Below are 111,138 nucleotides of genomic sequence, written 5' to 3'. Positions count from 1 at the left end.
AAGGTGGCGGCAGCCGGATGAGGGGCTTTCCCGACCGATGCCGCTACTGCCGCGGTGGCCTTAACGTCATCTCCACGGCAATCGTATCGCCGGCCGTAATTCCGGTCTTTTTCCGCACGGCGTCCTTCAAAGGCAGAAGATAGGTCTCGTCCTTGGGAAACAGCGACGTGTAGAACGTGACGCCGCCGACCGTCGCGTCGACCGGGATGACGCCCCACCCGTAGCTCAGAAGTTTTGACAGCCGCCTGATGTCCTCGGCCTGGTTCAAGGGAAGCGGTGCGAAGAAGAAGGGCGAGGGGCCGCGCCAATGGATGACTTCGGCCTCGAACCTGAACTGGGTCATCATTCCTCCTCCGACGCCGGTGATCCGTCTCGCCATATTTGCCCGATCGCCCGAAAAAATTCCATGACACGTGTCGGATATCGTCCCGGCCAAACGTCCTAGATTCAGCATCGCATGAGATGTCTAGTGAAACCCGAGGGAGACAGACAATGACCGCCAATACCGCCAAGCACGCATTGCAGATCGTTCGCGAGATGAACGTGTCGGCCGACAAGCTCTTCAAGGCGTGGACCACGCCGGAACGGATGGGCGAATGGTTCTGCCCGCTGCCGTGGAAGGTGACGGAAGCCCGGATGGATGTGCGCGCCGGCGGCTCCAGCTATATTCTGATGGAAGGCCCGAACGGCGAGAAGATCCCCAATTACGGGATCTACCTGGAAGTGGTGCCGAACAGGAAGCTCGTGTTCACCGATGCCTATACCAGCGCCTGGGTGCCGTCGGAAAAGCCGTTCATGACGGCTGTCGTCGAATTCGAAGACCTCGGCAACGGCCGCACGAAATATACCGCGACGGCCTATCACTGGAGCGAGGAAGACAAGAACGCCCACAATCAGATGGGCTTTACGGTCGGCTGGGGGATCGTCGCCGACCAGCTGGAACAGGTTGCCAAGACTTTCTAGAAACATGCGCCGCCGCCCGAGTCCGGCTCGGGCGGCCTTGCCTTAAAGCGCTTTCGAGATCGATTCAAAAGGCCGGCGGAAGTCCTTGAAAGCGGAATCGAATCCGGTTGCACCGTCACCGGCTGCCGGGACGCCGGATCACCGAGGAACGGGGTTCCTCTTCCGCTGGCTGAGGGATGAGAGCTTCCGGTATCGTCAGGCTCGAATAGACGCGGTTGCGGCCGTTCTTCTTCGCCATGTAGAGAAGCTGGTCGGCGGCGTTGAGCTGGTTGCCGAAGCTCTCGCGCTCCTCCATCTCCATGACGCCGATGGAGATCGTCACCGAAATGCTCTTGTCCAGCACCGCGATGCTGGTCGCCTGGACGCGGGCGCGGATTTGTTCGCAGAACGAATGGGCCTGGAAGGCATTGGTATCCTTCATGTAGATCGCGAACTCCTCGCCGCCGAGGCGGGCCGCGAGATAGCGGTTGCCGGCGGTCATCTCGCTCAGGATGCCGGCAAGCCGCTTCAGGACCTGGTCGCCGGCCTCATGGCCGTAGGTGTCGTTGACGAACTTGAAATGGTCGATGTCGAGGATCGCAACCGCGTCGTTTGCCGGTGCGGGCTTCAGGGCCGGGTTCTTCTCGAAGAAGAAGCGGCGGTTTGCGAGACCGGTCAGATGGTCGCGTTCCGCCAGATAACGCAGCCGCTTGATCTGGGTCAGGGTTTCGACATTGTTGTCGATGCGGCATTGCAGCTCTTCGGGCACGAAGGGACGGTAGATGAAATCCGACGCGCCCGCCTTCAGGAAGCTCGCCGAAAGGCCGCGGTCGGACGAAGACGAAACGCCGATGATGCGCAGCTCGTCCGAAGGCCGGGTGGCGCGAATGCGCCTCGTCAGCTCGTGTCCGTCCATGTCGGGCATGTTGTAGTCGGTGATGACCAGTTCGATCGACGGGTTCTCGGCAAGCATGTTCAATGCCTCCTTGCCGGAAAGCGCTTCGAGGACACGGAAATTCTGCCGCTGCATGATCTCGACCAGACCGGAGCGGGCCCATCTCGCGTCATCGACGACGAGAACGGAAAAGGCGCTGTTGGTCAGGATGCGGTTCACGGTCCTGACGACCGTATCGACCGTCCTGTTGTCGGTCTTGACGATATAGTCGATGATCTTCCGCTCGGTGTAGCGGACGGCGGTCTCCGTCTCGGAGGTCGCCGTGAAGACGATTGTCGGAACCGCATATTCGGCAAGCAGGGCAAGGATCTCGCCGTTGGGCGCGTCAGGCAGGTTGAGGCCGGTCAGCGCCAGGGTGAACTTCTGCCCCGCCAGCAGCATGCGAGCCTGTTCCAGGCTCGCGCAGCAGAAGGTCCTGCCGGCCGTCTCCCGCTCCAGCCGCTGCCGCAGCAGAGCCGAAAGGGCGGCGGAATCCTCCACGATGAGAATGTCATTCGATGATTGCAGGTTCGGAGCGCCCGAGTCCGGCCGATTTCCGGTGCTGTCATCCATTCGATTTGCCTAAACCGTTGTTCCTGTTGGCCGGGGAGATTATCGCGGAGGGATTACCATTCTCTTAGGCCTTAAACCTATGTTTGTGCCCAAAATCTCGCAGTCCCGTGCGGGTTGCCAAGCCGTGGGCCGGCGATTGCCTGTGACCCACACCTATCCATTCCGTCGAACGATGCCTTCGAAAGAATAGCATTTGCGCCTGATATGCCGAATAACTATCTGACGGGCATCAACGAATGGAATTTGGAAGATGGAACTCGGGCTTCACACTTTTGGCGATGTCGATGCCGCAGCACCGGACAAGGGCGCGGAAGGCGCGAGGCGGATCAAGGATCTCCTGGAGGAGATCGCGCTTGCCGATCAGGTGGGGCTCGACGTCTTCGGGCTCGGCGAACACCACCGTCCGGACTATGTGATCTCGTCGCCTTCGACGGTGCTTGCGGCCGCGGCTGCGATCACCAAGAACATCCGGCTGACCAGTGCCGTCTCGGTTCTGTCGTCCGACGATCCGGTGCGGGTCTTCCAGCAGTTCTCGACGGTCGACCTGATCTCCAACGGCCGGGCGGAGATCATGGCGGGCCGCGGCTCGTTCATCGAATCCTACCCGCTGTTCGGCTACGATCTCGGCGATTATGACGAGCTGTTCGCCGAAAAGCTCGACCTGCTGCTCGCCATCCGCGACGAGGAAGTGGTCACCTGGCAGGGCGAAAAACGCGCGCCGATCAACGGCCGCGGCGTCTATCCGCGTCCGCTGCAGAAGGAGCTGCCGATCTGGATCGCCGTCGGCGGCACGCCGCAATCGGTGGCGCGGGCAGGGGCCATGGGCCTGCCGCTCGCGGTCGCCATCATCGGCGGCGAATATCCGCGCTTCGCGCCCTTCTTCAATCTCTACCGCGAGGCAGCGCGGCGCGCCGGCCAGGATCCGGCAAAACTCAAGACCAGCATCAACGTGCACGGCTTCATCGCCGACACGACGCAGGCCGCCGCCGACCAGTTCTACGGTCCGCAGGCCGAGGTGATGAACCGCATCGGCCGCGAGCGCGGCTGGGGCCCCACCAACCGGGCGCATTTCGACGAGGCGCGATCGAAGCTCGGCAATCTCTTCCTCGGCGAGCCGGAACTGGTGGCCGAAAAGATCGTCGCCGCGCATCAGGTCTTCGGCATGGACCGGTTCCTGCTGCAGATGGCGATCGGCCCGATGCCGCACGCGCAGGTCATGCGCGGCATCGAACTCTACGGCACGAAAGTCGCGCCGCTCGTCAGAAAAGAACTGGGATCGGCAGAAAAGAATTGACGGGCCCGGCCGATGGCGCGAAACCGGCCGCCTGATCGAGTTTCGACGCGTTAGGACGTAAGGCAACCATGGTTATCTCCACCGAGGACGAACTGGCCAAGCTGAAGGATATCGGCAGGCTTTGCGCGCAGGCGATGGAGATGATGGCGAAGTCGCTGGAGCCGGGCATCACCACCCGCGAGCTCGATGCGATCGGCCGCAGGTTCCTCGAGGAGAACGGCGCGCAGTCGGCACCGGAGACCTGCTACCAGTTTCCCGGCGCCACCTGCATCAGCGTCAACGAGGAAGTCGCCCATGGCATTCCGGGCGACCGGGTGATCCAGGCGGGCGATCTCGTCAATATCGACGTGTCGGCGGTCAAGGACGGTTTCTTCGGCGATACGGGCGCCTCCTATGCGGTGCCGCCGGTAAAGCGCGAGATCGAGAAACTCTGCCGCGACGGCCGCCGGGCACTCTGGACCGGGCTGCAGCAGGTGAAGGCGGGCAAGCCGCTGTCCGGGATCGGCAATGCGATCGGCACGTTTGCCAAGAAGAACCGCTATACGCTGATCACCAATCTTTCGAGCCACGGCATCGGGCTGACGCTGCATGACGAGCCGAAGGAAATCCCGACCTGGCCTGACCGCCATGAGACGCGTTCGATGGAGGACGGGCTGGTGTTCACCGTCGAGCCCTTCCTGTCGCTCGGCGCCAACTGGGCCGAGGACGGGGACAACGGCGATCCCTGGACGCTCTACAGCGACCCGAAGGCACCGACGGTACAATACGAGCATACGATCGTCGCGACCCGGAACGGGCCGCTGATCCTCACTCTCGCGGATTGAGCGGAGACCGCTGCCGTACCGGCAGTTGGGTCAGTTGTGTTTGGTGCCGCGCGACGCGGGAGCGACGCGGTCATAGAACGCGTCGGTGCGCTCCGTCTGGAGGTTTCCGAGCATCTGGCGCGTATGGACGCGCGCCGCGCTTTGCAGCAACTGCGCAAAAGCGGCGTAACCGACAGAGTCGGCCTGACGAAGCTGGGCGATCAAGGGATCGACGAGCACTTCGGATAGGGTAAGGTCATGTTCCATGCGCATGCCTCCGCGCCCCGATGGCGATGGTCGAGACATTGTCCCGCATTCATGTCAGCAGCAAGACGGTTTCGTTAATGCGCTGCACCAATTCGTTTCCGCATATGCGCGATCACGTATATATGAACGATCATTCCGCTGCATCGCTGCGATGAAAATTCCTGATTTGCCGCAGTCCGCCCCGGCTGCGATAACCGTCCCATGCTGCAGATCAATACGAGCTATTCCGGCCGCCCCCTCTTGATCGGTTTCGCCGGCTCCATCGCCATGGCGGCGGCAATGGGTTTCGGGCGTTTCGTCTATACGCCGATCCTGCCCGGCATGATGACCGGCATCCCGCTTTCGGCGGCCGATGCGGGTTATATCGCGGCGGGCAATTTCGCCGGTTATCTCGCGGGTGCCATCCTCTCGGCCTATGGCTGGGCGGCCGGGCGCGAACGGCAGGTGGCGCTGGGCGGGCTTCTGGCGACCGCGATCCTGCTCGCCGCCATGGCGGTGACGGAATCCGTCGTCGCTTTCATCGTCATCCGGTTTCTGGCGGGCGTGGCGAGCGCGCTGGCGATGATCTTCACCTCGTCGATCGTGCTGCCCTACGCGGTCGGCCGCGACAATGTGAACGTCCTGCATTTCGGCGGCGTCGGGCTCGGCATCGCTTTGTCCTCGGCGCTGGTCTTCGCCGTCAACGCGATGTCGGGCGCCAATTCGCTCGGTTGGGCGCATGGCTGGCAGCTGAACTGGCTCGCCGGTGCGGCGATCGTGTTCGTGGTGTTCGGCATCGTCGCCCGGATCCTGCCGAGGCAGGCGGTCGGCACCGGTTCGGTGGTCGAGCCGCCGCTTGTCTGGAGCAGGCCGCTGGTGCTGCTCACCGCCTCCTACGGCCTGTTCGGTTTTGGTTACGTGATCACTGCGACCTTCCTCGTCACCATCGCGCGGATGGGGAATGCCGGGCCGATCGTCGAATTCCTCGCCTGGTTCCTGACCGGCTCGGCGGCGGCCGTCTCGCTGATGCTCTGGCGGCCGGTAGTCAACCGTTTCGGGCTTGCCAAGGCCTATGCCGCGGCGCTCGGCCTGCAGACGGTCGGCGTGCTCGGTTCGGTCGCGCTGCCGCCGACATCAGGCGCGATTGCCGGCGGGTTGCTGCTCGGCATCACCTTCATGGTGATCACCGCCTATGGCCTCCAGATCGGCCGGAAACTGTCGCCTGAAAGCCCGCGCCGGGCGCTGGCCTCCGCCACCGCCGCCTTCGGCACCGGCCAGATCATCGGCCCGCTGGTGGCCGGCTGGATCGCTCAGGGGAGCGGCAGTTTCGTCGCCCCGACCCTGATTGCCGCGGCGGCACTCGTGGTCTGCGTTCTCCTCGCACTGCCGGTTGCGCGCAGCGCTTCCTAATAATCCCGTGGTTACAATTGCGTAACAAAGCGGCGCGGCCATTGCCGCCCCCTTGGAACTGCCTTAGTTTCCGGCTCAACAGTCGTTTCCGACATCCCGCCGACTCGAACTCAGGAAAGCCAAAGCTCCGTGTTCCACTCCTTCTTTCCAAAACCGAAACTGTTCTTCATTTCGGCTGCCGTATGGACGATAGTGTGCATCTTCGTCTGGTATGCGGTTGGGCCGCAAATGGGTACTGCGATTGGGCTTCCTCCACTTGCCGCGGGAGAAAAGGCGCCGATCGGCCTGGCTTTCTTCTTCTCTCCAGATAATTTGTGGTTCTATCTTTACTTTACGATTTTCGTTTTGATTTTCGGCATTGCATGGAAGCTGATCGATCGGAATCATCCCTGGTCGAACTGGTCCATCTGGGGATCGGCATTTATTATATTTATAGCTTATTTTGTCGTTCAGATATCAGTCGCCATGAATAATTGGCGCGGCCCATTTTTTGACCTACTGCAGAGGGCATTGGCCAAAGAGCCTGGCATTACCGACGGGCAGTTTTACGATCTGATCCTGCGCTATTTTGAAATAGGTATGGTGAGCGTCGCCCTGAACGTCGTAACCGCATTTTTCACAAACCATTACGTGTTTCGCTGGAGAACGGCGATGAACGATTATTATATGTCGAAGTGGGACAAACTTCGGCATATCGAAGGCGCTTCGCAGCGTGTTCAAGAAGACACGATGCGGTTTGCCAATATTTTGGAAGGCCTAGGCGTTGTTCTCATCAACTCCGTCATGACGTTGGTCGTTTTCCTCCCCATCCTTTTCGAAATGTCGAAGTATGTCAGCGATCTACCGGTCATAGGCGCCATTCCGCACGCCTTGTTCTGGTTGGCGATCGGTTGGTCTCTGTTCGGTACGTTGCTTCTAGCATTTGCTGGCATCAAGTTGCCGGGCTTAAATTTTCGGAATCAACGCGTTGAAGCGGCCTATCGCAAGGAGCTCGTGTATGGCGAGGATCACCAAGATCGCGCCCAACCCGTAACTGTCGGCGAGCTTTTCTCCAACGTGCGGCGTAACTATTTCCGGATGTACTGGCACTATCTTTATTTTAACGTCGCAAGATACGGATACAGTCAGATCGACGCGATATTCCTGCTGTTTATTTTGGTTCCAACATTTGTTGCAGCTAAGATTACGCTTGGGATATGGCAGCAAATATCTACAGCCTTCGGGGAGGTCAGCAACTCGTTCCAGTATCTTGTAAATTACTGGTCGACGATTATCGAGCTTCTGTCGATTCACAAGCGCCTTGTCGCCTTCGAAGCCGCTATCGACGACAAGCCGCTGCCGGAAATCGACCAGCATTATCTGGAGCGGGAAGCTGAGGGCGGGGAGATCGCGGCCGACCGGCCTTACTGATTTTGCGGCAGTTTCAGACAGCACCCTTGGCCGCGCCGGACGTCACTCCGGCGCGGTTTTGGTTTGGGAATGGGGCAGGCGGGGTATTCCAAGAGGTATTGGGTATTCAGGTTTTCCACCTGCCCCGACCGTTTCCTGCAGTTTTGCGGGACTTGTCAGTTCCCGTTGCGCCACGTTCGACAGCCATCACCGAAAACCGGGGTCCGAAAACCCTTGGCGGAGGCCGGTTCGCGAACCCGGTTTCCCATCCGATGACGGGGCGATTATGGGATGGTTTCGGAGAGGCGGGGATGAATGGGGAAGTGAAAGCCGCTAAGGGCTTGATAGAGTTGGGCGGGTTTTTCATGGACGGGAGGAAACGTCCCCGACCTCCTGGCCGGAGGGACGTGATTACGAAGGGTCTTTCGCACCGCCGACGCGGCGCGGCTGGATTCCTGTGACAAGCACAGGAATGAGGGTGGACAGTCGATCTCCGGTTGCTTTTATGCAGCCAGAAGCCGCTCCTACAGCCCCGACGCCACCCGCGGTTTCTCCCGCTCGCGGATCAATCTGATCGCCTCCGAATAACTCACGCAAGCGACGTCCTCCCGGACGCAGACATCCGTCACCAGCCGTTCCATCGCCCGCCAATAGGCGCCGCCGTTCATCTCGACGAAATGCAGGCCGATCTGGAGCGGGATGCGGTCGCCATCGTATTCCTTGTCGAAGGCGGTCTTGAAAGCGGAATAGGCGCGCTCCTCGAATTCGGCGGAACTGCTCGGATTGTCGATGCCGCCGGAATGGCGGATGAAGAGGTTGTAGTCCATGGCGATGATCGGCCGATCGGAGGGGCCTTCCGGAATGAGCGGCAGACCGAAGCGGATGAGGCCGCCCTTCTGCTCCGGCATGGCGGGGCCCTTGGTGACGAGGCTGGCGTCATAACGGATGCCTGCCTGCCTTTCGGCCTCGACCAGGCCGGGGCTGGTGGAGAAATAGGGAGCGCGGAAACCGTTGATGCCGGTTGCGACGAAATCCTTCCAGCCTGCCGGTTCCTCCGATCCTGCGCCCGCCGTCTTCCAGGCATTGGTCAGCACATCGTGAAAGGTGGCGAACTCGGCGGTCCAATCGGCCGCCGTCCAATCCTTGCCGTCGAAATGGCCGCAGGTATGGCTGGAAATATCGTGGCCTTCCAGATGCGCCTGCCAGACATGGCCGAGCCGTTCGCGGGCTTCCGCGGCTGTTTGGGCAAAACCGATATTCGACTTGCCAGGCTTCTCGTGCGGCCCCTGGTAGCTCCTGGCATTGGCCCGTTCGATGACCAGCGTGCAGGAGAGGAAATAGGTGAAATGGCCATTGACGCGTTTGGCGATGTCGCGGCTGCGCTGCCACAACGTGTTGGCGCCGGCACCGTCGAAGGAGACCATGACCAGCTGTTTCGGCTTGCCGGCGGTATTGTCGGCGGCCTCCGCCGCGATCGGGGCTGCAAGGAGGCAGAAGGCGAATGGAAAGGCAAGCGAACGCATCGGGCACCTGAATCATGGCGAAAAGCAGCGGGCTTTGTGACCGCCGAATAAGGCGAAGCTTTGAACGGGTGGGGCGAAACGGCGATTCCCGCCGCAGGACCGTCAGGATGCATTTTCCCCTTACGCCTGCGGTCTTCACAAAACCGGCAGCCACTTTTGCGCGACAGACGTTAAGGGGGGCCTTACATCTCCGGGAAAATAGGCTAGAAGGCGCTTTTCCGCATGATGGGCCGGTTGGGCCGGAGACTTTGATGGCGCAGGACGACGACAGTTTTATTCGCGAAGTGAACGAGGAACTTCGTTCCGACCAGTTCAGGGGCGCATGGCAGCGTTACGGCCGGATCGTGATCGCGGTCGCCGTGCTGATCGTCGTCGGCACCGCCGCCTATCGCGGTTACCAGTACTGGGACACGCATAATTCCTCGCAGTCCGGCGACCGTTTCCTGGCGGCCCTGAAGCTCGCCTCGGAAAACAAGAACGACGAGGCGCTTGCCGCATTCGACGCGCTCGAAAAGAGCGGCACCGGCGCCTATCCCGTGCTCGCCAGGCTGCGCGCCGGTTCGGTGCAGCAGTCGAAGGGCGATGCGGCCGGCGCGATCGCCACCTTCTCGGCGGTCGGCAAGGACGCCAAGGCGCCGCAGGCGATGCGTGACCTGGCCCGGATGCGCGCCGCATGGCTGCTGATCGACAACGGCACCTATGAACAGGTGGCCGCAGAGGTGCAGCCGATGGCGGTGCCAGCCAATCCGCTCGCCAATTCCGCCCGCGAGGCGCTCGGCCTTGCCGCCTACAAGGCCGGCAAGATCGCGCAGGCCAAGGAATGGTTCCAGCAGATCGCCAATGACGCCTCTGCGCCGCGCAACGTCGCCAACCGCGCGCAGATCATGCTCGACAACATCGCCTCTTCCGGCAAGGCGCCCTGACGGTTTTCGCCCAGGGCTTTAAGGACAACAGAATGAGTTTCACCGTCGCCATCGTCGGACGCCCGAATGTCGGCAAGTCCACGCTTTTCAATCGTCTGGTTGGAAAGAAGCTGGCGCTTGTCGACGACACGCCGGGTGTCACCCGCGACCGCCGGCCGGGCGACGCCAAACTCATCGATCTGAAGTTCACGATCATCGATACCGCCGGTCTCGAGGAGGCCGGTCCCGATACACTCGAAGGCCGCATGCGCGCCCAAACCGAGGCGGCGATCGACGATGCCGACCTGACGCTGTTCGTGGTCGACGCCAAGTCCGGCCTGACGCCGCTCGACAAGACATTCGGCGAGCTCCTGCGCCGTAGCGGCAAGCCGGTCGTGCTGGTCGCCAACAAGTCGGAAGCGCGCGGTTCCGACGCAGGGTTCTACGATGCCTATACGCTCGGCTTGGGCGAACCGGTGCCGATCTCGGCCGAACACGGCCAGGGGATGATCGACCTGCGCGACGCGATCGTCGAGGCGCTCGGCGAGGAGCGGGCGTTTCCGGAAGACGACGACGAGGCGGAAACCGATATCGACGTCCGGGACAGCGATTTTTCGGACGAGGACGAGTCCGAGCCGGAATATGACGAGACCAAGCCGCTGCGCGTCGCCATCATCGGCCGCCCGAATGCCGGCAAATCGACGCTGATCAACCGTTTCCTCGGCGAGGACCGGCTGCTGACCGGGCCGGAGGCGGGCATTACCCGCGACAGTATCTCGGTCGAGTGGGACTGGCGCGGCCGCACCATCAAGATGTTCGACACCGCCGGCATGCGCCGCAAGGCGCGCGTCCAGGAAAAGCTCGAAAAGCTGTCGGTGGCGGATTCGCTCCGGTCGATCCGGTTCGCCGAGACGGTGGTGATCGTTTTCGACGCGACCATCCCGTTCGAAAAGCAGGACCTGCAGCTCGTGGACCTGGTGCTGCGCGAAGGCCGTGCCGCCGTGCTCGCCTTCAACAAGTGGGACCTGGTCGAGGACACGCAGGCGGTGCTGGCCGATCTGCGCGAAAAGACCGAGCGCCTGCTGCCGCAGGCGCGCGGGCTTCGCGCCGTGCCGATCTCCGGCCAGACGGGCTACGGGCTCGACAAGCTGATGCAGAACATCATCGACACCGACCGGGTGTGGAACAAGCGCATCTCGACCGCAAGGCTTAATCGCTGGCTCGACAGCGTGCAGACCCAGCATCCGCCACCGGCGGTATCGGGTCGCCGCCTCAAGCTCAAATACATGACCCAGGTGAAATCCCGTCCGCCGGCTTTCATGGTGTCCTGCACCAGGCCCGACGCGCTGCCGGAAAGTTATGTCCGCTACCTGATCAACGGGTTGCGGACGGATTTCGACATTCCGGGCGTGCCGATCCGCATGCATTTCAAGGCGGGCGAAAATCCGTTCGAGGGGCGCAAGAAGAAGCGTTAGGGGTTTCGGGACTGCGTCTCTTTTGGATGGCGCTTGGGGCTGCCCCTCATCCGGCTGCCGCCACCTTCTCCCCGTTTTGACGGGGAGAAGGATGCAAGCCGCAAGCTCTCGGTTCCAACCGCTGCCTCGGATTGCGGCCGTCATTTTGCAGCGGTGAGGTTAGCGGGAGCGGTGCGGCATCGTTTCCTTCTCCCCGTCAAAACGGGGAGAAGGTGCCCGGCAGGGCGGATGAGGGGGCAGCCCTGAGCCAGCAGCCGCGAGAGGGTTTGCGCCTATACCGCCGAAGGCCGAATTCCGCCGCGCGGGGCGGGCAGTTTCGGTTTGCCCTGAGCGATCATCACATTGTTCAAAAACTGTTTCGACGCCGCTTCCCAGGTGAACTTGCGGGCAAGCGTCCGGGCGTTTTCGCGTGAGCAGTTCAGCGCCGCAAGGCATGCTTCGCGCAGATCTTCGCTCAGCGCGCCGGCGCCGGAACCCTCCTCGATGATGTCGATCGGGCCGGTGACCGGGTAGGCCGCGACCGGCACGCCGCTTGCCAGCGCTTCGAGGATCGTGTTGCCGAACGTGTCGGTCTTCGACGGAAAGACGAAGACGTCGGCCTGGGCATAGGCGCGGGCGAGATCGTCGCCGGTCTTCATGCCGGTGAACAGCACGTTCGGATACCGTCTCTGCAGATCGGCGCGGGCCGGGCCGTCGCCGACCACGACCTTGGAGCCGGGAAGATCGAGATCGAGGAAGGCGGGCAGGTTTTTTTCCACCGCGACGCGGCCGACGGTCATGAAGATCGGGCGCGGCAGGTCGAAGGGCCTTTCGTCGAGATCCATCGGGTGGAACATGGTCTGGTCGATGCCCCGGCTCCAGCGCAGCAGGTTCTTCAGCCCGAGCTTCGAGAGCTCGCGCTCGAGGCTTGCGGTCGCCACCATGCAGCCGTTGCCGGCATTGTGGAACCAGCGCACGAAGGCGTGCAGCCAGCGGACCGGGATCGGGAAACGCGCCGACACATATTCCGGAAAGCGGGTGTGGTAGCTGGTCGAGAACGGAATGTGGTTCTTGAGGCACCAGCGGCGGGCAAGCAGGCCGAGCGGGCCTTCGGTGGCGATGTGCACGGCGGTCGGCATCGACGCCTCGATGGCGGTGGCAACCTGCCAGGACGTGGCGACCGAGAGGCGGATTTCCGGATAGGTGGGGCAGGGGACGCTGGTGAAATCCTGCGGCGTCACCATGGTCACGTCGACGCCCATCCGGGCGAGTTCGCGGTTGGTATTCTCGATCGAACGGACGACGCCGTTCACCTGAGGGTACCAGGCATCCGTCACGATGGTTATTCTTGTCATGAAAGGCCGAACCCGGTTGCCGCTCCATCCACGACTCGCGTGTGACGGAGCGTTTTCAGCCCTCTATCGCCAAGGATTGTAACAGAGTGATGAAGGAGGCATGTCGGGGGCCGACGTTCAATTGTTGGACAAAGGCCGATGTGATATCCGGTTCTCTAAGGAGATATCTTCATGCCTCTTTTCATTAGGGACGAAGAACTTGCTGGGAAGCCGGTTGCTCTTCCGTGGCTTCCGGAAGGGGGGAAGGCGAAAGTGCCCCTGGAGGAACGATTGGAAAGGGCACTTGCCATGGCCAAGGCGCTCGGACCTTCGAATCCAAAGTTCGACCGGAAGGCGTTCATTGACGAACTCTGGGACGATCTCTGATAGTTCTGACTTTTTGATCATCGAGACAAAGCATCGCCTACAAGGGCGAGGATTTCATTCACACCGACATGGCGTGAATGCGGCCAATTCGCCGATTCCCGATACCCTTCCGGATCGCCGGCTGACGCTCGGGCGAGGGCAGCCGGCGCCGGGTGGACTATTCGGCGGCGATGGTGAATTCCTGATCGAATGTCGACGTCTGGTCGCCGCTCATATCGTGGATCGTGTAGGTCAGGGTGTATTTGCCGGCCGGCGCGCCCGTCAGCGTCAAGGTGAAGTCCATGGAGAATTCCATGTTGGCGTTGTGGCTCTGCAGAACATTTGTGGAGAAGGCCTTCTTGTCGAGCATGACGTCGCCGTTCGCCGCCTTGATCTTCAGGTCGGATACGAAGTTGAGTTCATACATGTCGTGGGGAAGCTCTTTCCAGCCGTAGCCGATCGGCTCGACATAGGTGATGACCTTTTCGCCCTGCTTGAAAATGCTGGACTGCTTCTCCTGGTAGATGCCGTAGCCGGTGGAGGGGGCGGTGACGAAGGTCACCAGGCGCTCCGTCAGGCCGAGCTTTCCCCATGCCTCGTAGGTCTTTTCCTCGGCCTTGGTGAGCGCGTCGATCGGAGCGGAGTATGCCGCCGGGGACAGGAAGAGGACGGTCAGGGCGGCAAGAGCGATACGCATTTCATTTCCTCGTTGGGAGCCATCGGAAGCCGCGCCACTCTCCCAGACAATGACTGAGAATTGATTGATGACAGGCCCCGAAAAGAGCGGGAAATGGCGTCTGTTTCGGCGCCCGCGCTGCGTCTGGCCGTCGGGGCCGGCGGTGTCTTAACCCGGCAGCAGCGCCGGGCTGATCAGGGCACCGTGATGGCCGATGACGACCGAGGCGACAGAGGCGCCGTAGGCGGCCGCCTGTGCCGGCGGGATGCCGCGGACGAGGCGGGACAGGAAGGCGCCGTTAAAGCTGTCGCCGGCGCTGGTGGTATCGACGACCTGGGTTGTTCTGACCGATGGGACGTGGACGGCGCCGGTTTCGCCAAAACTCAGCGTCGCGCCATCCGCACCGTTCTTGACGACCACGTTCTCGACGCCGAGCGCGTGGTAGCGGGCGATCGTGTCTGACACCGTCACGTCGCCGAAATGGGTGGTCTCGTCGTCGAAGCTCGGCAGCACGAGGGAGGCGGCACGGGCGCCGGCCTCGATCGTCTTCAGCATATACTCCCTGTTCGGCCAGAGGCGGGGGCGGATGTTCGGGTCGAAGGCGACCGTCTTGCCGGAAGCCTTGGCGCGGCGCAGTTCCGACAGCAGCGTCTCGACCGCTTCGGGGCCAAGGATGCCGAGCGTGATGCCGGAGAAATAGAGGATGTTGGCGGATTCGATCGCTGAGCGCAGATGATCCGCATCGTCGGCGAGCTTCTTTGCGGCGGCGGTGTCGCGCCAGTAGCTGAAGGTGCGTTCGCCATTCTTCAGCGTGATCAGATAGAGGCCGGGCGTCTTGCCTTCGATGCGGCGGATGAAGCTCGTGCCGATGCCGGCATCCCTCATCATCGACAGCATTTCGGTCGACAGGGGATCGTCGCCGACGGCGGTGAAATAATCCACCGACCATTCGGCCGGCAGGCAGGCGCGGGCATACCAGGCGGTGTTGAACGTATCGCCGGCAAAGCCCTTGCGCAGCAGGCCTTCGCCCGCCTGCGACAGCTCCACCATGCACTCGCCGATCGAAAGAAGCCGTCCGCCCAATTGCATCCCTCCCGTATTTTGAAACTCGCATAGGCCGAAGTTTCCGCCGTGGCAAGAGAGCGGTTCGGCAACTTCGCAGAGCCCTGCTTATGCGTTGTCTTTTGAACGGGGGACACTAGGTTGGGCTGGAACATTGGAGAAAGGAGAGTCGGACGATGGCGACACAGGCGGTGAAGGCAGTCGATGCGAACTGGTGGCGCGGCGCGGTGATCTACCAGATCTATCCGCGCTCCTTTCAGGACACGAGCGGCGACGGGATCGGCGACATCAAGGGCATTACCGCGCGCCTGCCGCATGTCGCCTCGCTCGGCGTCGATGCGATCTGGCTTTCGCCCTTCTTCACCTCGCCGATGGCCGACATGGGCTATGACGTGTCCGACTATTGCAATGTCGACCCGATGTTCGGCGCGCTCGCCGATTTCGACGAGATGATGGCGGAAGCCGAGCGCCTGGGGCTGAAGGTGATCATCGACCAGGTGATTTCCCACACGTCCGACCGGCATCCGTGGTTCGTCGAAAGCCGTTCCAGCCGCACCAATCCGAAGGCCGACTGGTATGTCTGGGCCGATCCGAAGCCGGACGGCACGGCGCCGACCAACTGGCTGTCGATCTTCGGCGGGCCGGGCTGGGAATGGGACGGGGTGCGCAAGCAATATTACATGCACAACTTCCTGATCGCCCAGCCGGACCTCAACTTCCACAATCCCGACGTCCAGAACGCCATGCTGGACACGGTGCGCTTCTGGCTCGATCGCGGCGTGCACGGTTTCCGGCTCGATACGGTCAACTACTATTTCCACGACAAGCAGCTGCGCAACAATCCGCCGATGGTCTACGACACCGACGGGGCGGGCATGGAGACGGACACCAATCCCTATTCCATGCAGAACCACCTCTATGACAAGACGCAGCCCGAAAACATCGGCTTCCTGAAGCGGCTCCGGGCGCTGCTCGACAGCTATGACGGCCGCGCGACCGTCGGAGAGGTGGGCGACGGGCCGCGTTCGCTCTCGACGCTGGCGCTCTACACGACCGGCAATGACAAGCTGCACATGTGCTACACCTTCGATTTCCTGGGCCCCGCCTTCGACGCGGCCTATATCCGCAAGGTGATGACGACGGTGGCGGACACAGTCACCAACGGCTGGGTGTGCTGGGCGTTTTCCAACCATGACGTGGTGCGCCATGTGACCCGCTTCGCCGAGTCACCGGCCGAGCAGGATCGCGTCGCGAAACTGTCGATCACGCTGCTTTCCGTGCTGCGCGGTTCGATCTGCCTCTATCAGGGCGAGGAGCTGGGGCTGACCGAGGCGGAGCTCTCGTTCGAGGATCTGCGCGATCCCTACGGCATCCGCTTCTGGCCGGCCTTCAAGGGCCGCGACGGATGCCGCACGCCGATGGTGTGGGAAGCGGGGGAGCCGCATGCGGGCTTCACCGCCGGTTCGAAAACCTGGCTGCCGGTGCCGGGCGAACATGCAAGCCGCGCCGTCGATGCGCAGGAGGCGCTGCCGGAATCCGTGCTGCACCACTACCGGGCGGCGCTTTCCTTCCGCAAGGCGCATCCGCCGCTAGTCGACGGCGACATGACCTTCCTCGACACCAATCAGGACCTGCTCGCCTTCGTGCGCGAAAAGGGCGGCGAAAAGCTGCTGTTCGTCTTCAACCTGACCCGCGAGCCGCAAAACTTCACCCTGCCGAAACGATTCGGCGAAAGCCTGCCGGTCAACCTGCCGGGCTTCGAGTCGCGGCTGGAAAAGGGCGTCGTGAAACTCGACGCGCTCGACGTGTTCTGCGCGAGGGTGTGAATTAGGCCTCGGCGTAACGGGCAGGCTCGCTTCTGAGCCTTGTTATGTCCTGGATCGGCGGAGCGCCGAACAGGCGGCGGTATTCGCGGCTGAACTGCGAGGGGCTGTCATAACCGACCTGATGGGCGGCGGTGGCGGCATCCATGGCATTGCCGAGGATGAGGCGCCGGGCTTCCTGCAGGCGCAGCTGCTTCTGATATTGCAGCGGGCTCATCGCGGTTACCTCGCGAAAATGCTGATGCAGCGACGACGTGCTCATGCGCGCCTCGACCGCGACCTGCTCGATCGAAAAGGGCGCGGAAAAGTTCTGACGGATCCAGGAAATCGCCCGGTTGACCTGCTGCAGCCGGTTTTCGGGCGCGAGAATCTGGCGGATCATCTCGGCCTGGTCGCCGCGCAGCAGCCGGAACATCAGTTCCCGCTCGATCAGCGGTGCGAGAAAGGCGATCTCGTCCGGGCGGTCGAGAAGCTGGGTGAGGCGAAGCGCGGCATCGAGGAATTCCAGGGTGGTCCGGCTGAGGCCGATGCATTTCTTGCGCATGACCGGCTGGCCGGACGCAGTCGGCATGTCGATCAGCATCTCGGTCAACAGTTTCAGGTCGAGATCGAGACGCAGGCAGAGATAGGGCTCTTCCTGCGTCGCCTCGATGACTTGGCCGGTGATGGGCATGTCGACCGAGACGACCAGATACTGGCCGGGGGTGTAACGAAAGATCTCGTCGGCGAGCATGACCTGCTTTGCACCTTGCGTGATGATGCAGACCGCCGGCTCGTGGAGGACGTGCAGCGGCTCGGTCGGCGTCGACATGCGGATCACCGAAAGGCGCGGGATCGCGGTTTCGAACACGCCATCCTCATCGGTGTTTTGTGCAATCAGCCGGGCGATCTGATCGAGTTTTTCCATCCTGGGTCTCGGTTGAAAGTGCGAATGCGATGAAAATCGGCATGTCTGCGATGTGATGTGGTCATCATATGGTGGTGCCGCCGGCCATTTCAAATGCGCTTCGGAGGATTGTGCAATCATGCCGGAGGACTGGTCTACCGCTCATTCCCCGCTTTCGACCATATTCGGCTCGTCCGATCGAACCAGCCCGGACAAAATGGAGATGGTGATGAGCAACTTCCAGCGCTTACTTGAAAGCCCCTTCCATTGGGCCGCCGATGTCGCCGGCGGCTTCCTCAAGCGCTCCCGCGGCATGCAACGCAGCCGCCGCGAGCGGATGGCGAGGCGGGATCACCTCAATGGCTGACCGATCTTTCCGGGCGACTCTGGCGCTCGCCGCATGTGCCGCAGCCTTCGTCGCGGGCGTCACGGCATTCGGCCACGATATCAGGGAACAGGAGAAGATGATGACCGAACATCCCTATGCCGGAATGTGGGTGACCGACGACAACCACATCCGCCACGAACTGCTGCCGAACGGCCGCTACGTGGAAGCGCGCGGCACCCGTGAGAAGGCCTATGAGGGCCGCTACTGGGTGACCGGCGACCATATCGACTACAAGGACGACACCGGGTTTACCGCGGATGGGGATTTCCGCGACGGCGTGCTCTATCACGGGGGAATGGTGTTGAGGCGCAGGTGAGGCGAGGCGGCATTGAAACATCCCATGGGATGTATTATGGTCAATGTCGATGAAACGGCTCGTGCTCGATACCAATGTTCTGGCTGCCGGTTACCGAAGTCGCGGTGGAGCGTCCTTCGCTATTCTGCAATTAATAGGCTCGCTGCAAATCAGGCCTCTTGTCACAGTGGCCTTGTTTCTCGAATACGAAGCGGTTCTCAAAAGAACTGAACATATAGACGCTCATGGAATGGCGTTGGCTGATATCGACCGGGCTCTTGCGGGTTTTCTGACGCTGGCAGAGCCTGTCGACGTTCATTATCAATGGCGCCCGCAGCTTTCGGACGCAAAGGACGAAATGGTGCTTGAGGCAGCACTCAACGGCCGAGCTGAGGCATTGATAACGCACAATGTTCGAGATTTCGATCAGGCAAGGAAGCCATTCGGAATTCGAATACTAAGACCTAGCGAATTGCTGGAGGAGCTCAGGACATGAGTACAAACACATATCCGTTGAAACTTCCTGCTTCAATCAAGGCAGCCGCTACGCGGCTGGCGAAAGAGGACGGCGTATCCTTGAATCAATGGATCGCGTCAGCAGTTGCTCAGAAAATCGGAGCGGTTGAGACCGCTGCGGAGTTTCTAAAAAAACGCGCTGGCAATGCGACGCGAGAGGATTTTCTTAACTCGCTCGAAAATGTTCCCGACAATCCGCCCATGGAAGGCGATGAGCTTCCCGAGGGCTGGATGAAAGCAAAAGGCTATCAGAAGTAGGTTTGCTCACCCGATCAGCGCGAACCTGTCCACATCCACCATGCCCTTGTCCGAGATCTTCAGGTGCGGGATGACCGGGAGTGGCAGGAAGGCGACCTGGAGGAAGGGTTCCTGGAGCGTCGTGCCGAGCGCGTAGGCGGCCTGGCGGAGGTGGTGGAGGGTGTCGCGGACCACTTCGTAGGGCTCGAGGCTCATCAGGCCGGCGACGGGCAGCGCGATTTCGCCGGTGACCTCGCCGTCTTCCACCACCACGAAGCCGCCGTGGATCTCGCCGAGCCGATTGGCGGCCATCGCCATGTCGTCCTCGCTGACGCCGACGACGCAGATATTGTGGCTGTCATGGCCGACCGTCGAGGCGATCGCGCCCTTCTTCAATCCGAAACCCTGGACGAAACCGTTGGCATGGTTGCCGTTCTTGCCGTGCCGTTCGATGACCGCGACCTTGATGATGTCGCGGGCAAGATCGAGGCCGGTCTGGTTGCCGGTGGCGGGCAGGCGGTACCGGCGGTGTTCGGTGATGATTTTTCCCGGCATCACACCGATCACCGGCGTTTCGCCTTCGGTTGCCGGAACGCCGAAATGCATGGCTTGCACCGGACGCGCCCTAACGCTGTCGAGCCCGACCGGGGCGACGGGTTTGCGGGTGGCGAAGAGTTCGTCCGTGACCTTGCGGCCGGCCGAGAAGACCATGTCTGCCTTGCAGTTTTCGAGGCTATCGATGACCACGAGGTCGGCCCGCCAGCCGGGTGCGACGAGGCCACGGTCGCGCAAGGCGAAGGCGCGCGCGGCTGAAATAGAAGCGGCGCGGTAGACGGCGAGCGGTTCGACGCCGTTGGCGATCGCAGTGCGGATCATGTAGTCGAGATGCCCCTGTTCGGCGATGTCGAGCGGGTTGCGATCGTCGGTGCAGAGCGCGAGATAGGGTGAAAGGCGTTCGGTGAGGAGGGGCATCAGGGCTGCCAAGTCCTTGGAGACCGAGCCCTCGCGCACCAGGATATGCATGCCCTTGCGGATCTTTTCGAGCGCCTCCTCGGCGGTGGTGCATTCGTGTTCGGTGCGGATGCCGGCCGCGAGGTAGCCGTTGAGGTCGTTGCCCCGCAGCAGCGGCGCGTGGCCGTCGATATGGTCGCCATAGAAGGCGTCGAGCTTGGCGAGGCAGACCGGGTCCTTGTGAATGACGCCCGGGAAATTCATGAATTCCGCAAGTCCGATGACCTTGGGATGGTCGCGGAAAGGCAGCAGCTTTTCGATCGGCAGATCGGCGCCGGCCGTCTCCAGATGGGTAGCGGGCACGCAGGAGGAGAGCTGGACGCGGATGTCCATGATCGTTTCCAGCGAGGAATCCAGGAAGAATCGTATGCCCTCGGTGCCGAGCACGTTGGCGATCTCATGCGGATCGCAGATCGCGGTCGTGACGCCATAGGGCAGCACGCAGCGGTCGAACTCATGCGGTGTCACCAGCGACGATTCGATGTGCAGATGCGTGTCGATGAAGCCCGGCACGACGATCCTGCCGGAAATGTCGATCTCGGTCCGGCCGGTATAGGTCCCGCAGGTGCCGACGATGCGGTCACCTGAGATGGCGATGTCGGAAGCGACAAGCTCGCCGGTGACGAGATCGAAGAATTGTCCGCCCTTCAGCACGATATCGGCGGGCTCGCGGCCGGTGCCCTGGTCGATGAGGGTTTCGAGACGGGTGGTCATGGCAGGCTCCGATTCCGTTTGCACCATTCTAGCGGGGTGCCCGCGACAAGGGAAATACGGCAACGGAAAAACGGGGGTGCATGCGGGGGTAGCAAATCCGCCGTCCTTCACCCCTGAGTTATGCTGCTGATACATTCCACCTGAAATTGCTTTGTCAAACTGGCGTTACAACTCGACGCTATTGAGGGATAGAGTGGATGCTCACGGGATGGAGGACACTATGGATATCTATCAGCAGATCTGGGATGCGGACCAGGCGGGAAACGGCGTGCAGCCGATCCTGCCCGGGCAGGCGGGCGATGCGGCGCGGGGGTCGGTGACGGTCGTCGCGAGAGCCGACGTGGGCGAGGACACGAAAATCCTCCGCGACGTCACCATTCCCGCGTCCAAACAGCTGACCTATGATCGGGTGCTGAAACTGTTCGACAATTATGCGTTGGACGAACAGGACACCGAGGTCGAAACTCCCGAGGAGCGCGAGGAGGTCCACGATCTGCTGGAGGCGGTCATCGACACGCCGCCGATGCAGGTGGCGCGGGATTACGTCGCCACCGCTACGGGAACGGCGATTTCCCGCGATCGCTGGTACGGGGTTCTGCTGGAGCATTGGTTCCGCACTTTCTCGCAGGGCGGCGACCCGGCGCTCAGCGGTTTCGAACACGTCTTTGTCGGCGAACAGGAAGGTCCGAAGGTTCAGGGCTATCACTTCTGGTACAAATATTACCTCGACGACGGGCTTGCCACGACCTTCGACCGCAATACCTTCCCCGGCTTCGACGACGACCGGATCGCCTATGTGCGCGGTCTCTACCAGAACGGCCAGGAGAGGTTCCCGGAATCCGTCACCATTTCCTACAAATGGCGGGCACCGGACTATTCCCGCTGGACCCCGGGCGACAATCCCTCGGGCGTCATCCGCCCCCTCACCAAACCGACCGGCGGCTTTTTCGTCGGCTGCAGCGTCGAGGGCCTGATGGCGATCGGCTCGGTCCGCGCCCATCTCGGGGCACGGGCGCCGAAGGAGGCGGCGATCAACGGGGGGCGCTATGATCTCAAGGTGTTCCGCAGCGCCAACGACCAGAATATCCGCACCTTCTATCCGGTCTATCTCGGCCCCGCCGAGGGCGGCGTGGTGCCTGGTCCGGTGGTGACGCCGACAGAGCCGGCCCGGCCGCCGATCATCGGCAGCCCGATCCGCATCCTGGCCGCGCTGGTCAATCCGGCCGGCGAAGACGAGGGCAAGGAAACGGTGACACTGATCAATACCGGCACTGCGCGAGAGCGTCTTGAAGGATGGCTGCTGGTCGACAAGATGGGGCATCGCTATTCCGTCAACGACGTGACGCTGGATCCCGGCGTGGCGACGACCGTTCTCCTGCCCCGCAACTCGATCCAGCTTTCCAACCAGGGCGGCGAGATCCGGCTGGTCAACCGGGATGGCCACACGGCCCACCTGGTGACCTATTCCAAGGCGCAGGCCCGCGATCAGGGGCGCACGATTGTCTTCTAATCAAGGGGGAGGACCATGGTGGGCGAGCGTCTCCAGCAACTCCTCGACAAGGCGTTGGCGACGCTCTCCGTCGATGCTTCGCAGCAGGCCCGGCAGCGGCTGGAAGCGCGATTGCGGGAGCTTTCCGCCGAACTCTTCCTCGAATGGGTGACCGGGGAGCGGCGGTTCGAAAGCCAGACCCAGCAGACGGAACACTGGATCGCCCGTTTCTACGAGGAGATCTTTCCCGATGAACAGCCGGTCGGCACGGTCCTCTACGAACGGTTCGGCCTTCCCCTGCCGCGGGCGAACTATATCGCCCGGCTCTTGCGCACCCGGCGGGCGGCGCAGTGGCGCGACGCTGCGCGCCAGGAGCTGATGACGATGCTCGAGGCCTGCCGCGAAAAGGCGAAGACGGCGAGCGCCACGGGGCAGGGCATATTCGAAATCGACATCAGCCTTTCGGCAGGGGCAGCCGACGAGCTGAGGGTACAGTTCGACCGGTATTGCGCCGCGGTGCCGCCGGAAAAGCGACCGCGGCCGCCGAAGGCCAAACCGTCATTGGGGACGACGCGCTGGTTCGGCGTACCGGCGGATACCGTGCTGCTGCTTCTCGATTTTCCGAACAAGGGGGACAAGTGATGAATCTCGTCGGACTGATGCTCAGCCTTGCCGGCCTGGTCGGCAGTTTCTTCAACATCCAGCTCAGCCAATGGCTGCGCGACCTGATGGCGCTCAGGCAGAAGGTCGAGCTCAACCAGTTGCATGCCAACGAGGCCCAGCAGAAGGCGATCGTCGAGTGCCGCATCGAGTTCCGCAAGCTCTCGAACAACGACACCTACATCATCAATTTCGCCGTCCTCGCCTTCGTCGTCTTCGTGCTCGTCAACGGATTGCTGATGGCCTCGACCTCGTCCGCCGACGCGCTTTATCCCTATGTGATGACGGCCCTGGTGGTGTTCCTGATCTTCTTCGTGGTGATGTCGCTCTGGCTTTTCTCGCGCGGCAACGAAACGGCGAAGTCGATCAGGAAGGTGCTCGACGGGATCTGAAATCGGTCCTCGAAGAAAGATGGGCGCCCGCAGGCGCCCATCGCGAATATCGGTGTTATCGAGCATCGGGTTGCCGATGTCACTCGGCGGCGACGATCTTGCCGTCTTCCCACTTGAACAGCGAGAAGCTCTGCGAGGTGAGGTCGCCCGTCTTGCCATAGGTGAGCTTGCCGATGGCGGTGGCGATCGGTTCGCCGGACTTGATGGCGGCGGCGACCGCTTCCGTATCCTCGGCGCTCTTTGCCTTTTCGATGCCGGCCTTGATGACTTCGACGGCGGCATAGGCGTTCAGCGTGAAGGCTTCGGCGGGGATCTTGCGGGCGGCGAGTGCTTCGGCGGCAGCCTTGGAGTCCGGGCTCTTGGTCGCGTCGGAAGCGTTGGTGAAGATCGTGCCGGCCGCGGCCTTGGTGCCGATGTTCCAGTATTCGCTGTTCGACAGGCCGTCGCCGCCGATGATCGTCGCCTTGACGCCGAGATCGGCGAGCTGGCGGGCGAGCAGGCCGCCTTCCGGATGGTAGCCGCCGAAATAGATGACTTCGACATTCTGCGACTTCAGGCGGGTGGTGAGCGCGCTGAAATCCTTGTCGCCCGGGGTGACGGCGTCGTCGAGCACTTCCTTGACGCCACCGGCATTCAGCGCGGCCTTGAAGGCGTCGGCGAGGCCTTTGCCATAGGCGCCCTTGTCGTTGATGATCGCGACCTTCTTGTCCTTGAGGGTCTTCAGGACGTAGTTGGCGGCGACCACGGCCTGCTGGTCGTCGCGGCCGCAGGTGCGGAACACGTTGGTGAGGCCGCGGGTGGTGAGGGCAGGGGTGGTCGCGGTGGGGGTGACCATCAGCACGCCGTTTTCAGCCAGAGCATCGGAGGCCGGCATGGCGACGCCCGAGGTCACGGGGCCGACCACGAAGCGGATGCCTTCGCCGACCAGCTGGTTGGCGGCGGAAACGCCCTGCTTGGGCTCGGCTGCGTCGTCGGCCGCCTTCAGGACGACCTTCTCGCCCAGAATGCCGCCCTTCTTGTTGATTTCGGCAATGGCGGTCTCGGCGCCGTTCTTGACCTGGTCACCATAGGCGGCGACGGGGCCGGTGAGCGGCGCGATCAGGCCGATGACGATATCGGCATGGGCAAGCGGTGCGAAAGTCAGGGAAACGAGCGCAGTTGCGCCCAAAAGCGTCTTGAGGTTCATTTTGGTCTCCTTGGGTGGGGGCTTCAACCCCGCGGTGAACGCCGCATCTCGTCTTCCGTCTTCGATGTCGCGCCTGGCGCGGTCGTGCCAATGACGGGAGGCGATGTGGTCGATACCGTGCCGAGCCATTTTTGGCTTTCGGCTGCCGGCAGCCAATTCTGTATGAATTGCCGCGGGATTCCGCAAGAAGATAACAAGACCGGGCCCGGTTTTGTGATTTTTACGAAAAACTGCCCGGAAAATGCAGAAGTTCGCCGGGATTCGCGATTCCGGCCGGGGCGGTCGGCAGGCCGCGAAATCTTACGCCTTCTGCTCCAGAGCGCCGAGGAAGGCCTGCACCTGCCGGTTGAAGGCCTGGAATTCCCTCGGCGTCATACCGGACCGCTCCATCAGGGTGTCACCGAGGCATTTGCTCTTCGCGATCAGGGCGTGGCCCGCGTCGGTCAGCCAGACATGCACCTGGCGTTCGTCCGTCTTGCTGCGCCGGCGCTCAAGAAGGCCCGCCTGTTCGAGCCGCTTTACCGGCGGGGTGATGGTGCTCGATTCCAGCGCCAGCCGATCGGCGATCGTGCCGACCGTCGAGCCGTCCTGTTCGCCGAGCACGCTCAGCACCAGATATTGCGGATAGGTGATGCCCATCTCGTCGAGCATCGGCTTGTAGGCGCGGTTGATGGCGATATTCGCCCCATAGAGCGAAAAGCAGAGCTGATCATCGAGCGGCGGAAGGGGGGAGGCGGACATGCTGGCTCCGGGGCTGTTCCAGGTTCGTGGGATGTAGATAGCATAAATTTGTTATCGCGATAAATATTTTTGTAGACGGCATTAGGGAATGTCGCTATGCATATGTTTATCGCGATAACAAATATCGAGATATTAAAATCGCGATAACCCGAAAAGTGTGGTTCAAGGGAACGACACGCAACGGTATTATGAATGCCTGGCACGGCCCCCGCCTGTTTTTTGGCCGCGCCTGACATTCATGTCTCAGTCATTCGAAAATCAGTTTCAAAAGGACAAGAGGACCATGACCAGCAATTTCATCACCACCAGGGACGGCACGCAGATCTTCTACAAGGACTGGGGTTCGAAGGATGCCCAGCCGGTCGTCTTCCATCACGGCTGGCCGCTTTCGGCCGACGACTGGGACGCCCAGATGCTGTTTTTTCTGCATCAGGGTTTTCGCGTCATCGCCCATGACCGCCGCGGTCACGGCCGCTCCAGCCAGACCGAGACCGGCAACGAAATGGATACCTATGCCGCCGATGTCGCGGAGCTTGCCGCCCATCTCGACCTGAAGAACGCCATCCATGTCGGCCATTCGACCGGCGGCGGCGAAGTCGCCCGCTACGTCGCGCAATATGGCGGCGGCGGCCGGGTGGCGAAGGCGGTGCTGATGGGCGCCGTGCCGCCGATCATGTTGAAGACCGAAAACAACCCCGGTGGCCTGCCGATCGAAGTCTTCGACGGTTTTCGCGCAGCTCTCTCCGCCAACCGCGCGCAATTCTTCCGCGATGTGCCGGCCGGCCCATTCTACGGCTTCAACCGTCCGGGCGCCGTGGTTTCCGAAGGCGTGATCCAGAACTGGTGGCGGCAGGGCATGATGGGCGGCACCAAGGCCCATTACGATTGCATCAAGGCCTTTTCCGAAACCGATTTCACGGAGGACCTGAAGGCGATCGACGTGCCTATTCTCGTTTTGCATGGCGACGACGACCAGATCGTGCCGATCGCCGACTCGGCGCTGCTTGCCGTGAAGCTTTTGAAGAATGGCACCCTGAAGGTCTATGAAGGCCTGCCGCACGGCATGGCAACGACCCATGCGGATGTGATCAACGCCGACCTGCTGGCCTTCTTCAAGGGCTGAGACCGCCCTAGACGCAGATCCCGACGTGAATGGAAGCACCGCCTCGTGGCCGATGGGGCGGTGCTGCTGCATTTCTCACTCACTCTTCCTGCCGGGTGCCGGATCAGGAAGGATTGCCGATCCTGACATTGCCGCCGCAGAGCACGGTTGCGACGGTGCGTCCGGCGAGGGGCGCCCCGTGGGCGAGCAGGCCGGCGACGCCCGCGGCTCCCGCTTCCTCGACCACCAGGCCGTAATGGATGCGGCAGAATTCCCGGGCGGCGCCGATTTGCGCCTCGTCCACCTCCCAGACGTCGTCGACGGTGACCCTCATGCAGTCCAGGGCGTAGGGAACGCATTCGCGGACGGCGATGCCGTCGGCAGCGGTGGCGGCGGTTTCCGTCGAAACGAGCCTGCCGCTTTCCCAGGACTGTTTCATCGCCGGCGCGTTGGCGGCGACCACGCCGATGACCCTGCAGCCCGGGGCATTCGCCCTGATCCAGGCGCCTATTCCGGTGAGCAGGGCGCCGTTGCCGAGCGGCACGACGACCGCATCGAGGGCCATGCCGTCGCGGGCAAGCCGTTCGGTGATCTCGAGCGCAATGGTGCCGGCGCCCTCGGCGATTTCCCGATGGGCTCCGTCTTCCACGAAGGCATAACCTCGATCCTCCGCATAGGCCCTGGCGGCGGACTTGGCCGCATCGAAATCCTCGCCGTGCAGGATGACCTCGGCGCCCAGCCGGCGCATGGCGTCGATCTTGGCCGGATTGGCGGTCTTGGCCGAAAAGATGACGACCTTGCGGCCCGCGCTGCGGCCGGCATAGGCCAGCCCCTGGCCGAAATTGCCGGCGGAGGCGGACACAACGGGCATGTTTCCGGCCGGCTGATTGCGCAACCACCAATCGGTGCCGCGGCCCTTGAAGGAGCGGATCGGGTTCAGTGTCTCGACCTTGGCAAAGAGGTTGAGGCCGAGAGCCAGATCGGCCGTCTGCTGCCCGATCAGCGGGCTGTTGGTGAAACAGGCATCGATGCGGGCGGCAGCGGCCCGGATGCCCTCGGCGGAAGGATGTGGCTGGTTCTTGGTCATGGCGGTAAGATGTCAGGGAAACACGGTGAGATTCCCTGGATTTTCAGAGATTACGGGTTTATTTCCTGACTGCTGGAGCAGATCGGGAATTTCTTTCATGCCTCTCACCGCAGCCGACCGCGAAATCCTCAAGCTCATGCAGCAGGATGCGACGATCACGCTCAACGAGCTCGCCCATCGGACGGGCCTTTCGCCCTCTTCGGCGCAACGGCGGCTGCAGAAGCTGAGGGACGACAAGGTGATCCTGCGCGATGTCTCCATCGTCGATCCGAAGAAGGTCGGCGCAAGCGTCTCGATGCTGGTGGAGGTGGAACTGGAGCGCGACCGCCCGGAGCTTCTTCCGCCGTTCCTGCGCTGGGTCACGGAGACGCCCGAAGTGCAGGAGGCGTGGGGTACATCCGGCCGCGGCGACTATACGCTCGTGATCATGGCACAGTCCGTGGAACATTTCGACACGCTTGCGGACAGGATGATGGAGCGCAATGCCAACATCCGCAAATTTACCACCAGCGTCGTCCTGAAGACGCTGAAACGGACGCTGGCGGTCACGGTCGAATGAAGAGGTACGGGGCCGCATCGAATGAAAGAGGGCCGTCGAGGCCGTCTTTTCGCATGTGGGCACGGGGCGATAATCTCGGATGGCAGACGTTATCCGGGCTTGAAGCAATGCGTCACCACCCTAGGTTTGGGACGGTCTTCGGCGCCAGCCAGCCTGCCGCCAACACGGGATGGGGTGGTCCATGCGTTTCTTTCTTGTCTGCGGGTTTTGGATACTGTCTGCGGCGACCGCGGCACATGCGGCCCAGCCGTCTGCTGCCGAGGAACTGCCGTTCGAGGCACAGGTCCAACCCTGCTGGTCCCCGCCTGCGGGCGCCGACACGCCTGTCACCGTCGCCTTCACGCTCAACCCCGACGGCAGCCTGGATCAGAAGCCGGTGATCAAGAAAAAAGGCGATGGTGCGCTGAACGAGGCTTTCGCCCAGTCGGCCCTGCGCGCCGTCCTGCGGTGCAGTCCGTACAAGGTTACCGACAAGCTGGAATTCGAGACGACCTTTATTCCCGATCCAACCAAGGCGCGGCCGAGTGCTGCCGCGCCCCACAAGGACCCGGCGGCCGATGTGCAGGATGGTGATCCGCGCACCCGCATCGTCGATTTCGGCACGGTGAAGATCAGTTTCAAGGTGCCGGAAGGGCTCTGTGCCATCGATCCGAAACGGGGCGGCTATCATGAAAGGCTTTGGAAGGCGCTGGCGCCACCGCTGCAGAGGAAAGCGGAATTGAAGTCCCTGGATGTCGATTGCGTATCGCTCAAGGCATCCGAGGCCGGCGGCGACAAGCGCCCGAAATACGCTTTCACGATGATGCGCTATTACGGAGGCGGCCAGCCCGTTCCGGCGGACCTCCCGACTTTTCTGGACGAACTGGAGAAAGACACGCAGCCCCTGACGCCGCGGTTCTGGGAAGATCCTCCCGTCGCGGGATCACCTTTCCTCGGACGGGACGACCGCGCAGCCTACGCAGCGCAGCGCTTCCTGGAGGATGGAAAGGTCGTGCTGTCGGGCGTCAGCGCCTTCACCCTGGTGGGGAGGATGCCGATATTGATGAACCATTATGCGGTCGAAGGCCCTGACCTTGCGGCAGAACGCCAATCGGGCATGGCCGGAATCGTCGCGGGCATGCAGGTCATCAGCGGCGATTGAAGCCACGGCCGGGTCCCGGCTTGAAGCTCAATCCTTTGGGAGCAAGGCGTGAGAAGGGGAAAAGGCGGACACCCGCCTTTTCCCGTGTCGCGACGACGGCTCAGATATTGCTCGTCAGGATCTCGCGCAATTTCCCGAAGATCTCGTCGATATGGTGCTTTTCGACGATCAGCGGCGGGGACATGGCGATGGTGTCGCCGGTGGTGCGGATCAGCAGGCCGTTTTCATAGGCCTTCAGGAAGGCCGTGAAGGCGCGCTTCGTCGGTTCGCCGGCGATCGGGTCGAGTTCGATGGCGCCGATCAGGCCGAGGTTTCTGATGTCGATGACGTTGGGCAGGTCCCTCAGCGAATGCAGGCCGGCTTCCCAATAGGGGGCGATGTCGCGGGCGCGGTCGAACAGGCCTTCTTCCTTGTAGGTTTCAAGCGTCGCAAGGCCGGCGGCGGAGGCGATCGGGTTGCCGGAATAGGTATAGCCGTGCATGAACTCGATCATGTGCTCCGGCCCGGTCATGAAGGCGTCATGGATCTCGGAGGTGACGAACACGGCGCCCATCGGGATCACGCCGTTGGTCAGGCCCTTGGCGGTGGTGATGATATCCGGCTTGACGTCGAAATACTGGGCCGCGAACGGGGCGCCTAGGCGGCCGAAGCCGGTGATGACTTCGTCGAAGATCAAGAGGATGCCGTGCTTGGTGCAGATCTCGCGCAGCTTCTGCAGATAGCCCTTCGGCGGGATGAGCACGCCGGTCGAACCGGCAACGGGCTCGACGATGACGGCGGCGACGGTCGAGGCGTCGTGCAGCGTGACGATGCGTTCGAGCTCGGCGGCGAGATCGCCGCCATGCTCCGGCTCACCCTTGGTGAAGGCGTTCTTGCCCGGCAGGTGGGTGTGGGGCAGGTGGTCCACGCCGGTCAGAAGCGTGCCGAACATCTTTCGGTTGGAGACGATGCCGCCGACCGAGATGCCGCCGAAATTGACGCCGTGATAACCGCGCTCGCGGCCGATCAGGCGGAAGCGCGAGCCGTTGCCCTTCACGCGGTGATAGGCGAGCGCCACCTTCAATGCCGTCTCGACCGATTCCGATCCGGAATTTGTGTAGAGGACATGGTTCATGCCCTCAGGCGCGATATCGACGAGGCGGTTGGCAAGTTCGAAGGCCTTGGGGTGGCCCAGCTGAAAGGCGGGTGCATAATCCAGCTCGCCTGCCTGTTCGCGGATCGCCTCGGTGATCTTCGGACGGCAGTGGCCGGCATTGACACACCAGAGGCCGGCGGTGGCATCGAGCACCTGGCGGCCGTCATGGGTCGTGTAGTGCATATCCTTGGCACTGACGAAAAGGCGGGGTTCCTGCTTGAACTGGCGGTTTGCCGTGAACGGCATCCAGAACGCCCGCAGGTCGTTGGGCGTGGTATTCAGGCGATTGGACATGACATTCTCCATGGCCATTCGGTTTCTTCGGGTGGCCATTTCCCGGTCGGCGTCATTGCACCAAGTTTTGACTACATGGTCAAATTATCAGCGGGATCAGGGGCGTCAACCGCCTTCGAGGCGAGGGTAGGCCCGAATTCCTGCATCCCGGCGAAATGGCTAAGGGCAAGTCTTTTCCAATCGAGGATGCGGCGGGGCGGGGTGGGCCGGCCGCGCGGATTTCCGGCCAAGGGCTCAAGGATTACAACGGGTTTCGGCCACGGCTGAAATTTAACCGCGCGTCTCTGGTCTTTTGGCGAAAGCGACCAATATCGCCTAAAAACTTCAATTCCGAGACCGTCATTGGCCGACCCCGATCCAAGCGAAGACATGCCAAACGAAGACATGGATGTCGAGCGGCTGGAAGCGCTCGATGCGTACAATATCATGGACACCGAGCCGGAGCCGGAGTTCGACGATATCGTGCTTGTCGCTTCCACCCTCTGCGATACGCCCGTGGCGCTCATCAGCCTGATCGAGAAGGACCGACAGTGGTTCAAGGCACGCGTCGGTTTCGAGGCGAGCGAGATGCCGATCGAGCAGTCGATCTGCTCCCACGCGCTCGGCAGTTCCGATGTGCTCGTGATCCCGGACCTGCGGCTTGATCAGCGCACGCGCACCAATACGCTTACGACCAGCGAGCGGCGGCTCCGCTTTTATGCCGGCGCACCGCTTATGACGCCGGACGAGGTGGTCATCGGCACCCTTTGCGTCATGGATGTCGAGCCGCGGCCGCAGGGGCTGGGGGAGGGGCAGACGGCGGCGCTTCAGGCGCTTGCCCGGCAGGTCGTGACGCTTCTGGAAATGCGGCGGATCTCGCAGCGCAAGGACGACCTGTTCCGGCGCCAGAAGTCGATCAGCGCCAATATCCGTTCCAGCGTCAATGCGAATCTCGCGGCTCAGGAGGCGGGACGGGTCGGCACGTTTGAAATCGACATCGCGAGTTCGATGATCAGGGTATCGCGGGAGTTCTGCCGGATCTTCCACGTGCCCGTCGCCGAGGCCTATCCGGCACGGACCTTCGAGGCGATGGTGCTGCCGCAGGACAAGGAATTGCAGTCCAGCGACGCGACCAGACGGGAGGGGAGCGCGCCCCTCGATGTCGAATACCGCATTCGCGTGCCGGGATACGGGGTGCGCTGGATCGCCCGCAATGCCAGCTTCCGCCATGACGAGGCGGGCCGCCCGGTCAAGATGATCGGCACGGTCCGCGACGTGACCGCTGCCAAGCGGGAGGCAGCGCGCGTGCAGGCTCTGCTCGATCTCGGTGACCGCCTGCAGGACCTCAGCGACGTGGAATCGATGGCGGTCGCCGCCGGAGACCTGATGGCCAAGGCTCTCGACGCGACGCGCGCCGGTTTCGGCATCGTCAACGCGGCGGACGAGACCGTGGTCGTGCCGCCGGAATGGTGCGCGCCCGGCGTGAAGAGCCTTGCCGGACTGCACCGTTTCCGGGACTACGGTTCCTTCATCGACGACCTGAAGCGCGGTGAAGCGGTTGTCGTCGCCGATGTCGCCACGGACCCGCGAACACGCAGCCACGCCGAGGCGCTTCTGACGCTCGGCATCCGCGTGCTCGTCAACGTGCCGATCTTCGAGCTCGGGCGTTTCGGGCTTATCGCCTTCATCCATCACGATCAGCCCTACCCATGGGTCGAAGAGGAGATTTCCTTCGTCCGCAGCTTCGGCAACCGCATCCAGATCGCCATGTCGCGGGTGCAGGCCGAACAGGAGCAGCAGATGCTCAACAGGGAGATGAGCCACCGGCTGAAGAATACGTTGTCGATGGTGCAGGCGATCGCCACCCAAACGCTGCGGCCGGTTGCCGAACGGGACCTTGTGGAAGCGTTCGAGAAACGGCTGCATGCGCTCAGCACCGCCCACGACATCCTGTTCGAGCAGAACTGGACCAGCGCCTCTGTCTATGCGGTCGTCGACCGGACGATGAACGGGCTCGGAGTCCGCGACCGGATCGATGCCCAGGGGCCGAATGTGCGGTTCGGTCCGAAGGGTTCGCTGTCGCTGTCGCTCTTGATCCATGAGCTGACTACGAACGCGATGAAATACGGGGCGCTTTCCAACGACAGCGGGCGGGTGGCGATCGACTGGCGCATCGAAGGAACGGGGCAGGACGCGATCTTCCGCCTTTCCTGGCGGGAGACCGGCGGGCCGGCCCCGCGCGAGCCGCAACGCAGAGGTTTCGGCTCAAAGCTCATTCGGATGGGATTGATCGGAACCGGGGGTGTCCTCGTGAGTTATGATCTCCCGGGGTTCAGCGCTGAGATGACGGCTGTGCTCCTTCAGTTGGCACAGGCAGATTGACGGGATGGGACAGTCCACACCGCTAAACAACAGGGCAGTCCTCGTCGTCGAGGATGAACCCCTCTTGCGCATGATGGCAATCGATCTGGTGGAGGACGCGGGATTCGACGCGGTCGAAGCCGCCGATGCCGACGAGGCGGTGAGGATTCTCGAGACACGCAAGGACATCCGGATCGTGTTTACCGATATCGACATGCCCGGCAGCATGGACGGGATGAAGCTGGCGGCTGCCGTGCGCGACCGCTGGCCACCGATCGACATCATCATCGTTTCGGGACATGTCAGTCTGAGCGAAGCGGATCTGCCGGATCGCAGCGTGTTCTTTTCCAAACCCTACGACTGGCAGAAGGTGGTCGCCACATTGCATCGCATGGCCGCGCATTAGGCCGCGGTTACCTCGATCCTGCGCCTGCAGGGCTCCCTATCCGGTCAGCAGGCCCGGCATGGAAATGCCCCAGCCCCGACCATCATGTCGGGGGCTGGGGCAGAGCAGCGTGACCTCATGTCAGCGCTGTCATTCTCACGCGGCTGCTGATTTCTTCTGCACTGGAGCACAGTAAATTTCTTCCAGCGTCTCAAGGACCTTCAGGACCGACTCGGACGAGCTGGAGTAATAAATGGTCTGCGCATCGCGGCGGGTTTTCACCAGCTTCTGCGCCCGCAGCTTGGAAAGGTGTTGCGACAGCGCAGACTGGCTGAGGCCCACTTGCGAAGCGAGCGCGCCAACGGCGACTTCGCCTTTGACCAGGCAACACAGGATCAGCAACCGTTTCGGGTTTGCCATGGCAGACAGCAGGCCTGCGGCTGCGTTGGAATGCTCAGATAGTGCCATCGTATCCATACGTTTTAAATTCCCCTCGTATTCCAAGCGGCCCCCCGCTTCAAAAATCGCCCATCGTGATATGGGAGAAAATTAACAAGGAGCAAAAGGGATTGTACATCCCTAAATTTCAGGTAACCGATTATAGTATTTTAGCGATCCCAAAAACATAATCAAGAACGGCTTCCGGGTTCTTTGCCAGAGTTTCAAATTCGTGCCTGAGTTGAACATCACCTGCGATAAGGTCGATTCCCGCCCGGTCGACGCCACCGAAGCGCCAGGTTTTCCCGTTTTCCGTGCCGAGATGGGCAGCGAAAATCTGGGCTCGGTCTGTCATATTTTTTAAATCTTCCTGAAGGCGCAGCCAGTCCGAAGTGATTCCCGGCTCGGGAATCACCAGGTCCGATCCGGTCAGCACGTATGCGCGGCCGAATCCCCCGTTAAGGGACGCGGCCTGCGGAGTGATTCGGAAGAAGCGAAAATCGCCGAAATCCGCATACAATGCGGCCTTCGGGTGCCGGTCGAGGAAACGCTGGCGTATGCGCGCATGCTCGGGCGTATCGCGGGCGACGGCCTCGGCGAGGCATTGAACGGTGATCCGCGGATGGGCAAGCGGATCGCCCTTGCCGGGTTCGCCGGCAAGAAGCGAGCAGCGCGGATCGGCGATCAGCGCTTTCGTATGGCCGGAGAGGCCGGATACGAGGATGACCGGCACGCCGTCGACATCGGTACCGGTGAGCGCCCGGCTGGCGGAGGGGAAACCGGTCTCCGGATCGAGGACAGCAAGCGCCATGTATCGCGCGCCTCGGACCAGCGTGCGGGCAAGCCGGCGGGCTTCGTCGTCCGTGTCGCGCAGCACCTGCGGCTTGTCGGTTTTTTCTTCGTCCGCCAACGCGTTGTTTTCCCCATCCGTCTGCCGGCAAAAGACCGGCCTGCCGCCGGCATAGCATCCGGCGGCGGCAAACGAAAGGTGATTTGAGCACTCAGCTTATCAGGCGTCGCGCAGCCGGTGGCGGGTGAGGCCCGCAATCACGTCGTCGGATGAAATGGTGCCGACGATCGTGCCGTTGTCGACCACGCCGATGGCACCTGGCTGCCGCGACAGCGCATCGAGGATGTCGATCAGCGGCGTCGTCGCCAGCGCGGTCCCGGAGACCGCCGTGGAGCCTGCCGCGGGGCTCACTCCCGTCCGCATCACGTCGCCGGCGGTCAGCATGCTGATCGGGTTGAGGTGCTGCACGAAATCGGCGACATACTGGTCGGCCGGATCGCGGACGATCTCCTGCGGCGTGCCGCACTGGATGATGCGCCCGCCCTCCATGATGGCGATGCGGTTGCCGATCCTGAAGGCTTCGTCGAGGTCGTGGCTGACGAAGAGGATGGTCTTCTTCAGCCGCCGCTGGAATTCGAGAAGCTCGTCCTGCAGGCGGGTGCGGATCAGCGGATCGAGTGCGGAGAAGGGCTCGTCCATCAGGAGGATCGGCGCCCCGGTCGCAAAGGCGCGGGCAAGGCCAACGCGCTGCTGCATGCCGCCCGACAGTTCGCCGACCTTGCGGCCGGCCCATTTCGTCAGGTTGACCAGTTCGAGCTGCTCGCCGACCCGCTTGCTGCGCTCGGCATCGGCAACGCCCGCAAGCTCCAGGCCGAAGCCGACATTTTCCGAGACCGTGCGCCAGGGGAGAAGGCCGAACTGCTGGAAGACCATCGAGACGTTGTGCATGCGCAGGTCACGCAGCACTTTGGGGTTCGACTTGTAGGGATCGACCGGGCCCGAGGGAGTGGCGACGCTGACATTGCCGCGCACGACGGGGGCCAGCCCGTTGACGGCGCGCAGCAGTGTCGATTTGCCCGAGCCCGACAGGCCCATCAGCACCAGGATCTCGCCCTCGCGGATGGTGAGCGAGGCATTGGCGACGCCCATGACGATGCCGGTCGCGGCACTGATCTCGTCGCGGGTCTTGCCCTGATCCACCATGGCCAGCGCCCGTTCCGGCTTATCGCCGAAGACGATGTCGACCTTGTCGAAAACAACACAATCCGTCATTGGCCGTCTCCCGTCGATGTGCGGAACATGCGGTCGAGAATGATCGCCAGGATGACGATGCAGAGGCCCGAATCGAAGCCGCGGGCGACGTTGACCGTGTTCAGCGCGCGCAGCACCGGCACGCCGAGGCCGTTGGCGCCGACGAGCGCAGCGATGACGACCATTGACAGCGACAGCATGATCGTCTGGGTCAGGCCGGCCATGATCTGCGGCATGGCATAGGGCAGTTCCACCTTGCGCAGGATCTGCGACGGGGTGGCGCCAAAGGCGACGGCCGCCTCCCGAAGCGAGCTCGGGGTCGAGACGATGCCGAGGCGGGTCAGGCGGATCGGCGCCGGGATCGCGAAGATCACGGTGGCGATCAGGCCCGGAACCATGCCGAGGCCGAAGAGGATCAGCGCCGGGATGAGGTAGACGAAGCTCGGGAGCGTCTGCATCAGGTCGAGGACCGGCCGCATGGCTTCGTAGAACCATTGGCGGCGGGCGGCGGCGATGCCGAGCGGCACGCCGACCACCATGCTGACGGCCGTCGAGGCGAGCACCAGCGCCAGCGTTTCCGCAGTCTCCTTCCAGTAGCCCTGGTTGAAGATCAGGAGCAGGCCGAAGAAGGTGAAGGCCGCGAGCACGATGGAACGGCGCAGCCAGAAGGAAAGCCCCGTCATGGCGGCCATAACGACCAGCGGATGCGGCGTCGCAAGACACCACAAAAGACCGTTGATCACGGCCAGGAGAACGGAGGAAAGCCAGTCGAAGAACCAGTCGGCATTCGCCGTCAACCAGTCAACGACCGCCTTCGCCCAGGAACCGATAGGTATTCGATGATCTGCGATCCAATCCACGAGAAAACTGCCGTCCATAGGGAGAGAAAGGGCGGGCTCCGGGGCAGGCGGTGCGCCGCCCCGGACACATTTTCGGGACTGTTAGAGGCCGAGCGCCTTCTTGACGGCCGGAAGGCCGTCCTTGCCGTCATAGGTGGTGACGCCGGCGACCCAGGGCTCGATGACCTTCGGATTGGCCTTCAGCCAGGCCTTGGCCGCGGCGTTGGGATCCTCGCTGTCGTTGAGGATCTTGCCCATGATGGTGTTTTCCATGTCGAGCGTGAACTTCACGTTCTTGAGGAGCTTGCCGAGATTCGGGCACTGGGCGACAAAACCGCCGCGCGCCACGGTATAAACCGTCGCGCCGCCGTAGTTCGGGCCGAAAACGGTATCGTCGCCGCCGGCGAGATAGGTGATCTCATGGGCAACGTTCATCGGATGCGGCGCCCAGGCGAGGAAGACGATCGGCTTGCTGTCCTTGTCGGCGCGGGTGACCTGGGTCAGCATGCCCTGCTCGGAGGATTCGACGACCTGGAAGCCCTTGAGGTTGAAGGTGTTGGCATCGATCAGCGATACGATCATGCCGTTGCCTTCATTGCCCGGCTCGATGCCGTAGATCTTGCCGTCCAGTTCCTTCTTGTGGGTGGCGATATCCTTGAAGTCCTTGATGCCGAGCTTGGCGCCCGCGGCATTGGTGCCGAGCGTGTACTTGGCGCCTTCGAGGTTGACGGCGATGCTCTCGATCGACTTGTCGTCGATATAGGGCTGCAGCGCATCTTTCTGCGCCGGCATCCAGTTGCCGAGGAAGAGGTCGATATCCTTGTTCTTCATGGAAGAATAGGTCACCGGAACGCCGAGCGTCTTGACGTCCGCCTTGTAGCCGAGGGCCTCGAGGACCTGGATGAAAGAGGCGTTGGTCGAGGCCAGGTCCGTCCAGCCCACGTCCGAGATGCGGACGGTCTTGCAGGCTTCGGGCTCGGCGGCGGCTGCGGTGCCGACGATCGCAAGGATCGATGCGGCAGCGACGAGCGTGGTCTTCAGTGAGGTAGTCATGCGCATGGGCTGCTCCCGTTTTTTTGGTTCCCGCCATTATCAATATATGCTGCGACGAGGCAAGCGCGCGCATTCGCGGCGGAGAATGGGGTGCATTTGCGACATTTGTGACTTTCTCGCCCGGCGTCGCCCGATCTGCAGTTTCCTGTGGTTTTCGGCGAAGCCCGCTTTTCTTGAATCCCGATCGCGATCAGAAGGCAGATATGGCCAAGCTCTATTTCCACTACGCCACCATGAACGCCGGCAAGTCGACCATGCTTCTGCAGGCGTCCTATAACTACCGCGAACGCGGGATGCGCACGGCGATCTTCACCGCGTCGCTGGACGACCGCGCCGGCCACGGCCGCGTTGCCTCGCGGATCGGGCTTTCTTCGGATGCCATTCCCTTCGGGCCCTCGGACGATCTCTTCTCGAACATCGAGGCGATGCATGCGGAGGAGCCGATCGCCTGCGTGTTCGTGGACGAGGCACAGTTCCTGTCGCCCGAACAGGTCTGGCAGCTTGCGCGGATCTCCGACCGGGTCGGCATCCCGGTGATGACCTATGGTCTGCGGACCGATTTCCAGGGCAAGCTGTTTCCCGGCTCGCTGGAACTGCTGGCGGTCGCCGACGAGTTGAGGGAGGTGCGCACCATCTGCCATTGCGGGCGCAAGGCGACCATGGTGGTGCGGCTGAGCGAGAATGGCGAACTGGTGCGCGAAGGCGCGCAGGTCGAAGTCGGCGGCAACGAGAAATACGTCTCGCTCTGCCGGCGGCACTGGGAAGACCAGATGCGCTGCGATTGATGTCGCGAGTTAAACTTCCCGTTTACCGTGTGAGGCGGAAAGCCGCGGCAACGAGCCAAAATTGACGCTGGTCAAAGTTCGGGGCCGGCAACATATTTAAGTTGCAGCTCAGAAACGCCCCGGCATAACGGGGCCGTGGTTCCCAGCAGGAGTTTCCTCGCATGCGCAAGACCGCCAAGACCTTCACGCTCGCCACCAGCCTCGCCTTGTTTGCCCTGCCGGCGCTCAGCGCCGAGATCGAGGTCAAGATGCTCAACAAGGGCAGCGACGGGGAGGCGATGGTGTTCGAGCCGGCGGCCGTCAAGGTGCAGCCGGGCGATACGATCAAGTTCGTGCCGGTCGACAAGGGACATGACGTGGTATCGATGCCGGGCCTCGTGCCGGACGGGGTTGCCGAAATCAAGGGCAAGATCAGCCAGGAAGTGTCCTTCACGGCCGACAAGCCGGGCGCCTACGTCTTCAAATGTACGCCTCATTTCGGCATGGGCATGGTCGCGGTGATCCTCGTCGGCGACGCGCCCGCCAATCTCGATGCGGTCAAGAGCGCAAAGATGCCGAAAAAGGCGAAGGATCGGCTCGATGCGGAGATCGCCAAGCTGGGGCTTTGAGCTTCCGGACCGAGCGAACCCCCGCTGCGGGAGCCTTCGGCTCGAACGGGACGTCAAGCCGAGGGTTCTTTGCAGAAAACGGATCCGGATGAGTTCTTCGGGACTCAGGCGGGAAAGCCGTTGAACTTGCGCAGGATGCCGTCAACCAGCCTTTCCGGCATGAAACGGCGCAGCGAACGCACCTGGCGCGACTGTTTGCCTGCGGAATAGCGCAGCTTCGGCTTCTTTGCCGTTGCAGCTTTGACCACCATGTCGGCAACCACCTGCGGAGCGTCGCCTGCCTCGACCCACTGGCGCATCAGGTTTTCGCTGCGCACCCGTTCGGAGGCATAGGCTGCCAGCGGCTGGTCGGCGCGCGTCAGATTTTCTTCGAAAGAGGTGCGCGTGACGCCGGGCTCGACGAGCACGACGCGGATGCCGAGGGCGCGAACCTCATGATCGAGCGATTCCGAATAACCTTCGACGGCGTGTTTGGTCGAGGCGTAGAAGGCATTGAACGGAGAAGGTATCAGGCCCAGGATCGAGCTCATGTTGATGATCCGGCCGCTCTTCTGGGCGCGCATGACGGGCAGTGTCGCATTGACGACGCGCGCCACTCCGAAGACGTTTACATCGAACAGTCGCTGCGCCTGAGCGATCGAGGATTCTTCGGCGCCGCCGAGCAGGCCGATGCCGGCATTGTTGACCACGAGATCCAGTCGGCCAGCCCGCTTTACAATGTCCGCGACCATTGCCTGCACCGCAGTCTCGTCCGTCACGTCGCAGACCAGCATGGTGACGCCTGCGGGGTTGGCGACGGGTTTGCGGCTGGTGCCGAACACCCTGTATCCGGCCTTTGCCAGGGATTGCGCCGTAACCAGGCCGATGCCTGACGATGCACCGGTGACCAGCGCAACGCCTCTGTTTCTTTCGCTCATGTGTGTCTCTCTCTTTTTTGGGTATGGATCATCGTCTGAAAATCAGATACTATCATTTCAGTAGTAAGTCACTATCAAATCGATATCAACGCTTAGAAAAAATCACTTCATGAACACTTCGAATGAATCACTCCCCCAATGCCCCGTTGCTCGTGGCCTCACCTTCGTGGGCGACACCTGGAGCATCTTGATCCTCCGCGATGCCCATGAGGGCCTCACCCGTTTCGACCAGTTCCGAAAAAGCCTCGGGATCGCGCCGACCATTCTGACGCGGCGGCTGGCGAGCCTCACAAAGGACGGATTGCTGGAAAAACACCTCTACTCGGAGCGGCCGCCCCGGGAGGAATATGTGCTGACGGAGGCAGGCCGGGATTTCCTGCCGGTGCTTATCATGATCGGCGCCTGGGCACAGCGAAACTGTGACGGCAATCTGGCCCGGTATATCGACGTCGAAACGGGTCGCGAGATCGAGCCGATCGGCATAGATGCCGTGACGGGAGCGAAGCTCGGAAGCCGCCCCATGCGCATGGGGCTCGTCCAGAAAGGGGATGACACCTGATTTTTCCCGGCAATCCAGCCGGGATGGCGTGGCATAATTTCGCGACCGCGTTATCTTCGTCTTCGACGGGGGAGAAGGCGCGTGGCGGCAAACCAGAATTTTGACAGCGAGATCGAGCGGATCGGCGGCCTGTTGACCGGAATGCGCGAGGCGCTCGGCGAGGTCGGCGCCCTGCTTGCCGAGACTGCGAGGGATTTTAACCTGCCGGATGAGGAGAGGCTCGCCGCGCAGGCCGATCGGCTGGCGGCAGCCATGCCGGAGCGTCAGGCGATCGAGGCGGCGATGGCGCGGCTGGTCGCGAATTTATCGGACGAGATCGGCATCTGTGCCCGACAATTCGACGATCGCGAGGTGCCGACACGGTTCGAAACATTGATCGGTTATGTTTCCGGGGCCGCCAGGCATCGCCGCCAGCAGGCCCGTTGGCGCAGCCCCGCGCCGCTCGATCGGCTGGGCGAACTTCTGCGCCGGGCCGATCTGCTGGCCGGACTGATCCGGCGGGAGCGGGATTTCCTGATCGGGCAGCGGCGGGAAAGCGAGGGCGATCTTATCACGTTCGTCGATCACCGGCCGGAGATGGCCGAAAAGCTGCGCGGCGGGGATGGCGCGGCGATGACGGGCATGGAGGTGATCGGCCGCACGGAACCAGCGATCAAGGTCTTCCAGGATTTTGTCACCGGGCTCAACGCGAAGGCAGGCAGTTGCAACATCCTCCTGCACAAGCTGATGGCCGATACCGAAAACCTGCTCATCCTCTACCGCGTGGTGGCCGATGCTGGCGGGCGAGGCGATGCCGGCCTGAAGCCCGAGCTCTATCCGCATCTGGTGCCCGAGATTGAACGGTTCACAAGCGGCATGCTGACATTGCACGGCCTCGACCGGCGGCGGGATCGCGCCGACCAGGCCTTTGCCGAGCGATTTCCCGCGGAGGCCGCGGGCGAGGCGGTTAAAGGGGAGGCCGGGCAAACCGGCTTTCGGCTGCCGACGATATCCGGCCTCAGGGCTGTATGGTCCCGATAGGCCGGCCTCCTGTCCTTTCCCTGGTTGCGGCGAAACGTTGCGCCCCGTTGTGCTTGCGGTGCCGAGCACATATGTGTGAGCAAGCCCAATCGGATGCACACGGCCTCACGAGGAGACAGCGATGCTCGACCGGATTACCGCCTTCTTTCAAGGGATCGGCCAGGCCGTCGGGCGCGGCATGGGATTGCTGGTCGCCTGGATCGTCTGGCCCTTCATGGCCGCGCATGGCTGGTACGGAAAGCGTCACTGGATGGTGAGGGGGCCGATCCTCGCCTTTCTCGTGCTGCTGATCGGGCTCTACGGCTATTTCTTCTGGCAGACGCAGGTCTGGACCAATTTCAATCCGAATTTCGTCGACAGCTACCGCTGGTCCGAGCGCACCGTGCCGGCCGGCCAGGAACTTCCGGTTTCCAAGCCGGCAGTCGCCAATACCACGACTTCCGCAACCGGCGCCCCGGCGGCCGGCGCGCGGCAGTGCCAGTCGTCGGCGATCGTCGATGCGGCCGCCGACCTCACCGACATGAACGTCAATCAGAACGCCTGGATATCCTCGATGCTGCTCTACCGGCTCGGGTTCTTCGGTATCGACTGGGATCACACGCCTTTCCTCGACAACAAGGCTTCGTTCCAGCGCGGCGTCAACCAGGCGGTCAGGCGCACCGCGACCGAGCTCGTCGATACGCTCGGACGGGTGCGCGGAACGTCGAGCATCAACAACAATCTCCAGGACGCGCGCGGCAACCTGCAGTTCGACGAATTTTCCTGGTATTTCGGCCTCAGTCCCTTCGGACCGAAAACGCCGACGCCAAGCTATTATCGCGCCGCGATCGGTAAGCTGAGGGCCTTCAACACCGACCTGACCTCCTGCAACGCCACTTTCGACGGCCGCGCCGACAACCTGATCCAGTTCATCGACCGGATCGCCAACGATCTCGGCGGCACCTCGGCGATCCTGCGGGAGCGCTCTGAGAACTACAATGCCGGCTGGTTCGACACGCGCGCCGACGACCGCTTCTGGTTCGCCTATGGCCAGCTGTACGGTTACTATGCCGTGCTGACGGCCGCCGGCGCAGATTTCTCCCAGGTGATCCGCGAGCGCAATATCGGGCCGCTCTGGACCGATACGCTGTCGCAGTTCAAGTCGGCGCTGCGCATCCAGCCGGCAATCATCTCCAACGGTCGCGAAGACGGCTGGATCATGCCGAGCCACCTGGCGGTGATGGGCTTCTATATCCTGAGAGTCCGCTCGAACCTCGTGGAAGTGCGCTCGGTGCTCGACCGCTGAGCGCGGTCAGTCCTTCGGAAGACTGGGTTCGTCGAGGAAAAACGTTACACCGGGACGTTCGGCGAAGAACTCGTAGGTGATGCCGACGACCTCGCCGCTCGTGCCCGGCTTGTCACGGAACTTGCCGACGCTGCGGACGTATTTGTAGTGCTCGGCATCGGCCTTGACGCGGTAGATATTGTGATAGGTGAGGCGCTGGCCGCTGGCGCGCTCATAGGTTTCCATCAATTGCGGCATGTCGTCGGGATGGATCCGCGAGGTGATGGCGACCATGTTCATGGGGCCGTCCTTCGGCTCCAGGCCCAGGATGCGACAGACATCCTCGGTCGCAAAGAAGTGGCCGGTGTCCAGATCGATCCGCCAATAACCGTAGAAACGGAAGGCTGAGACAAGTTCAACGACTTCGTCTGTCGTAAGTCCCACTTCCTGGTATTGAGTATTGACGCGTTTTTCGGTGTGTTCGACCCAAAACGTCAATCTTTTTCTCCCATAGGCCGGGAGAAACGCCCCAACCTCACACTATGAGTCTCAATCTCAACGCCTTAGCTACCAACTGGGTGCGGTTGACGCAATCCAGTTTCTTTATGGCATTGGTCATATATGCGTTAACGGTGTGGTCCGAGAGGGAAAGGATCCGGCCGATCTCGGAAGAGGTTTTGCCCTGCGCCGTCCAGCGGACCACCTCCAGCTCGCGGGTGGTGAGCGGACCGGCGGTGCCGGTATGGGTACTGCGGCGGATATTGTCGAACACATTGAAGGCATGCAGCACGATCATGCCGATCTCGTTGAGCTCCACCTGGCTCAGCCGGGGCCGGGTACCGTCGAAGCGCAGCATGAACCGGGCGCCATCGATCGAATGCGTTGCCATCGCGACGCTGGAGATGATCTCGAAGCGGCGCTGCAGATCGTCCATTTCGGCCGGGACGGAGAAGCCGCGCACGCTTTCCGGATCGTCGATCGACCAACAGAAGGGAAGGGCGGATTTGGTGATGATCGGCGCCACCGGGCACAGCTTCAAAAGGCGGCGGCGGTCGAACTCCTGGACATAGGCCGCAGGCAGCGTCGTCTCGACGATCATCCGCGACAAAAGTACCTCGTCGGCCCTGGTAGCGACGAAAAGCGTGATATGGCGAAACCCGAACTCATGGGCGATGCGCTTCATCGCGGCAAATATTTCAACACGCGAATCCGCGGCGGAAATCTCGCTGTTCAGAATCGATTGCCGTTCCAAGGTGATCATGCGGGCGAAGCTGGCGGATGGTTTATGTTACCGTTAAGAAATATACAAATCTGTTTGAATAGCCAGCGAAATTTCGTGCAGCGCAGCAGAAACCCGCCATATTTCCGATACTCGCTCACTTTATTTCCATAAATTCATGGGGTTACCGAAATGAGATTTATACGGGGATATGTCCCGTCGCCTTGATTTCCTCCATGACCGCATAGGTGTGGGTTTCCCGCACCCCCGGAAGCGGGAGAATCACCTCCGAGAGGAATTGCCGGTAGGCCTCCATTCCAGCGACCCGCGCCTTTACCAGATAATCGAAGCCGCCCGCCACCATGTGGCATTCCATGACGTCGTCGCTGCGCTTCACGGCGGCGGCGAATGCGTCGAAAACGTCGGGCGTGGTGCGGTCGAGTTTGACCTGCACGAAGACGAGCAGATTGCGTCCGAGCTTTTCCGGCGACAGCAAAGCGCTATAACCGGTGATGTAACCTTCACGGGTCAGCCGCTTGACGCGTTCGGCGGTCGCCGTCGGTGAAAGCGAGACGCGATCGGCGAGTTCGAGATTGCTCAGGCGCCCCTCTTTCTGGAGTGCGCGGAGGATTTTCCGGTCGAGACGGTCGAGGTCTTTCATGTTTCGCTACAGTTTTCTGAATTTACCGTGATCTATTCCGTCAATGCCACAATAATCCGCTGAAATCACCACGGAATTCCCGCTATGGGGAGAATGAAACGGAGATGCCACATGACTCAACCCGCGAGCCAGATTCTGACCGAGCCCTTCATTCCCTTCAATGCGCCCTATGCCGGCGACGACGACCGGCTGATCCGGCAGTTCGCCGCCCGCACCAGCTTCACGTCTTCGCAGGATGCGGCGATCGATCAGCGGGCACGCCGCATGATCAACGCCATCCGCGACGGCTCCGGCAAGGTCGGCGGCGTCGAGGATTTTTTGCGCGAATACGGGCTTTCGACCCGCGAAGGGCTGGCGCTGATGGTGCTGGCCGAGGCGCTTTTGCGCGTGCCCGACGCACTGACCCAGGACCGGCTGATCGAGGACAAGCTGCGCGAAGGCGGCTGGAGTACCCATGAAGCCTCCGGCGAGAGCTGGTTCGTCTCGGCCTCGGCCTGGGCGCTGGCGGTTTCGGCGCGGGTGATCGGCCCCGGCGAGACGCCGGAAGGCATCCTGCGCGGTCTCGTCAAGCGTGTCGGCCTGCCGACGGTGCGCAGCGCCACCAAGCAGGCGATGCGTTTCCTCGGCCACCATTTCGTGCTCGGCGAGACGATGAAGGACGCACTGGCGCGGGCCGCCAAGAGCGAGGAGAAGGGTTATCGCCATTCCTTCGACATGCTCGGCGAGGGCGCCCGCACGGCGGAAGACGCCAAGCGTTATTTCCGCTCCTATGCGGACGCGATCCAGTCGATCGGCGCGCATATGAAAAAGCATGGCAAGGGTCGCCAGCTTCCCGACCGGATGGGCATTTCGGTCAAGCTTTCGGCGCTGCATCCGCGCTACCTCGCCACTCACCGCGACCGGGTGATGGCGGAACTGGTGCCGGATCTGCTCGACCTCGCCCGGATGGCCAAGGAACACCAGCTCAATTTCACCGTCGACGCGGAAGAGGCGGACCGGCTGGAACTGTCGCTCGATGTGATCGCGGCCGTGTTCTCCGATCCGTCGCTTGCCGGCTGGGACGGGTTCGGCCTGGCGATCCAGGCCTATCAGAAGCGGGCGCCCGCGGTGATCGACTACATCGACCAGCTCTGCACTTCGCTCGGCCGGCGGATGATGGTGCGGCTCGTCAAGGGCGCCTATTGGGATACCGAGGTGAAGCGGGCGCAGGAGCGCGGGATCGAGGACTATCCGGTCTGGACCCGCAAGCCGGCGACGGACCTTTCCTATCTCGCCTGCGCCCAGCAGCTGCTTGCCAAGCGGGCGCGGATCTTTCCGCAATTTGCGACCCATAACGCGCTGACCGTCGCGACCATTCTGGAGCTTGCCGGCCCCGACCGCACCGGCTTCGAATTCCAGCGGTTGCATGGCATGGGCGAGGCGCTTTACGACGACCTGCTTGACAGCAACGACCGGATCGCCTGCCGCATCTATGCGCCGGTCGGCGGGTATCGCGACCTGCTCGCCTATCTGGTGCGCCGCCTGCTGGAAAACGGCGCCAATTCCTCCTTCGTGGCGGTTGCCGGCGACAAACAGGTGCCGGTCGAAAAGCTGCTGGAGCGACCGTCGGCGCGGCTCGGCCTCGATGACGGGATCAGTGCGCGGCACAAGCAGATCCCGCTGCCCTCCGATATCTACGGCCGCCGCAAGAACAGCGCCGGTTTCGAATTCGGCCAGCGGGTCGAGCTCGAGCGGCTGGTGGCGAGTGTTTCGAAATCCTGGGGCGAGGTGAAGGCGGGGCCGCTGGTGGCAGGCGTGACCTCCAGGGCGCAGGAGAAGCCTGTGAGGTCTCCTTCCGACCGGGCAAAGGTCGTCGGCACCGTACGCGATGCGACGCCGGCCGACGTGGATGCCGCCTTTGCCGCTGCGGCCAAGGCCTTCCGGGCCTGGTCGCGCCAGCCGGTGGAGATTCGCGCCGCCTGCCTGGAGCGGGCCGCCGGGCTGCTGGAGGAAAACCGCGACCGGCTGCTGGCGCTGCTCGCCGCCGAGGCGGGCAAGACGCTGGACGACGGGATCGCCGAGATCCGCGAGGCGGTGGATTTCTGCCGCTATTATGCCGACAAGGGCCGCGAGCTTTTCGCCGCTGCGACGCCGATGCCGGGGCCGACCGGCGAGGACAATCGCCATTTCTGGCGCGGTCGTGGTGTGTTCGGCTGCATTTCGCCGTGGAATTTCCCGCTGGCGATCTTCCTCGGGCAGATTTCCGCGGCGCTCGTTGCCGGCAATACCGTCGTTGCAAAACCGGCGCCTCAGACGCCACTGATCGCGTACGAGGCGATCCGGCTGTTCCATCAGGCCGGCGTTCCGGCCGAGGTGCTGGCGCTGGTGCCGGGTGGCCCCGATGTCGGCGCGGCGATCACCGCGCATCCCAGGCTCGCCGGCATCGCCTTTACCGGCTCGACGAAGACGGCGCATGCGATCAACCGGGCGCTGGCCGCCAAGGACGGGCCGATCGTGCCGCTGATCGCCGAGACCGGCGGCATCAACGCGATGATCGTCGATGCCACGGCGCTTTCGGAACAGGTGGCGGACGATGTCGTCGTTTCGGCCTTCCGCTCCGCCGGGCAGCGCTGCTCGGCGCTGCGCCTGCTGTTCCTGCAGGAGGATGTCGCCGACGGCATGCTGACGATGATCGAGGGGGCGGCGGCCGAACTTAATCTCGGCGATCCGGTAAAACAGAATACCGATGTCGGGCCGATCATCGACGAGAACCAGACGAAGATGCTGGCCGATCACGTTGCGGACATGCGGGCGAAAAAACAGAAGGTGCGTTATGCGGGCAAGGCCCGGGAAACCGGCAATTTCTTCGCTCCTCATATCATCGAGCTCGACAGCGCCGCGACGCTCACCAAGGAGGTGTTCGGCCCGGTTCTCCATGTGGTGCGCTTCAAGGCCAAGGAGTTCGACAAGGTACTTTCCGCGATCGACGCGACAGGCTACGGCCTCACACTCGGCATCCACAGCCGCATCGAGGCCACGATCCGCAAGGTGACGGAGACGCTCGATACCGGCAATGTCTATGTCAACCGCAACATGATCGGCGCCGTGGTCGGTACCCAGCCTTTCGGCGGTTCGGGGCTTTCCGGCACCGGCTTCAAGGCTGGCGGCCCGGCCTACCTGATGCGCTTTGCCGAAGAGCAGGTCATCTCGGTCAACACCGCCGCCGCCGGAGGCAATGCCAGCCTGATCGCGATCGGGGAGGGCTGAGGAACGGTCCGGCGCAGCCGGAGCAATCGATCCAGTGAATCGATTGCAGTGACGAACGCGCTGAGCCCTAGCGAAGCGCCGGCGGGCGTGACGGCTTGCCTGCAAAACGCTCCGGTGGAGCGTTTTGAACGCCGGGCGGGTCCGGCGCAGCCGGAGCAATCGATCTGGCAATCCAGGCAAGCGCCCACAATCGCGATCACCGATCAAACCAAAAGGCCCGGAGCGATCCGGGCCTTTTGCATGCGCTCCTGTTGTATTTCTACAACGGCAAGGGGCTCGTGCAAATATGATCAACAGAGTCATGTTTTAATAATTGACAATTTAAGTCATGTTTTCTACTGGCAATGAATAAGGCAATTCACTGCCTCCCGCCACATTTTTGCCAGATTTGAAAAGGGCCGCCGCCTTTCCGGCGCGTTAGCGCGCGCCGATGGTTTCGTATGCCCGTCTGAAAGGAAAGCCATGATCCACCGGCGTTTGCGATCGACCCTTGCCACCTGCACCGCACTGGCGGTGCTTTCCCTGGCTCACGGCGCCTCGGCCCAGCAGGCCGCGCAGCAGACGGACACGACGCTGAAGCCGATCGTGCTCAAGGGGAAGCGGGTGCAGGCGGGGGATGTGGCCGCGGACACGCCGCTTGCGAGCACGACGACGGCGGAAGAGATTGCGAAGAAGGATATAGGCAACGTCAAGGACCTCGGAAACACAACCGAGCCCGGCGTTGATTTCGTCGAAAGCCGCCCGGGCGTCGCCGGCGGCATGTTCATCCGCGGTCTCGGGGGGCCGCGCGTGGTTACCCTGATCGACAACATTCCGATCCCGTTCATGAGCAACGATGCACGCACCGGCTCTCAATCACCGACGACGGGCATCAGCGATGGCAACGATAGCTACGACTTCTCATCGCTCTCGTCGGTCGACGTCGTGCGCGGTGCGGATTCAAGCCGTATCGGCAATGGCGCCCTCGGTGGTGCTCTTGTTCTTCGCACGCTGGAGCCCGAGGACCTGATCGAAGAAGGCCGGGACTGGGGTGGTGTCGCCAAGCTCACCTATGATGGCACCAACGATAGCTTTGGTGGCTCCGTCGCCGTCGCAAAGAAGATTGAAAACGCCTCGATCCTCTTTCAGGGCGGTCTGAAGAAGGGACACGAACGGAAGAGCAAAGGTGATGTCGGCGGGATAGGCTATGGCCGCAGCGAACCCAATCCGACCGATTTCGACCAGAACAATCTGCTGTTCAAAGTCAGGCAGGATATCGAGGGCGGTCACCGGATCGGAATTACGGCTGAGCGCTTTGATATTCAAAACGACACCGACCTGAAAACCATCCAGGGCACAGGAACACCAACAACATACACCCCAGGCGACTATGATGGCTTTGACAATACGCGGCGCGAACGTGTCTCCATCGACTATTTGTTCGAAGCGCCCGAAGCCGACAGCCTGATTGATGCGGCATCGCTGACGCTTTATTGGCAGCGCCTCACCAAGGAGTCCGGTTCTGACGGAACGCGCAACAACGGCGCGACGATTTATCAACGCACCAACGAAATGGAGGAGGGCTCATTCGGTATCACCGGTGGTCTTATCTCCCGTTTCGACACCGGTTATCTCGATCACGAACTGCGCTTCGGCGGTCTTGCCTCCATTTCCAATACGAAGGGTTTTGTGACGGTCAATCCGGCTAGTCCAACGACAATCTCGCAGGCGGATATGCCGGATGTCGATGGAAGCAAGGTCGGGCTCTATCTTGAAGATGAGATGAAGGTCGGCGACACCGGATTTGCTCTCACACCCGGCGTGCGATTCGACTGGTACAAATACGATCCACAGGAGTCTTCGGCGTTCAGCAATAACACGGGTATCCCGAAGTTCGGTCTTCCGTCCGGTCAGGATGGTATGCGGCTGTCTCCAAAACTCTTGGCAACTTACGAGCTGACGCCGGAAATCCAGCTATTCGCGCAGTGGGCCATGGGTTTTCGTGCGCCGACGATCAACGAACTCTACGTCAACTTCACTAACACCGGACAAAACTATGCTCATATCGGTAACCCCGATCTCAAGCCGGAAACATCTCATGGCTTCGAAATGGGCGCCGCTTATAACACCAATGACCTCGAAGCCAAGTTGACGCTGTTCCACAACCGATACAAGAACTTCATCGATGTGGAGACGATCATGCCGGGGTTGGCAGGCACCATCTTCACGGAAAGGTTCCGCAACCGCGCGGATGTCCGGATTTCAGGTGTCGAACTAAAGGCTCGCAAGGAACTGGCGAACGGCTTTAACATCAGCGGGTCGCTGGCCTATGCCTATGGCGAGGACAACGCCACGATGGAGCTCATCCGCACCGTAGCGCCCTTCAAGGCGATCATCGGGGTCGGCTATGCGCAGGAAACGTGGGGCGCCGATTTGACCGGCATCTTTGCGACAGGCATGTACGATGACGGAAATCCGCGTACCTTTGATGCACCGGGCTACGGCATAGCCAATCTCACCGGTTGGTGGGAGCCGGAACAGGTCAAGGGTCTGCGTGTCCAGGCGGGGGTCTACAATATCTTCGATCAGACCTATTACAACGCCCTCAGTGTCCGAAGCGTCAATCTGACGAGCGCGACGACGCAGCCCCGCGACTACTATTCCGAACCCGGCCGGACGTTCAAAGTCTCGCTCACCCAGCGGTTCTGATTCCAAATATCGGCGGGCGCGCCGGGGTAGGGCGGTGCGGGAAATCGCGCCGCCCTTTTCTGTACCGCGAGAAGTTGTGACTGCCGCTCCTGTCGCTATTCACACATCGCTTTTCCCCCGCTAATCATAACCAGACAGGCATATTTGGGTTCGACGGAAGAACGGGAGCGGGGAACGCATGGCAGAGGTCGGATCCGATATCGAAATCGCCCGGGCCGCGAAAAAGAAGCCGATCGTCGAGATCGGCGCCAGGCTCGGGATTCCCGTCGAAGCGCTCGCTCCCTATGGTCACGACAAGGCGAAGGTCGGTGCGGAGTTCATCGCGTCGCTTTCCGGCCGGCCTGACGGCAAGCTGATCCTGGTGACCGCGATCAACCCGACGCCTGCCGGCGAGGGCAAGACGACCACCACGGTCGGGCTCGGCGACGGATTGAACCGGATCGGCAAGAAGGCGGTGATCTGCGTGCGCGAACCTTCGCTCGGCCCCTGTTTCGGGGTCAAGGGCGGGGCGGCCGGCGGCGGTTACGCGCAGGTCGTTCCGATGGAAGACATCAACCTGCATTTCACCGGCGATTTCCACGCCATCACCTCGGCCCACAACCTTCTGTCGACGATGATCGACAACCATATCTACTGGGGCAATGCCGAAAACATCGATATCCGCCGGATCAGCTGGCGGCGGGTGATGGACATGAACGACCGGGCGCTGCGCCAGACGGTCGTCTCGCTCGGCGGCGTCGCCAACGGGTTCCCGCGCGAGAGCGGTTTCGATATCACCGTCGCTTCGGAAGTGATGGCGATCCTGTGTCTGGCAACCGATCTCAAGGATCTCGAACGGCGGCTCGGCGATATCGTCATCGGCTACCGGTTCGACCGCTCGCCGGTTTTCGCGCGCGACCTCAAGGCCGACAGGGCGATGACGGTTCTGCTGAAGGACGCCATGCAGCCGAACCTGGTGCAGACGCTCGAAAACAATCCGGCCTTCGTGCATGGCGGGCCGTTCGCCAATATCGCGCATGGCTGCAATTCGGTGATCGCCACCCGCACGGCGCTGAAGCTCGGCGACTACGTGGTGACGGAAGCGGGTTTCGGGGCCGATCTCGGCGCCGAAAAATTCTTCGACATCAAGTGCCGCAAGGCGGGGCTGAAGCCGGATGCGGCCGTCATCGTCGCCACCGTCAGGGCGCTGAAGATGAACGGCGGGGTGAGAAAAGAGGATCTCGGACAGGAGAATGTCGAGGCACTGAAGCGCGGCGCCTCCAATCTCGGCCGCCACATCGCCAATGTGCGGAAATTCGGCGTGCCGGTGGTCGTCGCGATCAACCATTTCACCTCGGATACGGAAGACGAGATCGCCGCCGTCAAGGATTACGCGGCACGCCACGGCGCGGACGGCATCGTCTGCCGGCATTGGGCGGAAGGGTCGGCCGGCATCGAGGAGCTTGCCCTCAAGGTGGTCGAGCTCGCCGAGGGCGGCCAGGCGAAATTCCAGCCGCTTTATCCCGATCACCTGCCGCTTCTCGAAAAGATCGAGATCATCGCCTCGAAGATCTATCATGCCGGTGAAGTGACCACCGACCGGGGTGTGCGCGACCAGCTAAAGGCCTGGGAGGAGCAGGGGTATGGCGACCTGCCGATCTGCATCGCCAAAACGCAATATTCGTTCTCGACCGACCCCGCCCTGCGCGGCGCACCGGAGGGCCATGTCGTGCATGTGCGCGAAGTGCGGCTCTCGGCCGGCGCCGGCTTCGTGGTTGCCATCACGGGCGAGATCATGACCATGCCGGGCCTGCCGCGCGTGCCGTCCGCGGAACGCATCTTCCTGAACGAGGACGGTTTCGTGGAAGGGCTGTTCTGAGGGCTTGAGCGGCCGAGCCGCCGTGTGTTAAAGCTCCTTCGTCGAAAAAGGCAGGGCCGGATATGGTAAGCACGGCCCCTTCCGCAAGGAAGCTCTGATCCTTCGGTCTACCGTTGAGAACCCGCGACGAGAAACGGCACATCCCGTGCCGCTCTCGGCGGATTCTCGTGGCCTTTCCGCGTCGCATTCCGCCGGGGTAACCTTGCGAGAAAAACGATGCGTATGAACCATATCGATATTCATGTCCCCGACGTTGCGGCAACCAGCGCCTTCCTCATTCGCCATTTCGGCCTGACTCTGCGTGAGATGCGCGGCGTAAACGGCCTCGCCATCCTGGAAGACGATTCCGGCCTCGAAATCGTCGTCAGCCGGCCGGTCGAAAAATTCGGCGGGGCCGAGCAGCAGGCACTGGGTGCCGTCACCTATCATCTCGGTTTCATCCAGCCGGAGAGAGCCGAGATCGACAGGCTTTATCGGGAACTCCAGGCGGGCGATGCCGAGCTGGTGGGGGAACCACGCGAGATGCGCGGCGGGTATCTGTTCTATTGCCTCGCACCCGGCCGGGTGCTGATCGAGGTGGGGTGGCGAGGGTAGGCTCCGGCAATCCTAGATCCGCAGTCTTTCAACCTGTGGGCCGACGACCGCAGAGAAGATATGCGGATCGCCGAGCGCGCGGGCCGAAAGCATCGCGCCGTGGACCGAAGCCATCAGGATCTGGGCTTTCTCTTCCGGTGGAATATCGAGCCGGAATTGGCCCTGTTCGGCGCCGGCCTTCAAGACTGATGTCAGCCAGCCCGCCAGGTTACGGAAATGGGCACGGACATGGAGTGCAACCCCCTCCGGCAGCATCGGCATTTCTCCCGCCAGCATTGCGCAGACACAGAAGGGCTGCGAGGCATCGAGAATGCAGGCTTGCCAGTAGTCCAGATAGGTCCGCAGCCGCTCCGCGGGGGCGGGAACCTGTTCGCTCAAGGACTTCAGACCCGCTTCGGCCTGCCGCGTATAGCGCTCCACCAGGACGGCGACCAGTTCGGCCTTGGTGGGGAAGTGGTGGTGGATACTTGCCTTCCGGATGCCGATCGCATCGGCAATATCGGCATAGCTGAAGCCGTTATAGCCCCCGGCGATAACCAGCGCCTGCGCCTTTTCCAGGATCTTTTCAGATGTGGTGAGTTCCATAGTGTTGCCTACCTTTTGGTAGGGAGGCTGTCAAGCGGCGTGCCGGGTCAGGGCTTTTCTCGGATTTTGCCGGCAGGATTGACTCCCGAAGTTTGTCTATCTACTAGTAGGTAGACAAACAAGGAGATTGCCATGCAAAATGAAGCGTCCTCCCAGACCTCGTGGTTGCGGTCCTATTATTTCGGCCGCGGGTTCTTTTCGGTCGCCTGGATCGCGCTTGCGGTCGTGCTTGCCGGGCAGCCGGTCCCGGCTTCGCTGCTGCTGGTGATCTATCCCGCATGGGATGCTGTCGCCAACCTGTTCGACGCCCGGTCGAACGGCGGCCTGAAGGCGAATTCCTCCCAGGCATTGAACGTCGCCGTGAGCTCGATAACGACCGTCGCGGTCGTTCTGGCGATGATCAGGGATATGCACGCGGTTCTGGCCGTCTTCGGCGTTTGGGCCATCCTGTCCGGCCTGCTGCAGCTCTATACCGGCGTGCGACGGTGGCGAGCCTATGGTGCGCAATGGGTGATGATCCTCAGCGGTGCCCAATCGACGCTGGCCGGGGGCTTCATGATCACGAGGTCCCTCGGGACCGCTGCGCCTTCGATCCTGGATATCGTTCCCTATGCGGGGTTCGGCGCTTTCTATTTCCTGCTGTCGGCAATCTGGCTCAGCGTGGCGATCCGCCGGCAGGCCAGCGCCAGAGGCTAGGCGCCTCCTGTCTCGGCAGATGGGACGGACGGTTGCAGGACAGGCCCCGGCGTCATCTATCGACAATACCGATAGCCATCCTTCCGCTCCAGCACATCCAGGTGCAGGTGGTTCTGGTGGGCGGCGTCGCTGCCCGGTGACAGGACGGTGGTGAAGTGCAGGCAGGCGCCGGCAGTCGCCGTGCGCTGGAAGGCGCCCTCCATGGTGGAATCCTCCGTGCGCGGCTTCATCTCCATCTTCTCTCCGTTGTCGAGCTTGAAGGCGGCGACGTCGAAGGCGTTGCCGCGGGCATGTTCGGAAATCTTGCCGGTCGAGGCGCTGTTGCGCAATCGGCAGGCATAGGTGGAGCCGGGGACGAGGCCGGTGATTTTCCGGCCCGGCATGGCGATGTTGAGCGCCGGCTGGACGGTGTCCTTCAGCCAGTGTGCCATCGAGACCGCGGTCTTGCAGCGCATCGTGGCGCCGCCAAGCGAAACGCCGGGCAGGACTTCGGCAACGTCGATCGGGCTTTCGATGCCGCAGCCGTTACCCTCGTCGATCGGATCGGTCGGCTCGAACTTGGCGCCGAGCGACGTGAGTTCGGCAAGGCAGGCCTTCAGCTCTTCGGGGTCTTCCTTGACGAGCGGCGGAGGGGGCGGAGGCGGTGCCTCCGCCTGTTGTTCCGCGGGTTGCTTGCCGTCTTCCTTGCCGCCGGGCTTGTTTGCGTCTTCTTCCGGCTTGGCCGCATCCTGCTTTGGGGCGGCCGCCTGATCGGATTTATCCGTCGATTGTGAGTCCGCCGCCGCATTGTTCGGCTTCGGCAGGGGTTTGGGAACCTCTGCCTCATGAGCGGGCTCCGTGGCGGTGCCGGGCTGTTCGACGACCGGAGGGGCTGGGACTGGACTTGTGGGTGGGTTTTGCGGGGTTTCGCCGGACCGGTTCTGGGCCACCGACGAGGAGGTTTTAGGCGGCGGGGCCTCGGGCCGCGGGGCCTCCTGAACGACGGGCTTGTCGGGGGTGGTGTCCGCCTGCCGGGCTGGATCAGCCGGCTTCCCCACGTCCGCGGCCGGTTTCGGAAGGGGCAGGGGAACGGTCGCCAGGTCCGGCGGCTGGGGCACTGCGCCACGTGCCTGGGATCGTGGGGATGCGCGGCGGCGCGGCGCGCGATCGCGCGATCCGTCCTGCAGAAGGCGGGTGAGGAAGTTTACTTCGACGACGCCGGCCGGGGCGTCGGAGTGTTGCGCCGGCGGTATCGGCCGTTCGGGCGGCAGCCCCGCCCCGATGACCAGCGGCAGGCCTGCCAGAATTGCGATCCACGAATGCGGCATGCCGTATCCTTTTCGGCTGCGTTTCTGCGATCCTGAGGGACGATAAACGCCGGTCGCCGGATTTGGTCGCATGCCGGCGCCAGAATTCTGTTCGGGGTGCATGGAAATTCGCTTGCGTGGTTCAAAAACCCCAGCTAACAATTCGGCCCATGACGATTTCGATGAACATCGCTAACTGGTGGCCGGCACGCTCAACGCGGCCTTGACCAGTCATGTCCATCGACTAGACGCAAAGCCGCCCGGAACCCGAGGCGGCTTTTTTGTTATCCGCCGCCGGGACCCGGGCAAAGACATTGGAGAGGCAGGACAATGGTAACGATCATTCGGGATGACGGTTCGGAGGTCTACGAGACGAGGGGCGGGATTGCGGTCAGCCGGCAGCGGCGCGCCGCACCCTATGCGGATGCGATCTCCTCCTATGTCGACAGGCTCGACGAACGGCGCGGCGCGGTGTTCTCCTCCAACTACGAATATCCGGGCCGCTATACCCGCTGGGACACCGCAATTGCCGATCCGCCGCTGGGGATTTCCTCGAATGGCCGCAAGGTGTGGATCGAGGCCTTTAACGGCCGCGGCGAGGTGCTGCTCGGTTTCGTCGCCGACAAGCTGAAGACCGTGGCCGACCTGACGCTTGGCGAGCGGACGGACCGCCGCCTCGACGTTACCGTCAACGAGCCGACCCGGGTGTTTACCGAGGAAGAGCGCTCGAAGATGCCGACGGTGTTTTCGGTGCTGCGGGCGATCGTCGACCTGTTTTATTCGGAAGCGGATTCGGCGATCGGGCTGTTCGGCGCCTTCGGCTATGACATCGCCTTCCAGTTCGATGCGATCAAGCTGTCGATGCAGCGGCCGGAGGACCAGCGCGACATGGTGCTGTTCCTGCCCGACGAAATCCTCGTCGTCGACCACCATGCCGCCAAGGCGTGGATCGACCGTTACGACTTTTCCAAGGATGGGGTGACGACGGAAGGCAAGGATCAGGAGATTGCTCCCGATCCGTTCCAGCGCACCGACACGATCCCACCGAAGGGTGATCACCGGCCGGGAGAATATGCCGCCCTCGTTACCAAGGCGAAGGAAAGCTTCCGGCGCGGCGACCTGTTCGAAGTGGTGCCGGGGCAGAAGTTCATGGAACGCTGCGATTCGAAGCCTTCGGAAATCTCCAACCGGCTGAAGGCGATCAACCCGTCGCCCTATTCCTTCTTCATCAATCTCGGCCATCAGGAATATCTGGTCGGCGCCTCGCCGGAAATGTTCGTCAGGGTGTCCGGCCGGCGCATCGAGACCTGCCCGATCTCCGGCACGATCAAGCGCGGCGAGGATCCGATCGCCGACTCGGAGCAGATCCTGAAGCTGCTCAACTCCAAGAAGGACGAGTCCGAGCTCACCATGTGCTCGGATGTCGATCGCAACGACAAAAGCCGCGTCTGCGAGCCGGGTTCGGTGAAGGTGATCGGCCGCCGGCAGATCGAGATGTATTCGCGGCTGATCCACACCGTCGACCATATCGAAGGGCGCCTGCGTCCCGATATGGACGCGTTCGACGGTTTCCTCAGCCACGCCTGGGCCGTCACCGTCACCGGTGCGCCGAAACTGTGGGCGATGCGGTTCATCGAGAACCACGAAAAGAGCCCGCGTGCGTGGTATGGCGGGGCGATCGGCATGGTCGGCTTCAATGGCGACATGAACACGGGGCTGACGCTGCGCACCATCCGCATCAAGGACGGCATTGCCGAAGTGCGCGCCGGCGCGACGCTGCTCAACGACAGCGACCCGAACGAGGAAGAGGCTGAAACCGAACTGAAGGCGTCCGCCATGCTGACAGCAATCCGCGATGCAAGGGCCGGCAATGCGACCAAGGTGGGCCGCGACGTGGCGCGGGTGGGGCAGGGGGTGAAAATCCTGCTCGTCGACCACGAGGACAGCTTTGTCCACACGCTTGCCAACTATTTCCGCCAGACGGGCGCCACCGTTTCGACGGTGCGCACGCCGGTGCCGGAAGAGGTGTTCGACCGGTTCGACCCGGATCTCGTCGTGCTGTCGCCCGGTCCCGGCAACCCGAAGGACTTCGACTGCAAGACGACGATCAAACTGGCCCGTTCGAAGGACCTGCCCATCTTCGGCGTCTGCCTCGGGCTGCAGGCGCTCGCGGAAGCCTATGGCGGGGAACTGAGGCATCTGGCGCTGCCGATGCACGGCAAGCCGTCGCGCATCCGCGTGCTCGAGCCCGGCATCGTCTTTTCCGGGCTCGCAAAGGAAGTGACGGTCGGGCGCTATCACTCGATCTTCGCCGATCCGAAGACGCTGCATCCGGATTTCATGATCACCGCCGAAAGCGAGGACGGCACGATCATGGGCATCGAACACGTCAAGGAACCGATTGCGGCCGTGCAGTTCCACCCGGAATCGATCATGACGCTCGGCGGCGATGCCGGCATGCGGATGATCGAGAACGTCGTGGCGCATCTGTCGCGGCGGGCAAAGACCCAGGCGGCGTAAAGATGTTGTCGGAAACCATCCCGATCGAATCCATCCGCGAAGAGCATATCGAGAGCTTTCACAAGGCTCTCGACACGGTCTCGCGCGAGCGAAAATACCTGAGCTTCCTGGAGGCGCCGCCGCTTGAGGATGTGCGGCCCTTCGTGCTCGACAACATCGAGAACGGCCATCCGCAGGTCGTCGCTGTCGTCGATGGCGAGGTGGTCGGCTGGTGCGACATCCGCCGGCATCCCCGCCCGACCGCTGCCCATTGCGGCACGCTCGGCATGGGCATCATCCCCGGTTATCGCGAAAAGGGCCTCGGCACGCGGCTGATCCGCGCTGCGGTCGGGCAGGCCCGGGACCGTGGTTTTCACCGCGTCGAGTTGCATGTGCATGCGGACAATCTGCGTGCCATCGCTCTCTACGAGAAGGTCGGTTTCGTCAGGGAAGGCGTGGCGCGGGATGCGGTGAGGATCGACGGGCTGTTTGTCGACAGCATCAGCATGGCGGTGGTTTTCGGGTAACGGATCAATCCCGTTCCTCGAACGAAGCACCGCCGGTTTCCTGCGGCAGGTCGTCTGTGATCTCGACCCAGGGCGCTTTCGATCCGGCGCTGAAGTGCATTCCAGCCGTCATGCCGGGATCGTCGTCGAGCGTGCCGAGCCGGAAGCCGAGTTCGCTGGGGTCGGAGGCGTCGATCTTGTAGATCGGTGAGCCGCAGCAGCTCGCGAAGAACCGCCGGACGCCAGGGCTGGATTGCCAGCTTGAAAGCAATGCCTCTCCGGCCACGAACCGGAGAGCCCAAGGCGCAAGGCCTGCCGTCGTGCCGAAGCTCGATCCGGATTGCTTGCGGCAGCGCCAGCAATGGCAATAGGTGATCGGGCCGATGAGCTGGCCGCGGATTTCATAGCGGACCTGTCCGCAGGCGCAGGAACCCTTCAGCATATTTCATTCCTCCAGGCGTATCGGAGATCTTGATCCTGAGCCGATTGCCGGCTCGGGATCAGCCGTTCGATGCGGCCAGTAACGAAGCCTCGGGTGCCACCGACAGCTTCTCGCAGGTCTCGGCAAACAGCTTCTCGCTCAAAAAATCGACCAGCACCCGCACCTTCGGCGACAGATGCCGGCTGGAAGGCCAGAGGAGGTGGAACTGGCCTGGGGCGTTGAGGTATTCGTCAAGGATGGTGCGCAGCCTGCCGTCGGCGATCGGTTCCCTGGCGAGGAAATCCGGCATGCAGCCGATGCCGAGACCGGCGATCGCGGTGTGGCGCAGCGCCTCCATGTTGTTGCAGGTGAGCGCCGTGTGCAGGCGCGGTTCGGCGACTTCGGGCGGCAAGGTGATCGGCCAGTCCTGCAGCTTGCGGCTGTTCGGAAACCGGAAACGGATCGCCAGATGGCCGTCGAGTTCCCGCGGGCATTCGGGAATGCCGTGGCGTTCGAGATAGGAGGGGGCAGCGCAGAGAAGCAACTGGAATGGCCTGAGCGTCCGCGACATCAGCCGCGAATCCGGCAGGTTGCCGCTGCGGATCGCCACGTCCACCTCCTCGTCGATCAGGTCGACGATCCGGTCGTTGAAATCGAGATCGAGTTCGATCTCCGGGTAACGCTCGACGAATTCCGGCAGCACCGGCAGCAGAAGATGATAGGTGACGATCGGTACGCTGACCCGGAGTTTTCCGCGCGGCACCGCGACGGCGCTGGCCAGCGAAGCCTCGGCATCGTTCAGGTCGTCGAGCACGCGGCGGCACCGCTCGTGAAAAAGCCGGCCTTCTTCGGTGAGGCGCAGGCTGCGGGTCGAGCGCTGGAAAAGCCGGACGCCGAGCTCCTTTTCAAGATTGGTGACGGCCTTGCCGACGGCTGAGGCCGACAGGCCGAGCACGCGGCCGGCGGCGACGAAACTGCCGAGATCGGCGGTGCGCACGAAAGCTGTCAGTCCACCCAGGCGATCCATCGCGGTCTCCCATTCGAGCGTTTTCTTCCGTCATGTAAGGAACAGACGCGGTATTTTCCAAACATTATGTCGAATCTATCTTGTGTTGGTCAATTCGACACCCTTCCGGCCGGGCGGGTTCAGGCGGCGGTTCTCCCAAGGCCGCGGGCCTTTCTCTTTGCTCCAACACAGCGGAATCTCCGATATGAGAGACAACACACATGCTGCAACGGCAGCCGGACGGCTGTTCGTTCTTTTTGCGGTCTGCTGCGCGGCGGTCGCCATGCCGCTGACCTTCACCGGCCCGGCCGTCGGCCTGCACGCCATCAGCCGGGCGCTCGGCGGCAGCCCGATCGCCCTCAACTGGGTCACCAATGCCTTCATGCTCACCTTCGGCAGCACGCTGATGGCGGCCGGCGCACTTGCAGACAGTTTTGGGCGCAAGCGGATTTTCCTCTCCGGCCTCGCCGTCTTCGCGGTCTTTTCGGCCGGCCTCGCCTTTGCTGGCGATATCCTCTGGTTCGATGTGCTGCGGGCGCTGCAGGGCATAGGGGCCGCGGCCGCCTTTTCCGGCGGCATGGCCTCGCTTGCCCAGGAATTCGACGGTGCGGCTCGCCTTCGGGCATTCAGCGTCGTCGGCGCCAGTTTTGGCATCGGGCTTGCTTTCGGGCCGATCGCGTCCGGCCTGATGATCGCCAGTTTCGGCTGGCCGGCGATCTTCGTGCTGGTGGTGGCGCTTGCCGTAATCGCGCTGATCCCCGGCGCGATCTTCATGAAGGAATCACGCGATCCGGCCGCCTCCGGCCTCGACTGGAAGGGCGCGTTCAGCTTCACGCTGGCGCTGACCGCGCTCACCTTCGGCGTGCTGCAGGCGCCAGAGAGCGGCTGGGGCGATCCGCTTGTCATCGTCATGCTTCTCGCCGCTATCCTGCTTTTCCTCGCCTTCGGTCTGATCGAACGGGCCGTGGCGCGGCCGATGCTGGACCTCACGCTGTTTCGCTATCCGCGTTTCGTCGGCGTGCAATTGCTGGCGGCGGCGCCCGCCTATGCGTTCGTGGTGCTGCTCATCCTGTTGCCGGTGCGGTTCATCGGTATCGAGGGCATGGACGAGATCGTCGGCGGACGGATGATGATCGCGCTCTCCGGACCGCTGCTCGTCCTGCCGGTCGCGGCGGGGCTGCTGACCCGCTGGTTCGCGCCGGCGACGATCTGCGGCGCGGGCCTGGCGATTTCGGCGGCCGGGCTGTTCTGGCTCAGCCGGTTCCCGGTCGGCTCCGAGCCGGTGGCGCTGATTGGGCCTTTGCTGACCATCGGCGTCGGCATCAGCCTGCCCTGGGGCCTGATGGACGGCCTTGCCGTCAGCGTCGTGCCGAAAGAGCGGGCCGGCATGGCGACGGGCATTTTCAGCACGACGCGCGTGGCAGGCGAGGGCGTGGCGCTTGCGGTGGTGACGGCTGTGCTGTCCGCCCTCACCGGTACCAATCTCGCAACCGCGGCCCACGATCAAGCGGGGGCCATCGCCCAGCGGCTGGTGACCGGCGACCTGCAGGATGCGGCAGCGCTTCTGCCGTCGATGGGGCAGGCGGCCCTGCTGCAGGGTTACAGCGACGGGTTCTCCGCGCTGCTCTGGCTGCTGACCGCGGTCACGGCGCTGACGGCTCTCGTCGTGTTCCTCTTCCTCGGGCGGGGAGGCGAGACGGTGGGGGATCTCGAAGAGGAGGCGGAACTGGTGGCCGCCATGCCGTCCGATGAAGCCGGATTGCGCCAGCCGGCCCTCTGACGAACGGCCTTTGACAAACCGGCGCATCTGCGCCATATGCTGGCCATCCGAAACCGCCGCAGCGAGACGATCTCGCTGCGGCGGTTTCGCCGTTTTGGGGCTTCGGTCCTGCAAATCATTCGCACGCGCAAAAAGGAAGACATGGTGGCGAGGGAAGTCAAAATCGTCGAGCGGCTGGCATTCTGGGGCATGCCGCTGTCGCTCGGCGTCATGTCCTTGAAGATGCTGGCATGGTGGGTCACCGGGTCCGTTGCGCTGCTGTCGGACGGGCTCGAATCCTTCGTCAACGTCGCGGCCGCCTTCATCGCCTATTTCGTGATCCGCTATGCCCAGCGGCCCGCCGACCACGACCATCAGTTCGGCCACCACAAGGCCGAATACATGTCGGCGGTGGTCGAAGGCGCGCTGATCATCGTTGCCGCGGTCCTGATCATCAGTGAGGCCTGGGACGGGCTCCTTGCACCCAAACTGCCGGATGCACCGGTGTTGGGCCTGGCGATCAACGGACTTGCGGCCGTCATCAACGGCGTCTGGGCGGCGACGCTGATCCGGGTCGGCACGGCCCAATATTCGCCGGCGATGGCGGCGGACGGCCAGCATATCATGTCCGACGTGGTCACCTCGGCCGGCGTCCTCATCGGCCTCGTGCTGGCGCTTGCGACGGGTTATGCGATCCTCGACCCGGTGCTTGCGATCCTGGTTGCGGTCAACATCCTCTGGCAGGGCTACAAGGTGATCGCGCATTCCGTGGGCGGGCTGATGGACCGGGCGCTGGAGCCGGACGAGGAAGCCGCTGTGCGCGAGGCGATCGCCACCCATTCGGTCGGTGCGCTCGGCGTCCACGACCTCAAGTCGCGCCGGGCAGGGGCTGCCGCGTTCATCGATTTCCATCTGGTCGTGCCGGCCGACATGAGCGTCGAGGCGGCACATGCGATCTGCGACCGCTTGGAAGATGCGATCAAAGGGATTATTGCGGGCGCAACATTGGCGATCCATGTGGAGCCTGAAAGCGAAAACCCGCATGGACAGAAGGTCGAATTCGAAGGAACAGGCAAATGACGATGACGGATGTCAGCGGGCTGTCGCAGCTCGGATCCCAGGTGGACGCGCCGCAGAGCCCGGAAACCGCGGTCCTGGAAAAGGTGCCGAACGGCAACCAGGGTACCGATTACGTGGTGCGTTTCACCGCGCCGGAATTCACGTCGCTCTGCCCGATGACCGGCCAGCCGGATTTCGCCCATATCGTCATCGATTATATTCCGGACGGGTTCCTGGTGGAGTCGAAGTCGCTGAAGCTGTTCCTGCATTCGTTCAGGAACCACGGTGCGTTCCATGAGGACTGCTCGATCTACATCGCCAAGCGGATCGTCGATTTGCTGTCCCCGAAATGGCTGAGGATCGGCGCCTACTGGTACCCGCGCGGCGGCATTCCGATCGACGTGTTCTGGCAGACCGGCGAAGCCCCGGCCGGCGTATGGCTGCCGGAGCAGGGCGTCGCGACGTATCGCGGGCGCGGGTGAGGGGCGGTCCGGCAAAGCCGGAGCAATCGATCCGGTGAATCAACTAGAGCGGCGCATGCGCTGAGCCCAGGCAAAGCGCCGGGCCTTCCGCGTCCATCGCGAAAGGTCCGGCGCTCTAATCACCGCGGAACGATCCGCTCACACGTCCATCGAATCGTCGCTGCCCATGTCGCTGTTGTCGAAATCGGCCTGGTCGTCGGAAAAATCGTCGTCGGTGTAGTCGGCCTGCTGCCAGCCGGCGTTCGATCCCGAATTGTCGGAGCCGCCGCTGCTGCTTGCGGAAGCGCCGCCGCCCGATGCCTCGCGGATCGCGTCATCTCCGAAATAGTTGTTGTTGATGACCGTTTCCTCGACCGGGGCGTTGCCGCTGGCAAACGGATTGTTACCGGCGAGCGGAGAGCCCCAGCCGAGCGCGTTCGTGTGGCTGCCGAAAATGCTGGACAGCGAGTTGGCAAGCAGCATGCCGCCGGCGACGCCGGCTGCGGTGCCGAGCGCGCCGCGCAGAAAGCTGCCGCCGGCGGAGGGGGCCGCGGCCTGGCCACTCCAAGGGCCGGCGGACGGCGGGGGTGCGCGATAGCCGTCGTCGTAATCGTTGCCGGTGCGGTAGGTCTGGCGGGGCGCAGCACCCCATGGCCCGGATTGAAGGGGCCCGGATTGAGGGGCGGCTTGCGTGCCGGGTCGGATGCCGGGCTGCGGGGCCGCTGGCTGCTGGGCCTGGCCGCTGCCGAAGATCGAGCTCAGGAAACCGCCGCTCTGTTCGGCGCGGTGGTGTTCGCTTGTCTCCGCCTCGAGCTGGTGGACGCGATCTTCCAGTTCCCGGATGCGGTTGGCGGCAGCTTCCAGGCCCTTTTCCTGCACGATGACGGCCTGCGCCAGGTAATAGGTGGCGTAGGGCTGTTCGCGGGTCGCCTGGTCGATGAGGGTTTCTGCGTCGTGGTCGCGCGGCGTGGCGGCGGCGGTGCGGACGCGGTCGAATAGGGAAGTCAGAAGCTGGCGTTCTTCCGGTGACATGCTTGCCTCCTTGCAGGCGTTTGCCGTGGGCAAGAAGGTAAGCAGGGATTCCGGCATTTCAAAGCCGGAATCCCTTACATTTCGGTAATCTTCGGGTTCAGCCGAAGACGAGCGACAGGCCGAGAAGTGCGGTGGCCGCACCGAGGATACGGGCGATATAGGGGCTGAAGCGGGCGATGCCGAGGCCGAGCGCGATGCCGGCTGCGTGAAGCAGGGCGGTGGCGATCATGAAGCCGATGCCGAACTGAAGGGCGCCTGCCGAGCCGAGTTCGCCGCCATGGGCATGGCCGTGGAAGAGTGCGAAGACGCCAACGACGGCGGCTGCCGCCGACACCGGCAGTTTCACCGCCGTTGCGACCAGCAGGCCGAGCCCGATCACCGAGGCGAGGATCGCCGGCTCGACGAAGGGCAGGCCGATGCCGACGAGCGCCAGCAGGAACCCGAGCGCCATGGTGCCGACAAAGGCTGCGGGGACGATCCAGAGCGCATTGCGATTGCTGCCGGTGGCGATCTGTGCCGCCCAGAGGCCGACCGCGACCATGACCAGGATATGGTCGGCGCCGAACAGCGGGTGCGAGAAGCCGGCGAGAAACGAGCCGTGCTCTTCCGGATTGAGATGCGCGAAGGCGGGCGCTGCGGCGGCGGCAAGAATGGCGGCGGTGAGCGAAAGGCGTTTCAGCATCTGGGTCTCCTGGAAATTATCTGCATGCGGAATGGTGTCGGAGGATAGGCAAGCGCTTTATGGCTGTCCATCGACAATTGCCGCTGCAAACGGCTCGGTACTACGTCATTCACCTTAGTCCGTGGAAGGTGCCGTCTTAGACTCCGAGCTCCATTGTTTTACGGCTGCGAACACATTATGTCCGGTAGATGAATCTGATGCAGGAGACTCTCAGCGTGCTCGACGACGAAGACGACAAGGACGACAAGACCAAGGAACTGCCGCTCGGCAAGGAAACGGAAGCGAATCTTTTCAAGTCGCGTTCGATCTTCATCTACGGAACGATCACCCAGGAACTGGCGCAGAAGGTCTGCACCCAGCTCGTGGCGCTTTCGGCCGCCAGCGACGACGACATCCGCATCTATGTGAGCTCGCCCGGCGGCCACGTGGAATCGGGCGACTCGATCCACGACATGATCAAGTTCATCAAGCCGAAGGTGTGGATGATCGGGACCGGCTGGGTCGCATCGGCCGGCGCGCTGATCTACGTGTCCGCTCCCAAGGAGCGCCGCATCTGCTTGCCGAACACCCGCTTCCTGCTTCATCAACCGTCGGGCGGCACCCGCGGCATGGCATCCGACATCGAGATCCAGGCCCGTGAAATCATCAAGATGAACGAAAGGCTGAACAAGATCTTTTCGGAAGCAACCGGCCAGCCCGTCGAGAAGATCGCCAAGGACACCGACCGCGACTACTGGCTGTCGGCCGAAGAAGCCAAGGCCTACGGCCTGGTTTCAAAGATCGTGACGTCGCAGAGCGAAATCTGATCGCTCAGGTCATTTGAATGAAAAAGCCCCGCCGGTGAATGCCGGCGGGGCTTTTTGTTGCGTGCCGACTGCTCGGCGCGGAGCGTGGCCTGACGGACCAATCCGCCAGGCTTTCGTCTCTGCAGCCTATGCCACTTGTGGACGCCAGGCGATGACGCCTTCGGTGCGGGCGCGGACCTCGGGAGCGGCAAGGCAGGTGGCGACGGCCTCGTAGCCCGGCGCTCCCGGAATCGGCGCGACGCGGCTCGGCGGGCTGTGGTTGGCGGGGCAAAGGATGATAGCCTCGTCCCGGCCGACGGCACCAAGATCGAGGATCGCCGTGGAGCGGGTCATGATGAAGAGCGGACGGGCACCGGACCCGCGATTGCGCAAGTAGGAGGCGATTGCCTCCTGAGAGGCCTGGTCGAGGCCCTGCTCGATCATGTCGATGACCGGCATTTGGGTATCGTCGGCTTCGATCGCGACGAGGAGGGCTCTAAGGGCAGGAGTTGCCGTCGCGCCTTCCTCGACGAGCCAGGCGAGTGCTTGCTCGACGCGTTGCTTCAGGACCGGATCGGCTTCCATCCGGGCACGGGCGTCGGCCGCATCGTTTGCGGCCCGGTCGAGGTCGACGAAGATCGCGCCCGGCAGGTGTTCGGCGATCGCCTTGGCAAAGCGTGTCTTGCCGCTGCCGAGCGGGCCAATGATGTAGTTGATCGCTCTGACATCCCTGAGCTCGAAGCGTTCGCCGCCCCAGGGCCAGGGAAGCTCGAACGTCGCGACGACCTCGCAGGCCGGCCGCGCCAGCCGGGCGAGCTCCTGCATCCGGGGCGGCTCTCCGCCGGCAAGGCCCGCGCGCAGGATGCGGACCTTTCCGACGGTTTCGGCGATCCGGCGGGCCTCCGTTTCGAGCCTTGCCTGATGGGCGGCGAGCGCCGGAGCGAGCTCCTGCGTGTCGCCTTTCAGCACGCGCGCCACCTGCGCGAGGCTGAGGCCGAGGGCGCGCAACGCGGCGATCTCGCCGGCGCGGGCCATGTCTGCCGGGCCATAGGTGCGCCATCCGGCCGCGGTGCGGACTGGAGTAATCAGGCCGCGCTGTTCGTAGAGGCGCAGCGCCTTTTGGGAAATGCCGAGCCTGTCTGCGGCGTCGGACGGGTTCAGGTAGTGTGCGGAAGAACTCAAGGAATCACCTCGTCGGTTGTTGACCGCTCCTCCTATCGGGGCAGCCCCAGGGGCCGGGTCAACAGGTAACGTGCGAGGTTTTTGAATTTTCTTCGCAGGCAGTTCGCCTATCTCGAAATCGTCGCCGGCGATGCGAAGGGTGAACGGTTGCCGGCCTGCCAGTCGGTCGCGAAGGCAACAAACTCGTTGGCCGGCATCGGCTTGGCAAACACGTAGCCTTGCAGGACCTGGCAGCCGAGATTGCGCAGGATGTCCACATGCGCGGTGGTCTCGACCCCTTCGGCGACGATCTCGATGCCCTGCGAGCGGCCGATCTCGATGATCGAGGCGACCAGCCGGCGCTGCGAACCCGCGGCTTCGAGCGGGGCGATCAGCTTGCGGTCGATCTTCAGGCGCTTGGGTCCCAGTTCGAGGAGGCTGACGATCGAGGCGTGGCCGGTGCCGAAATCGTCGATCTCGATCTCTATGCCGAGTGACTTGAGATTGAGAATGGCGGACCGCAGCTCCTTGTCCTGATCCTCGAAGGAGATCGATTCGAGAAGTTCGAACGACAGGGATCCGGGAATGATGGGCAGTTCGGCCAGCCGCTTGAACAGCCTTTCGTCCTTCAGGCGCTGCGCCGAGATGTTGACCGAGAGATGCGGGATGTCGAGCCCGAGAGCGCGCCATCTCGCCGACTGGAAGAGCGCCTTGTCGAGAATGATCGCATCGATATCGGCCGCCCGGTGCAGGCTTTCGGCGATCGCCAGGAATTTGTCCGGCGACAGCAGGCCGCGTTTGGGATGCTGCCAGCGGGCGAGCGCCTCAACGCCGACGATGGCAAGCGAGTGCGCGTCGAACTGCGGCTGGAAGAACGGGATGATCTCGTCGCTCTCGAGCGCGGTCAGGAACTCGTCGGACATCCGCTTGCGCAGCACGGCCGCCGAGCGCAGCTCCTTGGAGAACACTTCGACGCGGTTGCGTCCGCGCTTCTTGGCTTCGTAAAGCGCGATGTCGGCGTTGATCAGCAGCTGGCTCAGTTCCTCGCCCGTATCGGTCTGGCAGGCGATGCCGGCGCTGCAGCCGATGCGACATTGATGTCCGCCGATATCGATGGGGCGGGCAAGGGTCGTGACGATCGACTGGGCAAGATATTCGGCCCGGCGCTGCGGGTCCGCGCCGCCGGTCACCACGACGAATTCGTCGCCACCGATGCGCGAGGCGAACTCGTCGTGGTCGATCAGTTCAAGCAGGCGGGACGTGGCCGCCTTGAGGACGGCATCGCCGGCAGCGTGGCCGAGCGTGTCGTTGACCTCCTTGAAGCGGTCGAGATCGATATGGATGAATGCCAGCCGGTGGCCGGCAGCCTGGTCTTCTCCGGCGACCATGAACTGGTCGAGGAAGCGACGGTTCGGCAGGCCGGTCAGGGCATCGTGCAGCGATTGATGTTCGAGCGTGCGTCTTGCCGAGCGCAGCTCGTCGTTCTGCATTTCTGCCTTGGTCTGTGCCAGTCGAAGCTCGGAATGCAGCGTAACGTCGTTGGTGACGTCCCAGTTGGCGCCGACCACGCGCTTGATACCGCTCGTGGTCCGGTAGGTGGCGCCGTGGGCGCGGATGTGGCGGATATTGCCGCTGCCGGACACGACGCGGAACTCGGTGCTGTAGCTCGTCTCATCCCTGAGCGCCTTGCGGAATTGCGCTTCGGCGGCTTCGGCGTCGTCAGGATGGAGCACGCTGCGCCAGTCGGCGTATTTGCTGACAGTACGGTCCGGCGGCGCGTCGTAAAGCTCGCGCATGCGCTTGTCCCAGATCAGCGTGTCGGTCGAAGGTTCATATTCCCAGACGCCGACGCCCGACGCCTGGAGCGCCAGTTCGAGGCGTTGCGACAGGGTTTCCAGCTGTTCCTCGCGCTGCTGGAGTGCGAGGATGTTGCGGTGGCGCTGTTTCATCAACAGGCCCGCCCAGATCAGCGGTATGGCGATGCCGAGGGCGATCAGAAGCGCGGTGACCCGGAAGCCGAACATGTCCGGGGGCAAGCCCTGCCATCCGCCCCTCGGAACCGCGGCGAGATACCAGGTGTCGTAACCGAGATCTATCCTCGACTTGACGGGATCTTGCGAGAACACCGCCCAGCTCCCGAGGAACACGTCCCGTTCGGCGGGAATGGGCCGCTGGGAGATTGCGATGTCCAGCGTCTGGCGCTCCGTGTTGACGTTGCTGTCCGCATAAAGCCGGTCGAGATCGACGACGGCCGAAACGACGCCCCAGAAACGGCCATTGGCAAGCGAGAAGACCGGGTAGCGGGCAATCAGCCCCTGGCCTCCCTGAACCAGGTTGACCGGGCCGGTGATGACCAGCGACCGCCTCTCGATGGCCCTCATCACCGCGCCCCTCTGGAGCTCGTTGGTGCGGTAGTCGAGGCCGAGGGCCTTCTTGTTCTGCTCTTCGGGATAGACCAGGCCGACCACCAGATCCTTGGCGGCGACAACATTGCGCAACTGCGACGGCACGTCGAAAATCCGCTCCGAAAGCGCCGTGAACTGCGGTTGGTTGATATTCGGGTTTGCGGCAATCGCGGCGACCAGCCCGTAGATCAGGTTGACGTTGCCATGGATATTGGTCTCGAGGCTCGCCGCCACCTTGGCGAGTTGCTCGGCTGCCTTGACCTGCTCCGCCCCATGATACTGCTCGCGTTTCTCGATGTCGGCGCGGACTATCCCGACCAGCATTCCGGCTACAGCCAGGATAGCCGGGAAGAAGTAGCCGAGGCCGAAGAACTCAAGACGAGACGATTTCGATATGAATGGCAGCGAGATCATGGAGACTTCCAATGGTATTCCCCACTGTCGCCGACAAAATTTAAGATTGTCTAATTTACGCCTAGGTCAACTGAGGCATGACGCGCAAAAACGAGGCGAGCGCCTGAACCGGACTCGGCAATAGTCCGCAACCCGTGACAAAACCGCAAGATCGGTCAAGCGGAGCATGTCCGGTAGCGTTTAGCTGGTGCTGCCACGGAGGACGAAACGATGAGGGCGGCGCTTCAGAACTACCACGCCCGGATGCAGCGGGTGCTGGACCACATAGACCGGCATCTGGACGACGATCTGGACCTGGAGGCGCTGAGCAGCGTTGCCGCCTACTCGAAATATCATTTCCACCGGCAGTTCACGGCGACGTTCGGGCTGTCGGTGCATCGCTATATCCAGCTCGCCCGCATGAAGCGCGCTTCATACCGGCTGGCCTACGGGGATGCGCAAAGCGTCACGGATATAGCGATGGATGCCGGTTATGAGGGGCCTGACGCCTTCGCCCGCGCCTTTCGGCAACGGTTCGGGCAATCGCCGTCGTCGTTCCGGAAGTCTCCCGACTGGGAGCCGTGGCTTTCGGCCTTCGGGCCTCTCGACAACGCGAGGAGCAAGCTCATGCAGAAGACCTATACCCCCGACGACGTCACGATTCGCAACGTCCCTGCGACGCCGGTGGCGATCATGGAGCATCGCGGCGATCCGGCGACGCTTGGTGCTACCCTCCAGCGGTTTATCGCGTGGCGCAGGGCCGCGGGCCTCCACCCCAGGATAAGTCCGACGTTCAACGTCTGGCGATCCGAGCGGCGGCCTGCGTCGCCTGCCGACTACAGCGTGGACCTCTGTGCCGGGACCGGCCGGCCGATCGAGGCGAACGGCGAGCAGGTCAAAGCCGGCGAGATCCCCGGCGGGCGCTGCGCCGTGCTGCGCGTCGTCGGCAATACAGACAATCTGGAGCCCGCCGCGCTCTATCTTTATCGCGACTGGCTTCCGGAAAGCGGCGAGGAAGCGCGCGACTTTCCGATCTATTGCCAGCGGCTGAGCTTCGTCCCGGAGGTGCCGGAACATGAGGCGGTCGCGGACCTGTTCCTGCCGCTGAAATAACGCTTCCGGCGGTGGCTTGTCCTCGCCGCTGCAAGGCGCGGACAGGCTGCGGTTCTGCGATCCGGCTCCTCACGGGCGCGGCCGGGATGGCCCTTTGCCTCGGGCAAAGGATTCCGGCGACCGCCGAACGGGGAATGTCGGGATCATACCGCGCTGATCTGGTTCCGGCCGGCGCGCTTGGACCGGTAGAGGCCGTCGTCGGCGCGCTTCAGGATGTCCTCGCAGGAGGCATCCGCCGCCAGGAATTCGCTCAGGCCCCCGCTGATGGTGGCATGATGGCCAAGCGTCTCCCTGACCTCGGTGGCGACGCGCTGTCGAAGCCGGTTGGCGATGACGGTGCCGTGCTCCTGCCTTGTGGCGGGCATCACCACGACGAATTCGTCGCCGCCGAGGCGTGACAGAAAGTCCGTCTTGCGCAATTCCTGGCGACAGACGCCTGCGATCGACTTCAGCACCGCATCGCCCATCGCATGTCCAAGTTCGTCGTTGACTGTCTTGAAATGATCTATGTCGAACATGAAGACGGATGTCGGGATATGCTCTTCGCGAAAAAGCTCGAATTTCAGGGCGAGCACGTCCATCAGCTTGCGGCGATTGAAGAAGCCCGTCAGCTCGTCGGTCTCGCTCTGATGGCGCAACTGGTTCTCGACGGCGTTCTTTTCCGTGATGTTGCTGGCCACCCAGACGATCGCATCCTCGCCGTCGACCTGGAAATCAAGGGCCTGCAAGCGACCCTCGAACCAGATCGGATGGTCGGGCCCGTCGTTCTGCAGCCCCTTCACGTCGCTGCCGGCTAGGCTGTATTCGATAATGTGCAGGGCCCGCGAGGCGAGCGCCTTTTCGATCTCCCGCGTGAAACGGTGCGCCTTTTCGAAGACGAGCACGTCGTAGAGGCTCTTGCCGACGAGATGGCTGCCGTCATGATAGAAGCGGGTGTCCTTGCCGCCGAAGAGCGCTGCGTAACGGCCGCTGCGGGTCAGGACGAAGCAGGGATCCGGGAGCGCCGACAGAATGAAATAAAGCTGATCGCGGGAAAATCCGGTTTCCCCTCCGATATCGGTACTTGGCGCTTGGTGAACTGGCGATGCCGTCATTGGGTTCCCGGGGTGTTCGATGTGACCCGGGGCAGCGTGGCCGGACCGGCCGGAAGCAACGGGCGCACAGTTCCGAGCCTACCGTCAAACCCCTTCGAAATTATCAACAGATGCGAATATTCGCAGACATGAAGGGAAAGAGACGGCTGTCCGGCAAGGGCGGGGCGCCCGCTGCCGTCCAAAGCTTTCGCCCCGACCGTACCCTTTTGCCGCAGACGCGCCTTGCCTTTGCGGTCGGGCTTATGCTCGATTGCCGACTTTCAAATTCACGAGTCCCGCATGTTCAAGGATTTTTCCGTTTCGGCCCTGATGATGGGGCTGCTCACAGCCTTTGTCGGGTTCATCAGTTCGTTTGCCGTGATCATGCAGGGGCTGCAGGCGATGGGTGCGAGTGCACCGGAAATCGCCTCGGCGCTTCTGGCCCAATCGATCTCGATGGGCGTGCTGGCGATCGTGTTTTCGAGCTGGTACCGGATGCCGATCAGCATAGCATGGTCGACGCCCGGAGCGGCGCTGCTGTCCGGCATCAGCGTGATCGAAGGCGGCTTTCCGGCGGTCGTCGGCGCATTCGTGGTCTGCGGCGTGCTGATCATTCTCTCCGGCCTGTTCCGGCCGCTCGGCCGGGCGATCCGGCTGATCCCGGCGCCGCTTGCCAATGCCATGCTTGCCGGCATCCTCCTGAGCCTCTGCCTCGCGCCGGTGAAGGCCGTCGCCTTCAATGCGGCGCTCGGCCTGCCGATCGTGCTGACCTGGATGGTGGTGGTTTCGCGCTGGCGGCTGTGGGCGGTGCCGGCTTCGCTCGGGGCGCTGATCCTGGTGCTGATCTTCGGCATCGATCTTGCCCCGGACGCGATGGCGCAGATCGGCGCGGCGATCCATCCCGACCTGACCTTCATCACGCCGGTCTTCACCCTTCACGGGGCGATCTCGGTGGCGCTGCCGCTGTTCATCGTCACCATGGCCTCGCAGAACATCCCCGGCATGGCGATCCTCAAGGTGCATCACTACGAACCGCCGCCGGGCGTGATGTTTGCCGGCACCGGCATCTTTTCGATCCTTGGCGGTCTCGTCGGCGGCGTGCCGGTCAACATGGCCGCGATCACGGCGGCGATGTGCGCCAGCGAGGATGCCCATCCGGATCCCGCCCGGCGATACTGGGCGGCCATCGTCGCCGGCTTCGGTTACATCGTGTTCGGCCTGATCGCCGGCGGCATCATCGCCTTCGTGTCGCTGGCGCCGCCGATCCTGTTGCAGGCGGTCGCCGGACTGGGGCTGATCGGCGCGTTTTCCAACGCGGCCTTTGCCGCCTATCGAGAGCCGGAGACGCGGGAGGCTGCGGCGATCACCTTCCTCGTGACCGCCTCGGGCCTCGCCTTTGCGGGAATTTCCGGGGCTTTCTGGGGCCTCGTGGCCGGCGGAGTGATGATGGTGCTGCAGCGCGCGATGAAACGCCGGGCTTGAACGGGGGGGAAGAGGGCCCGCCGGTCACCACGTCCAGAAGGGCGAGACCTGCTTTTCGAGAACGATCTGCCGGCGGCCGGACAGGGCGGGCAGGAAATCGAACCCGGTGTCTTCCTCGATCGCGTCGATCGTCGTGCGAAATTCGTCCGCCGCATAGGAGGTCTTGCAGCGCGCCTCGTTCTTGAAGCGGAAGGCCATCGCCCGCTGCTCCTCCACGGCATAGACGATCTTGAAGAATGCCGTCGGGATCGCCACCGAGCCGGTCGAGGCCGCGGGTGTCTCGGCCGGTTTCTCTCCGGTGGTCGGGGATGCGGGAGAGGTTGCCTGTCCGGCGGCTGAGAATGCCGGCGGAACCGGTTGCCCGGCAGCAGAAGATGCCGGAGCGGCTGGCTGTCCGGTGGTCGGGGATTGAGGGGCGTTGGTTGCGGATGCAGTCGGCGGGCGGGCCACCTTCGCCGCCTTGGCCTGACGTTCGGCCTTGACGTCGTCGACCGTCTTCAACGCGCCCGAGAAGATCGGGCCGGTGAACACGATGAGACGGGGGCGGGTGGGCAGCAGGTTGCGGATCGCTGTTTCCAGTTCGCGCCAGATCCCCTGGTTGAAGCAGGCGCCGACCTGCGGCCCCATGTTGGAAAGCACGAAGGTCTCGTCCATCAGATCCTGCCTCGCGGAAAAATCTCCCGCCGGCGCCTGATGACCGCGATCGTAGCCGCTGTGTTTGTAGTGGGAAAGCAGCGCGGAATACCCTTCGGGCAAGGTCTTGTCGACGAAGAAGTCGTCGCTGCGTTCGGCGCCACTGCCGACTTCTTCAGGGACGATATCCTCGGCAACCCAATCCGGCACCTTGGTAACGCCATTGAACCGCAATGCGAAGCCGCCGAGATGGCAGCGATAGAGGAATGGCGGATTGGGAACCGGTGGCGCGCTGCCGTTCTGGAACGTGTATTCGTGCTCGTCGGCTCCATCCGTGCCGGACGGCATTCCGACGGGATCGAATATCGAAGCGCAGGCCTGAAGGTCCGCCGGCAGTGCTTCGCCCGCCTGCGCATTGCCCGCCGCGACGGCAAGCAAGCCTGCCGCGGCGGCAAGCCGGATCGCGGCCATCAACCCGTTTGAAATGCCAAATACGCTGCGCATCAGGCTCTCCCGTTGCTTCGTCAGCCGGTCGCTCTCGTGGTCGGCGGTTTCTCAGGGCCAGCCGGCGGCTGGGGTTGGGCGGGAGCCGCGGGCGGTGTCGGCTTCTGGCCGCTGATCACCTTGCCAAGCACATAGGTACCGCTGCTGATGCCGATCAGTGCAAGGGTTCCTTCGGGTATGTCGATGAGTGTCCCGGTTTCGAGCGAAAGCACGAGATAGAGCCCGGCAACGACGAAGGTGAAGACAAGCATCTGGAAGCGGCTGAGGCTCGCCTTCGGCACCTCGTCCGGCGGGGCGCCGGCCTGCGGCGATTCGCTGAGGAGGTGATTGAGATTGATGTCGTTTTTCCAGATGGCCCGGATGACGGCGAAAGCCAGCGCGAGGACGATGATGCTGACGACGATGGCGACGAGGCGCGAAATGAATTGCGGGTCGAAAATGGACATGGTCACTTCCCTTGGGTCACTTCCTTGGCCGAAAAATCTTGCCGAAAATGTAGAGAAAATTGCTGCCGCCGAGGGCCATCACCGCTTCCTGCGGAACAGGCGGAAGCGTTCCGCCAGTGGCGATCGATTTCAACCCATAGGAGAAATAGGAAAAGGCGCCGGCGATCGTCCCGATCAGCATGAGGATGCGCTCCGGATCGTTCGGCTGGTCCTTTCCCGTCGCCAGCATGCCGCTCATGCTGATGCTGCCGTCCAGCATTTTCAGGAGCGTGACGAAGGCGAAAGCCGACAGAACCGCGACCAGGGCGGTGGTCGCGACGAACGAAAAACCAGCCATGGAATGTTCCCCCATAGGTTGATTAACCTTAAATCAGGTCCGGGGGCTGTCAAGTGAAATTCTGACCCGAGTTCGCGCATTTCGAGTGACGGTCGAGTGACGGCGGGGATTTTCCCGAGCCGGAGAGGTGGGCTTGCCGTTGCCCGATCCAGCGGCTATAAGCGCCTCATGACCATGACAGGCGCAATCATGTCCGACCGTTCGTCTACCCGCCGCACCGCGGCCGGGACGATGGTATTTGCGCTTTCCTCGCTTCTTAGCCTCGACCTTACGCGCGGTTGCCGGGTCCGTTGAGGAGCGCCCGGCGGCCGAAAGCCCGCCCGGCATAAGAGCTCCTCTCACGAACATTCAAGACTTGAGCACAAAAGACCGCTAAAGGTCCGCATCGCCTGACGGCAATTCCTCTGACGGATGCCGAGCGACGCGTGAAGCGAGAAGAGACGACGACAATGGACGCCAAGACTCATTCCCCGAAATCCGGCCAGAAATCCGGTATGCCCGACGCGGCCGTGAAATACCGCGCCTATCCGACCATCAACATTCCCGACCGCACCTGGCCTTCGAAGGTGATCGACAAGGCGCCGATCTGGTGTTCGGTCGACCTGCGCGACGGCAACCAGTCGCTGGTCAACCCGATGGGTCATGACCGCAAGGCCCGGATGTTCCGCATGCTGCTCGACATGGGCTTCAAGGAAATCGAGATCGGCTTCCCGTCGGCCTCGCAGACCGATTTCGACTTCGCCCGCTGGTGCGTGGAAGAGGGCGGCGTGCCGGAGGACGTGTCCATGCAGGTGCTGGTGCAGTGCCGGCCTGAACTGATCACCCGCACCTTCGAATCGCTGGAAGGCGCCCACAGGCCGATCATCCATTTCTACAATTCGACCTCCGAGCTGCAGCGCCGCGTCGTGTTCGCCAAGGATGTCGCCGGCATCAAGCAGATCGCCGTCGATGCGGCGAAGATGATCACCGACATGGCGGCGAAGGCCGGCGGCGGTTTTCGCTTCCAGTATTCGCCGGAAAGTTTTACCGGCACCGAGCTGGAAGTGGCGCTGGAAATCTGCAATGCGGTCACCGAGGTCATCAGGCCGACTGCCGAGGACAAGCTGATCCTCAACCTGCCCTCGACGGTCGAGATGGCGACCCCGAACGTCTATGCCGACCAGATCGAATGGATGTGCCGCAATCTCGACAACCGCGAAAACATCATCATCTCGCTGCATCCGCATAACGACCGCGGCACCGGCATCGCCGCGACCGAACTCGGCCTGATGGCGGGGGCGGACCGCGTCGAAGGCACGCTGTTCGGCAATGGCGAACGCACCGGCAATGTCGACGTGGTGACGCTGGCGCTCAACATGTACACGCAAGGGATCGATCCGGAACTGGATTGCTCCGATATCGAGCGAATCAAGGCTGTCTACGAATATTCGAACCAGATGGTCATTCCCGAGCGCCACCCTTATGTCGGCGAACTGGTCTACACCGCCTTTTCCGGCTCGCACCAGGATGCGATCAACAAGGGCATGAAGGCAATCAAGGTCGCCAACCATCCGGTGTGGGAAGTGCCCTACCTGCCGATCGACCCGCGTGATGTCGGGCGGTCCTACGAGGCGATCATCCGCATCAATTCGCAGTCGGGCAAGGGCGGCATCGCCTATATCCTGGCCGAGGATTACGGCCTGAACCTGCCGCGCAACCTGCAGGTCGAGTTCCGCGAGGAGATCCAGCGGATCACCGACGAAGAGGGCGTGGAGCTTCCCGCCAAGCGCATCTATGAGAATTTCATCGAGCGCTACGTGGAACAGCCGGGCGCACGACTGAAATTCGTCGACCATCACACCTATCCGGCCGGCACCGACCACAAGGGCATCCGCGTGGTCGCCGCCGAGATCATCGACGGCGGCGAGGTGAAGCGGATCGAGGGCCAGGGCACCGGGCCGATCGACGGCTTCATCAACGCGCTGTCCAGCTATCTCGGCATCGAGCTCTCGGTCGCCGACTATTCCGAACATTCGCTGCAGCACGGCTCGAACGCATCCGCCATCGCCTATGTGGAGATGGAACACCCGAACGGAAAACTCTTCGGCGCCGGCATCAACAAGAACATCGTCGCCGCCTCGCTCGAAGCGATCGTTTCGGCGGCGAACCGGGTGCTGGCCACCAAGGGGTAAGCTGAAGCTCCCGTTTGTCAGGAACGAAGAGAGCCGCCTGAGAACTTCAGGCGGCTTTACTTTTGAGCGGCGTTATTCGCCGACGCATCCTCTACCTGTGCCGACGACCTGCGGCATGCCGATCAACAACCGTAGCAGATGCTCGGGACGAGCCCGCGCAATGACGGATGGCTGGCGAGCTGTCGGCGTTCGCGGTCGGCCAAAGATCCTTTAATCTGCGGGCGGCTATTTGCTCGACGTCACGCTCGCAAAGGCGAGAGCCGCCGCGAAGACGACAAAAGCAGCGACGACGAAGCTGACGACGACGATGGTTTCGATTGGCATGAAGGACCTCCGTTGATTTGAACGGAGGCTATGTCCGGTCGTCGGCCGGTTGTTTGAGCCAGATCAATCTGCGGCGTCAGATCAGCCCCGCAGCCTTCGCCGCGATGTCGTCCAGATCCGCTGCCGAAGAGGGGCCGACGACCATATAGGTGGCGAGCGGCGTGACCCAGGAGACGAGGCTGGTGTCGTTGCGGATTTCCTCGATCGAGCGGTTGCCCTCGGGCCGTAGCTTGGTGAAGGAAATGGCGATCACGTCCCCATCCCCGTCGCCGTCGGTGCGCCGGTAGAGAAGCTGGCCGACCGGCGTGCCGCCGGCGGCAAACAGGCGGGCGCCTTCAAAGGTCAGGCCGCTGTCGCTGAGGTCCGGGATACGGAAACCGACGCCGGTATTGGTGGTCAGCCATTCGAGGATGTCGGCCGGCCGCTCGGCCGGGATTTCGGCGAGGTGATTGGTCTGGCGTGCATAGAGCCGGTAATGGGCGATGATATCGTCCAGCCAGTCGCGGTTGCTGGCGCCCGGCATGGACAGCATCGAAAACTGCGATGCTGCCGGGTTGCCGCCGATCATGTAGCCGATGCCGCCGCCGATCACGAACAGCAGGGCGCAGGCGGCGATGGTCTGCAGGCCGGATGGCTTGAACGACAGCGTCGGACGCGGGGCCTGCGGAAGGCGCACGGCCCGGCGCGGCAGCGGCGCATTCTTGATGGTGCGCACCAGATCGAGCGGGACCGGTTCCTTGAGCATGTCGTCGAAGGCGCGCCGGCCGAGATCGGCGCCGCGCTTCAGCGCATCATGCAGTGAGCGGGCCTGCGGGTCGTTGACCAGCAGTTCCTCGACATCATGCCTCTCCTCGTCTCCGGCCTGGCCATCGACAAAGGCGGAGAGGCGCAATTCGAGCGGCGACGGCTGGGGGATATTCATCCTCACGCTCTCCGCTCGCTCGTTTCGGCGGCGGCGGCTGCCAGGCTGAGACGCGCGGCGCAAAGGCGGGCGGCGAAAAGATCCGGCTGGATGCCGAGAATGGCGGCCGCCTCGGCATAGGCGAAACCTTCCACGTCGGCGAGCAGAAAGACGCTCGCAAGCCCCTCCGGCAGGCAGGCAAGCGCGCTCGACGGGCGGGAATTTTCGGGCGGGAAATCGTCGGCGGCATTGGCGTCGGCGCGCCGGCGCTTCTTGGCCTCATCGGTGAAAGTGCTGCGGATCATGCTGAAAAGCCAGCTTTCCAGCCGGCCTTCGCCCTTCCAGTGATGGCTCTTCTGGATTGCCCGGCCGGCCGCTTCGCGCACCAGGTCATCGGCCTCGGCAGCACTTCCCGTCAGCGTCAGCGCAAAACGGCGCAGGCGCGGCAGGAGCGCTACGAGATCGCGCCGGATATCGGACGATGGGCTCGGTTGGGTCATGAATAGGGACGATTTACCTAGTGCTATACTGCGATAACCAGAACGAGCTATTAGCTATGACGAGATTGTGGCGATTCCGCAACAATCACTGCATTGTTTCTACAACATTCTTGCGACCTGGGGAATCGACATCGCCGCGGGCTCTTCACCGTAGAGGAGCCGGCTGTTGTCGAGCGCCACTCCGTCGCCCCGTTCGGTCAGGCCATAACGCTCGCAGAGCAGGTTCCAGGCCCCGGCCTTGCCGGAAAGCGTGAAGAGATTGTAGGCCGCGCGCGGCTTGTGTCCGCCAGGCCCCTGGGAGGCGGAGGCGATGCCGACAACCGGCACGTTGCCGCTATGGCTTCGCAGCCAATAGAGCGTGTTGAGATGGGTATGGCCGTGCAGCACCAGTTCCGCGCCGCCGGTCGAGATTGCAGCCGCGAAACGCCTTATCCCGAGCATGCGCTTGTGCGAGGAGGCGGCGCCGCGGATCGGCGGATGGTGGATCAGCACGACACGGAAGAAGCCTTCGTCCCCCGCCTTCTTCAGCAGGTTGACGGTTTCGCGGGCCTGCCGCGAGCCGTAATAACCCGAGGCGGAAAAGGGCAGGGTGGCATTGGAGGTCGAGCAGCCGATGATGGCGAGCGGGCCGCGCCGGCGCATCGTCGGGAAGATATGGTCGTCTTCCGGCCATTCGGGCGGGTCGTCGTCGCTCTTGATGAAGGGGTACCATTCGTTGACCGACTTATCGTGGGCGCCGGGCACATAGGCATCGTGATTGCCGGGCACGACCGTCGTGTCATAAGGGTCGCCGATGGTGCGCAGCCACTCGCCGGCGAGCCGCGTCTCGATCCTGGTCGCCAGGTTGACGAGATCGCCGGTGATGACAAGCTGATCCGGTTCGCGCGTCTTCAAATCGCTCAAAAGCAGGTCGAGCGTGTTGACGAAAAGGTGCTTGCGCCGATTGCGGTGCCAGTTCACAAACCCGGTGATCCGCTTCGAGAAAAGCTCGCGAAGCGTGAGTTTTGGAAGCGGCCCCAGATGGATGTCGGAAATATGCGCGAATTTGAACATGGCGCACACATAACGCATGAACGTGAGAATCGTTATCGATTTTCTGGCGGCTCCCGGAGTTATGAATGAGCGGGCAGGGCGCGCCTGAAATACGCGGGCTCCGTACCCGGATCGTCGTGTGGTTCCTGCACCGCTTCTTCATGATGACGCGCGGCATGACGCTTGGCGTGCGCGCTGCCTGTTTCGACCGCGAGGGCCGCATATTCCTCGTCCGCCACACCTATGTGCCCGGCTGGTACATGCCGGGTGGCGGGGTCGAACGCGGGGAAACGGCGCTCGACGCGTTGCGCAAGGAATTGCGCGAGGAAGGCAATCTGGAGATTGTCGGCGGAACCGAGCTTTTCCACGCCTATTACAACCGCAACGCCAGCCGGCGTGACCATGTGCTGATGTATCGGGTGACGGTGGAGCAGACCGCGCCGCGCGTGCCGGACCGGGAGATCGCCGAAAGCGGGTTCTTTGCGCTGGACGCGCTGCCGCAGGACACGACCGCGGCGACGCTGAGGCGGCTGAAGGAACTGAGTGGAGAGGCGGAGAGGGCGGATTACTGGTGAGGGGGTGTGTTGAGGCGTTGAGCAAGGGCTGCCCCTCATCCGCCCTGCCGGGCACCTTCTCCCCGTTCTGACGGGGAGAAGGACAGATGCCGCGCTGTTCTTCGCCGACCTCAAGCTTTGGTTTTGGAGGCAGGGAGCGCGCCACTTGCGTCCTTCTCGCCGCGTGCGGGGAGAAGGTGCCGGCAGGCGGAGGAGGGGCGGATGCGTCAAATCAAGCCGCCCGTTTCACCTTCTCCCGCCCATGTGGCGCATCGAGATCGAAGATCGGGCCGGCGGGGACGATGCCGGTCGGGTTGATGGTCTTGTGGCTCTCATAATAGTGGTGCTTGATGTGGAACAGGTTGCAGGTCCCAGCAATGCCTGGTTGCTGATAGAGATCAGCAAGATAGCCGGACAGGTTCGGGTAATCCGCGATGCGGCGGATGTTGCACTTGAAGTGGCCGACATAGACCGGGTCGAAGCGTAAGAGCGTGGTGAACAGCCGCCAGTCGGCCTCGGTCGTCGTGTCGCCGAACAGGTAGCGGCTGCCGGCGAGGCGTTTTTCCAGCATGTCCAATGTCTCGAACAGGCGGGTGACGGCACCCTCGTAGGCGTCCTGGGCGGTGGCGAAACCGGCCTTGTAGACGCCGTTGTTGACGGTGTCGTAGATGACCTTGTTGAGTTCGTCGATCTCACCGCGCAGCGGTTCGGGATAGAAATCAACCGTCGAGCCGGTCAGCCCGTCGAAGGCGCTGTTCATCATGCGGATGATTTCCGAACTCTCGTTCGATACGATCGTATTCTGATGTTTGTCCCAGAGAACCGGCACGGTGACGCGGCCGGAATAGTTCGGGTCCGCCTTGAGGTAGACCTGGTAAAGATAGTCCGAGCCGAACAGGTGGTCGCCGGTGGCGCCGTCGCGTTTCTTGAACTCCCAGCCGTTCTCCAGCATCAAGTAATCGACGACCGAGACCGAGATCAGGTCTTCGAGCTTCTTCAGCTTGCGGAAGATCAGGGTGCGGTGCGCCCAGGGACAGGCATAGGAGACGTAGAGGTGATAACGCCCGGCCTCCGCCTTGAAACCTTGCCTGCCGGAGGGACCGGTTGAGCCGTCGGCAGTCACCCAGTTGCGGAACTGCGATTCGGCCCTTTTGAAATGGCCCTTGGTTTCCTCGGTGTCGTACCAGACGTCCTGCCACTTTCCTTCGACGAGCCTGCCCATGGCGATCTCCTTGGAGTTTCCTTGAGGCCATAGATACGGCACCGACCCGCGAATGCGAGACAGGATTTTATGAACGCTGTGTTTTTGCGTTGGACGAGCTGAAAATTTCCTGCTAGGTCGCTTTTCACATTTTTTCGGGATACCAACTTTCAATGACCGAAGTACGGGCACTGCGACGACGCTGATCATCGACCAAGACGCCGAGCAAAGGCGTCATCGATATCCCTTGTCCTTTCCGCTCTTTATCCTACGGCTTCGGTACCCCTATGTCCCAGCACAACGTTCTCTACAAGCACGACCTCGTTTACCTCACGGAAGACTCGTCCCATGACGAGGTCATCGAACTTATCAACGCGGAAGCCTTCGGCCCCGGCCGGCATACCCGTGCCGCCGCCCGCATCCGCGAGCAGGGGCCGCATGACCGCGCGCTTTCCTTCGTCTGCGCCGACGATGGCGAAACTATCGCCTCGGTCAGGATGACGCCGGTTCTGGCCGGCACGGTGAAGGGCCATCTGCTCGGGCCGCTTGCGGTGCGGCCGTCGCACAAGAACCAGGGCATCGGCCGCGAACTGGTGCGGATCGCCATCGAGGCGGCGAAACGCAAGGGTTCCGAAGCGGTGATCCTGGTCGGCGACCCGCCCTATTACGGCCCGCTCGGCTTCGAGAAGGTCGCCTATAACGCGCTGGAGTTCCCGGGCCCCGTCGATCCCGGCCGGGTTCTGGTCGTGCCGATCGGCGAGGACGTCCATCCGCGTCTGAAAGGCGTCATCGGCTGGCGCGAATAGGCCAATTCCTCTAATCCTTTCGAGGATCGGTCGGCCATGCCGGCCGAACGATTCGGATAGCGCGAGGGACAGGCCGATGGCAGCAATCACCATGGACGAGGCGCTCGACCGCGCCGGGGCAGGCACCTATCAGCGGCGGCTGATGGGCATTTTCGGCCTCGTCTGGACGGCTGACGCCATGCAGGTCCTGGCGGTCGGCTTCACCGCAGCCTCGATCGCGGCGACCTTCGGCCTCACCGTGCCGCAGGCGCTGCAGACCGGGACCGCGTTTTTCCTCGGCATGCTTCTCGGCGCGCTCGGTTTCGGCAGGCTCGCCGACCGGATCGGCCGCCGGCGCGTGTTGATCGTCACCGTCGCTTGCGACGCGGTGTTCGGCACGCTGTCGATCTTCGCGCCCGATTTCACCATCCTGCTTCTGCTGCGGTTCCTCACGGGCGCGGCTGTCGGCGGTACGCTGCCGGTCGATTATGCGATGATGGCTGAATTCCTGCCGGCCAGGAACCGCGGGCGCTGGCTGGTCCTGCTCGAAGGCTTCTGGGCGGTCGGAACGCTGATCGTGGCACTCGCCGCCTGGGCCGCGAGCCTTGCCGGCGTCGCGGATGCCTGGCGCTATATCTTCGCGGTCACCGCCATCCCGGCCGTCGCCGGCATCGGCCTGCGTTTTCTGGTGCCGGAATCGCCGCTCTACCTGCTGCGCTCCGGCCGCGCCGAGGAGGCCAAGGCGATCGTCGACCGGATACTCGCCGTCAACGGCCATCGGCCGCTCGGCGCCGATACGAGCCTCGTCCAGCCGCAGCCGGTCGCGGCGACCGGCATCTTTTCAGGGGAACTGCGCCAGCGCAGCATCATGATCCTGGCGATCTGGTTCTTCGTCTCGGTCTCCTACTATGGCGTCTTCACCTGGATGCCCGCGAAGCTTGCCGGCGAGGGCTTTGGTTTCGTGCGCGGCTACGGTTTCCTGGTTCTGGTCGCCATCGCCCAGATCCCGGGTTACGCGCTCGCGGCTTACGGGGTCGAAAAATGGGGCCGCAAGCCGACGCTGATCGGCTTTTGCCTGCTTTCGGCCCTCGGCTGCCTGATGTTCGTCGTCGCGCCCAGCGCCACGCTGGTCGGCGCTGCGCTGCTGATCATGAGCTTTGCGCTGCTCGGCACCTGGGGTGCGCTTTATGCCTATACGCCGGAGCTCTATCCGACGGCGTCGCGCGCTACCGGCATGGGTGCGGCCGGCGCCATGGCACGCCTCGGCGGGCTGCTGGCGCCCTCGCTGGTCGGTTATGTCGTTGTGCAGGGGCTCGGGCTGACGATCGGCATCTTTGCCGGCCTGCTGGTGATCGCGGCGATTGCCGCCACGATGATCAATGCGGAAACGCGTCAGGTTTCTCTCGCCTGAGATCGCGGAAAGTCAGAAGCGCTTTTGCAGCCATGTTACCGAATGGCCTCCTTCGAGGCCTTTCAGACTGCCGATCTCGGTATAACCCTGCTTGAGATAAAGCTTGAGGGCCGCCGGGTTCATGGTGTCGATATAGGCGCCGATCGCGCCGCGGGCGTGGGCTTCGGCCTCGGCCATGTCGAGCATGCGGGCTGCGAGGCCGCGGCCTCGCAGGGCATCCGGAATGTAAAGCATCGAAACATAGAGCCAGCCCCGGCCCGTATAGCCGGTCAACCCGCCGATGAGATTGCCGCCCTCGTCCCGCAGCGGCACTGCCAGTTCCTGCCGGTTGCTCGGGCCGAAGGCCATGACGTTGTGGGTCCTCAGCCGTTCGAGGATAAAATCCTCCTCGTCGGCGCTCATGCCCTCGGTCAGTGTCAGGTCGATATCCATGCGGCGATTCTTCGTCCCCATTTTCGGAGCGAATGGATAGGCTACAGAGCTTTCCTGAGGAAGGTGCGGGTGCGCCCCTTCGGAAACTCGGGCAGTTCGCCGAAAATCTCGTAACCCTGGCGCATGTAGGCCTTGCGGGCGACCGGGCTGAAGGTGTCGATCCAGGCGCCGTGGCAGCCGCGGGCGCGGGCTTCCTCCTCGGCTTGGGCCAGCAGCTTGCCGGCCATGCCTTCACCCCGCAACGCGTCGGGGATGAACAGCCATTGGGTGAAGAGCCAGCCCCAGGCGGTATAGCCCGAAAGCCCGCCGATCACCTTGTCCTCGGCGTCGCGGATCAGAACGGCGAGCGGCTTGCGCTCGGATGGGCCGACATCCGCGTCGTTGAAGGCGGTCAGGCCTTCGCCGATTGCGGCCAGCTCCTCGGGCAAGGGCGAGGCGGTTATGTCAAGCTGCGTCATTCCTCAGCGCCCCTCGCGCCACCACATCGCCGCGACCGCAAAGAGCAGGGCGGACAAGCCGGCGAAACCGGCAAACAGCGGCAGCGTGTTGATGCCGCGCAGCACCGTCTCGTCGGTGAGGCGGATGACCATGCGGTCGCGATCGTTGACGCGTACTTCGCCGCGCACCGGCAGAATATCCGGCAGCGAAATGCCGTCTCCCGATGCGACGCGGGTCACGAGGCCACGGGTCTTGTCCGCATAGGGTTTCAGCGTCGCCTCGGTCGAGATCATCGCCTTGAATTCCGGCGCGTCGACGGTGCCGACATGCACCAGTGTCGAGAACTGGCCGTTGGTGACCTCGAACAGGCCGGTCTCCTCCATGCGGCGTTCCACGCGGTACTGGCCGGGGCCGGCCGCCGTCATCGGCACGGTCTCTGTGCGGCCGGAGGGGTATTTGATCGTCGCCGGGCCGGGATCGTCGCCGATCGTCTGGCGGGTGGCTTCCAGCGTGCGGCCGACGGCACGGGCGGTCAGCGCCTCTTCCTCGAGCTCCGGTTCCTTCATCAGCCAGTGGGCGATGCGGCGATAGAGCGACACATGCGGGCCGCCGCCTTCGAAACCGCGGGCCCACAGCCAGCCCTGGTCGGAGAGCAGCATGGCGACGCGGCCTTCGCCCTGGCGGTTGAGCACGAGCAGGGGACGGTCTCCGTCGCCTTCCATGACAGTCTGGCCCTGCGGCGTATCGACATCGATAGTGCGGAACCAGCGGCCCCAGGCGGGCGGGTTGGCGTTGGAGCCGTCGAGCCCGCGGGTCACCGGATGCTTTTCGCCCTCCGGCGAGAGGTGCGGATAGAAGGCGGCGCTGTGGACCTCGCCGGTCGGTGCGGCTGGCAGGACCTGTTCGAGCGGCGTGGACGCGATCGAATCCTCGCCGGCATGCTCGGGACCGGCGGCGATCAAGAGCGCGCCGCCATTGTTCACGTATTGGGCGATGTAATCGTAATAGAGGATCGGCAGTACGCCGCGGTGCTTGTAGCGGTCGAAGATGATCAGGTCGAAATCCTTGATCTTCTCGACGAACAGTTCGCGGGTCGGGAAGGCGATCAGCGACAGTTCGTTGATCGGCGTGCCGTCCTGCTTTTCCGGCGGCCGCAGGATGGTGAAGTGGACGAGGTCGACCGAGGCATCTGATTTCAACAGGTTGCGCCAGGCACGTTCGCCGGCATGCGGTTCGCCGGAGACGAGCAGCACGCGCAGGTTCTGGCGGATACCGTCGATGACGTGGACGGCACGGTTGTTGGCGGTCGTTACTTCGCCCGGAAGCTCGGCGACCGAAAATTCCATGACGTTGTTGCCGCCGCGCGGAACCGTGAAGGAGAAGGGCGTCTCCTGGCCGGGCGTGGCGCGCAGCGTCGCGGTCTGCTGGCCGTTCATGCGCACGGTGACCTGGGCAGTGCCGCCGCCAGTGCGGCCGTCGTCGAACACCCGCAGCGTCAGTTCCTGCTCCTCGCCGACGATGCCAAAGCGTGGGGCGCGGACGACCTCGACACGGCGATCGAACTCGTCCGGCTTGCCGGTGATCAGGCCGTGGACGGGGGCGTTGAAGCCGAGGTCCTGGTTGATCCCGGGCAGGTCGTGGATCTGGCCGTCGGTCAGGAAAACCGCACCGCCGATGCGGGCGGGGGGCACGTCGGAGATGGCCGAGCGCAGGGCGGTGAACAGCTTGGTGGAGGGCGTATCGGACTCGCCGTCGTCATTGACCTCGACAACGCGGGTCTCGATGCGCGGGTAGCGGGAGAAACGGTCCTCAAGGCTGGCGAGCGCCTGGTCGGTCTGTTGCTTGCGCTGGGCGGTATCCTGGCTCTGCGAGCGGTCGACGATGATCGGCACCACGGTCGAAAGCTGGTCGCGATCCTCCTGCAGCAGCGTCGGGTTGGCGAGCGCCAGAAGCAGCGCCGCCAGCGCCAGCGTGCGCAGGGTGGCGCCGCGAATGCCGCGCCAGAAGGCGAGGCCGGCGAGGATCAAGGCGAAGACGCCAAGCGCAGCAAGGATCGGCCAGGAGAAGAAGGGTGCGAATTCGATGGTCATGAGGGTTTCCCTCTATGGGCCAGGAGCGTTGCGCAAGGTTCGCCCCTCACCCCGCCTCCGCTTCGCTCGGCGCACCCTCTCCCCGCAGGCGGGGCGAGGGGGAACGGCGACGGTGCGGCATATCCCTTCTCCCCGCGTGCGGGGAGAAGGTGGCGGCAGGCAGATGAGGGGCGATGGACCATGGCGACTTATCCCCTCACTGCCCAAGCCGCTCGAGCAGGGCCGGCACGTGCACCTGGTCGGCCTTATAGTTGCCGGTCAGCATGTACATCATGATGTTGACGCCGGAGCGGTAGGCGTATTCGCGCTGCATCTCGTCCGGGGGGACGGTCGGCAGCACGGCAGCGCCCTGCGAATCCACAGCCCAGGCGCCGGCAAAGTCGTTGCCGGTGATCAGGAGCGGGGTGACGCCGTCGCCGCTCGAGGAAAGCTGGGCGCCGGTGCTCTTCGCTTCCTGCCGTGCCTCGACCCAGAGGGGGCTTCCGGTATAGCGGCCGGGGAAATTGGTGAGCAGGTAGAAGGAGCGGGTCAGCACGTGATCCGTCGGCGTCGGTTCCAGCGGCGGGATGTCGATATTGGCAAGGATCGCCTGCAGCCGCTCGCCGTTCGGCGTGGTGCCGCCGCCATCGAGCGAGGAATACTGGTCGCGGGTATCGAAAAGCACCGTGCCGCCATTGCGCATATAGGCGTCGATACGCGAGATCGCCGCCGGCGAGGGCATCGGCGCGGTAGCGGAGATCGGCCAGTAGATGATCGGGTAGAAGGACAGCTCGTCCTTGGTGATGTCGAGGCCGACCGGGGCGCCGGGTTCGAGCGTCGTGCGGTAGGTGAGGAACTGGCTCAGGCCTTCCAGACCCTGTTCGGAAATACTGTCGACGTCCCGTTCGCCGGTGACGACATAGGCGAGGTGGGTGGTGTCGAGCCGTTCGAGGATCTGTTCGTCGCCGGGTTTGGCGCCGGCGCCGGGCGCCATTTCCTGCGCCTGCGGCTGGCCCGGCAACAAGGCGAAGAGGCCGAAGGCGAGGGCGGTGATCACCGCCGCGGCCCCGCCGGCTGTCCGGCGGCGGCCGGGAACGCGGGAGAAGGCTCCGTTCATGAACAGCACCACGATACTGTCGAGGATCAGCAGCGCGAAGGCGGCTGCAAAGAGCGCCGGGCGCAGCGACACGGCTTCACCGCCCGCAAGGCCTTCGCGGACGATCGGACGGCCGGCGGCGGTCGGGTCGAAGCGGGCGATCACCGTTTTCGGCGCCAGCAGGTTGACGGCGGTGAAACCGTCCTCGGTGCCGTAAAGGCCCGGCGGGTGATCGAAGCTTGCGACCGGCACCTGGTTGGCGGCAATTGCGATAGGCCGCGCCGTGCCGGTCTCGGTGGTCAGGACGCCGTCGGCGGTCAGAAGACGATAGGGGGCGAGCGTCGCGGTGGCTCCCTCGGCGGCAGAGCCGGACGAGGCGGCGCCGCCGGCGCGGGCGAGCTGGACGAGGCGGCGGAGCATTTCGACGAAATTGCCCGATAGCGGCAGGTTCGACCATGTCGCTTCGGCGCTGGTGTGGAAGAGCACGATGCGGCCGGCATCGACTTCCTTTTCGGTGACGAGAGGCGTGCCGTCGGCAAGGCTCGCCCAGGTGCGCTCGGCAAGATCCGGCGTCGGTTCGGCGAGAACCTGGCGGGTGACGGTGATGTCGGCGGCGCGCGGCATGCCGGCGAAGGGCCCAAAACTCGGGAAATCGGCGAGCGACTGCGGCTCGGACCAGGACATGGCGCCGCCGAGTGCCCGTTCGCCCTGGCGCAGGATGACCGGCACCAGCGGATCGTCGGCGGGGGCTGCGGCAAGGCGCGGCCCGGCAAAGCGGATCAGCGTGCCGCCTTGGGCGATCCATCGCTGCAGCGGCGCATAGGTTTCCGCCGGCAGGCGGCCGACATCGGCGAGGATGATCGCTGACGGGTTGCCCTGGAGGATTTGCGGGATGGCGACCGCAAGATCGGCGGTGTTCGGCTGGATGACGTCCGCATAGGGCAAAAGCGCGCGGCTGATGTAATAGAGCGGCTGCAGGAGCGGCTGGAAGTCGCTTCCGCTTTCGCCGGCGAGCAGTGCGATGCGGCGGCGCTTGAAGCCGTCGTCGAGCAGGTGCGCGGCGCCGGCCGTCGCCAGCCCGTCGATGTTCAGCCGCGCGAAATCGTTGCGCAGTTCGAACGGCGAGGCGATCTCGGCGGTGGCGGTTCCCGCGCCTGCGGCAAACTGCAGCGTGCCGGAGGCGAGCGCGCGGCCCTGCGCGTCGAGCGCGTTGACGTTCATCTGCTGCGCCGATGCGGTCGAAAGGCGGGTGGCGGTAACCGTCATGGCGGCGGCATTGTTGACCGCGTCGGTCAGCGCCACGGCGCTGTGCCCGTCGCCTTCGACAAGCCGCATCTCGGCAGGCGAAAGCGCGGCAAACGCCGACATCGCGTCGTTGTCGCTGGCGGCGGCCATGCCGTCGGAAAGGATGGCGAGCGTGCCGGGGCGGGTGCCGTTCATCGCCTCCCTGATCGCCTGGGCGGTGCGTGCGCGGTCAGGAACCAGCGGCCTGGGATTGGCGGCCTTCAGTTTGTCGCGGGCCGCAGCGGCGGTACCGGGTACGGCCTCGTGGCTGGCATTGGCGGTAAAGGTGATCGAAACCGGCACATCGGCGCTTTCGGCATCGTCGATCAGCAGCCTTGCGGTCTGGACGCGGCGTTCCCAGTCGGTGGCAGTCGCCCAGCCGTTGTCGACGACGAGCACCAGCGGCCCGCCGGCATTCAGCGAATTGGCGCGCGGGTTCATCACCGGATCGGCGATGGCGAGGATCACGGCGGCTGCGAGAAGCATGCGTAACAGCGTCAGCCACCACGGGCTTTTCGAGGGCGTTTCCTCGCGCTTCAGCACCGTTGCGAGAATGCGGAGCGGCGGGAAGACTTCCGTTTTCGGGCGTGGCGGGGTGAGCCGCAGCAGCCACCAGATCACCGGCAGCGCGATCAGGCCGAAAAGAATGGCGGGATTGGCGAAAATCAACGCGCTCATGATCGCTCTCCAGCCGGTTTCGGCGCCGGCAGGCCGGAGAGATAACCATGCACGGCGACAAGCGCCTCGGAGGCGAGATGATCGGTCCGGTGGAAGACAAAACTCCAGCCGAGACGGCGCAGCGATTCACCGAGCGCATCGCGGCGGGCGAAATAGGCGCGCTGGTAATCCTCGCGGATCATCTCGGCGCGGCCGGAAACGAGCTTTTCGCCGGTTTCGGGATCGGTGAATTCGGTGCGGCCGGTATAGGGGAAGGTCTCCTCGGCAGGGTCGGCGATCTCGACCACGTGGCCGCGCAGGCCGCGGCGGCCGAGCGGGGCGATGCGCTCCATCACGCGGTCGGCGTCGTCGAGGAAGTCGCCGATCAGCACGATGTCGCTATGGCCGCGGATCATTGCGGTATCCGGCAAGCCGGTGGTCAGCGGCGCGTGCATGATCGAGGCTGCGAGCCGCTCGGCGGCATTGCGGGCCGAGACCGGCTCCATGATGCCCGGGCAGCCGATGCGCTCGCCGGAGCGCGCGAGGATTTCGGCCAGCGCCAGCATCAGCACCAGCGCGCGGCTTTCCTTGGAGGCGATGGCGAGCGTCGACTTGTACATCATCGACGGCGACATGTCGGCCCACAGCCAGACGGTGTGGGCTGCCTCCCATTCGCGGTCGCGGACATAGGTATGGTCGTCTCGGGCGGAACGGCGCCAGTCGATGCGCGACAGGCTTTCGCCCTCCGCGTAAGGGCGGAACTGCCAGAAATTCTCGCCGATGCCGCGCTTGCGGCGCCCGTGCCAGCCGGCGATCACCGTGTTGGCGATACGCTTTGCTTCCACCATGCAATCCGGCACAAGCGTCGCGCGGGCCTGGGCTCGGGAGAGGACTTCGCTACTCGGTGTCTGCTCTACGATCTGGCCAATGGTGGATGCCACGCAGGTTCCTTTCTAAGCCGTCGCAGCCTTAGCCGCGGGCCTGCTTCACCAGGCTGGCGATGACGTCGCGCACCGACATGCCTTCGGCACGGGCGGCAAAGGTCAGCGCCATGCGGTGTTCGAGCACCGGTTCGGCAAGCGCATGGACGTCGTCCAGCGACGGGGCGAGGCGGCCTTCGTAAAGGGCGCGGGCGCGGGCCGTCAGCATCAGCGACTGGCCGGCGCGCGGGCCGGGGCCCCATGCGACGTGCTTGTCGGTGCTGGCATTGCCGTGGCCGGGGCGGGCCGAGCGCACCAGCGATAAGATGGCGTCGACCACCTTGTCGCTCACCGGCATCTGGCGGATGAGGGTCTGGATTTCCTGAAGGCGGGCAGAGTCGATGACGCCGCGCGCCTTGGATTCCGAAAGGCCGGTGGTTTCGAGCAGGATCTGACGCTCGGCGGCCAGTTCCGGATAAAGCACGTCGACCTGCAGCAGGAAGCGGTCGAGCTGCGCTTCGGGCAGCGGATAGGTGCCTTCCTGCTCAAGCGGGTTCTGGGTCGCCAGCACGTGGAAGGGGGCGGGCAGATCGTAACGCTGGCCGGCGACTGTGATGTGGTATTCCTGCATGGACTGCAAGAGCGCCGACTGGGTACGCGGCGAGGCGCGGTTGATTTCGTCGGCCATCAAGAGCTGGGCGAAGACCGGGCCCTTGATGAAGCGGAAGGACCGGCGGCCGGCATCGTCGGTATCCATCACTTCGGAGCCGAGAATATCCGAGGGCATCAGGTCGGGGGTGAACTGGATGCGGTTGGCGCCGAGGCCGAGCACCGTGCCGAGCGTGGTGACGAGCTTGGTCTTGGCAAGGCCGGGAACGCCGACGAGCAGCGCGTGGCCGCCGGAGAGGACAGCCAGCAGCGTGTTTTCGACCACCTTCTCCTGGCCGAAGATCACCTTGGCGATTTCGGTGCGGATGGCGGCGATGTCGGACAGGGCCATTTCGGCGGAGGCGATGATGGCTTTTTCATCGAGGACGGTATCGGTGGAATTCATCAGGCCCATGTCGTTCTCCATGCATCCAGAACCGGCAGGCTTTTCAAGGCCGGACTCGTTCATGTCCCGGCGGCGAATCGCTGCGTCGCAGCATCCGGCTTATCCGATCAAACTTATTCCCCGAAACATGGCTGACAAGCACGTATTGAATGACTATCTCGTGAGGAACAATTGCTTTCGCCAATGCTTACGGACGAACCGGGACTGAAAGATGGCAGCGCAAACGATAAATTCGGCAGCCGATGCCGCAGGCCTTGCGGCCCTGATATCGCGCGCTTCCGAGCAGACGGGTGACGGAAAGCGCGGTTTGCCGCCTGTCGAGCGATGGAATCCGCCCTTTTGCGGCGATATCGACATGGAAATCCGTGCCGACGGCACGTGGTTCTACATGGGCACGCCGATCGGCCGCGCGCCACTCGTGCGGCTGTTTTCGACCGTGCTGCGCAAGGACGAGGATGGCCGGACCTACCTCGTAACACCTGTGGAAAAAGTCGGCATCCGGGTCGTGGACGCACCCTTTCTGGCGGTCGAGATGCAGGTCACGCAGCGTGAGGGCCGCCAGGTGCTCACGTTCAGGACAAATGTCGGTGATGTGGTGGAGGCGGGCCTGCAATCTCCCCTGCGCTTCGAGATTTCAGGCGAGAACCGCGAGCTGAAACCCTATCTCCTGGTGCGCGGCCGGCTGGAGGCGCTGGTCTCGCGCGCGGTGATGTACGATCTCGTGGAACTCGGCGAGGCGATCGTGATAGACGGGGTCTCGATGTTCTCCGTCCGCTCCGGAACGGAGGTCTTTCCCGTGATGCCCGAGGCCGAACTGGACGCCTTATCGCAATGAGTGACTATCCCCTTTTTTCGGCCGGCGATTTCCGCCGCCGGGCGCTGAACCAGAACGGCGGGCCGGTCGATCGGGCCTGGCGCGACCATGGCGACCATCTGCTCAACCCGACGCTGGTCGATTTTGCGGCCGGGCTGAAGCTGAAGGACGCGGCGGTGCTGGTGCCGGTCGTCGACGACGGCGACGAAGCCAAGGTGATCCTGACGCAACGCACCTCGACGATGCGCAAGCATTCCGGCCAGATCGCCTTTCCGGGCGGCGGCATCGATCCGGAAGACCGGTCGCCGGAACAGGCGGCGCTGCGCGAGGCGGAGGAGGAGATCGGCCTCGACCGTTCCTTCGTCGAAACGCTGTCGCGGCTGCCGACCTATTATGCGGCGACAGGCTTTCGTATCACGCCGGTGCTCTCGGTGGTGAGGCGCGGTTTCGAGATCAGGCCCAACCCGGCCGAGGTGGACGAGGTCTTCGAAGTGCCGCTGTCCTTCCTGATGAACGAGGCGAACCACCAGCGCGGCAGCCGCGAATGGGACGGCAAGGAGCGGCATTTCTACGTCATGCCCTATGAGGAACGAAACATCTGGGGCATTACCGCGGGCATTCTGCGCACGCTCTATGAAAGGCTTTATGCATGACTTCCGCCAAGACCGGCGTAGCCGACGAGGCCTGGTTCAAGGACCCGGCGCTGCAGCGCATCCTGACGCTGCTCAATGCCGACGGCGGCGAGGCGCGGGTGGCGGGCGGCGCGGTGCGCAATGCGCTGATGGGGTTTCCCGTCGCCGACATCGATGTCGCGACCACGCTTCGCCCGGAAAAGGTGGTCGAGCGGGCTGTGACGTCCGGTATCAGGGCCGTGCCGACCGGCATCGAGCACGGCACGGTGACGCTGGTCATCGACGGTCATGGTTTCGAGGTGACGACGCTTCGACGCGATGTCGAGACCGACGGCCGACGCGCCAAGGTCGCCTTCGGCACCGACTGGCAGGCGGACGCCGAACGGCGGGACCTGACGATCAACGCGCTCTATGCGGATGCCCGGGGCGAGGTGATCGACCTCGTGAACGGCCTGCCGGATATCGAGACGCGCACCGTCCGCTTCATCGGCGAGGCGGCCGAGCGGATTGCCGAGGATTACCTGCGCATCCTGCGTTTCTTCCGCTTCTTCGCCTACTACGGTTCCGGCCGGCCGGATGCGGAGGGTTTGAGAGCCAGCGCACGGGCCAAGGACAAGCTTTCGACGCTGTCGGCCGAGCGCGTCTGGGCGGAAACCAGGAAGCTGCTGGCGGCCGCCGATCCTTCCCGCGCGCTGCTCTGGATGCGGCAGGCTGGCGTGCTTTCCGAAATACTGCCCGAGACCGAAAAATGGGGTATCGACGGCATCCACGGCCTGGTGGCCGCCGAAAAATCGCTCGGCTGGGCGCCCGACCCGCTTCTGCGGCTGGCGGCGATCGTGCCCCCGGATGCCGAGCGGCTCGATGCGCTCGCCAAGCGGCTCAAAATGTCGAATGCGGAAGCCGCGCGGCTTGCCACCTGGGCAAATGCCCCGGTGCCGCCCGACGAAGTGACGGATGTCGGCTTCGACCGGCTGCTCTATCGCCACGGTGCGGAAGGCCTGATCCTGCGGCTGAGGCTTGCCCTTGCATCCGCGCGGACGGCGGCCGAAGGAGATCCGGCAGCGATGCGCAGATCCGCACGGCTGTCGGTGCTCTTGAAGAGGGCGGAGAGCTACGACAAGCCGGCCTTTCCACTCAGCGGCGCCGATATCGTCGCAGCCGGCGTGCCGGCCGGCAAGCGGGTCGGAGAAATCCTGAAGGAGCTGGAAGACTTCTGGGTGGAGCGCAATTTCGCTCTCGACCGGGCGTCGCTGACCGCCCGGCTGGAGGATATGATCCGCAGCTCGCTTTGACATCAGGCGGCCTGCCGCGCTGACATCAGGCCACTTACCGCTCTGGTATCAAGAGGCACCGGTAAGCCGGACAGAGCGCTTCTAGGCGGAACGGCTACCTTCACGCTCGGTCATCAGGCCGCCTCAGCGCCGTTTTCGTCGCGAATGCGCGCCTTGATGTTCTCGACCATGTTTTCGCGGATGATCTCTTCGCCATGAACCGTGCGGAGATGTTCCACTGCGCGGCGGACCACTTCGGCATCCTCATCGGCTCGTGTATGCCACTGGCAGCCGGGTACAAGCGTACCGCATTCGAACAATCGCATGACATTTCCTCCTGTGGTCGTTGGGGCTGGAGACGGCGGACATCTCCTCATATCCGCCGGCGCCAACTCCGATAACTCGGAAACTGCAACGACCGTTCCAGGCGTTTATTCGGAAAGCGCCCAGGCGTGGAAGACGGAGGCCTGTTCGGCAGCCTTTCCCTGCGCCGGTTCGTCATTGGCAGCCGATACGGCGACGGACTTGCCGGCAAGCTGGCGCTTTACCTGGTCCACATAGAAGGAATGCGGGAGTTCGCCGCCGGTTCTCGCACGCATTTCCGTCGCGAGGCGGTCGATCATTTCAATCGTGTCAATGGACCGGGCGTCCTTGTCCTCAGACGCTTGCGGCATGGGCATGCTATTCTGTGCCATCATGGCGATCCTCCTCCGGTACAACCAAGGGGACGCTACCACCACCGAATCGATTCTGATATCGCATTTGTTAAGGGCGATATATTGGGGCCGGTTTTTACCCGAAAATCGTTAATTTCATGATTTCGATCTAAGGCCACCTTACAACCGGAGGCAGTGACGACAGGATGGACTCGACGTTGCCGCCGGTCTTCAACCCGAAAATCGTGCCCCGGTCGTAGAGCAGGTTGAACTCCACGTAGCGGCCGCGGCGGATCAGTTGCTCGTCGCGATCATGCTCCGTCCACGGCCTGTTGAAATTGGCCCGGACGATTTTCGGATAGACGAGGTTGAACGCGCGTCCGACATCCTGGACGAAGGCGAAATCCGCATCCCAGCCGCCTTTTTCCTCGACGGGATGCAGCCAGTCGAAGAAAATGCCACCGATGCCGCGCGCTTCGTTGCGGTGCTTCAGGAAGAAATAGTCGTCGCACCAGGCCTTGTAGCGATCGTAGTCGGCCACCGCCTCGTGGCGCTTGCAGGTGATTTCCATGACCCGGTGGAAGAGCGTGCTGTCGGGATCCGTCTGGGTGCGCCTGCGGTCGAGAACCGGGGTGAGGTCGGCGCCGCCGCCGAACCACTGGCTCGACGTCACCACCATGCGGGTGTTCATGTGCACGGTCGGCACGTTCGGATTGACCGGATGGGCGATCAGCGAAATGCCCGACGCCCAGAAGCGCGGGTCTTCCTCGGCTCCCGGCATCTGGCTGCGGAAATCGGCGGAAAACTCGCCATGGACGGTCGAGGTGTGGACGCCGACCTTTTCGAAGACGCGGCCCTCCATCATCGACATCCTGCCACCGCCGCCGGCTCCGCCGTCGCGCAGCCAGTCCTTGGGCTTGAAGCGGCCCGGCTCCTGATCGGCGAGGGGGCCGGTCAGCTCGTCCTCGAGGCCTTCCAGCGAAGCGCAGATCGTGTCGCGCAGGCTTTCGAACCAGGCGCGCGCCGTCGCCTTCTTGTCTTCGATGTCCTCGGGCAGCCCCTTTGGCAGTACCGGCCGTTCCATGTCGTTATTCCTCTCGCCATCCCCTTGGCGCGATTCGCATTTTTCCGATCGGAGATTAGCAGTTCTGGCTTTCGCGAACCATTCCATCGGTTGTCGCGGGTGGAAAATGAGACTCGCAAAGCGTGTCGCCGCACACTATCTTTACCCCATAAACAGGTGCTGATCAGAGGCTTTCATGGCAAAGTTCACACCCCCGCCGCTCGACGGGCTGAAACGCAGGATCGACCGCCACCGGCAGGAAAAGGCCGGCGAGCGACAGGGCATGTTCGTGCGGCAGACTTTCGAGCTCTCGCGGGAAGAAGCGCGGCAAAAGGCGCGCGAATGGTTTCACGACTATCCGAAGGCTGCCTACTGGACCGAAGTGGAAAGCTGGCGCCAGCTCGAAGGCGACCGTATCGAATTCACGATGCGCCGGCTGCCGACCGCGGATTGATCCGATCCGTCACTTCGGATCCTCGTAGGTATAGAGCGCGCACATCTCGTCGCTGCTCCTCGGCGGATTTCTCCCCGTAAATACGGCGATCGCGGACATGCCGTTTCCCGATGCCCAGTTCGCGACATAGGTCACGTCGCCCGATCCGCAGAGCTGGTTGCCGTTTTCGAGCTCCGGATCGGCCGGTTCGGCGACGCGGTAGACCGAAGCCGGGACCCGCCTGCCATCGACGCGGAAATTGTCGGCGACAAGGTCGGAGAATTCGAGGATTTCCTCGTTCTCGAAGGTGATGCCGAAATCGTCCAGCCACACATCGCCGGTAACGCTCATCGCCGTCTTGCTGACAGCGGTATAGTGGTCAGCCTCCTGGGCACAGGCTGACGAAGCCATCAGGGCGAGGGCGGCAACGGTCATGGGGCGGCAGAGCAGATTGCGCATCTCGATCCTTTGGGGCAGGGAAATATGAAGCTCGATTGCCGAAACATATGCGATCTCCGATGTTTGGCCCATGGGCTTCGATCGGTTTGACACGTGTTTTTCAAAAGATGCTAAACGGGCGGGAGACGGGTGATCCGCCAGCTGGCGACCGCGCTCAGGCGGCATCCTCCGCCTTGACGAGAACCGGCGTGAGTTCAAGGCCGAGAGCTTTCATCACCTTCAGGATCGTGGCGAATTCCGGGTTTCCTTCACCGCTCAGGGCGGTATAGAGCGCCTTTCGGTTCCCCCCGACATCGCGGGCGAGTTTGCTCATGCCCCGCGCCGCGCGACGATGCCGAGGCATCTCGCGATGAAGGCGGGGTCGCCCTCTTCGAATGCCGCCTTCATGAACTCTTCGATGCCCTCTTCGGTATCCAAATGTTCGGCGATGTCGAACGGATGCGTTTCCAAAGCCATCGGTCGTCCTTCTATTTCCGGGGTGTTGTTCAGCAGGGATGGCGGTCAGCTCAAGCTAAACCTATCCGTGCAATCAATCGGCGTCCACCTGCTCGTCCGCCTCCAGCAGGATGGGCCCGGCACCCTTTTCGCCGAGCATATCCTGCGGGTTCCTCAGCGGGCATTCTTCCATCGAGAGGCAGCCGCAGCCGATGCAGCCGGTCAGGTGGTCGCGCAGCGACGTGAGACTGGCTATCCGTGCGTCGAGCTGGCGTTTCCAGGTTTGCGAAAGGCGTTGCCAGTCCCTTGCCGTCAACGGCCGGTCGTGCGGCAGGACGGAGAGCGCCTCGGCGATATCGGCGAGCGGTATGCCGGTCTTCTGGGCAACCTTGATGACCGCGACCCGGCGCAGCACCACGCGGGGATATCGCCTCTGGTTGCCGCGGTTACGCCAACTCCTGATCAATCCCTTGGTTTCGTAGAAATGCAGCGTCGATACCGCGACGCCGCTGCGCTGCGCCACTTCGCCGACCGTCAATTCCAGCGGCATGCGTCCTTCGGAATCTTTTTTCATTCACCATTGACCTCAATATTGCTTGAGGTTCTATAGCAGAGGCTCCCAGAAAGAAAACCGGAGCCCAGTTCCATGGAGACGAAAAACGCCCTGCCGCCGCTGCCCCGCAGCGTATCGCTCGTTCGGGCCGGCACCCCATCTCCTGCGTCGCATTTTTCCCGCAACATGACCCTTCTGTCGGTCAGCACGCTGACCATCATGTCGGGTGCGACGATCTCGGCCTCCTTGCCCGGGATCGCGGTGCGTTTTGCCGGCCTGCCGAATGTCGAGCTCCTCAGTCGGCTGGTCTTGACGCTGCCGGCCCTGTTCATCGCCGTCTTCGCGCCGGTGGCCGGTCTGGTCATCGATCGCTATGGCCGCAAGCCGCTTCTCATCGTCATGCTGCTGCTTTTCGCAATGGCCGGATGCTCCGGCCTGTTCGCCGACAGTCTTTTCGGCCTGCTGGCCGGCCGTGCGGTACTCGGCATCGCCGTGGGCGGCATCATGACCACCGCGACCGCACTCGTCGGCGACTTCTTTGCCGGCACGGAGCGCGACCGCTACATGGGGTTGCAGCAGGCCTTCGTCGGCGTCGGCGGGACGATCTTCCTGACCGGCGGCGGGTTCATGGCGGAACTCCATTGGCGGGCGCCTTTCCTTATTTATGCGCTCGCCTTCCTGCTCGTGCCGGCCGCGCTGGTGTTCATCCGCGAGCCGGCACGTCCGGCAGCGATACAGACGAGGGCGGCGCCCAACGGCCTCGGCACGCAAGGCAAGCTGCTTCTTCTCGCCCTGCTCATCGGGGCGGTCCTCAACATGGTCGCCTTCTACATGATCCCGACACAGCTTCCCTTCTATCTGAGATCGCTCGGCCTTGAGGCGCCGAGCCTTGCCGGCATGGCCATCGGCCTCGGCCAGCTGGTCGGCATCGCCAGCTCACTGGTCTTTGCCCGTTTCCGGCAGATGCTCGGGGTCATGGGCGTCTTTGCGCTGGCCTTCGGATCGATGGGTGCAGCCTTCGTACTGCTCTCGGTTGCCGAAACATATCCGGGCATCCTGCTTGCGATGGCGGTATCCGGTATCGGCATGGGAACGATCATGCCGAATTTCGCCGGTGCCGCGATGCTGCTTGCATCGCCGGCCCTCAGGGGACGCATTTCCGGCCTGCTGGTGGCAAGCATCTTTACCGGCCAATTCCTGTCGCCGCTCCTCTCCCAACCTTTGATCGCCGTAAAAGGTTACGCTGCGACCTACGGCATGGCCGGCCTCATGCTCTTCGCTTTCGGTTTGCTTGCCGTCAGGCTCAGCCCGCGGCAGCGGGATGCCGCGACATGAGGAAGGGAAGCTCAGGCAAAGCCCGTCTGCCGCAGCGCCTCGCCCGATATCATTGCCGCCGACATGGCGACGTTGATGGAGCGCTGGCCGTTCACCATGGGGATCAGGATGCGGCCGTCGGCGGCCTCATGCACATGGTCCGGCACGCCGGCGCTTTCGCGGCCGAAGAGCAGGATATCGTCCGGCCGGAACGCGAAGCTTGTATAGGGCAGGGCGGCCTTTGTGGAGGCAAGCACGACGCGCCGGCCGTTTTCCTTGCGCCATTCGTCGAAACGCTGCCAGTTGACGTGGCGGGCGAGCGTGACGCTCTCGAGATAGTCCATGCCCGAACGCTTCAGGTTCCGGTCGGAAATGTCGAAGCCGGCCGGCTCGATAATATCGACCGAAAGACCAAGGCAGGCGGCGAGCCTCAGGATCGTGCCGGTATTGCCGGCGATATCCGGCTGATAGAGGGCGATGCGCAGGCCGGAGGAAATGTCGCTCATAGGCGGTCCTTACGGGAAACCGATGTCCCATCTCAAGCCTTTTCCATGCACGGCATGGCTGTGACGATCGTGCAACAAAAAACTCCCGGGTGGCCGGGCGCGGCGATTTGCTCTTTGCAATTTGTGTCCGAAAGGTTAGAAGACTTCTGTAACTCAACGCCTACTCAAGGAGGCCTACATGGATATGACCGTGCTTTCGCGCCTCCACAGCCGAATTATTGTCTTTCTGGCCTAGGCGTTCCGCGGTTTCTCGCAAACTTTTCCTTTCCTGATCCGTTACGCGGCCGACATGCGGCCTCGATACCTCAAGTTTTCGTCGCCCGATTCCGGACGCCTTGCGTGCCGAACCGGCGCGGCAATCCGATTTACGGAGCTTTTTTCATGTTCTCGTGGTTCGAACGGCGCGTTGATCCCTATCCGGACGAAGCGCCCGCACTACCGCCCTCCGGCCTTGCGGCCTTCCTGTGGCACTATACCAAGCCGGTCTGGCCGTGGGTCGTCATCATGTCGACCTGCACGATGTTGATCGCCGTCGGCGAAGTGGCGCTGTTCCAGTTCCTTGGCGATATCGTCGATTGGCTGACCCATGCCGACCGGGCGACCTTCCTGGAAACGGAGGGGCCGAAGCTGTTCTTCATGGCCTTCGTGGTGCTGGTCGGCCTGCCGCTGGTGGCGACGCTTAATTCGCTGATCATGCACCAGATCCTGATGGGCAATTTTCCGATGATCGCCCGCTGGCAGATGCACCGCTTCCTGCTGCGCCATTCGATGACGTTCTTCGCCAACGAGTTCGCCGGTCGCGTCTCGACCAAGGTGATGCAGACATCGCTCGCCATCCGCGAAACGGTGATGAAGGTGCTCGACGTGTTCGTCTATGTCTTCACCTATTTCATCTCGATGATCGCGGTCGTGGCGGCGGCGGACCTGCGTCTTGCGGTGCCGCTCGTTCTCTGGATCGTCTTCTACTCGAGCACCGTCGCCTATTACGTGCCGCGCCTGCGGAAAATCTCGGCGGAACAGGCGGATGCGCGTTCGATGATGACCGGCCGCGTGGTCGACAGCTATACGAACATCGCCACCGTCAAGCTGTTCTCGCATGCCGGCAGGGAAGAGACCTATGCGCGCGACGCCATGGATATCTTCCTGAAGACCGTGCACGCGCAGATGCGCAAGGTGACCGCCTTCCAGGTGCTGGTCTACTTCTACAACTGTGCGGCGCTGTTTGCCGTCGGCGCGCTGTCGATCTGGTTCTGGCTGGACAGCGCCATCTCGATCGGGGCGATCGCGATCGCCATCGGTCTTGCGATGCGCATCAACGGCATGTCGCAATGGGTGATGTGGGAAGTCTCGGCGCTGTTCGAAAACATCGGCACCGTCTATGACGGCATGTCGATGATGACCAAGGCGCATGACGTGATCGACCGGAAGAGCGCTTCGACGCTGACCGCGAAAAAGGGCCATATCCGCTACGACAACGTCCACTTCCACTATGGCAAGGGCAAGGGCGTCATCGAAGGCCTGACGCTCGATATCCCGGCCGGCCAGAAGGTCGGTCTGGTCGGCCGCTCCGGTGCCGGCAAGACGACGCTGATGAACCTGCTGCTGCGCTTCTACGATCTGGAAGGCGGCCGCATCACCATCGACGGCCAGGATATCTCCGGCGTCACGCAGGACAGCCTGCGTTCGCTGATCGGCGTCGTCACCCAGGATACCTCGCTGCTGCACCGATCGATCCGCGACAACATCGCTTACGGCAAGCCGGATGCGAGCGACGCTGACATCATCGAGGCGGCCAAGCGCGCGAATGCCTGGGATTTCATCGACGGGCTTGCCGACCTGCAGGGACGAAAAGGTCTCGATGCGCATGTGGGCGAGCGCGGCGTGAAACTGTCGGGCGGCCAGCGGCAGCGCATCGCGATCGCCCGTGTCTTCCTGAAGGATGCGCCGATCCTGGTGCTCGACGAGGCGACTTCGGCGCTCGACTCTGAAGTCGAGGCAGCGATCCAGGAAAACCTGTTCTCGCTGATGGAAGGAAAGACGGTGATCGCGATCGCGCACCGGCTGTCGACGCTGACCGAAATGGACCGGCTGATCGTGCTCGACCGTGGCCGGATCATCGAGGCCGGCACCCATCGCGAGCTCGTGGCCTCGGGCGGTATCTATGCCGACCTCTGGAACCGCCAGTCCGGCGGCTTCATCGGCCATGACGACGTGATCGAGGAAGAGGCGGCGGAGTAAGCAATGAAAGCCCCGACTGCTGGGGCTTTCATTTCCCGCGTGCAATTGTTCCTGCAGAACTAAGGGTCTTAACAATTCCCAATAGATGAGATAATTTCCAGGGCGAATAAAATCAGGTGCGCCATGGCTACGATTACCATTTCTCTTCCCGATACGCTGAAGGACTTCGTCGAACTTCAGATGGCGACGAAAGGTTACGGTAATGTCAGCGAATATTTCCGCACCCTGTTGCGGGACGCACAGCAGAAAGAGAATGACGAACGCTTGAGGGCTTTGTTGCTGGAGGGGCTTTCCTCCGGAGAAGGGCATGTCGCCACGCCTGAGTTCTGGAGCGATCTTAAGGCAGAGGCGGCGATCCTTCTCGACAGGAAAACGAAGAAGTCTTCGTCTTGATAGTCATCATCAAACCCGCGGCCAGATCCGACATCTTGCGGCAGGTCGATTATTACGGGGGCATCGGTCTGCGAGATATCGCGGAAAGGTTCTTTGTTTCCGTTCAGTCATCGATCGATGTCCTGGCAAGAACACCTTTGGGCGGCTCTCCCCGATACTTTGCCGATGAGGAACTCCTGGGTCTGAGATCCTGGCCGGTGAAATCATTTGAGGCATTCCGTATCTACTATATTCCGCAGGACGATAGATTGATCGTCCTGCGTGTTCTTCATGGTCGGCGCGACGTGGAGGGAATATTCGACGACGACCCAGACGCCGATCATTAAGAAAATGTAAGCCGCCGCTCGCCCGCTTTTGCTTTGCCGCCGATCAGAATCCGCCTATATCCGGGGCATGTTGAAACCGGTCTTCCGCATCTTCGAGAGCTTTATCAAGCCGTTTGCGAGGCGGGACGACCTGAAGCCCCCGGCCGGTCTCATCGGCTTCGTCTGGTTCTATGTCAGCCAGGCAAAACTCCCCTTCTTCGCCATGCTGGTGCTCGGCGGGCTTGCGGCCGGCGTCGAGGCGGCGATGTTCTGGTATGTCGGACGGCTGGTCGATATCCTCGATACGACCAAACCCGCCGACGGCTGGGCGGGGCTTTTGGCCAACCACGGGACCGAGCTGGTGGTCATGGCGCTGGTGGTTGGCATCGGCCGCTTCCTGATCGGCTTTCTGACGGCGTTGGTCGACCAGCAGATCATCACGCCCGGTTTCTACAACCTGGTGCGCTGGCAATCGTATATCCACGTGTCGCGCCAGTCGCTCTCCTTCTTCCAGAACGACTTTTCCGGCCGCATCGTCACGAAAGTCTGGTCGGCGGGGCAGGCGACCGGCGACGTCTTGACCTCCTTCATGGAAAGCGTCTGGTTCGTCGGCATCTACTCGGTTTCGACCATCGCGCTCGTCGCAGGCCTCGACTGGCGGCTGGCGATCGTGGTCGTCGCCTGGCTTGCCATCTTCGCGATGCTGGCCCGATATTACGTGCCGCGCATCCGCGAACATTCCAAGGCGTCCGCCGAGGCCGGTTCGATGATTTCCGGCCGCATGGTGGACGCCTATTCGAACATCCAGACGCTTCGCCTCTTCGGCCGCGACGAGGCGAACGACCGATACATGCTGTCGGGCTTCGAGAGCTTTCAGGACACGATCATCGCGTTCACGCGGCTGCTCACCAGCGTGCGCGCCTCGATGGCCTTCCTCTCCGGCACGATGATCGTCACCATGGCGGCGATGAGCGTGCATCTGTGGCTCTCCGGCCTGATCTCGTCCGGCGCGGTCGCCTTCACCATGGCGCTGATGCTGCGGCTCAACTTCCTGCTCGGCCGGCTGATGACGCAGCTCAACGGCATCATGCGCAATATCGGCACGATCCAGAATTCGGCCGAGCTGATCTCGCAGCCGATCGGGCTGGTGGATGCGCCGGGCGCTACGCAGCTGGTGGTGAAGCGTCCGGAGATCCGCTTCGAGAATGTCAGTTTCCACTACGGCAAGACGAAGGGCGTCATCGACAACCTGTCGCTCACGATCCGGCCGGGCGAAAAACTCGGCATCGTCGGGCGTTCGGGCGCCGGCAAGTCGACGCTCGTCAACCTGCTCCTGCGGTTCTACGATCTCGAAGGCGGACGTATCCTGATCGACGGGCAGGACATTGCCAAGGCGACACAGGAATCGCTGCGCGCCCAGATCGGCATGGTGACACAGGATACGTCGCTGCTGCACCGGTCTATCCGCGACAATATCCTGTTCGGCCGGCCGGATGCGACCGAGGCGCAGCTCGTCGAGGCGGCGCGCAAGGCGGAAGCGGATGCGTTCATCGCCAGCCTCGAGGACCAGCGCGGCCGCAAGGGGTTCGACGCGCATGTGGGCGAACGGGGCGTGAAGCTTTCCGGCGGCCAGCGCCAGCGTGTGGCGATCGCACGGGTGATGATCAAGGATGCGCCGATCCTGGTGCTCGACGAGGCCACATCGGCGCTGGATTCGGAGGTGGAGGCGGCGATCCAGTCGAACCTGGAACGGCTGATGCAGGGAAAAACCGTGCTCGCCATTGCCCACCGGCTGTCGACCATCGCAGCGCTCGACCGGCTCATCGTCATGGACAAGGGCCGGATCATCGAGGACGGCACCCATAACGAGCTGATCGCGCGGGGAGGGCTTTATTCCGAGCTCTGGGCGCGGCAGTCCGGCGGGTTCCTTGCCGCGGACGCCGCCCAATAATCTTTCGGGCTCACTGCCCGGTGATCGCGATCTCGGCGATCAGCCCGTAGTGGTTCGAGCCGTGCGCCGTGGGAATGCGCGTCAGCGACTTTATCTTCAGCGGCGCCCGGGCATAGACATGGTCGATCGGCAGGCCAAACACGCCGGCCCGGATCGGCCAGGTCGCCGGCTCGACCTCGGCCGTCGCCAGATCGGTATTGTTCAGGAAACGCCGCATGTTCGGCGCGATGCTGGAGGCGTTGAAATCGCCTGAAAGAAGCAGGGGGCCTGTGGTCTCGCTGATTGCCAGCGCCGCGCGGTTCAGTTCCAGCGAATGGAAATTGTCGAAATAGGGCTTGGTCGTATGCATGCCGACAAAATGGATCGGCCGGCCGGCGACCGTCACCTTCGCCAGGATGAAGCGATCCGGGAAGATATCGCTCAGCGACTGCACGACGGGCGCTTCGATAGGCACCCTGGAGAGCATCAACTGGTCGCAGTCCTCGATCAGCACGCCGCAGCCGACCCGGTAGGGATAGGTTTTGGCGAGCTCGTCCATGTAGACCCTGAGCGGGGCGGCTTCCATGATGTTGACGAGGTCGGCGCCGGAAGACCGGATCGTTACGACGATGTCTTCCGCATTCTCGAAGTTGTCGTTGAGGATGTTGAAGGACATCAGCCGGAAGGTCGGTGCGCCGGCATCCGCTGCCGTCAGCGGCGCGACGAACTCGCGGCCCATCAGCACCGCGTGGCCTGTGAACAGCAGCGAGACGGCAAACAGCAGCCAGACGACGAAGTGGCGCTTGACGAGAAGCGCGACGATCATGGCCAGTACGCAGGCTGCTGCCGCATGCAGCTGCAGGCTGTAGAGCGTTCCCAGGATCCAGTGTGGGTGTATGTAACGCGTCCCAATCGCCATCAGTACGAGCGACACGATGACGCAGATGGCAACCGATAGTGTTTGTCTCATTCGGGTATGTCCGGGGCGGCCGCCTTCTGTCGTGCGCTTGGCCTAACATGCGGTCGGATTTGTTGCAATGCGGCACCCGGCAGGGCGGTTAACGGGAAGCGCGCCATCCCCGTCATTTCCTTCGGAAAAGACGTGATTTTCCCGGGCTGGAGCTCGGGTTCCGCGCCAGGTTTCCCGGGCCTGTGCTCTGCCTGACACGGTAGCCCGCAACCCTTCGGGTTTTCCCGCGACAAACTGGTCCCAGCCCCTTGCCAAGGCTGGACATATTTTGCGATCAAGCATAGAACGCGCCGGATTGCTGGGGAATCTGTGGTCGAATTGTGTTCAACCGAGATTCGCCCGGGACGGGGGCAGGGCGGTTTCCGCGAATTGCGTGAGAAGGATGATTGAGCCGTGAGCGAGCACGACACACATAGCGAAACACTGGGCGAGCCCACTCGCCGTGATTTCCTTTACCTGACGACCGGTATGGCCGGCGCCGTCGGCGCTGTTTCCGTGGCATGGCCCTTTATCGACCAGATGCGCCCGGACGCTTCGACGCTCGCGCTCGCCTCGATCGAGGTCAATGTCGCGGCCCTGCAGCCGGGCATGTCGCTGACGGTCAAGTGGCGCGGCAAGCCGGTGTTCATCCGCAACCGCACCCCGGAAGAAGTCAAGGCGGCAGCCGACGTGCCGATGGCCGAGCTCAAGGATCCGGTTGCCCGCAACGCCAACCTGGCGGCCGATGCGAAGGCGACCGGCATCGACCGTTCGGGCGGCGCCGGCAAGGAAAACTGGATCGTGATGATCGGCTCCTGCACCCATCTCGGCTGCGTGCCGCTCGGCCAGTCCGGCGAATACAATGGATGGTTCTGTCCGTGCCACGGGTCGGTCTACGATACGGCCGGCCGTATCCGCAAAGGTCCGGCTCCGGAGAACCTCGCCATTCCGACTTTCAGTTTTAAGTCCGATACAGTTATCCAGATCGGGTGAGGGGATACATACTTATGAGCGGTCATTCCACATACCAGCCGTCGACCGGCATCGAGAAGTGGATCGATTCGCGGCTTCCGCTGCCGCGCATGATCCATGACAGCTTCGTTTCCTACCCCGTTCCCCGCAATCTGAACTATGCCTACACCTTCGGCGCCATGCTGTCGGTGATGCTGATCGTCCAGATCCTCACCGGCGTCGTGCTCGCCATGCACTATGTCGCCTCGACCGGTGCCGCCTTCGACTCGGTCGAAAAGATCATGCGCGACGTCAACCACGGCTGGCTGCTGCGCTACATGCATGCCAACGGCGCGTCGTTCTTCTTCGTTGCCGTCTATCTCCACATCGCCCGCGGCCTCTACTACGGCTCCTACAAGGCGCCCCGCGAAATCCTCTGGATCCTCGGCGTGGTGATCTACCTCCTGATGATGGCGACCGGCTTCATGGGCTATGTTCTGCCCTGGGGTCAGATGTCCTTCTGGGGTGCTACCGTTATCACCGGCTTCTTCTCGGCCTTCCCGCTGGTCGGCGAATGGATACAGCAGTTCCTGCTCGGCGGCTTTGCCGTCGACCAGCCAACGCTGAACCGCTTCTTCTCGCTGCACTACCTGCTGCCCTTCATGATCGCCGGCGTCGTCGTGCTGCACATCTGGGCGCTGCACGTCACAGGCCAGACCAACCCGACCGGCGTCGAAGTCAAGACCAAGACCGACACCGTCGCGTTTACGCCCTATGCGACCATGAAGGACGCGCTCGGCGTCTCCGTCTTCCTGATCGTCTATGCCTGGTTCGTCTTCTACATGCCGAACTTCCTCGGCCATCCGGACAACTACATTCCGGCTGACGCCCTGAAGACCCCGGCTCACATCGTTCCGGAATGGTACTACCTGCCGTTCTACGCGATGCTGCGCGCCATCACCTTCAACGTTGGCCCGATCGACTCCAAGCTCGGCGGCGTGCTGGTGATGTTCGGCTCGATCATCATCCTGTTCTTCCTGCCCTGGCTCGACACGTCGAAGGTCCGCTCGGCAGTCTATCGTCCCTGGTACAAGCTGTTCTTCTGGCTGTTCGTCGCCAATGCGATCATGCTCGGCTGGCTCGGATCCCAGCCGGCGGAAGGCGTGTTCACGCTCATGTCGCAGTTCGGAACCGTCTACTACTTCGGCTTCTTCCTGGTGATCATGCCGTTGCTCGGCCTGTTCGAAACGCCGAGGCGCATTCCGAACTCCATCACGGAAGCGGTTCTTGAAAAGAAGAACGGCAAATCCACCGAAGCCCGCGCCTGACGCCTGCGACCGAGAGGGATTAGAATTATGAACAAGCTTGTTACAAGCCTCGTCTCGCTGGCCTTCCTGGCGGGAATGGGCGTTGCCTCGGCGATTGCACAGGAAAACCATGCTGCGGCACCGGCTGCCGAACATTCGGAAACGCCGCATTTTCCGATCCACCACCCCAAGGAAACCGACTGGAGCTTCGCGGGTCCGTTCGGCCACTATGACAAGGGTCAGCTGCAGCGCGGCTTGAAGGTCTACACGGAAGTCTGTTCCGCCTGCCATTCGATGCGCCTCGTCTCCTTCCGCACGCTGGAAGGTCTCGGTTATTCGGAAGCCCAGGTGAAGGCGTTCGCCGCCAACTACAAGGTTCAGGACGGCCCGAACGACGAAGGCGAAATGTTCGAACGCGCCGCCGTTCCGTCCGACTACTTCCCGTCGCCGTTCGCCAACGCCCAGGCTGCGGCTGCCGCTAACAACGGCGCGGCACCGCCGGACATGTCGCTGCTCGCCAAGGCGCGCGGCGTCACCCGCGGCTTCCCGCAGTTCATCTTCGACATGTTCACCCAGTACCAGTCGGGCGGCCCGGATTACATCCATTCGCTGCTGACCGGGTACCAGGAACCGCCTGCCGGCGTCGAGGTTGCTCCGGGCACCCACTATAATCCGTATTTCGCCAGCGCTGCCGCGCTCGCCATGGCTCCGCCGCTCAGCGGCGACCAGGTCACCTACGAGGATGGCTCGCCGCAGACGGTCGATCAGTATGCCAAGGACGTCTCGGCCTTCCTGATGTGGGCCGCCGAGCCGCATCTCGAAGAGCGCAAGCGTACCGGCTTCATGGTCATGGTCTTCCTGGTGATCTTCACCGGCCTGATCTACCTGACCAAGAAGTCCGTCTATGCGAACAAGGAACACTGAGGTTTTTACCTCGTGACATGAAAAAGGCGGTCTGTGACCGCCTTTTTTGTTGGGAGGACGCCCTTCAGTTGATAGGCTCGTTTCCTGTTCCTGCCGCCAAATATCTGGGTCCCATGTCGTCCAAAACCACGCTCTCCACCGCCATCCGTTCCATTCCGGACTATCCCAAGCCCGGTATCATCTTCCGCGATATTACCACGCTGCTCGGCGACGCCGTCGCCTTCGGGCAGGCGGTGGACGAACTGGTGCGGCCTTACGCGGGCATGGGCGTCGACAAGATCGCCGGTATCGAGGCACGCGGCTTCATCCTCGGCGGCGCGCTGGCGCATCAGCTGAAAGCCGGGTTCGTGCCGATCCGCAAGAAGGGCAAGCTGCCGCACCAGACCGTACGGATGGCCTACAGCCTCGAATACGGCACCGACGAGATGGAGATCCATGTGGACGCGGTAAAGGCCGGCGAGAAGGTGATCCTGACCGACGACCTGATTGCGACCGGCGGCACGGCGGAAGGTGCGGTGAAGCTGCTGCGCCAGCTCGGCGCGGAGATCGTCTCGGCCTGCTTCGTCATCGACCTGCCGGATATCGGGGGCCGCAAGAAGCTTGAAGCGCTCGGCGTTGAAGTCAGGACGCTGGTCGAGTTTTCAGGTCACTGAGAGGGACCGCCTCTCGCCATCCTTATCCCTGTGCTGGTCACAGGGATCCAGCAGCGCCGCGTCTGCGGCGCGGAGGGGTCTTTTCAGCCCAAGGACTTGGGCCGGCTGGATTTCTGTGACAAGCACAGGAGTGAGGGGAGCAAGGACACCGCGCCAGCATCCATGCCTCACGCGAATTCCAGCACCGTGCCTTCGTAGCGCATCACCACCTCGCCATGCTGGTTCACGCCGTCGCATACGGTCAGGTTGATGAAGGTGCCGGGACGCGAGGCAAGCGGCCGGCTTTCGGTCAGCGTGACGGAATAGGTGATGCTGTCACCCGCATAGACCGGCTTCAGCCATTGCAGTTTCTTGAAGCCAGCCGAGGGGCCGAGCTTCGGGGCGGTGATGCCCTCGCTTTCGAGGCGCGCCACCTCGGCTTTCCAATAGGCGATATAGGTTTTCATCCAGCCGGCGCAGGTGTGCCAGCCTGAGGCGCAGAGCGCCCCGAAGACATAGTTCTTTGCGGCTTCCGGATCCACGTGGAAGGGCTGCGGATCGAATTTCTTTGCGTAGCGGACGATGTCCTCTGTGGTGAAGAGAAGCGTGCCGGTGATGACCTTGGTGCCCGGCGGGCGGAGTTCGGCCAGCCTCATGCGGCATTCTCCTCGGCGTCGCGCAGCCGCATCATGATCGGGTTCTCGCCGCGCATGACGACCTCACCCCGCTGGTTCTCCACCTCGTGCAGAAATTTCACGATGCCGATGCCGGGCCGGGAGCGCAGCGTGCGGTATTCCATGACCGTCGAGCGGCCGGACAGCGTGTCGCCGGCCAGAACCGGCTTCTTCCATTCCATAAACTCGATGCCCGGCGAACCCTCCGACGAGGACGCCGAAAGCCAGCCGTCGAACATCATGCGCATGAACATGCTTGCCGTGTGCCAGCCGGAGGCCGAGAGCCCGCCGAGGATGCTCGCCTTGCCGGCAGCCTCGTCGAGATGCATGGGCTGCGGGTCGAACTCGGCGGCGAATTCGACGATCTCGTCGGCGGTCACCGATTTGGAAGCGAGCGGGAAAACCCGCCCGATCGAAAAGTCTTCGAAATAGTATTCGGCTCGCGTCATGTGGCCTCCCGTCCGCAC

110 protein-coding genes and 1 pseudogene are annotated in these 111,138 nt (G+C 63.0%); 57 read left to right on the top strand and 54 right to left on the bottom strand.

The features are described from left to right. Positions 1-43: 43 nt before the first annotated feature. The gene (locus J2X76_RS09145; RefSeq protein WP_113284101.1) at positions 44-343 is read right to left on the bottom strand and encodes a DUF1905 domain-containing protein; all 300 of its coding nucleotides are present in this window, start codon (positions 341-343) and stop codon (positions 44-46) included. A 149-nt stretch (positions 344-492) separates the two neighbouring features. On the opposite strand from J2X76_RS09145, the gene J2X76_RS09140 reads away from it, so the two are divergent. Continuing rightward, positions 493-963, top strand: coding sequence for an SRPBCC family protein (locus J2X76_RS09140; RefSeq protein ID WP_310215182.1), 471 nt, complete (start codon positions 493-495; stop codon positions 961-963). Between the two features lie 115 nt (positions 964-1,078). Here J2X76_RS09140 and J2X76_RS09135 read toward each other — a convergent pair whose 3' ends face one another. Next, on the bottom strand, positions 1,079-2,449 hold the full coding sequence (locus J2X76_RS09135) for a diguanylate cyclase (RefSeq protein WP_310215180.1): 1,371 nt from the start codon (positions 2,447-2,449) through the stop codon (positions 1,079-1,081). A gap of 250 nt (positions 2,450-2,699) precedes the next feature. Between J2X76_RS09135 and J2X76_RS09130 the strand changes: the two genes are divergently transcribed. Next, a complete protein-coding gene (locus J2X76_RS09130; protein ID WP_310215177.1) occupies positions 2,700-3,743 on the top strand; it encodes an LLM class flavin-dependent oxidoreductase in 1,044 nt (347 codons plus the stop codon). A 68-nt stretch (positions 3,744-3,811) separates the two neighbouring features. Beyond that, positions 3,812-4,567, top strand: coding sequence for a type I methionyl aminopeptidase (gene map, locus J2X76_RS09125; RefSeq protein WP_310215174.1), 756 nt, complete (start codon positions 3,812-3,814; stop codon positions 4,565-4,567). A 30-nt stretch (positions 4,568-4,597) separates the two neighbouring features. Here map and J2X76_RS09120 read toward each other — a convergent pair whose 3' ends face one another. Continuing rightward, complete coding sequence (locus tag J2X76_RS09120; protein ID WP_162732132.1) at positions 4,598-4,813, bottom strand: hypothetical protein; 216 nt, start codon at positions 4,811-4,813, stop codon at positions 4,598-4,600. A 201-nt stretch (positions 4,814-5,014) separates the two neighbouring features. Between J2X76_RS09120 and J2X76_RS09115 the strand changes: the two genes are divergently transcribed. Then, complete coding sequence (locus tag J2X76_RS09115) at positions 5,015-6,202, top strand: YbfB/YjiJ family MFS transporter (protein WP_113126675.1); 1,188 nt, start codon at positions 5,015-5,017, stop codon at positions 6,200-6,202. A gap of 129 nt (positions 6,203-6,331) precedes the next feature. After that, positions 6,332-7,612 (top strand): peptide antibiotic transporter SbmA, encoded by a 1,281-nt coding sequence (gene sbmA, locus J2X76_RS09110; protein WP_310215169.1) that lies wholly within the window; start codon positions 6,332-6,334, stop codon positions 7,610-7,612. Positions 7,613-8,115: 503 nt separating this feature from the next. Here the strand turns inward: sbmA and J2X76_RS09105 are convergent. Continuing rightward, positions 8,116-9,114 (bottom strand): polysaccharide deacetylase, encoded by a 999-nt coding sequence (locus J2X76_RS09105; RefSeq protein ID WP_310215167.1) that lies wholly within the window; start codon positions 9,112-9,114, stop codon positions 8,116-8,118. Between the two features lie 251 nt (positions 9,115-9,365). Here J2X76_RS09105 and J2X76_RS09100 point away from each other — a divergent pair, with 251 nt between their 5' ends. Further along, positions 9,366-10,037 carry a tetratricopeptide repeat protein gene (locus J2X76_RS09100; protein WP_113126678.1) on the top strand — a complete coding sequence of 224 codons (672 nt, stop codon included), beginning with the start codon at positions 9,366-9,368 and terminating at the stop codon, positions 10,035-10,037. 32 nt (positions 10,038-10,069) lie between these two features. Then, on the top strand, positions 10,070-11,491 hold the full coding sequence (gene der / locus J2X76_RS09095) for a ribosome biogenesis GTPase Der (RefSeq protein WP_113284108.1): 1,422 nt from the start codon (positions 10,070-10,072) through the stop codon (positions 11,489-11,491). 272 nt (positions 11,492-11,763) lie between these two features. Here the strand turns inward: der and J2X76_RS09090 are convergent, their stop codons facing one another. Then, the gene (locus J2X76_RS09090; protein WP_113126680.1) at positions 11,764-12,825 is read right to left on the bottom strand and encodes a glycosyltransferase family 1 protein; all 1,062 of its coding nucleotides are present in this window, start codon (positions 12,823-12,825) and stop codon (positions 11,764-11,766) included. A 171-nt stretch (positions 12,826-12,996) separates the two neighbouring features. On the opposite strand from J2X76_RS09090, the gene J2X76_RS09085 reads away from it, so the two are divergent. Beyond that, on the top strand, positions 12,997-13,191 hold the full coding sequence (locus J2X76_RS09085) for a hypothetical protein (RefSeq protein ID WP_310215163.1): 195 nt from the start codon (positions 12,997-12,999) through the stop codon (positions 13,189-13,191). A 157-nt stretch (positions 13,192-13,348) separates the two neighbouring features. Here the strand turns inward: J2X76_RS09085 and J2X76_RS09080 are convergent, their stop codons facing one another. Both J2X76_RS09080 and J2X76_RS09075 read right to left on the bottom strand, forming a co-directional pair. After that, positions 13,349-13,867 carry a hypothetical protein gene (locus J2X76_RS09080; protein ID WP_310215161.1) on the bottom strand — a complete coding sequence of 173 codons (519 nt, stop codon included), beginning with the start codon at positions 13,865-13,867 and terminating at the stop codon, positions 13,349-13,351. Between the two features lie 147 nt (positions 13,868-14,014). Then, the gene (locus tag J2X76_RS09075) at positions 14,015-14,929 is read right to left on the bottom strand and encodes a sugar kinase (RefSeq protein ID WP_310215158.1); all 915 of its coding nucleotides are present in this window, start codon (positions 14,927-14,929) and stop codon (positions 14,015-14,017) included. 155 nt (positions 14,930-15,084) lie between these two features. On the opposite strand from J2X76_RS09075, the gene J2X76_RS09070 reads away from it, so the two are divergent. After that, on the top strand, positions 15,085-16,734 hold the full coding sequence (locus J2X76_RS09070) for an alpha-glucosidase family protein (protein ID WP_310215156.1): 1,650 nt from the start codon (positions 15,085-15,087) through the stop codon (positions 16,732-16,734). A 1-nt stretch (position 16,735) separates the two neighbouring features. Here J2X76_RS09070 and J2X76_RS09065 read toward each other — a convergent pair whose 3' ends face one another. Then, a complete protein-coding gene (locus J2X76_RS09065; RefSeq protein WP_310215153.1) occupies positions 16,736-17,638 on the bottom strand; it encodes an AraC family transcriptional regulator in 903 nt (300 codons plus the stop codon). A gap of 118 nt (positions 17,639-17,756) precedes the next feature. On the opposite strand from J2X76_RS09065, the gene J2X76_RS09060 reads away from it, so the two are divergent. The 4 genes from J2X76_RS09060 to J2X76_RS09045 all read left to right on the top strand — a co-directional run bounded on the left by J2X76_RS09060 (position 17,757) and on the right by J2X76_RS09045 (position 19,074). After that, positions 17,757-17,984 (top strand): hypothetical protein, encoded by a 228-nt coding sequence (locus J2X76_RS09060; protein WP_310215150.1) that lies wholly within the window; start codon positions 17,757-17,759, stop codon positions 17,982-17,984. Further along, positions 17,977-18,321, top strand: coding sequence for an Atu4866 domain-containing protein (locus J2X76_RS09055; RefSeq protein WP_310215148.1), 345 nt, complete (start codon positions 17,977-17,979; stop codon positions 18,319-18,321). Before J2X76_RS09060 ends, J2X76_RS09055 begins: the two co-directional genes overlap by 8 nt. A 61-nt stretch (positions 18,322-18,382) precedes the next feature. Beyond that, positions 18,383-18,796 (top strand): putative toxin-antitoxin system toxin component, PIN family, encoded by a 414-nt coding sequence (locus J2X76_RS09050; protein WP_310215146.1) that lies wholly within the window; start codon positions 18,383-18,385, stop codon positions 18,794-18,796. Then, positions 18,793-19,074, top strand: coding sequence for a toxin-antitoxin system HicB family antitoxin (locus J2X76_RS09045; protein WP_113126686.1), 282 nt, complete (start codon positions 18,793-18,795; stop codon positions 19,072-19,074). The genes J2X76_RS09050 and J2X76_RS09045 overlap by 4 nt, the downstream gene beginning before the upstream one ends. Before the next feature lie 6 nt (positions 19,075-19,080). Here J2X76_RS09045 and ade read toward each other — a convergent pair whose 3' ends face one another. Next, a complete protein-coding gene (gene ade / locus J2X76_RS09040) occupies positions 19,081-20,778 on the bottom strand; it encodes an adenine deaminase (RefSeq protein WP_310215143.1) in 1,698 nt (565 codons plus the stop codon). 220 nt (positions 20,779-20,998) lie between these two features. Between ade and J2X76_RS09035 the strand changes: the two genes are divergently transcribed. Genes J2X76_RS09035 through J2X76_RS09025 form a run of 3 tightly spaced genes read left to right on the top strand, consistent with a single transcriptional unit; the run spans position 20,999 to position 23,319 of the window. After that, on the top strand, positions 20,999-22,288 hold the full coding sequence (locus J2X76_RS09035; RefSeq protein WP_310215140.1) for a hypothetical protein: 1,290 nt from the start codon (positions 20,999-21,001) through the stop codon (positions 22,286-22,288). Positions 22,289-22,303: 15 nt separating this feature from the next. Next, the gene (locus J2X76_RS09030) at positions 22,304-22,909 is read left to right on the top strand and encodes a hypothetical protein (RefSeq protein ID WP_310215137.1); all 606 of its coding nucleotides are present in this window, start codon (positions 22,304-22,306) and stop codon (positions 22,907-22,909) included. Next, positions 22,909-23,319 carry a hypothetical protein gene (locus J2X76_RS09025; protein WP_310215134.1) on the top strand — a complete coding sequence of 137 codons (411 nt, stop codon included), beginning with the start codon at positions 22,909-22,911 and terminating at the stop codon, positions 23,317-23,319. The genes J2X76_RS09030 and J2X76_RS09025 overlap by 1 nt, the downstream gene beginning before the upstream one ends. A gap of 79 nt (positions 23,320-23,398) precedes the next feature. Here J2X76_RS09025 and J2X76_RS09020 read toward each other — a convergent pair whose 3' ends face one another. After that, complete coding sequence (locus J2X76_RS09020) at positions 23,399-24,505, bottom strand: branched-chain amino acid ABC transporter substrate-binding protein (protein WP_310215132.1); 1,107 nt, start codon at positions 24,503-24,505, stop codon at positions 23,399-23,401. 300 nt (positions 24,506-24,805) lie between these two features. Further along, the gene (locus J2X76_RS09015) at positions 24,806-25,246 is read right to left on the bottom strand and encodes a MarR family transcriptional regulator (protein WP_310215129.1); all 441 of its coding nucleotides are present in this window, start codon (positions 25,244-25,246) and stop codon (positions 24,806-24,808) included. Between the two features lie 283 nt (positions 25,247-25,529). Here J2X76_RS09015 and J2X76_RS09010 point away from each other — a divergent pair, with 283 nt between their 5' ends. Next, on the top strand, positions 25,530-26,369 hold the full coding sequence (locus J2X76_RS09010) for an alpha/beta hydrolase (protein WP_310215127.1): 840 nt from the start codon (positions 25,530-25,532) through the stop codon (positions 26,367-26,369). A 103-nt stretch (positions 26,370-26,472) separates the two neighbouring features. Here J2X76_RS09010 and J2X76_RS09005 read toward each other — a convergent pair whose 3' ends face one another. Beyond that, positions 26,473-27,435, bottom strand: a complete 963-nt coding sequence (locus tag J2X76_RS09005; RefSeq protein ID WP_310215123.1) for a pyridoxal-phosphate dependent enzyme — start codon at positions 27,433-27,435, stop codon at positions 26,473-26,475. Positions 27,436-27,532: 97 nt separating this feature from the next. Here J2X76_RS09005 and J2X76_RS09000 point away from each other — a divergent pair, with 97 nt between their 5' ends. Then, positions 27,533-27,994: an Lrp/AsnC family transcriptional regulator gene (locus tag J2X76_RS09000; protein ID WP_162732148.1), complete on the top strand. Its 462-nt coding sequence runs from the start codon at positions 27,533-27,535 to the stop codon at positions 27,992-27,994. Positions 27,995-28,175: 181 nt separating this feature from the next. After that, positions 28,176-29,135 (top strand): energy transducer TonB, encoded by a 960-nt coding sequence (locus J2X76_RS08995; protein WP_310215120.1) that lies wholly within the window; start codon positions 28,176-28,178, stop codon positions 29,133-29,135. Positions 29,136-29,235: 100 nt separating this feature from the next. On the opposite strand, the gene J2X76_RS08990 is transcribed toward J2X76_RS08995, so the two are convergent. Next, complete coding sequence (locus tag J2X76_RS08990; RefSeq protein WP_310215117.1) at positions 29,236-30,564, bottom strand: aspartate aminotransferase family protein; 1,329 nt, start codon at positions 30,562-30,564, stop codon at positions 29,236-29,238. A 369-nt stretch (positions 30,565-30,933) separates the two neighbouring features. Between J2X76_RS08990 and J2X76_RS08985 the strand changes: the two genes are divergently transcribed. Both J2X76_RS08985 and J2X76_RS08980 read left to right on the top strand, forming a co-directional pair. Beyond that, positions 30,934-32,925 carry a GAF domain-containing protein gene (locus J2X76_RS08985; RefSeq protein ID WP_310215116.1) on the top strand — a complete coding sequence of 664 codons (1,992 nt, stop codon included), beginning with the start codon at positions 30,934-30,936 and terminating at the stop codon, positions 32,923-32,925. Between the two features lie 4 nt (positions 32,926-32,929). Then, positions 32,930-33,310, top strand: a complete 381-nt coding sequence (locus tag J2X76_RS08980) for a response regulator (protein WP_113126697.1) — start codon at positions 32,930-32,932, stop codon at positions 33,308-33,310. A 135-nt stretch (positions 33,311-33,445) separates the two neighbouring features. On the opposite strand, the gene J2X76_RS08975 is transcribed toward J2X76_RS08980, so the two are convergent. The 5 genes from J2X76_RS08975 to choX form a co-directional block, all read right to left on the bottom strand. Next, positions 33,446-33,766 (bottom strand): helix-turn-helix transcriptional regulator, encoded by a 321-nt coding sequence (locus tag J2X76_RS08975; RefSeq protein ID WP_037088025.1) that lies wholly within the window; start codon positions 33,764-33,766, stop codon positions 33,446-33,448. Positions 33,767-33,887: 121 nt separating this feature from the next. Beyond that, complete coding sequence (locus J2X76_RS08970; RefSeq protein ID WP_113126698.1) at positions 33,888-34,637, bottom strand: HugZ family protein; 750 nt, start codon at positions 34,635-34,637, stop codon at positions 33,888-33,890. Positions 34,638-34,736: 99 nt separating this feature from the next. Next, positions 34,737-35,789 (bottom strand): choline ABC transporter ATP-binding protein, encoded by a 1,053-nt coding sequence (gene choV / locus J2X76_RS08965; protein WP_113284126.1) that lies wholly within the window; start codon positions 35,787-35,789, stop codon positions 34,737-34,739. Further along, positions 35,786-36,628: a choline ABC transporter permease subunit gene (choW, locus tag J2X76_RS08960; RefSeq protein WP_113126763.1), complete on the bottom strand. Its 843-nt coding sequence runs from the start codon at positions 36,626-36,628 to the stop codon at positions 35,786-35,788. Before choW ends, choV begins: the two co-directional genes overlap by 4 nt. Before the next feature lie 81 nt (positions 36,629-36,709). Next, complete coding sequence (choX, locus tag J2X76_RS08955) at positions 36,710-37,666, bottom strand: choline ABC transporter substrate-binding protein (RefSeq protein ID WP_113284127.1); 957 nt, start codon at positions 37,664-37,666, stop codon at positions 36,710-36,712. 197 nt (positions 37,667-37,863) lie between these two features. Here choX and J2X76_RS08950 point away from each other — a divergent pair, with 197 nt between their 5' ends. Together J2X76_RS08950 and J2X76_RS08945 are read left to right on the top strand one after the other, a co-directional pair. Then, a complete protein-coding gene (locus J2X76_RS08950; protein ID WP_113126764.1) occupies positions 37,864-38,445 on the top strand; it encodes a thymidine kinase in 582 nt (193 codons plus the stop codon). Positions 38,446-38,606: 161 nt separating this feature from the next. Next, complete coding sequence (locus J2X76_RS08945) at positions 38,607-39,053, top strand: pseudoazurin (protein ID WP_113126701.1); 447 nt, start codon at positions 38,607-38,609, stop codon at positions 39,051-39,053. 104 nt (positions 39,054-39,157) lie between these two features. On the opposite strand, the gene J2X76_RS08940 is transcribed toward J2X76_RS08945, so the two are convergent. After that, a complete protein-coding gene (locus J2X76_RS08940; protein WP_113284128.1) occupies positions 39,158-39,970 on the bottom strand; it encodes an oxidoreductase in 813 nt (270 codons plus the stop codon). A gap of 109 nt (positions 39,971-40,079) precedes the next feature. Between J2X76_RS08940 and J2X76_RS08935 the strand changes: the two genes are divergently transcribed. From J2X76_RS08935 to J2X76_RS08925, 3 genes are all read left to right on the top strand, one after another. Beyond that, complete coding sequence (locus J2X76_RS08935; RefSeq protein WP_113126703.1) at positions 40,080-40,529, top strand: helix-turn-helix domain-containing protein; 450 nt, start codon at positions 40,080-40,082, stop codon at positions 40,527-40,529. An 81-nt stretch (positions 40,530-40,610) separates the two neighbouring features. Next, the gene (locus J2X76_RS08930) at positions 40,611-41,549 is read left to right on the top strand and encodes a hypothetical protein (protein ID WP_310215103.1); all 939 of its coding nucleotides are present in this window, start codon (positions 40,611-40,613) and stop codon (positions 41,547-41,549) included. Between the two features lie 121 nt (positions 41,550-41,670). Next, positions 41,671-42,834 (top strand): DUF2333 family protein, encoded by a 1,164-nt coding sequence (locus J2X76_RS08925; RefSeq protein ID WP_310215102.1) that lies wholly within the window; start codon positions 41,671-41,673, stop codon positions 42,832-42,834. A gap of 6 nt (positions 42,835-42,840) precedes the next feature. On the opposite strand, the gene J2X76_RS08920 is transcribed toward J2X76_RS08925, so the two are convergent. Continuing rightward, positions 42,841-43,311, bottom strand: coding sequence for a PAS domain-containing protein (locus J2X76_RS08920; RefSeq protein WP_113126706.1), 471 nt, complete (start codon positions 43,309-43,311; stop codon positions 42,841-42,843). Between the two features lie 37 nt (positions 43,312-43,348). Then, the gene (locus J2X76_RS08915; protein WP_310216507.1) at positions 43,349-43,996 is read right to left on the bottom strand and encodes a LuxR C-terminal-related transcriptional regulator; all 648 of its coding nucleotides are present in this window, start codon (positions 43,994-43,996) and stop codon (positions 43,349-43,351) included. Between J2X76_RS08915 and J2X76_RS08910 the strand changes: the two genes are divergently transcribed. Beyond that, a complete protein-coding gene (locus J2X76_RS08910; RefSeq protein ID WP_310216584.1) occupies positions 43,961-44,206 on the top strand; it encodes a hypothetical protein in 246 nt (81 codons plus the stop codon). The two genes, J2X76_RS08915 and J2X76_RS08910, sit on opposite strands and share 36 nt — an antisense overlap. Positions 44,207-44,231: 25 nt before the next feature. Here the strand turns inward: J2X76_RS08910 and J2X76_RS08905 are convergent, their stop codons facing one another. Next, entirely contained in the window at positions 44,232-44,693 is a 462-nt protein-coding gene (locus J2X76_RS08905; protein ID WP_113126708.1) for an Lrp/AsnC ligand binding domain-containing protein, read from the bottom strand. Between the two features lie 111 nt (positions 44,694-44,804). Here J2X76_RS08905 and putA point away from each other — a divergent pair, with 111 nt between their 5' ends. The 4 genes from putA to J2X76_RS08885 all read left to right on the top strand — a co-directional run bounded on the left by putA (position 44,805) and on the right by J2X76_RS08885 (position 53,079). Then, the gene (gene putA / locus J2X76_RS08900) at positions 44,805-47,939 is read left to right on the top strand and encodes a bifunctional proline dehydrogenase/L-glutamate gamma-semialdehyde dehydrogenase PutA (protein WP_310215097.1); all 3,135 of its coding nucleotides are present in this window, start codon (positions 44,805-44,807) and stop codon (positions 47,937-47,939) included. Between the two features lie 462 nt (positions 47,940-48,401). Further along, complete coding sequence (locus J2X76_RS08895; protein WP_310215095.1) at positions 48,402-50,627, top strand: TonB-dependent hemoglobin/transferrin/lactoferrin family receptor; 2,226 nt, start codon at positions 48,402-48,404, stop codon at positions 50,625-50,627. Positions 50,628-50,805: 178 nt separating this feature from the next. Continuing rightward, on the top strand, positions 50,806-52,485 hold the full coding sequence (locus tag J2X76_RS08890; protein ID WP_113126711.1) for a formate--tetrahydrofolate ligase: 1,680 nt from the start codon (positions 50,806-50,808) through the stop codon (positions 52,483-52,485). Between the two features lie 216 nt (positions 52,486-52,701). Continuing rightward, positions 52,702-53,079, top strand: coding sequence for a VOC family protein (locus J2X76_RS08885; RefSeq protein WP_310215092.1), 378 nt, complete (start codon positions 52,702-52,704; stop codon positions 53,077-53,079). 12 nt (positions 53,080-53,091) lie between these two features. Here the strand turns inward: J2X76_RS08885 and J2X76_RS08880 are convergent, their stop codons facing one another. Next, complete coding sequence (locus J2X76_RS08880) at positions 53,092-53,664, bottom strand: TetR/AcrR family transcriptional regulator (RefSeq protein WP_310215091.1); 573 nt, start codon at positions 53,662-53,664, stop codon at positions 53,092-53,094. A gap of 132 nt (positions 53,665-53,796) precedes the next feature. Here J2X76_RS08880 and J2X76_RS08875 point away from each other — a divergent pair, with 132 nt between their 5' ends. Further along, positions 53,797-54,360, top strand: a complete 564-nt coding sequence (locus tag J2X76_RS08875; RefSeq protein ID WP_310215089.1) for a DUF308 domain-containing protein — start codon at positions 53,797-53,799, stop codon at positions 54,358-54,360. Positions 54,361-54,416: 56 nt separating this feature from the next. Here J2X76_RS08875 and J2X76_RS08870 read toward each other — a convergent pair whose 3' ends face one another. Next, entirely contained in the window at positions 54,417-55,667 is a 1,251-nt protein-coding gene (locus J2X76_RS08870; RefSeq protein ID WP_310215088.1) for an extensin family protein, read from the bottom strand. A gap of 309 nt (positions 55,668-55,976) precedes the next feature. Here J2X76_RS08870 and J2X76_RS08865 point away from each other — a divergent pair, with 309 nt between their 5' ends. Both J2X76_RS08865 and J2X76_RS08860 read left to right on the top strand, forming a co-directional pair. Beyond that, entirely contained in the window at positions 55,977-58,166 is a 2,190-nt protein-coding gene (locus J2X76_RS08865) for an anthranilate synthase (protein ID WP_310215085.1), read from the top strand. A gap of 2 nt (positions 58,167-58,168) precedes the next feature. After that, positions 58,169-58,672 carry a GNAT family protein gene (locus tag J2X76_RS08860; protein ID WP_310215083.1) on the top strand — a complete coding sequence of 168 codons (504 nt, stop codon included), beginning with the start codon at positions 58,169-58,171 and terminating at the stop codon, positions 58,670-58,672. Positions 58,673-58,676: 4 nt separating this feature from the next. On the opposite strand, the gene J2X76_RS08855 is transcribed toward J2X76_RS08860, so the two are convergent. After that, positions 58,677-59,093, bottom strand: coding sequence for a GFA family protein (locus J2X76_RS08855; RefSeq protein WP_113126719.1), 417 nt, complete (start codon positions 59,091-59,093; stop codon positions 58,677-58,679). A 58-nt stretch (positions 59,094-59,151) separates the two neighbouring features. Then, complete coding sequence (locus tag J2X76_RS08850) at positions 59,152-60,099, bottom strand: LysR family transcriptional regulator (RefSeq protein WP_310215079.1); 948 nt, start codon at positions 60,097-60,099, stop codon at positions 59,152-59,154. 184 nt (positions 60,100-60,283) lie between these two features. On the opposite strand from J2X76_RS08850, the gene J2X76_RS08845 reads away from it, so the two are divergent. The 3 genes from J2X76_RS08845 to queF all read left to right on the top strand — a co-directional run bounded on the left by J2X76_RS08845 (position 60,284) and on the right by queF (position 63,378). Further along, a complete protein-coding gene (locus tag J2X76_RS08845; protein ID WP_310215076.1) occupies positions 60,284-61,858 on the top strand; it encodes an MFS transporter in 1,575 nt (524 codons plus the stop codon). A gap of 141 nt (positions 61,859-61,999) precedes the next feature. Next, positions 62,000-62,917, top strand: coding sequence for a cation diffusion facilitator family transporter (locus J2X76_RS08840; protein WP_310216504.1), 918 nt, complete (start codon positions 62,000-62,002; stop codon positions 62,915-62,917). Next, positions 62,914-63,378, top strand: coding sequence for a preQ(1) synthase (gene queF / locus J2X76_RS08835; RefSeq protein ID WP_113126722.1), 465 nt, complete (start codon positions 62,914-62,916; stop codon positions 63,376-63,378). Before J2X76_RS08840 ends, queF begins: the two co-directional genes overlap by 4 nt. A gap of 138 nt (positions 63,379-63,516) precedes the next feature. On the opposite strand, the gene J2X76_RS08830 is transcribed toward queF, so the two are convergent. Both J2X76_RS08830 and J2X76_RS08825 read right to left on the bottom strand, forming a co-directional pair. Beyond that, complete coding sequence (locus J2X76_RS08830) at positions 63,517-64,389, bottom strand: DUF2076 domain-containing protein (protein ID WP_310215074.1); 873 nt, start codon at positions 64,387-64,389, stop codon at positions 63,517-63,519. 97 nt (positions 64,390-64,486) lie between these two features. Continuing rightward, entirely contained in the window at positions 64,487-65,071 is a 585-nt protein-coding gene (locus tag J2X76_RS08825; protein WP_113126723.1) for a HupE/UreJ family protein, read from the bottom strand. Positions 65,072-65,268: 197 nt separating this feature from the next. Between J2X76_RS08825 and J2X76_RS08820 the strand changes: the two genes are divergently transcribed. Beyond that, positions 65,269-65,877 carry an ATP-dependent Clp protease proteolytic subunit gene (locus tag J2X76_RS08820; protein ID WP_113126767.1) on the top strand — a complete coding sequence of 203 codons (609 nt, stop codon included), beginning with the start codon at positions 65,269-65,271 and terminating at the stop codon, positions 65,875-65,877. A gap of 126 nt (positions 65,878-66,003) precedes the next feature. Here the strand turns inward: J2X76_RS08820 and J2X76_RS08815 are convergent, their stop codons facing one another. Both J2X76_RS08815 and J2X76_RS08810 read right to left on the bottom strand, forming a co-directional pair. After that, a complete protein-coding gene (locus J2X76_RS08815) occupies positions 66,004-67,038 on the bottom strand; it encodes a MerR family transcriptional regulator (RefSeq protein ID WP_310215070.1) in 1,035 nt (344 codons plus the stop codon). Positions 67,039-67,145: 107 nt separating this feature from the next. Then, complete coding sequence (locus J2X76_RS08810) at positions 67,146-69,836, bottom strand: EAL domain-containing protein (RefSeq protein ID WP_310215067.1); 2,691 nt, start codon at positions 69,834-69,836, stop codon at positions 67,146-67,148. Between the two features lie 210 nt (positions 69,837-70,046). Here J2X76_RS08810 and J2X76_RS08805 point away from each other — a divergent pair, with 210 nt between their 5' ends. Next, positions 70,047-70,928 carry a GyrI-like domain-containing protein gene (locus tag J2X76_RS08805; protein ID WP_113286178.1) on the top strand — a complete coding sequence of 294 codons (882 nt, stop codon included), beginning with the start codon at positions 70,047-70,049 and terminating at the stop codon, positions 70,926-70,928. A gap of 143 nt (positions 70,929-71,071) precedes the next feature. On the opposite strand, the gene J2X76_RS08800 is transcribed toward J2X76_RS08805, so the two are convergent. Then, on the bottom strand, positions 71,072-72,022 hold the full coding sequence (locus J2X76_RS08800; RefSeq protein WP_113126727.1) for a sensor domain-containing diguanylate cyclase: 951 nt from the start codon (positions 72,020-72,022) through the stop codon (positions 71,072-71,074). 279 nt (positions 72,023-72,301) lie between these two features. Between J2X76_RS08800 and J2X76_RS08795 the strand changes: the two genes are divergently transcribed. After that, entirely contained in the window at positions 72,302-73,483 is a 1,182-nt protein-coding gene (locus J2X76_RS08795) for a benzoate/H(+) symporter BenE family transporter (protein ID WP_310215062.1), read from the top strand. A 24-nt stretch (positions 73,484-73,507) separates the two neighbouring features. On the opposite strand, the gene J2X76_RS08790 is transcribed toward J2X76_RS08795, so the two are convergent. Genes J2X76_RS08790 through J2X76_RS08780 form a run of 3 tightly spaced genes read right to left on the bottom strand, consistent with a single transcriptional unit; the run spans position 73,508 to position 75,403 of the window. After that, positions 73,508-74,620, bottom strand: coding sequence for a DNA/RNA non-specific endonuclease (locus tag J2X76_RS08790; RefSeq protein WP_310215059.1), 1,113 nt, complete (start codon positions 74,618-74,620; stop codon positions 73,508-73,510). A gap of 20 nt (positions 74,621-74,640) precedes the next feature. Next, positions 74,641-75,066: a hypothetical protein gene (locus J2X76_RS08785; RefSeq protein ID WP_310215057.1), complete on the bottom strand. Its 426-nt coding sequence runs from the start codon at positions 75,064-75,066 to the stop codon at positions 74,641-74,643. A gap of 16 nt (positions 75,067-75,082) precedes the next feature. After that, the gene (locus J2X76_RS08780) at positions 75,083-75,403 is read right to left on the bottom strand and encodes a hypothetical protein (RefSeq protein ID WP_310215055.1); all 321 of its coding nucleotides are present in this window, start codon (positions 75,401-75,403) and stop codon (positions 75,083-75,085) included. Positions 75,404-75,852: 449 nt separating this feature from the next. Here J2X76_RS08780 and leuA point away from each other — a divergent pair, with 449 nt between their 5' ends. Next, positions 75,853-77,574, top strand: a complete 1,722-nt coding sequence (leuA, locus tag J2X76_RS08775) for a 2-isopropylmalate synthase (protein WP_310215053.1) — start codon at positions 75,853-75,855, stop codon at positions 77,572-77,574. Positions 77,575-77,974: 400 nt separating this feature from the next. Here the strand turns inward: leuA and J2X76_RS08770 are convergent, their stop codons facing one another. The 3 genes from J2X76_RS08770 to J2X76_RS08760 all read right to left on the bottom strand — a co-directional run bounded on the left by J2X76_RS08770 (position 77,975) and on the right by J2X76_RS08760 (position 80,352). Beyond that, the gene (locus J2X76_RS08770) at positions 77,975-78,820 is read right to left on the bottom strand and encodes an anti-sigma factor (protein WP_310215052.1); all 846 of its coding nucleotides are present in this window, start codon (positions 78,818-78,820) and stop codon (positions 77,975-77,977) included. A 2-nt stretch (positions 78,821-78,822) separates the two neighbouring features. Continuing rightward, on the bottom strand, positions 78,823-79,299 hold the full coding sequence (locus tag J2X76_RS08765) for an RNA polymerase sigma factor (protein ID WP_310215049.1): 477 nt from the start codon (positions 79,297-79,299) through the stop codon (positions 78,823-78,825). 99 nt (positions 79,300-79,398) lie between these two features. After that, the gene (locus tag J2X76_RS08760) at positions 79,399-80,352 is read right to left on the bottom strand and encodes a metallophosphoesterase (protein ID WP_310215047.1); all 954 of its coding nucleotides are present in this window, start codon (positions 80,350-80,352) and stop codon (positions 79,399-79,401) included. A 65-nt stretch (positions 80,353-80,417) separates the two neighbouring features. On the opposite strand from J2X76_RS08760, the gene J2X76_RS08755 reads away from it, so the two are divergent. After that, the gene (locus J2X76_RS08755; RefSeq protein ID WP_310215045.1) at positions 80,418-80,906 is read left to right on the top strand and encodes an NUDIX domain-containing protein; all 489 of its coding nucleotides are present in this window, start codon (positions 80,418-80,420) and stop codon (positions 80,904-80,906) included. A gap of 211 nt (positions 80,907-81,117) precedes the next feature. Here J2X76_RS08755 and J2X76_RS08750 read toward each other — a convergent pair whose 3' ends face one another. Beyond that, the gene (locus tag J2X76_RS08750; RefSeq protein WP_310215043.1) at positions 81,118-82,107 is read right to left on the bottom strand and encodes a glutathione S-transferase family protein; all 990 of its coding nucleotides are present in this window, start codon (positions 82,105-82,107) and stop codon (positions 81,118-81,120) included. A 266-nt stretch (positions 82,108-82,373) separates the two neighbouring features. Between J2X76_RS08750 and J2X76_RS08745 the strand changes: the two genes are divergently transcribed. Both J2X76_RS08745 and J2X76_RS08740 read left to right on the top strand, forming a co-directional pair. Further along, a complete protein-coding gene (locus J2X76_RS08745; protein ID WP_113128400.1) occupies positions 82,374-82,892 on the top strand; it encodes a GNAT family N-acetyltransferase in 519 nt (172 codons plus the stop codon). A 76-nt stretch (positions 82,893-82,968) separates the two neighbouring features. Beyond that, positions 82,969-84,282, top strand: a complete 1,314-nt coding sequence (locus J2X76_RS08740; protein WP_310215041.1) for an MFS transporter — start codon at positions 82,969-82,971, stop codon at positions 84,280-84,282. Positions 84,283-84,294: 12 nt separating this feature from the next. On the opposite strand, the gene J2X76_RS08735 is transcribed toward J2X76_RS08740, so the two are convergent. The 6 genes from J2X76_RS08735 to J2X76_RS08710 form a co-directional block, all read right to left on the bottom strand. Then, positions 84,295-84,714 (bottom strand): GNAT family N-acetyltransferase, encoded by a 420-nt coding sequence (locus tag J2X76_RS08735; protein WP_310215039.1) that lies wholly within the window; start codon positions 84,712-84,714, stop codon positions 84,295-84,297. Positions 84,715-84,755: 41 nt separating this feature from the next. Further along, the gene (locus J2X76_RS08730) at positions 84,756-85,172 is read right to left on the bottom strand and encodes an N-acetyltransferase (RefSeq protein ID WP_113128402.1); all 417 of its coding nucleotides are present in this window, start codon (positions 85,170-85,172) and stop codon (positions 84,756-84,758) included. Positions 85,173-85,175: 3 nt separating this feature from the next. Further along, on the bottom strand, positions 85,176-87,242 hold the full coding sequence (locus J2X76_RS08725) for a hypothetical protein (RefSeq protein WP_310215034.1): 2,067 nt from the start codon (positions 87,240-87,242) through the stop codon (positions 85,176-85,178). Positions 87,243-87,438: 196 nt separating this feature from the next. After that, positions 87,439-90,279 (bottom strand): DUF4159 domain-containing protein, encoded by a 2,841-nt coding sequence (locus J2X76_RS08720; RefSeq protein WP_310215031.1) that lies wholly within the window; start codon positions 90,277-90,279, stop codon positions 87,439-87,441. Next, positions 90,276-91,199: a DUF58 domain-containing protein gene (locus J2X76_RS08715; RefSeq protein ID WP_113128406.1), complete on the bottom strand. Its 924-nt coding sequence runs from the start codon at positions 91,197-91,199 to the stop codon at positions 90,276-90,278. The genes J2X76_RS08720 and J2X76_RS08715 overlap by 4 nt, the downstream gene beginning before the upstream one ends. Before the next feature lie 28 nt (positions 91,200-91,227). Further along, positions 91,228-92,241, bottom strand: a complete 1,014-nt coding sequence (locus tag J2X76_RS08710) for a MoxR family ATPase (RefSeq protein ID WP_310215029.1) — start codon at positions 92,239-92,241, stop codon at positions 91,228-91,230. A gap of 202 nt (positions 92,242-92,443) precedes the next feature. Between J2X76_RS08710 and J2X76_RS08705 the strand changes: the two genes are divergently transcribed. The 3 genes from J2X76_RS08705 to J2X76_RS08695 are packed head-to-tail and all read left to right on the top strand — an operon-like array spanning position 92,444 to position 94,970. Next, a complete protein-coding gene (locus J2X76_RS08705) occupies positions 92,444-93,067 on the top strand; it encodes a DUF1285 domain-containing protein (protein WP_310215024.1) in 624 nt (207 codons plus the stop codon). Further along, positions 93,064-93,699 carry a CoA pyrophosphatase gene (locus tag J2X76_RS08700; RefSeq protein ID WP_113128409.1) on the top strand — a complete coding sequence of 212 codons (636 nt, stop codon included), beginning with the start codon at positions 93,064-93,066 and terminating at the stop codon, positions 93,697-93,699. The genes J2X76_RS08705 and J2X76_RS08700 overlap by 4 nt, the downstream gene beginning before the upstream one ends. Next, entirely contained in the window at positions 93,696-94,970 is a 1,275-nt protein-coding gene (locus tag J2X76_RS08695; RefSeq protein ID WP_310215020.1) for a CCA tRNA nucleotidyltransferase, read from the top strand. Before J2X76_RS08700 ends, J2X76_RS08695 begins: the two co-directional genes overlap by 4 nt. A gap of 113 nt (positions 94,971-95,083) precedes the next feature. Here J2X76_RS08695 and J2X76_RS08690 read toward each other — a convergent pair whose 3' ends face one another. From J2X76_RS08690 to hemF, 3 genes are all read right to left on the bottom strand, one after another. Further along, entirely contained in the window at positions 95,084-95,275 is a 192-nt protein-coding gene (locus tag J2X76_RS08690) for a DUF1059 domain-containing protein (RefSeq protein WP_105400492.1), read from the bottom strand. Positions 95,276-95,380: 105 nt separating this feature from the next. Continuing rightward, positions 95,381-95,647 (bottom strand): hypothetical protein, encoded by a 267-nt coding sequence (locus J2X76_RS08685; protein WP_113128411.1) that lies wholly within the window; start codon positions 95,645-95,647, stop codon positions 95,381-95,383. Positions 95,648-95,774: 127 nt separating this feature from the next. Further along, positions 95,775-96,689, bottom strand: coding sequence for an oxygen-dependent coproporphyrinogen oxidase (gene hemF / locus J2X76_RS08680; RefSeq protein WP_113282647.1), 915 nt, complete (start codon positions 96,687-96,689; stop codon positions 95,775-95,777). Positions 96,690-96,864: 175 nt separating this feature from the next. On the opposite strand from hemF, the gene J2X76_RS08675 reads away from it, so the two are divergent. Next, positions 96,865-97,122, top strand: coding sequence for a hypothetical protein (locus J2X76_RS08675; protein ID WP_113128413.1), 258 nt, complete (start codon positions 96,865-96,867; stop codon positions 97,120-97,122). Between the two features lie 9 nt (positions 97,123-97,131). On the opposite strand, the gene J2X76_RS08670 is transcribed toward J2X76_RS08675, so the two are convergent. The 3 genes and pseudogenes from J2X76_RS08670 to soxR form a co-directional block, all read right to left on the bottom strand. After that, entirely contained in the window at positions 97,132-97,632 is a 501-nt protein-coding gene (locus tag J2X76_RS08670) for a hypothetical protein (protein WP_310215013.1), read from the bottom strand. Between the two features lie 82 nt (positions 97,633-97,714). Next, a pseudogene (locus J2X76_RS08665) lies at positions 97,715-97,947 on the bottom strand (addiction module antidote protein). A gap of 142 nt (positions 97,948-98,089) precedes the next feature. Then, positions 98,090-98,569 (bottom strand): redox-sensitive transcriptional activator SoxR, encoded by a 480-nt coding sequence (soxR, locus tag J2X76_RS08660; RefSeq protein WP_310215011.1) that lies wholly within the window; start codon positions 98,567-98,569, stop codon positions 98,090-98,092. A gap of 72 nt (positions 98,570-98,641) precedes the next feature. Here soxR and J2X76_RS08655 point away from each other — a divergent pair, with 72 nt between their 5' ends. Next, a complete protein-coding gene (locus J2X76_RS08655) occupies positions 98,642-99,883 on the top strand; it encodes an MFS transporter (RefSeq protein ID WP_310215009.1) in 1,242 nt (413 codons plus the stop codon). A gap of 11 nt (positions 99,884-99,894) precedes the next feature. Here J2X76_RS08655 and J2X76_RS08650 read toward each other — a convergent pair whose 3' ends face one another. Further along, positions 99,895-100,368 (bottom strand): tRNA (cytidine(34)-2'-O)-methyltransferase, encoded by a 474-nt coding sequence (locus J2X76_RS08650; protein WP_310215007.1) that lies wholly within the window; start codon positions 100,366-100,368, stop codon positions 99,895-99,897. 381 nt (positions 100,369-100,749) lie between these two features. On the opposite strand from J2X76_RS08650, the gene J2X76_RS08645 reads away from it, so the two are divergent. From J2X76_RS08645 to J2X76_RS08630, 4 genes are all read left to right on the top strand, one after another. Then, positions 100,750-102,606: an ABC transporter ATP-binding protein gene (locus tag J2X76_RS08645; protein ID WP_310215005.1), complete on the top strand. Its 1,857-nt coding sequence runs from the start codon at positions 100,750-100,752 to the stop codon at positions 102,604-102,606. Positions 102,607-102,729: 123 nt separating this feature from the next. Then, positions 102,730-102,999: a type II toxin-antitoxin system ParD family antitoxin gene (locus tag J2X76_RS08640; protein ID WP_310215003.1), complete on the top strand. Its 270-nt coding sequence runs from the start codon at positions 102,730-102,732 to the stop codon at positions 102,997-102,999. Then, entirely contained in the window at positions 102,996-103,325 is a 330-nt protein-coding gene (locus J2X76_RS08635; RefSeq protein WP_310215001.1) for a type II toxin-antitoxin system RelE/ParE family toxin, read from the top strand. Before J2X76_RS08640 ends, J2X76_RS08635 begins: the two co-directional genes overlap by 4 nt. Positions 103,326-103,392: 67 nt before the next feature. Continuing rightward, positions 103,393-105,255: an ABC transporter ATP-binding protein gene (locus tag J2X76_RS08630; protein ID WP_310214999.1), complete on the top strand. Its 1,863-nt coding sequence runs from the start codon at positions 103,393-103,395 to the stop codon at positions 105,253-105,255. 10 nt (positions 105,256-105,265) lie between these two features. Here the strand turns inward: J2X76_RS08630 and J2X76_RS08625 are convergent, their stop codons facing one another. After that, positions 105,266-106,204, bottom strand: a complete 939-nt coding sequence (locus J2X76_RS08625; RefSeq protein ID WP_310214997.1) for an endonuclease/exonuclease/phosphatase family protein — start codon at positions 106,202-106,204, stop codon at positions 105,266-105,268. Positions 106,205-106,597: 393 nt separating this feature from the next. Between J2X76_RS08625 and petA the strand changes: the two genes are divergently transcribed. From petA to J2X76_RS08605, 4 genes are all read left to right on the top strand, one after another. Next, positions 106,598-107,176, top strand: coding sequence for a ubiquinol-cytochrome c reductase iron-sulfur subunit (petA, locus tag J2X76_RS08620; protein WP_113128421.1), 579 nt, complete (start codon positions 106,598-106,600; stop codon positions 107,174-107,176). A gap of 14 nt (positions 107,177-107,190) precedes the next feature. Beyond that, positions 107,191-108,462 (top strand): cytochrome b N-terminal domain-containing protein, encoded by a 1,272-nt coding sequence (locus tag J2X76_RS08615; RefSeq protein ID WP_310214995.1) that lies wholly within the window; start codon positions 107,191-107,193, stop codon positions 108,460-108,462. Positions 108,463-108,489: 27 nt separating this feature from the next. Beyond that, positions 108,490-109,365 carry a cytochrome c1 gene (locus J2X76_RS08610; RefSeq protein ID WP_113128423.1) on the top strand — a complete coding sequence of 292 codons (876 nt, stop codon included), beginning with the start codon at positions 108,490-108,492 and terminating at the stop codon, positions 109,363-109,365. Between the two features lie 113 nt (positions 109,366-109,478). Then, a complete protein-coding gene (locus tag J2X76_RS08605; RefSeq protein WP_405030006.1) occupies positions 109,479-110,018 on the top strand; it encodes an adenine phosphoribosyltransferase in 540 nt (179 codons plus the stop codon). Between the two features lie 167 nt (positions 110,019-110,185). On the opposite strand, the gene J2X76_RS08600 is transcribed toward J2X76_RS08605, so the two are convergent. Both J2X76_RS08600 and J2X76_RS08595 read right to left on the bottom strand, forming a co-directional pair. Next, positions 110,186-110,653: a MaoC family dehydratase gene (locus J2X76_RS08600; protein WP_310214991.1), complete on the bottom strand. Its 468-nt coding sequence runs from the start codon at positions 110,651-110,653 to the stop codon at positions 110,186-110,188. Beyond that, positions 110,650-111,120, bottom strand: a complete 471-nt coding sequence (locus J2X76_RS08595; RefSeq protein WP_310214989.1) for a MaoC family dehydratase — start codon at positions 111,118-111,120, stop codon at positions 110,650-110,652. The genes J2X76_RS08600 and J2X76_RS08595 overlap by 4 nt, the downstream gene beginning before the upstream one ends. Positions 111,121-111,138: the final 18 nt, after the last annotated feature.

This window comes from Neorhizobium sp. 2083 (genome assembly GCF_031455615.1).
Lineage (GTDB): Bacteria > Pseudomonadota > Alphaproteobacteria > Rhizobiales > Rhizobiaceae > Neorhizobium.
The sequence above is the reverse complement of the archived record's forward strand: the minus strand, read 5'-3'. Positions and strand labels throughout refer to the sequence as shown.

Coding starts and splice junctions, on each gene's coding strand:
- J2X76_RS09145 (WP_113284101.1), bottom strand. CDS start 343: ATGACCCAGTTCAGGTTCGAGGCCGAAGTCATCCATTGGCGCGGCCCC.
- J2X76_RS09140 (WP_310215182.1), top strand. CDS start 493: ATGACCGCCAATACCGCCAAGCACGCATTGCAGATCGTTCGCGAGATG.
- J2X76_RS09135 (WP_310215180.1), bottom strand. CDS start 2,449: ATGGATGACAGCACCGGAAATCGGCCGGACTCGGGCGCTCCGAACCTG.
- J2X76_RS09130 (WP_310215177.1), top strand. CDS start 2,700: ATGGAACTCGGGCTTCACACTTTTGGCGATGTCGATGCCGCAGCACCG.
- map (WP_310215174.1), top strand. CDS start 3,812: ATGGTTATCTCCACCGAGGACGAACTGGCCAAGCTGAAGGATATCGGC.
- J2X76_RS09120 (WP_162732132.1), bottom strand. CDS start 4,813: ATGGAACATGACCTTACCCTATCCGAAGTGCTCGTCGATCCCTTGATC.
- J2X76_RS09115 (WP_113126675.1), top strand. CDS start 5,015: ATGCTGCAGATCAATACGAGCTATTCCGGCCGCCCCCTCTTGATCGGT.
- J2X76_RS09105 (WP_310215167.1), bottom strand. CDS start 9,114: ATGCGTTCGCTTGCCTTTCCATTCGCCTTCTGCCTCCTTGCAGCCCCG.
- J2X76_RS09100 (WP_113126678.1), top strand. CDS start 9,366: ATGGCGCAGGACGACGACAGTTTTATTCGCGAAGTGAACGAGGAACTT.
- der (WP_113284108.1), top strand. CDS start 10,070: ATGAGTTTCACCGTCGCCATCGTCGGACGCCCGAATGTCGGCAAGTCC.
- J2X76_RS09090 (WP_113126680.1), bottom strand. CDS start 12,825: ATGACAAGAATAACCATCGTGACGGATGCCTGGTACCCTCAGGTGAAC.
- J2X76_RS09085 (WP_310215163.1), top strand. CDS start 12,997: ATGCCTCTTTTCATTAGGGACGAAGAACTTGCTGGGAAGCCGGTTGCT.
- J2X76_RS09080 (WP_310215161.1), bottom strand. CDS start 13,867: ATGCGTATCGCTCTTGCCGCCCTGACCGTCCTCTTCCTGTCCCCGGCG.
- J2X76_RS09070 (WP_310215156.1), top strand. CDS start 15,085: ATGGCGACACAGGCGGTGAAGGCAGTCGATGCGAACTGGTGGCGCGGC.
- J2X76_RS09065 (WP_310215153.1), bottom strand. CDS start 17,638: ATGGAAAAACTCGATCAGATCGCCCGGCTGATTGCACAAAACACCGAT.
- J2X76_RS09060 (WP_310215150.1), top strand. CDS start 17,757: ATGCCGGAGGACTGGTCTACCGCTCATTCCCCGCTTTCGACCATATTC.
- J2X76_RS09055 (WP_310215148.1), top strand. CDS start 17,977: ATGGCTGACCGATCTTTCCGGGCGACTCTGGCGCTCGCCGCATGTGCC.
- J2X76_RS09045 (WP_113126686.1), top strand. CDS start 18,793: ATGAGTACAAACACATATCCGTTGAAACTTCCTGCTTCAATCAAGGCA.
- ade (WP_310215143.1), bottom strand. CDS start 20,778: ATGACCACCCGTCTCGAAACCCTCATCGACCAGGGCACCGGCCGCGAG.
- J2X76_RS09035 (WP_310215140.1), top strand. CDS start 20,999: ATGGATATCTATCAGCAGATCTGGGATGCGGACCAGGCGGGAAACGGC.
- J2X76_RS09030 (WP_310215137.1), top strand. CDS start 22,304: ATGGTGGGCGAGCGTCTCCAGCAACTCCTCGACAAGGCGTTGGCGACG.
- J2X76_RS09025 (WP_310215134.1), top strand. CDS start 22,909: ATGAATCTCGTCGGACTGATGCTCAGCCTTGCCGGCCTGGTCGGCAGT.
- J2X76_RS09020 (WP_310215132.1), bottom strand. CDS start 24,505: ATGAACCTCAAGACGCTTTTGGGCGCAACTGCGCTCGTTTCCCTGACT.
- J2X76_RS09015 (WP_310215129.1), bottom strand. CDS start 25,246: ATGTCCGCCTCCCCCCTTCCGCCGCTCGATGATCAGCTCTGCTTTTCG.
- J2X76_RS09010 (WP_310215127.1), top strand. CDS start 25,530: ATGACCAGCAATTTCATCACCACCAGGGACGGCACGCAGATCTTCTAC.
- J2X76_RS09005 (WP_310215123.1), bottom strand. CDS start 27,435: ATGACCAAGAACCAGCCACATCCTTCCGCCGAGGGCATCCGGGCCGCT.
- J2X76_RS09000 (WP_162732148.1), top strand. CDS start 27,533: ATGCCTCTCACCGCAGCCGACCGCGAAATCCTCAAGCTCATGCAGCAG.
- J2X76_RS08995 (WP_310215120.1), top strand. CDS start 28,176: ATGCGTTTCTTTCTTGTCTGCGGGTTTTGGATACTGTCTGCGGCGACC.
- J2X76_RS08990 (WP_310215117.1), bottom strand. CDS start 30,564: ATGTCCAATCGCCTGAATACCACGCCCAACGACCTGCGGGCGTTCTGG.
- J2X76_RS08985 (WP_310215116.1), top strand. CDS start 30,934: ATGCCAAACGAAGACATGGATGTCGAGCGGCTGGAAGCGCTCGATGCG.
- J2X76_RS08980 (WP_113126697.1), top strand. CDS start 32,930: ATGGGACAGTCCACACCGCTAAACAACAGGGCAGTCCTCGTCGTCGAG.
- J2X76_RS08975 (WP_037088025.1), bottom strand. CDS start 33,766: ATGGATACGATGGCACTATCTGAGCATTCCAACGCAGCCGCAGGCCTG.
- choV (WP_113284126.1), bottom strand. CDS start 35,789: ATGACGGATTGTGTTGTTTTCGACAAGGTCGACATCGTCTTCGGCGAT.
- choX (WP_113284127.1), bottom strand. CDS start 37,666: ATGCGCATGACTACCTCACTGAAGACCACGCTCGTCGCTGCCGCATCG.
- J2X76_RS08950 (WP_113126764.1), top strand. CDS start 37,864: ATGGCCAAGCTCTATTTCCACTACGCCACCATGAACGCCGGCAAGTCG.
- J2X76_RS08945 (WP_113126701.1), top strand. CDS start 38,607: ATGCGCAAGACCGCCAAGACCTTCACGCTCGCCACCAGCCTCGCCTTG.
- J2X76_RS08940 (WP_113284128.1), bottom strand. CDS start 39,970: ATGAGCGAAAGAAACAGAGGCGTTGCGCTGGTCACCGGTGCATCGTCA.
- J2X76_RS08935 (WP_113126703.1), top strand. CDS start 40,080: ATGAACACTTCGAATGAATCACTCCCCCAATGCCCCGTTGCTCGTGGC.
- J2X76_RS08925 (WP_310215102.1), top strand. CDS start 41,671: ATGCTCGACCGGATTACCGCCTTCTTTCAAGGGATCGGCCAGGCCGTC.
- J2X76_RS08910 (WP_310216584.1), top strand. CDS start 43,961: ATGGCGAAACCCGAACTCATGGGCGATGCGCTTCATCGCGGCAAATAT.
- J2X76_RS08915 (WP_310216507.1), bottom strand. CDS start 43,996: ATGAAGCGCATCGCCCATGAGTTCGGGTTTCGCCATATCACGCTTTTC.
- J2X76_RS08905 (WP_113126708.1), bottom strand. CDS start 44,693: ATGAAAGACCTCGACCGTCTCGACCGGAAAATCCTCCGCGCACTCCAG.
- putA (WP_310215097.1), top strand. CDS start 44,805: ATGACTCAACCCGCGAGCCAGATTCTGACCGAGCCCTTCATTCCCTTC.
- J2X76_RS08895 (WP_310215095.1), top strand. CDS start 48,402: ATGATCCACCGGCGTTTGCGATCGACCCTTGCCACCTGCACCGCACTG.
- J2X76_RS08890 (WP_113126711.1), top strand. CDS start 50,806: ATGGCAGAGGTCGGATCCGATATCGAAATCGCCCGGGCCGCGAAAAAG.
- J2X76_RS08885 (WP_310215092.1), top strand. CDS start 52,702: ATGCGTATGAACCATATCGATATTCATGTCCCCGACGTTGCGGCAACC.
- J2X76_RS08880 (WP_310215091.1), bottom strand. CDS start 53,664: ATGGAACTCACCACATCTGAAAAGATCCTGGAAAAGGCGCAGGCGCTG.
- J2X76_RS08875 (WP_310215089.1), top strand. CDS start 53,797: ATGCAAAATGAAGCGTCCTCCCAGACCTCGTGGTTGCGGTCCTATTAT.
- J2X76_RS08870 (WP_310215088.1), bottom strand. CDS start 55,667: ATGCCGCATTCGTGGATCGCAATTCTGGCAGGCCTGCCGCTGGTCATC.
- J2X76_RS08865 (WP_310215085.1), top strand. CDS start 55,977: ATGGTAACGATCATTCGGGATGACGGTTCGGAGGTCTACGAGACGAGG.
- J2X76_RS08860 (WP_310215083.1), top strand. CDS start 58,169: ATGTTGTCGGAAACCATCCCGATCGAATCCATCCGCGAAGAGCATATC.
- J2X76_RS08855 (WP_113126719.1), bottom strand. CDS start 59,093: ATGCTGAAGGGTTCCTGCGCCTGCGGACAGGTCCGCTATGAAATCCGC.
- J2X76_RS08850 (WP_310215079.1), bottom strand. CDS start 60,099: ATGGATCGCCTGGGTGGACTGACAGCTTTCGTGCGCACCGCCGATCTC.
- J2X76_RS08845 (WP_310215076.1), top strand. CDS start 60,284: ATGAGAGACAACACACATGCTGCAACGGCAGCCGGACGGCTGTTCGTT.
- J2X76_RS08840 (WP_310216504.1), top strand. CDS start 62,000: ATGGTGGCGAGGGAAGTCAAAATCGTCGAGCGGCTGGCATTCTGGGGC.
- queF (WP_113126722.1), top strand. CDS start 62,914: ATGACGATGACGGATGTCAGCGGGCTGTCGCAGCTCGGATCCCAGGTG.
- J2X76_RS08830 (WP_310215074.1), bottom strand. CDS start 64,389: ATGTCACCGGAAGAACGCCAGCTTCTGACTTCCCTATTCGACCGCGTC.
- J2X76_RS08825 (WP_113126723.1), bottom strand. CDS start 65,071: ATGCTGAAACGCCTTTCGCTCACCGCCGCCATTCTTGCCGCCGCCGCA.
- J2X76_RS08820 (WP_113126767.1), top strand. CDS start 65,269: ATGCAGGAGACTCTCAGCGTGCTCGACGACGAAGACGACAAGGACGAC.
- J2X76_RS08810 (WP_310215067.1), bottom strand. CDS start 69,836: ATGATCTCGCTGCCATTCATATCGAAATCGTCTCGTCTTGAGTTCTTC.
- J2X76_RS08805 (WP_113286178.1), top strand. CDS start 70,047: ATGAGGGCGGCGCTTCAGAACTACCACGCCCGGATGCAGCGGGTGCTG.
- J2X76_RS08800 (WP_113126727.1), bottom strand. CDS start 72,022: ATGACGGCATCGCCAGTTCACCAAGCGCCAAGTACCGATATCGGAGGG.
- J2X76_RS08795 (WP_310215062.1), top strand. CDS start 72,302: ATGTTCAAGGATTTTTCCGTTTCGGCCCTGATGATGGGGCTGCTCACA.
- J2X76_RS08790 (WP_310215059.1), bottom strand. CDS start 74,620: ATGCGCAGCGTATTTGGCATTTCAAACGGGTTGATGGCCGCGATCCGG.
- J2X76_RS08785 (WP_310215057.1), bottom strand. CDS start 75,066: ATGTCCATTTTCGACCCGCAATTCATTTCGCGCCTCGTCGCCATCGTC.
- J2X76_RS08780 (WP_310215055.1), bottom strand. CDS start 75,403: ATGGCTGGTTTTTCGTTCGTCGCGACCACCGCCCTGGTCGCGGTTCTG.
- leuA (WP_310215053.1), top strand. CDS start 75,853: ATGGACGCCAAGACTCATTCCCCGAAATCCGGCCAGAAATCCGGTATG.
- J2X76_RS08770 (WP_310215052.1), bottom strand. CDS start 78,820: ATGAATATCCCCCAGCCGTCGCCGCTCGAATTGCGCCTCTCCGCCTTT.
- J2X76_RS08765 (WP_310215049.1), bottom strand. CDS start 79,299: ATGACCCAACCGAGCCCATCGTCCGATATCCGGCGCGATCTCGTAGCG.
- J2X76_RS08760 (WP_310215047.1), bottom strand. CDS start 80,352: ATGTTCAAATTCGCGCATATTTCCGACATCCATCTGGGGCCGCTTCCA.
- J2X76_RS08755 (WP_310215045.1), top strand. CDS start 80,418: ATGAGCGGGCAGGGCGCGCCTGAAATACGCGGGCTCCGTACCCGGATC.
- J2X76_RS08750 (WP_310215043.1), bottom strand. CDS start 82,107: ATGGGCAGGCTCGTCGAAGGAAAGTGGCAGGACGTCTGGTACGACACC.
- J2X76_RS08745 (WP_113128400.1), top strand. CDS start 82,374: ATGTCCCAGCACAACGTTCTCTACAAGCACGACCTCGTTTACCTCACG.
- J2X76_RS08740 (WP_310215041.1), top strand. CDS start 82,969: ATGGCAGCAATCACCATGGACGAGGCGCTCGACCGCGCCGGGGCAGGC.
- J2X76_RS08735 (WP_310215039.1), bottom strand. CDS start 84,714: ATGGATATCGACCTGACACTGACCGAGGGCATGAGCGCCGACGAGGAG.
- J2X76_RS08730 (WP_113128402.1), bottom strand. CDS start 85,172: ATGACGCAGCTTGACATAACCGCCTCGCCCTTGCCCGAGGAGCTGGCC.
- J2X76_RS08725 (WP_310215034.1), bottom strand. CDS start 87,242: ATGACCATCGAATTCGCACCCTTCTTCTCCTGGCCGATCCTTGCTGCG.
- J2X76_RS08720 (WP_310215031.1), bottom strand. CDS start 90,279: ATGAGCGCGTTGATTTTCGCCAATCCCGCCATTCTTTTCGGCCTGATC.
- J2X76_RS08710 (WP_310215029.1), bottom strand. CDS start 92,241: ATGGGCCTGATGAATTCCACCGATACCGTCCTCGATGAAAAAGCCATC.
- J2X76_RS08705 (WP_310215024.1), top strand. CDS start 92,444: ATGGCAGCGCAAACGATAAATTCGGCAGCCGATGCCGCAGGCCTTGCG.
- J2X76_RS08700 (WP_113128409.1), top strand. CDS start 93,064: ATGAGTGACTATCCCCTTTTTTCGGCCGGCGATTTCCGCCGCCGGGCG.
- J2X76_RS08695 (WP_310215020.1), top strand. CDS start 93,696: ATGACTTCCGCCAAGACCGGCGTAGCCGACGAGGCCTGGTTCAAGGAC.
- J2X76_RS08690 (WP_105400492.1), bottom strand. CDS start 95,275: ATGCGATTGTTCGAATGCGGTACGCTTGTACCCGGCTGCCAGTGGCAT.
- J2X76_RS08685 (WP_113128411.1), bottom strand. CDS start 95,647: ATGATGGCACAGAATAGCATGCCCATGCCGCAAGCGTCTGAGGACAAG.
- hemF (WP_113282647.1), bottom strand. CDS start 96,689: ATGGAACGGCCGGTACTGCCAAAGGGGCTGCCCGAGGACATCGAAGAC.
- J2X76_RS08675 (WP_113128413.1), top strand. CDS start 96,865: ATGGCAAAGTTCACACCCCCGCCGCTCGACGGGCTGAAACGCAGGATC.
- J2X76_RS08670 (WP_310215013.1), bottom strand. CDS start 97,632: ATGGGCCAAACATCGGAGATCGCATATGTTTCGGCAATCGAGCTTCAT.
- soxR (WP_310215011.1), bottom strand. CDS start 98,569: ATGAAAAAAGATTCCGAAGGACGCATGCCGCTGGAATTGACGGTCGGC.
- J2X76_RS08655 (WP_310215009.1), top strand. CDS start 98,642: ATGGAGACGAAAAACGCCCTGCCGCCGCTGCCCCGCAGCGTATCGCTC.
- J2X76_RS08650 (WP_310215007.1), bottom strand. CDS start 100,368: ATGAGCGACATTTCCTCCGGCCTGCGCATCGCCCTCTATCAGCCGGAT.
- J2X76_RS08645 (WP_310215005.1), top strand. CDS start 100,750: ATGTTCTCGTGGTTCGAACGGCGCGTTGATCCCTATCCGGACGAAGCG.
- J2X76_RS08640 (WP_310215003.1), top strand. CDS start 102,730: ATGGCTACGATTACCATTTCTCTTCCCGATACGCTGAAGGACTTCGTC.
- J2X76_RS08630 (WP_310214999.1), top strand. CDS start 103,393: ATGTTGAAACCGGTCTTCCGCATCTTCGAGAGCTTTATCAAGCCGTTT.
- J2X76_RS08625 (WP_310214997.1), bottom strand. CDS start 106,204: ATGAGACAAACACTATCGGTTGCCATCTGCGTCATCGTGTCGCTCGTA.
- J2X76_RS08615 (WP_310214995.1), top strand. CDS start 107,191: ATGAGCGGTCATTCCACATACCAGCCGTCGACCGGCATCGAGAAGTGG.
- J2X76_RS08610 (WP_113128423.1), top strand. CDS start 108,490: ATGAACAAGCTTGTTACAAGCCTCGTCTCGCTGGCCTTCCTGGCGGGA.
- J2X76_RS08605 (WP_405030006.1), top strand. CDS start 109,479: ATGTCGTCCAAAACCACGCTCTCCACCGCCATCCGTTCCATTCCGGAC.
- J2X76_RS08600 (WP_310214991.1), bottom strand. CDS start 110,653: ATGAGGCTGGCCGAACTCCGCCCGCCGGGCACCAAGGTCATCACCGGC.
- J2X76_RS08595 (WP_310214989.1), bottom strand. CDS start 111,120: ATGACGCGAGCCGAATACTATTTCGAAGACTTTTCGATCGGGCGGGTT.